We start from the raw sequence: 115,343 nt of genomic DNA, 5'->3' as shown, positions 1-115,343 counted from the left end.
CGTACCATGCGTTGTACGCCAGCAGATAATGCCACACCTTGATGCTCGTAACCTTGGTGAACACGATAGGAAATTGCGCGGTCGTTAAATAGCGATGCGTAAACATGCTTAATCGCAAGCAGTACAGCTTCAAAGCCTTTAACGTTTAGGAAAGTTTCTTGTTGACCCGCAAACGAAGCATCTGGCATATCTTCAGCTGTTGCTGATGAACGCACTGCAAATGAAGCTTCTTGAGTCTCGCTAGAAAGTTGCTCGTAAGCTTCACGAATCGCATCTTCTAGTTCTGGTTGAAATGGGGTGTCGATAACCCATTGTCTGATCTGCGCACCAACTTTTGCAAGTTCGTTTACATCATCAACATCAAGGGTTGCCAAGATGTCGAAAATTTTCTGGTTAACACCACTTTGCTCTAGAAACTCATTAAATGCATGAGATGTAGTCGCAAATCCGCCAGGTACTTGAACACCGGCATTAGCCAGGTTACTGATCATTTCACCAAGTGACGCGTTCTTGCCGCCAACCTTGTTTACATCACCCATGCCTAATTCTTGATACCAGAGTATGTATTGCTGCACAGTTATCTCTCCACAAGTTTATTTCAATGGCCCCTTCACACGAGGGCAGAGGCATTCTACACTCCCCCTCAACAACCGTAAATGTATAATTTTATTTGTAATTTTATTACTACAAGAGGCTGAAATGACACCAAAAGTATTCTATATCTCAGATGGGACCGCGATCACAGCAGAAGTATTTGGCCATGCTGTCCTATCCCAATTTCCAGTTGATTTTGAAGCACTTACAATTCCATTTGTTGACAGCATTGCTAAAGCTGAAAAGGTAAAACAACAAATCAATGATAGTTTTATTACAACAAGCTTAAGACCCGTTGTGTTCCATTCCATCGTAAATTCCGACATTCGCGATATTATTTTCTCCAGTGAAGGTTTAGATTATGATTTTTTGAACACCTTTGTTTCGCCATTAGAACAACAACTGGGTATAAAAGCTGCGCCGGTGATCAACCGAACTCACGGTAAAAGCACGACTAACGAATCTTATGATAATCGTATTGATGCGATTAATTTCACTTTAGATAATGATGACGGTCAAACCATGAAACATATGGATAAAGCTGACATTATTTTGCTAGGTGTTTCTCGTTGCGGTAAAACGCCATCGAGTTTGTATCTTTCTATGCAATTTGGCATTAAAGCAGCAAACTACCCTTTTGTTGAAGATGACATGGATAATCTCAAGTTACCTGAAGCGTTAAAACGTAATAAGTCCAAATTATTTGGCTTAACCATTGATCCCCAACGTTTACATGAAATTCGCCAAGGCCGCATGGAAAACAGCCGCTATTCATCACTAAGACAATGCCGGATTGAAGTGAAAGAAGTAGAAATGATGTATAAAAAAGAACGGATCCCGTTTGTTAATACCACATCTCATTCTGTAGAAGAGATTTCAGCTAAAATCCTCGATATTACCGGGCTGAAGCGTCACATGTTTTAATTTTAATGTCGCTGTGGTTATTTAACTGTTAAGCCGAAAATGTGAAATTCATAACATTTTCGGCTAACTTATGTGAATAAAATGATATCAGTTCAAAAACCTGCATGATTTGTCCGTGTCTAACGCCTGCTAATTAGTTATAATCTCGAGCAATATGATGTTAATTCATCGCAAACATGCTCGGTAAAGTGAATGACTATTAAAACAGACGAACTACGTACATCCCTTTTATGTAAGGTTATTTCTCCTGCGCAACTCGCATCTGAATACCCACTGACGCAAGATGCTGCCGATTATTTAGTTGAGCAACGTCATGAAGTTGAAGCCATTATTGCTGGCGAAGATCAACGTTTATTGGTCATCATTGGTCCTTGTTCAATACATGACACCGAAGCCGCTTTAGATTACGCCCAGCGGTTAGCCAAACTTCACCATGAGTTAAAAGACGACTTATGCATTGTGATGCGGGTTTATTTTGAAAAACCGCGTACTATTGTTGGCTGGAAAGGATTAATCTCAGACCCTGATCTTGATGGTAGTTTTAGCCCAAACAAAGGCTTACGTATGGCGCGTCATTTACTTCAGCAAATCACTGAATTAAAACTGCCTATTGCCACTGAGTTTTTAGATATGGTCAATGGTCAATATATTGCCGATTTAATTACCTGGGGCGCTATTGGTGCCCGCACCACTGAAAGCCAAATTCACCGTGAGATGGCGTCGGCTTTATCTTGCCCTGTTGGCTTTAAAAACGGTACTGACGGCAACATTAATATTGCAGTCGATGCTGTTCGCGCCGCCCAAGTACCACATATATTCTATTCACCAGATAAAGATGGTGCTATGGCAGTTTATCGTACACACGGTAACCCGTATGGCCATATCATTTTACGTGGTGGTAAAACCCCGAACTATTCAGCCGAAGATGTTGAAATCGTCCGCGCCCAGCTCGAAACCGTTGGCGTAACCCAACGTATGGTGGTTGATTTTAGCCATGGTAATAGTGAGAAAAAACATAAAAACCAGCTAAAAGTTGCTGATAGCATCATGGCGCAAATGCGCGCTGGTAGCACTGCGGTTGCAGGGATTATGGCAGAAAGCTTTATGATTGAAGGCAACCAGAAAGTCGTTGAAGGCCAGCCATTAACATACGGTCAAAGTATCACTGATGCTTGCCTGCATTGGGAAGACTCAGAAAAATTATTACGTGATTTAGCCCAAGCCTCTAAAGAACGTAAAGCACTTTTAGCCAAATAACGGCTCAAGTATTAACTTATAAAAAAGCCAGTTAGGGTAACCTAACTGGCTTTTTTATCGCTTTAACTTGTACTGACGTTAACTCACTTTTTGTGCCAACGGCTCCACTGCTTGTAAACAAGGAACATTGGTATAAGCGGGATCGTCATCTAATGAGCTTAATGATAATTGCTGAAATTGTTCATGTACGCTCATAAAGCTCTCAACCAACCTTGGATCAAAATGTTTGCCCTTTCCTGCAACTATCACTCTTACCGCTTCATAATGACTAAAGGGCTTTTTGTAACACCGTGGTGAAGTCAGCGCATCGTACACATCCACTAGCGCGACTATTCTTGCAGACAATGGGATCTCGAGACCTTTTAGCCCTTTAGGGTAACCACTGCCATCCCACTTTTCATGATGCCCACCAGCAATATCACGGCCCATTTTTATAAAACTGCATTGAGGCGCAAATTCAATTAGAGAATCTAACACTTCTGCGCCAATCACTGGGTGAGCTTTAATATTTTCAAACTCTTCAGGGGTTAGTCGACCCGGTTTTAATAAAATAGCATCGGCAATCCCCACTTTACCAATATCATGTAATACAGCTGACAGAGTTATTTCTTCTACAAATGAGCCAGTTAACTCATTAGGCGCATCTTTATCTAACCCTCTTTGGCTTGCCAATAACGCGGCATAGTGCTGCATACGTAATAAATGAGCGCCTGTTTCATTGTCGCGATATTCTGCCAATTTGGCTAAACCAATCACAGTTGCTCTTCTTGAAGTTAATGTTGACTGTAACGAACTGAATAATTTTTCTAATAAATAACTGACAGAAAGCGTAAGAATGGCATTAGCTGCCACAAAATTCATGCATACAACCGCCCAAATAATACTGTTGTAGCCTTCAATACTCGGCCAAGGCAACCAATTATAATGACCGCAAATACCGACAATAACTAACGACATGGCATTGAGTATTTGCGCCCAATAACTGGCATTACGACCTAATAACACCCCTGTTAATGGAGGAAAAAGAAATAACCAGAAAAAACCGGCACCACTTGGGCCTATCGCCAGTAAGAAGCCTGTTCCAATCATATAGGCAAGTAAGCAACCAATGATGAATCGCAGTCTATTTGCTAAGTTGTTTTTATAAATAATCAGCAATAAGGTGGCATAAACCACTGTATTAAAGATCGCCATCGGCCATAAGCCTTGAACAATACACAAATAAACACTAGTAAAGTAAACGGGAATACAAAGGAAGGCTAACGTGGTAAATATCCGGTCAAATACCACTTTACGCCAAATGCATAATGATTCATTTGATGCGGTGAGCTCTCTTAACAAGCCTGCAAATGGTGACATACTTCATCCTTGAATCGTTCATTGGAACAACCAACCTTGCCTTTTTAAAACAAAAATATGATGCTTTAAGCTTTAAGTATTGTAGAGATAGCGGGAATAGCAACATAAATTGCCGATAAAAACCTGTTACCTATAAATAGATTTGCCGCCACAGCCTTAAACAATTATTGCCCCATGAGCTCAATGTTTTTGCCGCTAACAGCTTGCAAGTTTGACTCAGGTAAAAAAACTGCCAGCTTAAAGGAAAATATCAAGCACAAAATATTGATTATTTAAAAGGATTTACATGAAATCATCATCATCCCTTAAAACCATAGCTGTACTTGTTAGTAGCTTACTTTTGCCTGTGACATCTTTGGCTGCTAACAGCGATTTTAATACTGCATTTAAAGATTATAATTTAGCATTAGAAAATAATGATGCGGTGTTAGAACTACAATATGCCCGGTTAGCGTTTGATTTAGGTAAGCTCAAATTTGGCGAGGATAATATTAATAGCGCTAATTTAGCCTTAAATTTAGCTACTGCGTTAACTAAAAACGCGCAAAAATCACAAGCAATGACTTTTTACCAATTGGCCTTAGATATTTATCGTACCAATGGTGACGCCATTGACGATATAGAATTAATTGATCCACTCACCTTACTGGCCGATGCCACTACAAATAACAAACAAGCAAGATCTTTACTCAATGAAGCAATAAATATTAGTGAAGACTCTGGCAATCCACTATTACATGCTAAAACCTTGATGCTGGCATTTAAACGCTTGGTGAATACTGAGTTTTATACTTCTAGAGTTAAGCAATTTCTAATTGATGCTGAAACGATATACGTGCAGCATTTACCGGCTAATTCTGCAGATAGAGTCAATGCTACCTATCTGCTCGGCTCAGTATTACTTTGGGAAAAACAATACTCTGAAGCTGAAACTAAACTTTTACAAGCCATTAAAGAGTACAGCGTGCTCGATTATGACCATCCCTTCGAGTTAAGTGCTCACGCTAAATTAGTTGAAATTTACAGCTTGCAAGATGAGCCAACCAAGGCTACCGAGCATTGCGTAGCCATTGGAAATATGACGCCATGGGAAGCTAATCAAGAGCAAACACCACTATTTAGATCTAACCCTAATTATCCCAGATCAAAGCTGATTCAACGAAAAGAAGGCTTAGTTCAATTGTCATTAACGATTGATAAAAATGGCTTTGTCACCAATCCTAAAGTGATAAAATCCAAGGGTGGGAAATCCTTTGAAATAGAAGCATTAAAAGCACTTGAGAAATGGCGTTATGCGCCAAAATTTGTTGATGGCAAACCCGTTGAAGCAGAAACCACCCTGCAACTAGATTTTTCCATCGGATAAATTATTGGACATTCTACAGTTCTTTAAAGTCAGCCATCGCTAGCCACTTGAGTTATTTATCTAGGCTAAGACAGTAATAATAGTCTCGTTAATTGCTGTCCTAGTCTAATGTTAAGTGACTAAAGTTAAGTGACTCATGTTACTTTACTAAAGTTAAGTGACTCATGTTACTTTACTAAGGTAAAGTGACTCATGTTATTTGACTAATGTAAGGTGACTCATGTTACTTGACTAAGGTTAAGTGACTAATATTAAGCGACTCTCGTTAATTACTTAATCAACAACTCCCCCCGAAAAGCGATAATAAAATGATGAGCTACCATTCAGTAAAAATTATATTTCAGTTAAGCATCATATCGATAATTTTCATTGGATTAAGTTCGCCAATTCTCGCCACAGCCAATGAAAAAAACGCCGCAGTAAATAGCAATAATACTCCTGCTATGTCTAACGCTAGCGCATCAACGTCCCATAAAACCAGCACCATTTTTTTGGTTCGCCATGGTGAAAAACAAACTGGTGAAGATCCACAATTAACAGAACAAGGTAAAAATCGCGCCCTTGCTTTAGCGAATACCTTATCAGCAATTAAGCTTGATGCCGTTTATAGCACTCAATACCAGCGCACAGAGCAAACAGCGCTGCCAACAGCTAACTCACAATACCTCAAAATCAGTTACTATAATCCCAGAGAGTTAGCTGAATTTGCCAGCCAATTACAGCTTAATAGTGGCGCTAAGGTATTAGTGGTTGGACACAGCAATACCACCCCTAAACTGGTGAATTTACTGGGCGGCGAACCCGGCACTGAGATTAATGAGAAATCTGAATTTGACCGTTTATATATAGTAACGATATTTGCCCCAAGCATTACAGAAAAACCAGCAGCGCAGGTTAGTACCACATTGCTAAAGTATTAGCCTACTAAAAACCTGTGTTATTGGCCTTGTTGATTTAACCTAAAACAAGTTAGAGGCTCATGAAACTTGTGCATATTATTAATTAAACTTTGCTAATCTAAGGCTACTACTCCCTCGCACAGCTACCCTTTATTCCCGCTTAAACGTATAATCGCGCCACCTTGGCGAAGCCGCCACATAAAAGCATAATATTAGGTCGTTATATGCCCTCCACTAGTCAAACAGAAATCACATCACAGCTTAGTTTTCATGAAGATGTCGCTAAGCGAATCGAACAATCAGAGTCGCGAGTGATTAAAGCAATTTTCCCTTCCAATACCAACCATCACAACACCCTTTTTGGTGGCGATGCATTGGCGTGGATGGATGAAACCGCCTTTATTGCGGCCACCCGTTTTTGCCGTAAGTCTTTAGTTACTGTTAGTTCTGATCGCATTGATTTTAAAAAAGCGATACCGGCAGGTAGCTTAGCTGAGTTAATTGCCCGCGTTATCCACGTTGGTAACACATCAATTAAAGTTGAAGTGAATATATTCCTTGAAGATATGTATCAAGACAAGCGTGAGCATGCCATACGCGGGGTATTTACATTCGTCGCCGTTGATGAGCAGCGCGCTCCAACTCAAGTGTGGCCATAAACTCAAATTGCTATAAAAAACTGCCCATCATAAATCGTGATTGACCCTATTCAATGGCGAGTTGCTTATCAAAAAGCAGGTTTAAGTAACGGAATGACTCTTTCGCTCCGTTACTTTCTGTTTTTACGTACAATCATGCCTTTAACCCATAAGCTTATTAGACAAAAGTCTAAAATAATGAGTTAAATTGTTCGTTTGCCGCTTTGTATTTGATAAACCCTAGAATTTTATCTTACTTATCTGTTACATTAAATCTTCTTCACGTGCAAACAAGACTATTAAAAAGCCATGAAGCTACATAACTTAAATATAATTATTGCCGATGACCATCCATTATTTCGAAATGCATTAAGACAAGCGTTAAGTAATGCCTTTCAAGGTACCAATTGGTTTGAAGCAGACAGTGCTGAAGCGCTGCAACATATACTTGATGATAAAGCCAGTGAGCTTGACCTCATTTTACTTGATCTTCAAATGCCGGGATCCCATGGGTACTCTACGCTAATACATTTACGTGGCCATTACCCTGACATTCCTGTGGTGGTGATTTCAGCTCACGAAGATATCCAAACCATCAGTCGTGCTATTCATTACGGTAGCTCAGGCTTTATTCCTAAGTCGGCATCTATGGATACCCTTAAAGAAGCCCTTGATGGCGTTCTTCAAGGAGATATTTGGCTGCCTAAAGGAACTGAAGTACTCCCCGTTTCTGATGATCCTTCAAGCCAAATGGCCAGTAAGCTTTCAGACTTAACCCCGCAGCAATATCGGGTATTGCAAATGTTTGCAGAAGGCTTACTCAATAAGCAAATCGCCTATGACTTTGGTGTATCTGAAGCAACAATTAAGGCCCATGCCACAGCAATATTTCGTAAACTCGGGGTGAGAAACCGCACCCAAGCAGTTATCGCATTGCAGCAATTAGAAATGGAAAAGGTCGACCTATCTTAAGCGAACTCTCTCAACTGCCGTTTTCCCAAGCTTGTGAAAATAATAAAAAACCGATTTTAACTGAGTTAAAGTCGGTTTTTTCAAGTTCAACACAAGTATTAGAAATCGGCAGTGGTACTGGTCAGCATTGTGTTTATTTTGCTAAACATTTACCTCACTTAATCTGGCAAGCTAGCGATCAAAGTGATTACTTAGCCCAGCTTAATAGCCGCATCCACATTGAAGGTCCTGAAAACCTACTAGCCGCAATCGAACTTGATGTCACCAAGGCTTGGCCAAGTGCACAAATTGCGACAAACATTGATGGTTTATTTAGCGCCAATACTCTTCACATTATGAGCGAATCTATGGTAGTCGCCTTTTTTGAAGGCTTAGGGCAATATCTTAATTTACATGCTAATGTCGCAATTTATGGGCCGTTTAATTATCAAGGTCAATTTAGTAGCGACAGTAATGCGCAATTTGATATGTGGCTTAAGCAAAATAACCCTCAAAGCGGTATTAGAGATATAGAGTGGATAACATCACTTGCAAGCGATCAAGGCCTAAGCTTACAAGCCGACACCTCAATGCCGGCCAATAATCGCTTATTACATTTCAGCCGCAGCTAAATTAAATGATTATATTAAAGCGCATCACTTAATACTTAATCTCGGCAACATTAGCATTATTGCTTATCGCTTTTGCCGAACACTAAAACCATAAAATCAAAGCCCAAATAGCTTAAGTTATGTCGCAAAACTTTGTAAGCTAGAGCTTAGTTATTTCTCTAACGATATCTACAACAAGGAACACGCATTATGGGTTCGGTTACCACTAAAAAACACCCAAACGGTTTGGAATTTGTCGAAGTTAATACCCCACTTTGTCAGGCACGTATATTTCATCAAGGGGCTCAAATAGATTTTTTCCAGCCCAAAGATAAAGCGCCTTTGTTATGGGTCTCTGATGCTGATGATTATCAGCCGGGTAACGGTATTCGCGGCGGCATTCCAATATGTTGGCCATGGTTTGGTGCCAGTGACATTGAAGGTTTCCCGCAGCATGGTTTTGCCCGCACCAGTTTATGGTCTTTAGCATCCGTTAAAATGCGCAATCAAATTGTTGATTTAGTGTTTACCTTGAAAGTTTCAGCCGAGCAGCAACAGTATTGGCCACATGATACTGAGGTAAGTGTATTATTTTCACTGTCTGAAACGTTAACTGTCAGCATAGTGAATAAAAACAATGCTGATTACCCAATTAACTTTACCCAAGCATTGCACAGTTATTTTCCTATTGAGGATATTCATCAACTTAAAGCCTCAGGCTTTAAAGATTCCAAATACATAGAATTTGCCAAAGGCCCTTTTGCCCAAGAGTCTGACGACGTGTTATTTGACCGTGAAACTGACCGAGTTTATACAGGTTTAGCACAAACCCAGGTACTGCATACTGCAGCTGGTGATATTGAAGTCAGCCGTGAAAACAGCCAGTCTGCGGTGTTATGGAATCCGTGGATTGATAAGTCCCAGCGTTTATCTCGCTTTAATGATAATGACTATCTCACTATGGTTTGCCTTGAAGCGGCTAACGTATTAGAAGATGAAGTTCACTTGCAAGCAGGTGAAAGTCATACCCTCACAACCCACATTCGCTGGCGATAAGCATAATTTGCATCAGTTATTTCCCTGTTAATAGCACAGCTTAACCTGCTGTTGTTAACAGGGTGATATCAGCGAGTAAACTGCTGTGATAAACTAGCTTACAATCAATATCTTAAAAGACTACTCAGCCCAAATGACAGTTCGCCTTTTTACTGTTAAACGATTCTTTATCCTATGCTTTTTTACCATTGCATTAGGCTTGCTTGTGCTGCAACAAAATTTTCGCCCTATCGCCTTAAAAGTACTTAACACCCTCACCTCGGCTTATGATATTCAGGTTAAAGATCTCGCGGTTAGCTTTGATACTGTTAATAAACTCAATTTTAAATTTATCTCCCTTGAGTATGAAGATAGTGTAATTAGCTTACACAATGCCGAGCTAAGATTAGTCGATGGCTATGGCGCATTAAAAAACATGGCTCTGACAATACAAGATTTTGAGGCTGTTACAGTAGAAAGAATTAATGTTAACTTAGGTTATTCATTTCTTAAGCGCCGTTTTGTGGGTAAAGATAACCAAGCAACAACTGACGCTGATGTCGGCCTGAGTATCAATCATTTGCCGTTCATTGAGCTGGCTAAGATAAATATTTACTGGGCTGATGATAAAGACTTAACTCAGCCGTTAATCGAGGCGCATAATTTAAGCCTTGCTGCCAGTGGTCAAAATCAAAACATAGCAGTTAATCAAACAAGTCGTAAAAAAAGCGCTGCTACATCTTTTGCTACTTCAACTTCAACTTCAACAATACTGACAGGTAAGCTGTTGCTTATGCAGCAAGAGTTTATTGATATTGCGCTAAGCCTAAATCCACGTGAGTGGCAGCTTAATTCCGATGTCGATATCAATAAAGTGCTCCAAAGCCTGCAATTGCTGGAACAGTCAGTGACTCAGAGAATAACGGCCACCACGAATACAGATGAACAGCAGGGATTACAACTATTATCCCAAGCTTTAGCCCCTGTAATAACGCCTATTTCAGCGGCAAATTATCAATTTAATGGCAACTGGTTAGGGCAAACACGATTAGATTTACCAAGTGGGTCAATCAGCAGTCATCACGAAATTAGCAATATTGAAATCGCGCCAACTGCTGACAATAACGTTAATAGTACTATTAGCTTTAAACCTGAAATGCCCATCAGCCTCGAGGTTAATTATCAGCCACAAGATACACATAATGCTAATCAGCGGGTATCAATTTCTTTAGCGCCGTTTTCGTGGCAGCAATCCACCAGCCCAAAGGCGCTTATAAAACTCAGCGGTTACTTAAATGATATTCAAGGTAATCGTGCAGATAGCGTTGCCAACGTAAATCAAAAAGTCGAAGATCGCCAAAATCTCGAAAAAAACCAAAGTGAGAACAATATACAGTCATTACTGACTCAAGTTGCTAAGCTTAGCGCCGAGACAAATACAGGATTACCTAAGGGTGACGCCACTATTGACTGGTCTTTGGCGTTTAACTCACCGACTTACATGGATATCACACTGGCTAACGATAGCCCAAACTCAAATAGCCATTATGATTTACATATAGCTTCATTCAATGCACAAATAGCCCATCCACTGCTTACTACTCAGCTCATTTTTACTGATAACAGCGCCGCTATTGCTAATGAAAGCTACCAAGTAAAAAGCGCAATAAATGTTGATATCAACCAAGTTAAACCAATTGATTTAAGTCACTTAGATAATGTCGACAGTACTTTAATTATTGATGGCGCAAGCTTAACAGGCCAATTAGCTGTTGAGCATCAGCTAAGTCAAAATCACCCCACAACCAAAGTTAGCCTCAAACAAAACGCTCAATTACAGCTTAGTGATTTAAGCTTAATATCTGCCAACAAACTTATCGCCTTTGAGGGACTTAACTGGCAACAACAAGGGGCTAGCGAGCTTAGTTCAACCATTGACGGCAGCCAAATAAAGCTCAATGACTTCTCATTCGGATTTGATAAGTTTCATCTTCAAGATGTAAGCACAGCAACTGATACGATTAACGCCAAAGAATCGCTTGAAATACATTTAGGCCAATTTGCTGTTGATGCTAAACAAGCAATTGAGTTATTTATGCCAGCGACGTTACCCGTGGATGAATTAACCTCAAAGCTCTTACCTTCAAGTATGAACCAGCCTAAGAATCTAGCTAGTAACAATTCAACTAATGACATCAAAAGCCAACCAAGCTTACTTACGTCATTATTAAATCAGCGCAATAGCAGTGATTTAATCTGGCAATTAAACGATATCCGCATCGATAAATTGATCCCGACTAAATCAAAACTGCGCCGCTATCCACTACTGCGATTAGACAGCTTAACCCTTGAACAAAACCTGCAGTTACACAGCCAGCTGCTCACAGGTAAAGAGCTTTGGCAACTTGATGAGCTAGCACTATCGAGCTACCACCTACTGCAACTACCTAAAAATAATAATCCTTTATCATTAGCCGGTCAGTGGCACACTGACTCTGATTTAGCCCCTCTGCTTGGAGTGTTAGCGCAAACTCAAATGCTGCCGAGTGATTTATCCATTGCAGGCCATAATAAATTGGATGCTGGTTTTGCCCTTGTTGAAAGCCAAGGGGTATCCTTATTTGAAATGAAATTTACTCAGTCACTCTCTGATGTTGAGGCGCAGTACAACGAAATGTTTTTTGATAATGGCAGTATCAATGCCCAATGCCAATTTAACTGGCAACAAGCCCATAGCTCACAATTATTAACAAAAACCTACAGCCAAAGTCGATTATTGTGTCAACAAACTGAGCTAAACATTGCTAACGCCTATGTCGGCATAAACTTAGATGAACTCAATCTCAAAGCCGATATTTCATTAGGTAAAAATGAGCAAATACCTGCCAAGAACTGGTTACAAGAAATCACAGGTTTAAGTGATACAGACGTCAACTTAACAGCACGGGGCAATTTACTGGATGGCGAGTTTTTAATACCTGAGTTTTTTTTAAAATTACACGATAAGTCAGAAGGCTATTTGATGCTTAACGGCATTAGTTTACAAACCTTACTGGCAGCACAGCCTCAAGTAGGCGTATATGCCGATGGGATCTTTGACGGAGTCTTACCCGCGACTTTAGTTGATGGAAAAATTAATATTGCCGGAGGCCATTTAGCCGCCCGAGCCCCTGGCGGCTTAATCAAAGTCTCTAATAACCCAGCACTTGAGCAAGTGAAAGCAAGCCAACCTCATTTAGAGATAGTGGCGCAAGCATTAGAACACTTGCAGTATTCCGAGCTAATAAGCACACTTGATATGCAACAAAATGGCGATGCCCAATTAGCCGTTCAAGTAAAAGGACAAAGCAAAGATATTGAACGACCTATTCATTTGAACTACTCTCATGAAGAGAACCTATTTCAATTATACAAAAGCACGCAGATTGGTAACCAACTGCAAAATGATATTGAACGTTCCGTGAAGTAAAAGGACACCTTTGTGAACACTCAGTCGATTTACCGAATATTTCTTATTGCCGCATCAGTACTGCTGATAGGCGCCTGTACCCCAACCGTTAAAATTGAGCCACCAGATAAGCCTATTGTCATTAATCTTAATGTAAAAATTGAGCATGAAATCATTATAAAAATCGATAAAGAGCTCGATATTCTTTTAGAAGATGATGAGCTGTTTTAACCAATAAGGAAGCAATAATGAACACAAAAATCATGGCTTTAGTTTTAACGTTACTTCTAGGGTTAACACTGAGTTCAAATGTAGCTGCGTTGACATTGCAACAAGCTAAAGACCAAGGATTAGTTGGTGAGCAAACTAATGGTTATCTTGGTTTGGTGGTCAATGATAACGACGCAAAAACATTATTAACTGAGGTAAATAGTAAGCGAAAGCTACATTATCAAAAAATTGCCAAAAAGAATAAATTATCCACTGAAGATGTCGCTGCAAGAGCCGCGCAAAAAGCCATTGCCGCAGCCAGAAAAAGTCATTTTATCCAAACAGCTAAAGGGAAATGGACTCAAAAATAAATGACTAAATACCGATTTCAGTCGATCGATTATGGCTTGGAGCTTGGTATGAGAATTAACTGCATGAGGGATAATTGCATTATATGTACTAGCTCAGACTTTAACAAAACTAACGCGCCTTGGTTTAAAATACCTTGGCGCGCCGCAAACTTAAAATTACATAGTCACCATTGCCCAGTAATCGAGACGCGCCTTAGGGTCTAACACCGCTTTTTTACACACTTCTTTGTATTTATTCATTAACGGACCTAAGCCGCTTTGGCCTTGTAAACTGGCAAGCTGCTGGTTTTTCGCTTCTGTGACCGCTTTAGCCGCCTTTTCGGCACTTAAGTAGCCCGCGGCTAATTTTTCAGCTTCAACTGCTGATGTTTTCAATCTTTCACCAACCGGTTTCATCTGCGGCGCATTCATACCCATAATCATGCTAGAGCTAATTTGATAATATGCGGCACATTGGACTAATTCATTAGTAAATGCGGCTTCAGCTTTATCTTGCGCCTGTACGCTTAAGCTAGTGGCAACTAACGTGATCGCAGCGGCGAACTGATATCCATTTTTAAACATACTGTATCCTTTCTTAGTAATTAATTTCTGAGTGCGCAATGCTATTGCTAAATTGTTGTTGGTAATGAGCTAAACGATGCTTTAAATGCTGCTTAACCGTTGGCCATTCTGAATCAATAATGGAGTAAACAACTGTGTCTCTGACTGTGCCATCTTTCAAAAGTTTATGGTTTCTTAACACCCCATCTTGCTTAGCCCCAAGACGCGTAATTGCCTGCCTTGATGCTTGATTGTGCCAATGGGTGCGAAATTCCACCGCCATGACATCCAAGGTTGAAAACGCATAATCGAGTAATAACAATTTGGTTTCGGTGTTAACACCGGTGCGCTGGGCACGTTTTGCATACCAAGTGTAGCCAATTTCTAAGCGACGATTAGGTTGATCCCATTGGCAGATACGGGTGCTACCGATCACCTCACCTGAGGTTTTGTCCCGCACGGCAAAAGCCAATGCTTCGCCAAGTTGTTCTTGGGCTATGGCTTTTTCAACATAAGCTTTCATATCATTGGCATGGGGAACCGAGGTATACCAAAGCTCCCATAAGTTGCCATCAGCAGCTGCAAGACTTAGCGCTGGCACATGCTCGAGTGTTAACGGCTCTAAAATGACATGTTCACCCATTAAAAAAGTATGACTGTCTGCGTATGCCATTGAGTGCTCCTAGATAAATAGTTAACTTGATCAAACAATGACAGAATACATGATCTAGATCAGAATAAAATCACCTTTTTGCTATTAAAAACAACAATAATGTCTTGTCTCATACGAACCAAAAAACCAAAAAGACCAATATCAATTGATATTGGTCTTTGGAGTAAGTGTTCTGAGTCAAGATTGCTGCTCGAGTGTAACGATGGATTTAGCTTATTTTGTGCTAATTAAAACTTATTTGATAAACACTGGTGCTGCCGCTTACTTCATTGCCAATAATTAATAATGGCAAACCTGTAGGGCTATCCTCAGCTAGAATAAATTTCATCCCTTCAGGGCCTAAATCACCCACAAGCTCAGGTTGCCCACTCATGGTTTCGCCGTCTATTTCAAAGTCGATATCAAAATCACGGTTCACCACATAGTCAATAAAACTGACGTCAAAAGGATTAGTAATATCGTAAATCATTATCCCAGATGTACGCTCTAAGCCGATGAAAGCATAATTTTTATCACCGATTCTACCTATCGCTAGCGCTTCAGGCTCAGGACCTTTATCATCACTGCGACTATCGCCTTTGCTTTCTTCATTATGATTGTTGAAGTTTTCACCTAGCACTGCTGCGGTAATCCTCTCAAAGTCATTACCACTATCAAAGACTAATTGACCAGCATGACTCCAGATAGAAAATGAGCGGCCACCATAAGATACAATTTTATCAAAATCGCCGTCATTATCATCATCACCCATGCTAGTGGTAACCTTTAATCGGCCTAATTGAGTTTTATCTTGGGCGGCTAATATTTGCGGGTGGCTTGAGTCTAAAATCAAATCATCGGCGCGGGCTTCTTCAGAAAAACCATCATAATCACGAGCATCACCTTCATTGGCTGTGACAATAAAGTCTTGTCCATGCCATTGATAACTGGCGATAGTGTCAGGCTGATACATCCCATAGACACCAGCATAATTAACGATATTAATGGCATCATCTTTGTCGCTGGAATCAAGCTCATTACCTGCTTTACCGTAATCTTTAAGGCCTAAAGCATTAATGGCTTCGACGGTATTATTCTCTAAGTTAATCACTGCGATAGCATTGTTTTCTTGTAAGCTGACATAAGCAAACTGATTATCTTTGGACACTGCAATATACTCAGGCTCAAGATCCTGTGAAACTGAAGCGTTTGGTCCATTAATCTTAATCATATTACTAAGCTCATTATGGCGAGCTTCACCTAGATTAAATTCATTAAAATCAATCAAAGTAGCAGTATCTGCTGGCAGACCATCGGTAATCTCTATCAACGCAATAGTACCTTCTGGATCAACGCTATAATCAGAGTTTGGCTCACCTTCATTTGCTATAACCAGTTTGGCACCATCATGGGTAAAAACCACATTATCCGGTAATGCCCCTACTTCTACGGCCTTAATAAATTCAGGCTCTGCAGTGGCTGATAATTGATAAAATGCAACGATACCCTTGCCTTGGGTCGCATTGCCGGCACTATCAGCTCTTTCAACTGCAGCGGCTAATAAGTCGCCATAAATACTGACACTGTTGACGCTGCCTAAATCATTAATTTCAGCATCTTCAGCAACGTTTACACTTAAGGTTTTAGTAAGGTTGTTTAAAGTAATCGCAGTTATGTCATCGGAACTAACCCTTGCTAACGAAGATAAGTCTAGGACATCTAACATGCCACTTTGTGCATTAACTACATATACGCTGTTGCTAGCCTGATGAAAGTCAACAATTTCTGCTGCGCTTTGGCCAAAAGTTCCTGACTCATAACGACCGATTAGTCCTAACTGCAATTGACCTTGAGCTTCAGCACATAGTATTTGAGTTTGGCCAGTAAGCACTTCATCTGTGTCTAAAACACCATTTATGTTTACATCAATCCCCGTGTCGATCTGTTGACCACCAAATGGACACTGGCTATTACCAGCAGTTAATTCAGTGATTGAGATTAACGAGCTTAAACCATTCGTACCATCAACACCTTGAACGCCATTAAGACCATCATCACCATTACAGCCTGCTAGCAGCATCATTGACATTACTGTGGTTAACGGCAAAAGTGTGGTTAACGGAAAAATTTTCGTTTTCATGCTTTAGTCTCTATTAAGTAATTGTTGCAAAGTTGGGCGCTAAGCTACTCAAGTCCGATGACACTAAAACGACAACAATGTTACTTTAATGTTAAGCCTCGACAGTCTGATTTAGTAAAGATTAAAATACACTTAATTCCTGATATTTTTCGATGCTGATCACCTTTTTCATGGTAAAATTTTGCCAGAATTTCGTACTCTCTTTCCTATAAAATTCTTCGATGTGATCCTATTTTATGTCTATCCAATGAGGTTTTTGTCAGCATGTCTTCTAACTCTCCTTCTGTGACCTCGGCGCAGAACTCCCCAAACCTTGCCATGCTTATTCCGATGCTGGCTGCGATTGTGGCCATAACCCCATTAGCCATCGATATGTATTTACCAGCAATGTCTGCCATTGCTGACAGCTATTCAACCCATGTCACTACAGTGCAGCAATCGTTAAGTATTTACCTTGCGGGCTACGCGCTAGGGATGCTCACTTTTGGCCCGCTTGCTGATCGCTTTGGCCGTAGACCCTTGGTCATTTTTGGCTTAAGTGGGTTTACCTTAATCAGTTTCTTTATTTCTATCACCGCTAATATTGAGTTATTTTTAGCGCTGCGTTTTTCCCAAGCATTTATTGGCGCAGCTGCCACGGTTGTGGTACCTGGTTATATTAAGGAAGTTTATGGTGACAATACTGCCAAAGGAATGTCTTACGTCAGCTTAATAATGATGTTAGCGCCGTTACTTGCGCCCAGTGTAGGCAGTTTAATTTTAGAAGTGGGTGAATGGCCGTTAATCTTTTTAAGCCAAAGTTGTTATGCTATATTTTTGCTTTTGTTGATTATTTTTAAATTAAAAATGCCCAGCGACAAAGCAAAAGATGCCCGCAGTAATAAGTCTTTTTTAAACGCCTATAAAACCGTGCTGAGCCGCCAAGGTGTGAAACTCAATATTAGTTGCGGAGTACTGACTTCCTTTGCGTTTTTCTGTTATTTAACAGCTTCGCCTTTCATTTATATGGAAGTCTTTGATTTAGATAAAACCTTATTTTCAATATTATTCAGTACTAATGTCGGCGCTCTGATGTTGGCGAACATTTTAAACTCTCGAATTGTCGGGCGTTTTGGCTCAAACAGAATGCTGTTTGCTGCAACCGTGTTTGCCACCTTAGCAGCCGCAGGTTTGTTGCTGGTGAATCTTTTAGGCTTGAGTTACCACTTTACTGTCGCCATGCTGATCCCATTAATGGGCTGTTTAGGAGTGATGTCAGTTAATGCCGATGCCATTGTGTTGATGAAATTTAAACAAGAAACCGGTACTGCAACGGCTGTAATTGGCACTCTGAGATTTGGCTTTGGCTCATTAGCTGGCCCTTTATTGGCTTTCTTTTATACTGGCACCGCAGTGCCATTTTCGGCGATGATGTTGTTATCAGTAATGCTGGTAATGGGTTGTTTATTGTTTCAACGTACCCAGCCAAGAAACTAATCATCTAGCGGCTTGAACTTGTAATAAAACGGCTCATAAAGAGCCGTTTAAATTCACACTAACACCATAGGTAATGTGCTTAGTAACATCGCCGCCATCAACCAATTAAAATTTCGCTGACGAATAGGTGTGTTTAACTTCTGACTGATAGAAGAGCCTATCAGTACCCAAAGCAATGACATTGGTAGCCCTACAATATTGAATACCAGCACCCCACCAATTGCCGTTGTCCAATATAAATCACCACTAATAGTAAATGCGCTTAATAAGCTAATTGAAGCCATCCATGTTTTAGGGTTTATCCATTGGAAAAAGGCCGCTTCAACTAAGGTTATCGGCTTAGCCCTTTCGCTGGCTTGATTGCGTCCATGTTGCGTGGCTATTTTGACCGCGAAATAGATCAAGTAGCCAATGGATGCATATTTTAACATCTGATGCAGTAGCGGCCATGACTCAAATAAAGACCCTAACCCCAATAACATAGCCACATGCAAACTGGTTTGGCCTAAACGGATCCCAATCATATGCGGTACGGTTTGTTTAACACCAAAATTAGCACCAGAGTTAGCCAATAGCACATTATTAGGCCCTGGCGTACCCGTCATGGTAGCGCAAAATAGTGCGGCCGATAGCATCAACATGACAACAGATGGGTCCATACATTTCCTATTTAAACATTTTTAATCAAATCACCTTAAACTCAGCAAATACCTGTTCGAAAAACAACACGATACAAGCAAGCGTAATATACTCGGTTTAATTCAAGTTTCTGCAGTTTTCACGCTTTTTAATTAATTTAAAACGCCTAATTGTCATTTATCTTGAACAATCATGAAATACTTTCACCTAAATTACTTTATTTCAACAAGACACTTGTATCGTGCTCAAAAATAAATATGATGAAGGTATCTTGGAAATCAGCAAGATACATATTTAGTCAAATTATCTGAGGCGGTTTTCTACTGCGTAGATAAGCGAGTTCGAATTACCGTTCGGGCTTATTTTTAGAACGATTACCGTCGTTGTAGCAAGATACTGTTTACCATAACGGTAACTTAAGAGGATTTAGCAATGGAAAAATTATCCGGCGCCAGCATGATAGTGCGCTCGTTAATCGATGAAGGCGTAAAACACATTTTCGGCTACCCAGGTGGCTCAGTACTCGACATCTACGATGCGCTGCACAAAGATTCTGGCGTAGAGCATATCCTAGTAAGACATGAACAAGCAGCTGTGCATATGGCTGATGGTTATGCCCGCGCCACCGGTGATGTGGGTGTCGTACTGGTAACCTCTGGTCCTGGTGCTACTAACGCCATTACCGGTATTGCTACCGCCTACATGGACTCTATTCCTTTAGTGGTTTTATCAGGCCAAGTTCCGAGTAATTTGATTGGTAATGATGCTTTCCAAGAATGTGACATGATTGGGATCTCACGCCCTATTGTCAAACATAGCTTTTTAGTTAAAGATCCCCGTGAAATCCCCGAAATCATCAAAAAAGCTTTTTATATTGCAGCAACCGGTAGACCTGGCCCTGTCGTAGTTGATTTACCAAAAGATTGCTTAAACCCTGAAGTCCTGCACGAATACATTTACCCTGAAAGCGTTAATATGCGCTCTTACAATCCGACAACCGCAGGCCACAAAGGTCAGATACGCCGTGGATTACAAGCGCTGTTATCGGCTAAAAAACCGGTGTTATATGTGGGCGGCGGCGCTATTATTTCAGGTTGCGACCAACAAATTATTCGCCTAGCTGAAAAGCTCAATATTCCAGTCATTAATACCTTAATGGGCTTAGGCGCATTCCCTGGCACTCACCCACAATGCTTAGGTATGTTAGGCATGCACGGTTTATATGAAGCTAATATGGCGATGCACAACTGTGACTTAATTTTTGGTATTGGGGTGCGTTTTGATGACCGTACCACCAATAATGTAGAAAAATATTGCCCTAATGCCACCATTTTGCATATCGATATTGATCCGGCATCTATTTCTAAAACCATACGAGTGGATATACCGATTGTTGGCTCTGCTGAAAATATCCTCGATAGCATGTTAGCTTTACTTGATGACACCGAAAAAACCAACGACAGCGAAGCGCTTGATGCTTGGTGGGTTGAGATTAATCAATGGCGCGAAAAAAATTGTTTAGCCTATGACAAATCAAGTAATCGCATAAAGCCACAGCAAGTGATCGAAACACTGCATAAATTAACCAATGGCGATGCCTACGTCACCTCTGATGTGGGTCAGCACCAAATGTTTGCCGCGCTTTACTATCCATTTGATAAGCCACGCCGTTGGATTAACTCAGGCGGGCTTGGCACCATGGGCTTTGGTTTACCTGCTGCCATGGGCGTAAAAATGGCGATGCCAGATGAAACCGTAGTGTGTGTTACGGGTGATGGTTCAATCCAAATGAATATTCAAGAACTTTCAACTGCGCTGCAATATGACACCCCAGTAAAAATCATTAATTTGAATAACCGTTTCTTAGGTATGGTTAAGCAATGGCAAGACATGATTTATTCAGGTCGTCATTCACACTCTTATATGGATTCAGTGCCTAATTTTGCCAAAATCGCTGAAGCTTATGGCCATGTTGGCATGACGATTAGTGATCCTAACGAATTAGAGTCAAAGTTAGCTGAAGCATTGGCAATGAAAGACAAGTTAGTCTTTGTTGATATTAGCGTTGATGAAACAGAGCATGTTTATCCAATGTTGATCCGTGGAGAAGCAATGAAAGATATGTGGTTAAGTAAAACGGAGAGAAGCTAATGCGTCGTATTATTTCTGTATTATTAGAAAACCAACCAGGGGCATTGTCTCGTGTGGTTGGACTGTTTTCTCAGCGTGGCTACAACATCGAAAGCTTAACCGTTGCGCCAACAGAAGACACCACCCTGTCACGCCTTAATATTACGGTGAATGCTGAAGCTGATGTTCACGAACAAATTGAAAAGCAACTTCATAAGTTAATTGATATTTTAAAAGTCTCTAACATAACTGAAAATGCCCATATTGAGCGAGAACTGGCATTGGTCAAAGTTAAAGCCCAAGGAGAGATGCGTGAAGAAGTCAAACGCACTGCTGATATCTTCCGAGGTCAAATAGTGGATGTCACCGCCAGCTTGTATACCATTCAAATGGCCGGTACCAGCGAAAAAATAGATGCCTTCATCAGCGCGCTTGCTGAAGTCACAAAGGTAATTGAAGTTTCTCGCTCAGGCGTTGTAGGTCTTGCCCGTGGCGAGAAAGTCATGAAAGCATAGTGTTTACTTTTTACATGGCTAGTAACAAGTCTATGTATAAAAAAGTGTCACAATAAAGGGAGCTGATTAGCTCCCTTTTTTATGCTTATTATTGACCCCTCCTGAGATAACCTGTTTTTGAGGCTAATTGATTCACTGTTCATATTTGAGAGCAATAATGTTTGATCAGAAATGGCAGGGGCTTGCTTATTTATTGAACTTCGACTTGATGAAGTTTGATCGTTTTCACTAGCTGAAGTGAAGTTATTGTCAATTGAAAACAATATCGTTTGATCATTTTGTAACTCACCTCTGGACATTTCCGAGTTAGATCTCTAAATCTAATTGGTGAATTTAGGATTAAAATTTCTATGCTAAGTGAGTTCAACTACAAATGAGTGGCCAAATTCACCTTGTCACTACACTAAACGTTCATTTCCTACAAATGCCAGTAACTCTTTGGGTTGCTCACCTTTAATCGCTGAATTTATGCATCGTTGAATACTAGTGTAATCTGAAGTTTCAGGTGTTGCAGCCATTTGCGCGCGAATTGGATTCAAATCAACATAGGCCATACAGGCAAGAACTGCTGCGTCAAAACTTTATTGACTGCCGACAGATCATATTGATTCACCTTGTTAGCTTTACGCTTAAAGCGAAAACAGCCCTACCCTATATTTTGCTCACTCTGTTATACTAACCAGCTATTCTTTACCACTGCGCCATGATTAACGCTAAACCAAACATTAATCATTGCTGACAGTGTTGTTAATTATCATTTTACTTTACCCGAGATTACACATGCCATTTTCGAAGCTGGGATTAAGCGATCCAATAATCAGTGCACTTAGTTCTTTAGGTTATACCAAGCCGACTCCCATTCAATCTAAGGCTATACCTGTTGCTTTATCGGGTAAAAATATCATTGCCGCGGCGCAAACCGGCACCGGTAAAACAGCCAGCTTTGTACTGCCTATTATCGAACGCTTTAAAGCCCCCCATAAGGTACGTGGCAAACGCGTCAAAGCACTGGTATTAGCACCTACCCGTGAACTGGTGATTCAGGTTGAGCAAAACATCAAAAAATACAGCCAGAACTTATCAATAAATTCAATGGTCATGTATGGCGGCGTTGACAGTAATGCCCAAAAGCAAAAGCTCATTGAAGGCATTGATATCCTGGTGGCAACGCCTGGCCGTTTGCTGGATATGTATACTCAACGTGCCGTTAACTTTGACGAGCTTGAAGTGTTAGTGCTTGATGAAGCCGATAGAATGCTGGATATGGGCTTTATTGAAGACATTAACCGCATCATCGAATTGTTGCCTGATGAACGTCAAAACATGTTGTTTTCAGCCACTTTGTCTAACCAAGTTCGCGCTCTGGCTAAATCAGCTATGCGTAACCCAGTGCAAATTTCAGTGGTTGAAGATGCTGACGCAGCGCCAAAAATTGATCAATGGTTAGTTACCGTTGATAAAGAAAAGAAGTCAGCATTACTAAGCCAGTTAATTAAAGACAACGATTGGAAACAAGCGCTGATCTTTATCGAAACTAAACACGGTGCAGCAAAGCTGGTGACTCAATTAGAAAAGCGCGGCATTATTGCTGAGTCTTTTCATAGTGGTCGTAGCCAGCCGATACGTGAGCAATTACTTAAAGATTTTAAAGATGGAAAAATCACCTATCTTATTGCCACTGGTGTTGCTTCTCGTGGTATTGATATTGATGACTTACCTATCGTCATTAACTACGACTTACCATACCCTGCTGATGATTATGTGCATCGCATTGGTCGTACTGGCCGTGCTGGGGCGTCTGGTATTGCAGTGTCATTGGTGTCAAAAGATGACTTTAAAAATCTCTGCGCAATTGAGCGCCGTTTGGGTCACTTAATTGTCCGTAAAGAAGTTGAAGGCTTTACTACGCGTAAAGAAGTACCGATTTCAATCTTAGATTTTGTCCCTAAGAATGCCAAAGTGCCAAAAGCGAAAACTGATGACAAGCCAACGCTTTCTCGTGGCAAGTCAGATAAGCCAAAGAATAATCATTACGATAAAAATAAAGCCAAACGCTTTAACAAAGAAAGCGCAGCTAAAAGCCCATATAAAACTAGTGACCGCGGCGAGAATAGAAGCTCAGACTCTCGCAAGCCTAGTAAAAATAACACCAGCAGATCAGTGCCCAATGGCACTGGCGCTGTAAACCCTTGGGGTAAATAGGCTGATATTTTTATAGCCGCTAGGTTAAAAGCCACACTTGGTCAATATTGTTTAAAGCGCCGCTAATTTAATAGCGGCGCTTTTTTAATGCTGATTACCTCAGTATGAGTATCTGTAGTTAATGGTTAATGGTTAATGGTTAATGGTTAATGGTTAATGGTTAATGGTTAATGGTTAATGGTTAATGGTTATTTATCACGAATAGTCACTCGCCACGGTGGATTTAATCGATTCTCTCCTGCCCAATACAGCTTTATCTTATTACCTGCAGGATCAAACAGCCTTGCTTCACGCCATAAATAGTCTTGATCTGTGGGCAAAGTTTCAAATTCGATGCCTTTTTTAATCAGCTGATTAACCCATTCATCTAGTTGCTCATGTTCAAAATAGATAACGGTTCGGTTATCACTCATATTCAATTGCAGCTCATCTAAGGTTAATGAAAAACTGGCCTCACCATCAGGACACATAAAACGAGCGTAATGGGCAGTATTAACGATTTGAGTAAAACCGAGAGTTAAATAAAACTCACAGGCTTTAGTCATATTATTAACCGTTAAGGTAACTTGATTAAGATGCATACTGACTCCGACTTAAGATAAATCTCCAACTAATACTGTTCGTTTTTACTGTTGCTTATACTATTTATAAGCGCCAATGAAACTTAAACATAACGATTTCGTTCACTGGGAATATCCGTTAAATACTGGACAAACTCTACCTCAATGCCATCAGGGTCAAGATAATAAACACTGTCAGAGTAAGTATCTTCACGGCCTTTAATCGCTATTTCAAAACCAGCTTGCTCCATTCTTGCCATTAAACTTTTAAGATCTGACACCACATAAGCAAAATGGGCTAAGCCTAAATCATAACCTTCATTGGGACGCATTTTTCCTTTACCGCCATCGTTAAGCGATAAGTAATTATATTCATCACCAAAGTGCAGCCATTTACGCTGCACCCCATGCCACTCACCTTCACCACCGCCGCGAACTTGCCAATGGGGAAAAGCTGCCCGATAAAACGCTAAGCTAGCGTCTAAATTTTGTACTACTAAATTTAAATGCTCTAATCGCATAATCATATTCCTTGTTTTAAAAAGCTGACATTACTTATTAATCATCACTTGATTGAATAGGGTTCGGCTTAGTTCAATAACCGCTGTGATTGCGTTTTCTGCTGACAAATCATGATTCTTAGCGCCACTTGGGGAGCGGCTTGGGTCATCTGAAGCATCATAAGCTTGCTCAGTGACCACTTCCTTAGAGGGTTTGATTACTGTAGTAACCGGAGTTGTTGTTCGATGACTGAATGTATTCACTTGTTCAGTTTTAAAAATTAAATACGTCATTTTGCCTCCTGCATTGCAACGATTTTTAAATCAACTTGTTGTAATATAGTGCCACTATAAAACCTCAACCTTGGTTGAGGTAAAGTATTATTTTTACTGTAATAGGAATATTTTGATGCTTGATGAAATGGATTTAACAGTCGGGCAAGTGGCCAAGCGTTGCGGCATAAAAGTCTCAAGCTTGCATTTTTATGAATCAAAAGGCTTGATCACCAGTTTGCGCAATCAAGGCAATCAGCGCCGCTATCGCCGAGATGTGATCAGGCGGATATCCGTGATAAAAGCCGCCCAAACCATGGGAATAAGCTTGCAGGATATCAAGCAGGCATTTAGCCACCTTCCCAATGAACGCACCCCAACCCCTGAAGACTGGGCGTTGCTATCGACCAAGTGGCAAAATCAGTTAACTAGAAAAATCAATTATTTGACTAATTTACGTGACTCTCTAGATGGCTGTATTGGTTGTGGATGTTTATCAATGAAAAACTGCCCCATATACAATCCTAATGATGAACTGGGTAACAATGATGCTGGTGCGGTCATTTTAGATAGAGCGCTTAAATAGGGGCTTGTGACTTTTACGAGCAGTGCTTTTATTGAAAGCGACGTTATCGCGAAGTGCTTTTGTTGAGAGTGACTTTAATGTGGGATCAATAATGTGGCGTCAATTTGTTGTGAGGGGCTTTATAAACAGTCATAAGGCAAAAAGCCCAACTAGGAAAATGAATCTAGTTGGGCAAAAATCAGGGAAGAGATGAAACTAGTGCCCTTTATTATTTACCTAAAGGGCGGTAACGCATTAACTTTCAATCGTATTACTGGTAGCGCTGCGCGCAGAATTGATTTGAATTTTACGTGCTTTTAACGCTTCAGGGATTTCTCTTACTAAATCAACATTTAATAAACCATTTTCTAATTCAGCACCAACAACCTTGACATGGTCTGCTAACTGGAAAGTGCGCTCAAATCCACGCTCTGCGATACCTTGATGTAAGTATTTACGTTCATCGTTTACTGCAGCCACTTTACTGCCTTTGATAAGTAACTTGTCACCTTCGCTAGTGATATCAAGTTCTTGCATACTAAATCCAGCAACCGCCATAGTGATACGGTAGCGATTTTCGCCAAGTAATTCGATGTTGTATGGAGGGTAACCGGTGTTACCATTTTGTACTGCGGCGTGTTCAGCCATTTTAGCTAAACGATCAAAACCAATCGCACTACGATAAAGAGGAGTTAAATCTGGAGTTAAATTAAATTTACGCATTGTCATATCCTTGTCTAAAGCAATATGTGAAAAATAAAATGCCATTATTGGCTGTTTGTCATTACCCTTGCGGCGTAATGCTAGTTAGTACCTCTATTGAGCGTGCCTAACTTACAACTAGATATGAGAACGATATTTTATTTTTCAAGTAAATTAGCAAAAATAATTTTTCCTTCAGCCAATTAATTTAAATATAACCATTAATAATCAATATCTTAAAAAGATAAAAATTTTCAAATAAAAAGACAACCAAGTGGTTGCCTTTAGGTTTAAATGCTAACAGAAGCTAACATTAACTCATGGATACTAATAAATACTGCAGCCTAATGAACTTTTAGATTGGGTAAATTTCACTTCATTTTTCGGATTATGATCCTCAATTTGAATATTTTTCTCTTTCTTAACGTATTCATAAAGCTCAATGGCATCTACATAACCCGCTTCAAGAATATTAATCTTAGGGTAATTGTCACCACCTGCTGCGCTAAAACTTGGAATAGAGAACTGATAGGTTGCCGATATATCAAAAGGCTGACCATTAATACTATGAATTTCAACGTCTTGATCACGACATTTTACAGTCATATCAATACCGTAAAATTGCGCATAAGCACCGCTAGTTCGGGTATTGGTAGCCACTTTTGATAAATAGCTAATTAATTTGTCACCTGACATTTCTGCTAAACCAATAGTATTTGAAAATGGTTGCACCGTGAGCACATCACGATAAGCAATATTTCCTGCCGGAATAGAGGCTCTGACGCCACCAGAGTTCATGATACCAAAGTCAGCGCGCACTTTATTACTGTGTACTTTCGCAATTAACCTACCTAAATTGGTTTGCTGGGCACGCACCACCTTGCGATCGCCTTGTAATAGCCCATCTACTTTACCTATGATCACATCAAGCTCTGCGCTGCCTTTTTGCTGATAAGGTAATAACGCCGCTTCAACCTCAGGGTTACGCTCAACATGCTCACCTACTGGCCAAGCAAGCTTTTTACCAAAAGCCATTCGCTTTAAGTTAATTGGAATTAATCGGTAGTCCACTAAATACAATTTACCGTTAATGTATTCAAAATCAGCGCGGCCAACAAAGCGTCCCCACTCATGGGCTTGCATAATCCAAGTGCCATTTTGTTTGTCTGGACGACAAGAGTCACCCGCGGTGAAGGTTTTATCATATTCACTGTTGCGACCAGCCATACACACTGGATTTTGCGAGTGCCCGCCGATAATGGCGTCTAACTGCCCTTCCTCTAACGCTCTAGCCATCGTGACATCACCAGGGGCATTACTGCCAAAATCTGCATCCTGATAATGGCCCATATGGGTAGCTGCAAACACTAAGTCTACAGTTTCATTGGCTTTTATTTGCGGTAACAACTGCTTCATTTCCGCGATAGGATCGGTAAAAATCAACGACTCTGTATGCAATGGATTAGTTAGCTTTGGTGTGTCGTTAGTGGTCAACCCCACTACAGCAATGTCAATATCACCCACTTTGAACACTTTATAAGGTTCAAAATAACGTTGATTAGATTCTTTATCATAGATATTGGCAGCCAACATTGGAAATGTCGCTAACTCTGCTTGCTCTGCCAATACTGACAATGGGTTATCAAATTCATGATTGCCCACCGCCATGGCATCATAACCAATCATATTCATGCCAATAAAATCGGGGATGGCGTTTTGTAAGTCGGATTCTGGTACACCCGTATTGATGTCGCCACCTGATAACACTAAGGTATGCCCACCATTTGCGGCGACCTCTTTACGAATACCATCAATGACAGTAAACCGCGCTGCCATGCCATACTCACCCGCTTTGTTATGCCAAAAACGACCATGATTATCATTGGTATGCACCACAGTAAATTTAGTGCAATTATTATCTTCGCAGTCAGGTTTTCGATCACACGCAGTTAAACTGGTTAATACACCGATGACGACCAGTAGACTCGGAATTTTTCTTATCATTATGTTATCCGTAAACCTTCAATTTAATACAAGTTGCCTGCAATTTGTTTGCAACTAGTTTCACTACATAAAACGAGCTGTATTTTAACAAAAGTTTACTAAATATTGTGATTTATTTTTAAGTTATCACTTTAAATAACAATGATTTAGTTTTTATTAATACACGCAGATTGTCCAATATAATAAAAAGGGATTTAGCCAAATGATTGAGCTGTTCGAATATAAAAAAGGCTCAGCGCCATAACAGCGCTAAGCCTCTTGTTTTTTATAGCATTTAACTATCACAAGTTAATAGTGACATTGTACTTAATTTGAAACAGCCACACTAAAGTGCCAGTTATGCTTTCCCGAGTTTATCGGTTAGCCATTGACCAATGTGGGACAACTGCGCAGGTATAACACTATGTGCCATAGGGTAAGTAAGCCACTTGCTCGAATAGCCTGCTTTAATTAAGGCATCATGGGCCATTTTTCCAGCAAATAATGGCACCACTTCATCTTGCTCACCATGGTTTTGTAATATCGGCGTATCACTGTTAGCTTCGCTTAAGCCCTCAGGTAAAGCCTCTCCTGCGGGTAAATAACATGACAATGCCATAATGCCTGCAAGTTTTTGCTCAAACCTCAACCCAGTAAATAAACTCATGACGCCACCTTGGCTAAAACCTGCCAGCACAATGTTTTGAGCGCTAATACCCGATTCAATTTGTTCATTGATCAGCGCTTTTACTGCGATTTCAGAGGTTAACACCCCATTGATATCGGCTCGATCATGTAAATCCATGCTTTTAATATCATACCAAGATCGCATGATATAGCCGCCATTTATGGTCACCGCTTGTTCTGGTGCATGGGGAAAAACAAATCGAATACTATGATCACTTGGTAAACCTAAAACAGGCACGACGGGCGCAAACCCGGCTCCTGAGTCTCCTAAGCCATGTAACCAAATGACACATGACTTCGCAGGTGTAGCTGGTTCAACTGTTATACGTTCTAGTAGGGTTGTCACCGACGACATAATTAAATCCTTTATGATGAATTGCGGCTATCTTATACCAATCCATAAGCACCGTTAAGCTTGAAACAAAAAAGGTAGCCGTAGCTACCTTTTTCAATTTACACCGTTTTTAACTTACTCATTAGTTAATCAAAAGAAATTATTGAGCACAACTTTTCACTAACGCGCCATTACGGTAGAAGTTTAATTGACCTTCCACTGGCGCATAATCGGCAGCTGATAATACAGGATTTGCCACAAAGTACTCACGGAAAACAGCAGCATCGGTTAATTGAGTATCTATGTAGTTTTTATGTTGATTAATAACTGGATAATCGTCACCACCAGCAGCACTGAAATGGATTAACGAGAAGGTATAATCATCTTCTAAATCGAAACTACGGCCACCAAGAGAAGCAATATCGACGGTTTCAGCATCACAATTCACATCCATAGCTACATGGTTAAATTGTGGGAAACCACCGCCGGTTTTAACTGCAACAGCAGCTAAATAATCTTCAACTTCCGCACCCGTCATAGTGACATAAGATACGAAATTACCAAATGGTTGTACAGTTAACACATCACGGTATGAAATATCACCTTCAGCGATAGAAGCACGGACACCACCTGAATTCATTACGCCAAAGTCTGCGGTGACATTGAAGTTATTGCTAACAAATTCAGAATAAGCTGTAGTGAGCAGGTTACCTAGGTTTGTTTGCTCAACACGTACGACTTCACGATCGCCTTCAAACTTACCATCAGTATAGGAAATCACCACATCTAACAATTCTTGACCGCGCTGTTGATATGGCAATAAGGTGTCATATACTGTTTGGTCTTTTTCAATTTCTTCAGTAATGAAAACTAACTCGCCACTTTCATCTTCTTGCTTTAAGTTAATTGGGATGAGTGAGTATTCTGCCAGCGTTAGCTCTCCATCCATGTATTCAAAATCAGCACGTCCAACGTACTTGCCCCATTCATGGGCTTGCATGATATAAGTCCCATTTTGCTGATCAGGTTTACAGTCATCACCTGGAGCAAAATCTGCGTACTCATCCCCTTCCATACACACAGGGTTTTGTGAATGACCACCTATAATCGCGTGCAGTTGACCTTGCTCAACAGAGCGAGCTAGCATCACATCACCAGCGGCTTCTGTACCATGATTACCGTCAGCATAATGACCCATATGGGTTACAGCAAACACCATATCAACGTCTTCATTGGCTTCGATTTCAGCAAGAACAATAGGCAGCTCGTCTTGAGGATCGGTAAATGTCAGTCTGTCGACATTTTCTGGATTAACAATTTTGGGGGTATCAACAGTGGTAAAACCGATAATCGCAATTTTTACGCCATTAATATCAAACACTCGGTAAGGTTCAAAATAGCGCGCGTCTGCATTTTTGTCATAGATGTTAGCTGCAAGCATTGGAAAATTAGCCAATGTTGACTGCATATCAAGTGTGCTTAGAGGATTGTCAAACTCATGGTTACCCACTGCCATAGCGTCATAACCTAATAGGTTCATCCCCATGAAGTCAGGAATGGCTTGCTGCATGTCTGACTCAGGTACACCAGTGTTAATATCACCACCAGATAAAAGAATGGTTTCACCGCCAGCACGCTCTACTTCATGTCGAATTTGATCAATCACAGTTTTACGCGCAGCCATACCATATTCGCCATTGCTGTTTTCCCAAAAACGGCCATGATTATCATTGGTATGAATAACAGTAAAGCTAGTACATGCATCACCAGCAGCTTCACAAGCTGTTAGGTTTTTATCATCGTCATTACTACAACCTGATAAAGCCGCGAGTACAGCAGAGGCCACTAAGCATTTGCACAAGATGTTTTTCATGATCTAACCCTTAATCAATTTAATTTTTATAATGTACGAGCTATCCAGCCCATTGCTGAATGCTAGCAAACATTGCATAAATCTCATGTCAGTTTGATTACAAAAAACCACAATTTACCCAACCACAACAACAAGATGCATCTTGATAAACATTAAAATCAAAAACAAAACACTCACACAAAAAAAACAAAACAAGTCAGACATTTCAAGCTGTAACAACACAAATTGTATCTGGTTGATATTTGAACCCATATAGCCATATTTCTCTATTGATGTGAGTTTTTTGTTAAAAGCACCGCGATTAAAGCAACCAATACTCGCTATTCCAATTCAATATTTTCAGTAACAGTAAATACATTTAGGCTCAAGCAGCTTCGAATTAATCGAACGTTATAGCCCATTTAATCCGCTTTTTTTGCTAAAATTTATCACTTAAACTCAGTCATAGAAGTTGAAATTATCAGGTGGCAATGATGGGGTTATTACAAAATGGACACTGGGTCGATCAATGGTACCCAACGAAGGAAAATGGCGGCAATTTTCACCGAGAAGATGCACAATTTAGGCATTGGATCACACCAGACGGCAGTGCTGAAGTAAGTGGTGATGTAGGCTTTAAAGCTGAAGCTGGACGTTACCATTTATACGTTTCATTGGCTTGTCCTTGGGCTCATAGAACCTTAATTTTTCTACAACTTAAACAGTTAACCCAAATGATTGATGTCACTGTGGTTGAGCCGCACATGCTCAGTAACGGCTGGGAGTTTGCAGGATCTAATCAGTCGGCAGCTGCTAATGCCATTGAAGGCGCTAATACCGATCCTTTGTTTAATAAAGATTACCTGTATCAAATTTACCAAATGGCCAAAGCTGATTATAACGGTCGTGTCACTGTGCCCGTATTATGGGATAAACACACTAATACCATAGTCAGTAATGAATCATCTGACATTATTCGTATGTTTAATCGGGCGTTTAATCATCTTACGGCTAACCATGACGACTATTATCCAGCAGCACTACGTCAAGATATTGATGAACTGAATGCCATGATTTACGACAACATTAATAATGGTGTATATCGCAGTGGTTTTGCTACTACTCAACAAGCATATGAAGCAGCAATAACGCCACTGTTTGCCAGCTTAGCGCAATTAGAACAACGCTTAGCAACAAAACGCTACTTAATGGGAGATGTGATAACTGAAGCAGATTGGCGTTTATTTACCACTTTAATTCGCTTTGATTGTGTTTATGTAGGCCACTTTAAAACCAATATTAGAACCATTGAGTCCTACCCTTGCCTTTCTGGTTACCTCAGGGACTTATACCAACAGCCTGGCATTGCTGACACGGTAAACTTTGAGCACATCAAGCAGCATTACTACTTTAGCCACCAACAAATTAATCCAACCCAAATCGTGCCAGTTGGCCCAGAGATTGACTATAGCAGTCCCCATAACCGAGATTCACTAGCCTAGGTGTTCCTGTAGTGAAGCTTGTCGCAGCCGAATCAGATTATTCGGCTGCAATGCCCATTATTTCGATGGCTTCATAAAATTGCTGGGCATTATCCAATTTTAAACTCCAGCGCACAGCGCCAGCATCTGCGATTAACATTAAACTGTCACTAAGACATTTCATGTCATCGACCATTGCGGTCAAGACGATGTTATTGGTATTTAATCGACACTGGATTTCAAATGGCGTGACCACTAATTTACCTTGGGAAAATTCAATTATCATTCGGATGCTTCTTTTATTTCAAACAAAAATCCCAAGTATATTAACTACACTTGGGATTACATTTGGGGTAATGCAGCAATAAATTAGTGCTGATGACCACCCTCACCGTGTGAATGACCGTGGGCAATTTCTTCATCTGTTGCTTCACGAAAATCAACCACTTCGATATCAAAGGTTAACTCACGACCAGCCAATGGGTGATTAGTGTCAATCGTTGCCATGAATTTACCCATTTTAACGATAGTCACTTGGCGTTGGCCTTCTTCAGTATTGACAATAGCAGACATGCCCACTTTCCATACTTTAGCGCCTTGTAGGTGTTTTACTGAAACACGTTGCTCAGCACCTTCCATACGCTCACCATAGGTCTCAGCAGCTGGTAATGTAACGGTGAACTTTTCACCCGCATCTTTGCCAGCAATGGCATTTTCTACACCTGGCATCATGTTGTCATGGCCATGTAAATAGGCGATTGGAGAACCACCTTCGTTACTTTCAATCACTTCACCTTGTTCGTCACGAAGGGTGTAGTTGAATCGAACTACCATATTGTCTTGAGCGCTCATCGAATGTCCTTAGTTTACTTCGATATCAATAGTTTCCGCAGCTTAACAAATACCCGATTAAGCTGCCAGTAAAAGCCGAGATAATCGATTGCTATGCTTTTAGCTTATGCTTTTAGCTTATTCTTTAAGCTTATGAACTGAGTTTAAGCACTAAGCCTGCGAACTGGCAGAGAATAAACTCTCAGCGATGCAATCATTATTTTTTAATTGAAGCTACGGATTATAAACTGATCTTAATACCTAACGCGGCGAAGGTTTTTTGATCGGGAAAGCCATCAGCAATCAAGTTTTTACTGCGCTGAAATGCCTGCACTCCTGCAATCGAGTTTCGCCCGAGTACACCATCTGGCTTACCAACATCAAAACCCAGTTCATTTAATTTTGCTTGCATAAGCTTAATGTCGCTGCGATTAAATAGACCATGATCCGGCGCGCTTACTCTCAGCGGCGCTGCACCATTCACCCTATCGGCTAAATGGCCCACGGCAATGGCGTAAAATTCAGAGCGATTCCAGCGCATAATGACATCAAAGTTATCGTAACCTAAGAATGCTGGCCCGGTATGACCAGACGGGACATACAATGAGGCTTCCATCTCTGGAGTCGTCAACGGTGTGCCATTGGCTTGCTTGAGGTTTAATGCAGCCCAATCGGTTAACGGTTTAGGGTGCTTGCGGCCAAGGTATTGGTAATCATAATTTTCAGGCAATAATACTTCTCTGCCCCAGCGTTCATTCGCTTTCCAGCCCAGTTGCTGCAAAAAGTTTGCCGCAGACGTTAGGGCATCGGCAGTGCTATTCCACAAATCGACTTTACCGTCACCATCACCATCAACGGCATATTTAGCGTAATTGGTTGGCATAAATTGAGTATGCCCCATCGCGCCAGCCCAAGAGCCTACCATAGTCGCATCATCAAATTGATACTTTTCTTTAAGCTTTAAAGCTTGCATTAATTCATTGGTAAAATAGCTACTACGACGAGGATCGCAGGCTAATGTCGCTAACGAATTTAACACTGACATTTTGCCCTTATAGCCACCAAAGTTGGTTTCCAGCCCCCAAAAAGCAATGATATATTGGCCTGGTACCCCATACTTAAGGGTAAGCTTATTTAATAATTCTCGATGCTCGGCTAATAAACGCCGCCCCTCTTTAACACGCCAATCAGTCACACGCTTATTGAAGTAATTACCAAAGGTGGTGCTAAACTCTGGCTGCTGATTATCAAGCTCAATCACTCTAGGAATGTACTTTAGATTAGCGACACTGGTATTTATCGTTTGCTCGGATAAGCCTTCACTGCGGGCTGTAACTTTAAGCTTATCCACACACTGGGAAAAATCATCGGACGCTGCAATTGCTTGAAGACTAACAAAGCAGCTAGAAACCACTACAGCCGATTTTAGTAACGCCGGAAATTTGAAACTCACCATAAAAAGAATACTTCGACTAATCAATGAATAGCCACATCCTGACTTATCAAGCAAAAGGAAACAAGATCAAAAACCGCTAAAACTGTGATAATTTGTATTTGTTTATTTCATTTTGCGATAGAAGATTAATAGTGTTTTGTATTGTTTAGCGTTAACGTATAATGCATCAGTTAATTGAAATTTCTAAGAGACTAATCATGATTGAACTAACCCCTGCAGTTGTAAGCTTTATTGAAAATGTGAAAAAGCATCAAGTCCTTTGGGGCTTAGCGGATGAGACTGGTGAAGGTTGGGTTGTCTGTGACTCTTCTGAATTTGAACAAACTGATGTGATGCCTTTATGGTCAACACAAGCTGCGGCGGCAAGCCATTGTACTGAAGAGTGGGCAGACTATGTCGCTGTTGAGATCAGTGTGAATGACTTTTTAGAATTTTGGGTTGGCGATTTAAATGAAGACGGTGTATTAATCGGTCTTGATTGGGTTGCAAACGAAGAATGTTTAGAAGTAGATCCAATTGAATTAGCTAAAGAGCTAGTTGATATTGAAGCCGAATAATTACATTCTTGGCTAAATTAAGCTGCTGCAGTTCGTTACGAACTAAAGCAGCTTTTTTATAAGAAAAATTTACTTGCCAGTTATAACTTAAAGGCCTGTTTTGAATCATTTACCTCCCCTAATTGATATCCCTTTCGATCTTCGCCATCAATGCTGGTTTTGCGCCGAGCCTAGTAACGATGTGTTCAGTTATTATGCTAAAGCATCAACCCCGCACCCTTCATTAACACTGCCAGCATGCAGTGAGTGTGCAAGGTTAGCTAAAAAGAATTTACTGACTTCTATTTGGGATTGCAGAGACGCAGTAAAAGATGACTTAATGCAGATTTATCATAAAGATCTCGCCATTGGCATTAATTGGACCGAAGAAGAGTTGGCTGAGTCAGGTTTTGATTGTCGAATATTATCTGGCTTTAAAGAAAGTGCATGGATGATGTACAACATTGCCAAAGGCCGCATTAATGCAAAAGGTTGGCCCTTGGTGCTCAATGGCATTGATATTGAACAAGGTTATAGCGCGGTATTTGAATTTGATGGTTTACAGTTTAATAGCCTAAATAAGGCAATTAATCACTATTGTGACACCTTAGCGCTCAACAAATCGCTGTTATGTGAAATACTCAATATTGTCGGCAAAGACAAGTTTTCTTATGCGGTAAGGTTATGTCGAATGAACATTGGCATTACCAAAGAGCATCAAAAGCTGCTTATCGAACAGGTTCAAGAAGAGTTTACTTAAATTTGAGCGACTAAAACAGAAAGCCACAACAGAGCGAGCGCTAACAACCGCATCGCTCTGAAGATACACTTAGTCAAGGATCATCTTTAAGCGCTGCTGCACCGCATCAACCAATAAGTCTGGCTGGAATTTAGAAATAAACTTGTCACAGCCCACTTTTTCAACCATAGCATTATTAAAGCTGCCACTTAACGAGGTATTAAGGGTGATATACAGTGACGCCATGCGCTCATCGGCGCGCACTTCAGCTGTGAGTTTATAGCCGTCCATTTCAGGCATTTCTGCATCGGTAATCATCATCAATAACTCATCGGCAACGCTTTTACCTTCTGCTGCCCAACCTTTAAGCATATTCAATGCTTGCAAACCATCAGAGGCCTCTATGATTTTAATCCCCAGTTGACTGAGGGTGTCGCGTACTTGTTTTCTAGCCGTGGCGGAGTCATCAACAATTAATACTTTTCGGCCCGGCATGTGCGCCACTAATTGTTGATCAAGTACGCCTTCTGATAAGGTAATGTCGTAATCAATGATCTCAGCTAGCACCTTTTCGACATCAATAATAGAGACCAATCTTTGTACATCATTATCTTGCAGTTTAGTGATAGCCGTTAAATAGTTATTAGCCCCAGCAGACTTTGGCGGCGGCATAATATCGCCCCAGGTCATATTGACAATATGCTCTACCTTGCCAACTAAAAAGCCCTGCACACTGCGGTTATACTCAGTAATAATCAAATTACAGTCATCTGAGACTGGCATAGGGCTAAAGCCAATAGCACCGCGCAAATTAATCACTGGAATAGACATACCACGAATGTTGGCAACACCACTAATGTTTGGGTTACTGCCAGGTAATGCGCTTAAAGGCGGCAGCTTAACGACCTCTTTGACTTTGAACACGTTAATAGCAAATAATTGGGTGGCACTAATTTTGAACAACAGTAACTCTAAACGGTTCTCACCGACTAATTTAGTACGTTGATCGACTGAATCCAGCATTTTTTTCATTATTATTTCTCGTTAACTCGACCTTGGTTCTACTAGCCATTAAAAAATTTTTAGCGGATACAACAGCGACATTGACTAAATAAGGTTGGCTGTAAAACATCATTTAGAACAGATATTAACCTAATAAATTTTAATATAGATCTTATCGGCAGCATCGTACGTAACATGAGTAATTAGTGCAAATTCAACTCAAGATAAAACTATAGGGATCACAACAAATGACATCGACCAAGGTTTATAACAACATAAAAAGCATCGCCTTGTGTGCCTTGCTAGTTAGCGGAACAAGCGCTTGCACTATGCTCGATAAAAAAGTGACTGTGGTTGAAAACTTTAAACTCAACAATTACCTCGGTAGCTGGTATGAAATCGCCAGACTTGACCATTCATTTGAAAGAGGCCTTTCAAAAGTCACAGCCAACTATTCTGTTGATGGCGATAAAGTTGTGGTCATCAATCGAGGTTATTCAGACGAAAAAGCACGTTGGAGTGAAGCAGAGGGTAAAGCCTACTTCATTGAAACGGACAATATTGGCCGTTTAAAAGTCTCTTTTTTTGGGCCGTTTTATGGTGCCTATCAAATCCATGATTTGATGGAAGATAAAAACGGAAACTATATAAGTTCGTTAGTGATAGGTCCAAACAATGATTATGCGTGGATTTTATCGCGCACACCTAACATCTCTGCCGAGCATAAACTCAGATTCACAGAAAAAATGACCGCATTAGGCATTGATACTCAGCAATTAATTTGGGTAAAACAATAGTGATCATTACCCTCAATATCACCGTATAAACTATTGAAAACATGAATACTACATTCACCATTAAGTTAGTAATAAAGGTGCTGTTATGAAATTGCCTCTGTTCCCATTATCCATTTGCTTGTTACCTCAAGGCTTCACGCAATTGCGCATTTTTGAACCAAGATATAAACGTTTAGTGACTGAATCACTTAAATCAGGTGAAGGTTTTGGCTTATGCATGCTAACCAGTGACAACCAACTCATGCCTTTAGGAACTTGGGTTCATATTATCGATTTTGAAACGCTAGACGATGGACTATTAGGTATTAGTATCGAAGGTAAACAGCGGTTTAAAATCAATCAGTTCGATACTGAAGCTGATGGTTTAAAAAGAGGTGATGTCAGTTTAATCCCCGATTGGCCGCAAACAGATATAAAGCCCAAACAACATTTTTTAAAGAAAACCTTACAAGAGATTTTACAGCAGTACCCACAACAATTATCTCACTATAAAGATGACGACTTTAATAATTTGTCATGGGTCTGTCAGCGCTGGTTAGAGATAATGCCCATTAGCCCAGAGGAAAAGTACCAGTGCATTAATAGTCATAATCACGAAATGACCCAAGCCTTGATCACCAGCATTATTAAGTAATCTTAACGCATTCAAAATCAGGTGGTTAGCGACTTTAACTCAAAGCAAACCACTCAAATTTTTAACTCTTAGTAATAAATGATAAAAAAGTTGCACATTTTTAAGCCTTTTTTGAACCATCTTTCATCCTTTTGCGTATCAACAAGTAACTTTCGGATTTAGTCAGCTTTTAACCTGCTATATAAAACAGATTAATGCAATATATGTGACTAAAGCTCTCTTAACACTGACGATGCGAGTGAAAATAAATGCAAAATTTTCAATCACAAACGGTTCAAAGTCGTTATGATAAAGGTATGTTATCTAAAAATACAAAAGCAATAGATACTGCCATGAAATCAACCGATAAAAATGATGTCGAAGCCCAGATGCTTGCAGGCTTAATGCTACGTGTTGCAAATCATAGAGATAAAGCTGCTTTTGCTAAGCTGTTTGCTCATTTTTCGCCCAAAATACGTTCTTTTGGGATCCAACGTTTGAGCCAACAAGGCTTAGCCATGGACTTAGTTCAAGAAACCATGACCCGAGTATGGACTAAAGCCCATCTTTATAATGTTGATAAAGCTGCAGTAAGCACTTGGGTGTTCACAGTCATGCGTAATCAGTGCTTTGACATGTTGCGTAAAGTGCAACATAACCGTGAAGATGCGTTTGGTGACGATATTTGGTCTCTATTCGATTCTGATGGCAGCGATGAAACTGAAAATGACTTCAAATTGTCTGCCACCTTGCTTAAACACGTTGAGTCACTACCGCCGCTGCAAAAACAGGTGGTGCAAGGCATTTACATGCAAGAGCTCACTCAGCAAGAACTGGCAGATAAATTGAAAGTGCCCATTGGCACGGTTAAATCAAGACTCAGATTAGGATTAGAGAAGTTAAAAGGCTTCATGGAGAAACATTATGATTAATTATCACCCCGATGAGCAATTACTTTCTCTCCATGCCAAAGGAGAACTGCCTTTGTCTCTATCATTGGCCGTGTCAGCCCATTGTGAACTGTGTCGTCATTGCGCCGATAAAATTGAGCAACTAACTTTGGTTGCTGCTGAAAACAGCTTAAATGCGCAACCCACAGCATCACTAGATTCAAGCATAAATGAAGCTATGGATGCAGAGCTTGAAGCCATGCTTAACACTATGATGCAAATGGATGATGCCGTTGATGTATCGCCAAAGCAAACCAAGGTCGCAGTCAAGGTCAAAGGTCAGCAATACAATTTACCGGCTGCATTTCGCCAGCAAGTAGAAAACCATTGGCAAGGTATAGGTAAAGTCAGTCGGTTAAGACTCGACACCGGCGAGAAACAAGCAAGAGCGAGTTTACTGCATATTGATAAAAACGGCGAAATCCCACAGCACACCCATAAAGGCCAAGAGTTGACCTTGTTGTTAGCAGGCGAATTCAGCGATGAATACAACACCTACAGCGCAGGTGACTTTTTGTTACTTAATAGTGACCATGAGCACAGCCCTAAAACAGTTGAGGGGTGTTTATGTTATACCGTTGTTGATGCGCCTTTATATTTTACTAAAGGGATCAGTAAGCTACTCAACCCAATAGGCGAACTGATTTATTAATCAACGGCTTAACACTGACTCTGATTTTAAAGATAAAAGAGTGCTTTAATGACACAAAGCACTCTTTTTTGCGGTTTTTATAACAGTTATGCTTATCGTCGACTTAGCTAGATTATTTACCCTAACTGAGGATAAGTCGCCACAAAGTACAGTGTGTTGCTGCTTTTGTTGGATAAATATTCAGATAAAGGGCGATTAAGTTCACCTTTTATCCATTAATTGTCCTGAATTGTAAAAAATGTATTGCTATATAAAAAATATATGACTAATATCCTCTGTGTATTTAAGTTTTCTTGTAATTATTTGTTTACCCTTCTGTTAGTCACTCACTACATGCAGTAAACCCACACTACAAGTCATTTGCTAAGTTGTTCTCTGTCATTTGTTTGTCATATGCCTATGTTCAACTAACTACAGCAAGTAAATTGGCGATTAAAAATAGAATTGATCAAACCAGCCTACTTGTAAGTGTAATAAGCACAGTGAACTTAAGCACATAAATCTAAACTTACGCAACACAACTGCTTAAGGATAAATATTGTTATTACTTACTCACCAAAAAGGTGAAAATTAAAAAGGAGTGTGGCACATGTCATACAACATAAATGGTCATGAAATTACAGTTAATTTCCCTGTTAATTCAATATCATCAAATAAAAACTCAATAGCTTTTACCGATAGCCAAGGTAAAACTAAAACAACTTTTTCTAAGCGCACTGAAGCGTTAACATTTATGAAATGGTTACTTACGGCTAACAAGTAAGACTTTTAACGCTTGCGTTATTCATTTGCTCAGTTACTCAATAGACATCGCTTCTCGGTATTTCCTCTCACACCTTACCGGACGTTTATTAGAACTGAGCAACATGAAGTTACCCTCACCCAAGAGCACTTTTCAAATCCTTCTCTAAGCAACTCTCCAACGTCATAATTCAAATCAATTTTCAATATTGTCTCTAATGAATGCTTATCTAGCCTAGATATAAACCCGCTATCATCCTTGCTGTTGATATTTCCTTTTGTAGCGCGCTAACATGCTTGGATTACCCAGCAAGCCCCCTTGATGTAAATACATCACAGGAACAGCAGCACCTTTGTTTAAGTCATCGCCGCTTAGGTTTGCAGTATTTAGATAATGCTCCAGCATGATGAAACCAACTGGGTCATACAACAATTCAAATTCAATACCTTGCTTATTGACGTGTTGCCACATGTCATAACACTGACGGTTCAACTTACCAAAATGATACTTTTTACCATTAGAGATGATCCTTGGATGATAGTCAGTATTATCGGTTAATTGATAAAACTGCTTAGTGAGATATTCATCACCGCCAACACAGCTGCAGGTTAATACCGTTACACTGGGCAGCGAGAGGTCTGAGCTGCTGGCTGTTTTACTGAATTCGACAAAAAAACGTTGTAAGTAAAGTGCCGTGGTACCTGTACCTGAAGGAAGAAATAGCTCTAACTTTTTCATATTATTTTGTTTAAGCCATTCAATAATCTCTCGCCCTAGTTGATCAAGCCCTAGCTGAGCATATTCACAACGCCCGCCTTCGGGAACAAACACCGTACTCTTAACGACAAGCTGTTTGTTCGATTCATACGGCGCTTGAATATCTTGTTGTACATAAGTCTCTAGGTTCAGCTCAATACCCGCTGGCTTTTCAATGATGTTGGCGCCGTTGTCTAAGGCCGCTTTATAGTTTCCTTGGGGGTTTTGCTTAAGATAGCCAGCTATATGGTCAACATAATAATCAAGTTGCCAGCCGCGCATTTTGGTTAAGGCAGCTAAAGAGTGCAGCGAATTTGCTTGCGCTGAGCCATAGCCAACCAGTTTTTTTACTAGAGGGAAATCTTGCTCGAGAAAATATTGAAATTTTCGCGCTTTGTTACCACTGAAATCCGGGTGGAGTAAATCATCGCGTTTTACAAATATTGCCTGCTCTGCAAATCGAATGGTTTGTACTGGTGTGGTGGCAAACATGTTTATCTCAACATCAATGAGTAGAGTTATTATTTTAACTAAAAAATGTTGTTTTTAACTAACCTATTTATGCTGAGAGTTTAAGAGACAATATACCTTATAGAATTATCGTTTAAATTCAGCAAGATAAAAAATATATATAATGTGGCACAGATTTCGCTTCAATAGTGCATAGTTCGACTAACAAACTGTACAAAGCACGATTAAAAATAGTAAGTTATTACAACAAGTAAGGGATTTTAGATGTCAGTATTAAGATTAGTTTTTAATATCGCTTGGTTCATCATGGGCGGCTTTATAATGGGCTTAGCTTGGTGGCTAGCTGGGCTCTTATGTTTTATTAGTATTATCGGTATCCCCTTTGGCCGAGCCTGTTTCGTCATTGGTGAAATGGCATTTTGGCCATTCGGCCAAGAAAATGTAAATCGTAAACACCTATCAGGCACAGAAGACTTTGGTACCGGTCCATTAGGGATGATAGGTAATGTAATCTGGTTTTTATTTTTCGGTATTTGGTTGGCCATCGGTCACCTCACCCATGCTCTAGCTTGTTTTATCACTATCATTGGTATTCCGTTTGCTATACAACATGTGAAGCTGGCTTTATTGAGCCTCACGCCGATTGGACAAACCATAGTGGCAAAAGAAAGCTATTAATCTAAACCAATTTTAATTGCTGTTACTATTGAATTTTAAAAAAGGAGCGCTAATTTATTAGCACTCCTTTTTTATGTTTAAGGCATTTATAAAGCATTTATAAAGCATTTATAAGGCAACGATATAGTTGAACTCTTCTTCTGTCACAGGCTGAACACTCAACCTAGCGCCTTTACTTACTAATACCATGTCAGCAAGTTTTGGATCTGCTTTTAACTGCGCCAAGGTAATAATGCGGGTTAACTTTTGATTAAAACGAATATCTACTGCAACCCATCTCGGTTTTTGTTTATCTGACTTAGGGTCAAAATAAGCACTTTGACTATCAAAAGCACTTAAATCGTTATAAGCATCTGACGTCACTTCAGCAATCCCCACAACAGCGGGAACTTTACAGCTGGAATGGTAAAACAGCACTAAATCCCCTGTTTTTACCTCATCCCGTAAAAAGTTTCGCGCCTGATAATTACGTATCCCTTGCCAGGGTTCTGACTGTGGTAAACATGCTGCTAAATCGTCAATGCTGAACTCATCAGGTTCCGATTTCATTAACCAATACTTCATTTAAATCCTTAACAGTAAAACGATAATACTTATGCAATCCATAACTAACCAATGGCCGAATGACTAATTTTTTGATCATTAGTTGATTGATTAAAAGTTGCAAATTCTTCTGAAATTAACTCAGTAAATAATCGACCCGCCCGCCCAAGTGGCCTTTCTAGGGTAGATACTAACTGCGGGGTAAATCTAAATCTATGGCCACCAACAAAATCTACTATGGCTAAATTCTTGCCCGTAAGCTCATCATTAATAAGAAACTCCGGCATCCAGCCAAAACCTAGCCCTTTTAGTAAGGCATTTTTCTTCATAATAAAGCCTGATAAGTAAAACACTTTGTCGCCGCCAAACTGTAACTCGTCTCGGTGTAGTTTTTGCGGCGATGAGTCTTCAATGGTTAATTCTACATGTTGCTGCAGATCAGTCAGGGTAACACCGGATAACTCAGCAAGAGGATGCTGCGATGAGCAAACCAATAAACTGGTCACTGGTGGCAGTTGTTGGGCAGAAAAATAAGGCCCTGCAAGGTAATCCTTAACCAGCATTAAATCGGCTTTATCTCGCTCAAAACGATGTTGAACGCCGCCTAAAAATTCCATGTTAAGTTGTATCTTGGTAGGAATATTATGCTCAGACATGCGCTTTAACGCTGTCATGATAGGCTCCATTGGCAGCGCGCCGTCAATCACCAATTCAAGCTTTGGCTCCCAACCTTCGCTAAAACGACTGGCTAAATGTTCAATATTGGCTAAATGTTGCAGTAACCGTTGGCCTTCAGCCAAAATCACTTTGCCTTCTGGGGTTAATTCAGCCCGATATTGAGACCGATTAAATAAAGTCACCCCTAGGTGTTGCTCGAGTTTTTTTACTTGATAACTTACTGCTGATTGCGCTTTGTGTAGCCGCTCAGAGGCTTTAGCAAAACTTCCTTCTTCAACAAGTACTTGTAGCACATTAAATGCTTCTACATCGATTTTCATTTAAGCCTCCATGTCCCTATTCTGCCTTTAAGTGTTCTGCAGTCGTGACACTTATGTAAACTTTTATTAACCATCTAAAAATTAGATTAAGTTAAGTGGTTTATTATTCTTTTTTTTGTCCATCCTAGCAACTAAATTGTTAACTAGATCACAAATAGTTTATTAACGCTGCGCTAGAAAAACATTAACAAAGCAGATTAATGAAGCTCAATAACGACAACCAAACGAATAAGAGTTGAGGAGTTACGATGCCGGTTTATGTTCAACAAGGACAAATACCTTCTAAACGCCATATCGCTTTTAAAAAAGACTCTGGCGAGCTTTACCGTGAAGAACTGTTTTCTACTCACGGCTTTGCCAATATTTACTCCAATAAATATCACCATAATATGCCGACTAAGGCATTAGCGGTGGCTCCCTATGCTCTTGAGCACGGCGACGAGTGGCAAGACTCGTTAATCCAAAACTACAAACTCGATTCGCGCCAAGCTGATTGCAGCGGCAACTTTTTCAGTGCCCGTAACAAGATTTTTTATAACAGTGATGTGGCCATGTACACAGCCAAAGTCACTGAAGATACGGCTGAGTTTTACCGTAATGCCTATGCTGATGAAGTGGTCTTTGTCCACCAAGGTGAAGGAACGCTGTTAAGTGAATATGGTCAACTTCAAGTTAAGCAATGGGATTACTTAATCATTCCGAGAGGCACGACTTACCAGCTCAAGTTTAATGATTACAGTAATGTACGCTTATTCGTTATTGAATCAAACTCAATGGTTGAAGTACCCAAACATTTTAGAAATGACTATGGGCAAATGCTGGAGTCAGCGCCATATTGTGAACGTGATATTCGCACCCCTGAACTTACTGATGCTACCGTTGAAAAAGGTGAGTTTTCTTTAGTCAGCAAGTTTGGCGATAAGTATCAACTCACCACCTTAGAGTGGCATCCATTTGATTTAGTGGGCTGGGATGGCTGCGTCTATCCTTGGGCATTTAATATCACCGAATATGCACCTAAAGTAGGAAAAATTCATTTACCGCCTTCTGACCATATCGTGTTTACGGCTAACAATTTTGTGATATGTAACTTTGTACCGCGTCCCTATGACTTCCACCCAGAATCAATTCCAGCGCCTTATTACCACAACAACATCGATAGCGACGAAGTGCTGTATTACGTTGACGGTGACTTTATGAGCCGCACAGGTATTGAAGCAGGTTACATGACCTTGCATCAAAAAGGCGTGCCACATGGGCCACAACCTGGGCGCACCGAAGCCTCTATCGGCAAAACCGAAACTTACGAATATGCCGTAATGGTTGATACCTTTGCGCCACTTAATTTAACCACCCATGTCAAAAACTGCATGAGTGATGATTACAACCGCTCTTGGATTGAAGATTAATCACCAACAGCATCCCTATTACACATCACCACAGAGTGATGAAAAATAAAGATAATTATTAAGGAAAACACCATGGCTAGCGAAACAAACCCACTTGGACTACTAGGTATTGAATTTACTGAATTTGCCAGTCCTGATACTGATTTTATGCATCAAGTGTTTGTCGACTTTGGTTTTTCAATGCTTAAACAAGCTAAACATAGCGATATCGTTTACTACCAACAAAACGATATCAACTTCTTATTGAACAAATCTAAGCAAGGCTTCTCAGCTGAATTTGCTAAGTCTCATGGCCCCGCTATTTGTTCTATGGGCTGGCGTGTTGAAGATGCACAATTTGCTTACACTGAAGCTGTAGCGCGCGGCGCAAAACCGGCTGATGATACGGCTAAAGATATGCCTTACCCTGCTATTTACGGTATTGGTGATAGCTTAATTTACTTCATCGATGTATTTGGCACTGACAATAATATTTATGCTAATGATTTTGAAGATTTAGCTGAACCTATTATTGTAGAAGAAAAAGGCTTTATGGAAGTCGATCACCTGACCAACAATGTTTATAAAGGCACCATGGAAAAATGGGCCAACTTTTATAAAGATATTTTTGGTTTCACTGAAGTGCGTTATTTTGATATTAGTGGTTCACAAACTGCGCTTGTATCTTACGCCCTGCGTTCACCTGATGGCAGCTTCTGTATTCCGATTAATGAAGGTAAAGGCAATGACAAGAACCAAATTGATGAATATTTAGGTGAATATAATGGCCCAGGGGTTCAGCATTTAGCCTTTAGAAGCCGTGATATTGTTGGCTCTTTAGATGCAATGGAAGGTACCGCAATTAAAACGCTGGATATTATTCCTGAGTATTACGACACTATTTTTGACAAGCTACCACAAGTCACTGAAGATAGAGATCGCATCAAGCATCACCAAATTTTAGTTGATGGTGATGACGATGGTTACCTATTACAAATTTTCACTAAAAACCTGTTTGGGCCAATCTTCATTGAAATTATTCAGCGTAAGAACAACCTAGGCTTTGGTGAAGGTAACTTTAAAGCGCTATTTGAATCAATTGAGCGTGATCAAATGAAACGCGGTGTGCTTTAAAGCCTGTTCAGCAGTTTTAATTTGTAAACAAAGCCAGCTTAACTGCTGGCTTTTTCATATCTGAATTTTACTGGAATGCTAAAACGGTGCTTCACACACCATATCAATCATTTCATGAGTTACTGGGTGCTGAAAACGCAGCCTTTGAGCATGTAATAATAGTCGTGGGCCAAAGACTTCTTCTGCAAGCGCCTCTGAAGTGGCATTTTTATATAAATCACAGCCCAAAATAGGATGCTTAACATAGTGACTGTGCAGCCGTAACTGATGTGTTCTACCGGTAATAGGCACAAATTTCACTTTAGTTATTGGTATCGCTTCTTGTAAATGAACTGACTCTATCTCTAACCGCTCTATCACTTCAAATTGACTCTGTGATGGTTTGCCCTTTTCATGGCAAATCTTCATAAACGGAAAATTATCAACATCTTTAGCAATTGGCGCATCAATATAGCCAATTTCTTTATCATGTTGCTGCAGCCCAAAAACATGGCCGAACAAAATCGCACTGTAGGTTTTACTCACAGTTTTATTTTGAAATTGTTTGGTCAGTAAGCCATTAATGGTTTTATTTAACGCCACCAGCATGATCCCTGAGGTACCAAAATCGAGTCGATGGACTAATGTCGCATTGGGAAAGTCCTGCACTAAACGGTAATGAACAGAGTCTTTATTAAGCGGGTTCTTACCCGATAAACTCAGTAAACCGCTAGGCTTATTTATCAGTAATAAATGCTCATCTTGATACAAAATAGTGATGTGTTCTGAACACGGCGGTGCAATAAATTCAGACATGCTGGCCTTTTTTTTGGGGGGGCAAGGGTTAAGTTTGAAGTTTATGATAGATACAAGCGTTACACTAAATGCTGATGTAAAAATAACAACTTAACGCTAATCGTTTAAATAATATCGACAAAAAAAAACCGCTCAACTGAACGGTATTGAATCTGTAAACAGGCTTACATGTCCACATCGACAATATAGTGGCCTTGCAGCCAATTACGTCCAATAAGCAATTTATAGGTCATTTTACTGCGATCACGTAAATTAACATCAACTTTGAACTCTTGGCCAGGTTCACCTAGCGTCAAGGTCACCATATAACGGATTTCACTGCCTTGTGCATTACGGATTAAGGAAGTGCTATGAATTCGAGCTGTGACCTGTGCTTTTTCACCCTTCTCGTTCATGGTGGTAAAAGTGACATCTTTACCGACATTGTTCTCCATGTTGCTTTTGTCTTCACCAATAATATGCAGGTTAGTAGCGTGTAATGAATTCTCAACGGCGCCGGTATCAATGCGGGTATCAAATATTAACCCTGACTCTACAATGCTAATGTCTGCAGTAGGGCCAATTAGTTTTTGCTCTGAAACATCAACCACATATTTACCTTTTAACCAATTGCGACCTATGAGTAATTTATAATCCATGGAGGCACGATTACGAAGATTAACCTTTACCGTACGGGTGCTGTCACCGAATGTTATAGGTAACTTAACCGCGTAGCGGGTTTCAGTGCCTTGGGAGTTACTGACGGTCGAAGTACCAACAATTTTGGCACTAACTTGCTGCTGCTGACCCTTTTCGTTTTCTGTGGTAAACGAAACGGTTTTACCAACATTATCCTTCATTTTCTTTGCACTGCCGCCTAACACCTTTATATTAAGTGCATGCAATGAAGAGTTTACCGCTCCAGTATCCATACGAGCCTCAAATACAATGCCGCCTTGGCTCACTGACATCATTTCAGTTTGCCCCAACACTTGTTTTTCAGCCGCCACTGATGAAAAAGACATACAAATGAATAGCATTGCACCAACAAGAGATTTAAACATGCAGGTTCCTAATAATGAATATAAATAATTAAAATAATGACGTTAAAAATAGGTTTATCTGAGAAGTTGCTCGATTTCTTTATCGAATAAGTTCTTAATAAGCCCTGAGAACTCAGTGATAAAAATACTCTGCTCCGCCGTAGCATTATGCTTAGCGACACTGGCGAGAATTTCTTCAAGATCATAAACAATGGCATCAATTTCTCGAATGATGTCATTTCTTTGTTCAAATGAAAGCTTGGGGTTTTGACCACATACCATGATGATTTGGGCTGATAACTGATCTTCAAATAATTCTAAAACCGTTTGATTGTTAATGCTGCTGGCTTCAGACTTTTCAAATAGGCCTAAATGTTCAGTTAAATATTGAATTAGATGAATATAACCGTCTTTATCTGTGACCATTACTTACCTTAATGAGGTGGCTTTTGTATGTGATTCACACAAAAGCCACAATTCGTTTTATTGCGATAACGTTAATACAAACGACACGGGTACCGCTAAGCTTATACTGCCAAGGCCAGCGATTTCGCGCAACTTATTCACCCCGTCAGTTAAACCAAAATCTGCCGCTTGCACAATGACAGGAGACATACTGGTCACTACCATTTTTGTGTCTGATAATTTAGCGATCAACACATCAAATGATTGTTTCTTGGTTTTACCATGTAACTCAATTGTGCCATCAATTTGGGTCACTAACGTTGAGCCAACACTCAAATCAGCCACGAGTTGTGGATTAACCATCGAACTTAACTGTAGTTGCGGATATTTAGCCACTTCAAATAACATGGCCTGCATGCGTTCATCACGTATTTCAATACCGGTATCAACACTGACCAAATCAATCGTTAAGTTAAAGGCCCCTGCTGAGGTCAAATTACCACTGACTTGTTTAAAATCATGTACTTCAGCAACATCGGCTTGTTTAATTGAAATGAAGCTCACTTTTGAATGCGCTTGTTTCACTTGCCAATCTGCGGCCAACACTGAGGTGCTGAGTAATACTAATGGTAATACTGCGATCCATTTTTTCATCATTAATCCTTTTTGTGAATAAAAACAGTTAAATTATAGATTAAATTTTCTTAACTGGCTGGAACGCTATTATTATCACCATGATTCCGGTAAGGGTGAAACCTTGCTCTATACAACGACTCAAGAAATTTTTACAAGCGACTCAACCATTTATCTAATGCTTGCCCAAAAGCGTGTTTATCGGCTTGTGAAAAACTATTGGGCCCTGCAGTATGCACGCCGCTGCTTCTTAGCTCTTCCATAAAATCTCTCATGGTCAAACGTTGTTTTATGTTATCAACGGTATAGATATCACCGCGGGGATTAAACACCACGGCGCCTTTTTCAATGGCATCTGCCGCTAACGGAATATCACCGGTAATAACTAAATCACCACTATTTAATTGCTTAACAATGTAATTATCAGCTTCATCAAAACCTGAGCTGACTCTGACCACAGAAATATTAGCCGATGCTGGCACGCGGATCAGTTGATTGGCCACTAATATCAATGGCACTTTTTTGCGGTCGGCGGCGCGAAATAGCATTTCTTTAACCGGATTAGGACAGGCGTCGGCATCAACCCAAATTGTTTTACTCATTCATTTTCTCGTCAATTTTTATCAGTACACATCAAACTTGCACGCAATTTAAGCCGTTTATCAAGGCGCAAGTCTATCGATAAGCCAATCGCTATCTTGTTTTTGATAAATAAAACGGTCATGCAAGCGGCGCTCGCCACCTTGCCAAAACTCAATACTGTCAGCTTTTACGCGGTAACCGCCCCAAAACTTTGGCAACGGCACTTCACCTTTGGCAAATTTATTCTTCATCTCATTAAATTTACCTTCAAGGGCTTGTCTTGCGCTAATTTTACTGGACTGTTTTGACACCCATGCAGCTATTTGACTGTCTTTAGGGCGGCTCATAAAGTACTTAGTCACTTCAAGCATGGATAACGGCTCTGCCACGCCAGTGACGGCGACTTGGCGCTCTAATGGATGCCATGGAAACAACAAACTGATTTTGGCATTGTGAGCCAATTGAGTGGCTTTACGGCTTTCTAGATTGGTGAAGAAAACAAAGCCATCATCATCAAACTTTTTTAATAGCACAATTCGTTGGAAAGGTTGCCCATGCTCATCAACAGTGGCTACGCACATAGCGGTTGGATCGGTTAATTGCGCGTCTTTGGCTTGCTCAATCCAAGTTTCAAATAACATCATTGGATTAGCAGGGAGATCATTGCGCCTTAAACCACCTTGAGTATATTCACGGCGGATATCTGTTAAATCATTCATATCTTTGCTAAACCTCGTTAGATGCAACTGTCTTTGTATATGTTGCCATTATACTCACGAACACTGATTTATGATCATGACAATATTGACAAATATTATCAGCATTGAAAAACAATTCATTTCCGATAAAAAAAACCAACGATGAACGTTGGTTTTATAAAGGAGCATTTAAAGTGTTTAGTCGTTAATTTAAGACTAATTTGCGACTATTTTTTTACTAAACCTTTGCCTGCAGCCCAAACGTGGAGCATTTCCAGCCCTAAGGTTGCCCCAGCTAAAGCGGTAATATCAGCAGAATCATAGGCTGGTGCTACTTCAACTACGTCCATACCAACTATGTTCATGCCACGTAAGCCGCGGATGATCTTCATCGCTTTATCACTGGTTAAGCCACCACAAACTGGCGTACCAGTACCTGGCGCGTAAGCAGGATCTAAACAATCAATATCAAAGGTCACATAAAGCGGCATATCGCCCACTCTCGCTTTAATTTGTTCGACAATTTGTTCAGCAGTTAAATCATTGGCCTGTGCAGCATCAATCACTTTAAATAGATGATCGGCGGCATTAAATTCAGTACGAATACCAATCTGAATTGAATTTTCAGGCGCAATTAAACCTTCATTAGGCGCATGATAAAACATAGTGCCATGGTCGTATTTACTGCCTTGGCTATATGTATCGGTATGTGCATCAAAATGCAGCAAAGCCATTTTGCCGTACTTTTTATGATGAGCACGCAGCAGTGGTAAAGTCACAAAGTGATCGCCACCAAAACTGAGTAGTGCTTTATCTGCATCAAGAATACGGGTGGCAAACGCTTCTAAACGGCTGGTGAAATCTTCTTGATCGCCACAATCAAACACTAAGTCGCCAGCATCAACAATATTGATGGTTTCGCTTAAGCTGAAATCCCATGGCCAACGAGTTTCTTCCCACGCAAGGTTGACTGATGCACGGCGAATGGCTTCAGGGCCCATGCGGCCACCAGAGCGACCCGTGGTGGCCATATCGAAAGGCAAACCAATAACCACCACATCGGCATCGGTTTCAGTGGGTTTAAAATCTAATGGCTGACGTAAGTAGCCAAATGCATTTGAATACAAAGAGTAATCTGCTTTTTCAGCAAAAGTGCTCATAAAAATCTCCGTAATGGCTTAAGCCAATAACTACAAATATTCTGGGATCAACACTTCATGACAAAGCTGCTGATAATGACTGAAATCAATGGTATAGCCTTGCTCAGTAGCTAATGAGCAACTTCCTAAACATAGATGTTCAGGGAACCCCTGAGTATTTCTCGGGGAGTTAAAGCCAATCACATCCCAGCTACCAGGGTTGAGAATGCCCAATAACTTGCCATAAACATCAACAGGATAATCTGCAAGATTGAGATTCGTTTCAAAGCTCACATAGGAGCTTTTTTCTTGCGGGGTGATATGAATGGTGAAATAGGACTCATCTTTGATGCCATTGATGGAATAACCAAAAGGCTCAAATAAAAAGTCATCAATAATAAAATCAGGAAATAGCACCGACAATTCAAGCAAGTCACGAATACCCTGTGCAGACTGATCTACGCCACGTAAATAATTCGCTGCAGCGCCATTAATGTGATACATCAATAGTTCATTAGTGACGTCAGTTGTTGGCGCAATAAATGGCTTTTTAGTACTGAACAAATAATGATGATGCGAGTCTAAGTGACCAATGCGATAGGCATTTCCGGTTACTGTTTGACGAATTTTAGTCAAATCTTCTTTAAATGAACTTGATTGTAAATGCGACAAATACTCGTTTTTACGCTGGTAACTGGCAAAAGCAATTGCTTGCTCCCCAACGTGGTCGATAAATGACATAACCGCATCAGCAAGGGTTGTCGTGCCGCACGTTAGCATCACAAAGCGATCATCCCAAACAAATAAGCTCGACTCGCTAAGCAAGTAGGCGTCGCAATAATCATTACTCACTGAAGATAAAATTTCAGCATTGGCACAAGCAACGATACCAGCCCAAAAAGGCTGGCCCAAATGCCGTAATCTAACATTGGAGTCAGCAATGATGACTTCAATTTTCTTTTCTGAACCTTCAAAAAACATAAATTAAACCTAAAACAGCGGCGCGCATTATCCGCGCCGCAAAAACACTTTTACGAGAAATCTTCTAAATAGGTATAACCTTTTAGACCTAACTGTAACTCTTCCAAAATTGATGCTCTTTCATCTTCAGCAATATGCTGATTCACAAGCTCTTCATAGGTACGCATAAATGCAACTGCATCAAGATTGACATAACGCAGCACATCAGCAACGGTATCGCCAGCCAACACAGACTCAATATTAGGTAAGCCATTGTCTTCTACACGCACAACCGCAGAATTGGTATCACCAAATAAGTTATGCATATCACCTAAAATTTCTTGATAAGCACCGACCATGAAAAAGCCAATCAAATATGGACTTTCAGCTGACCATGCAGGCACAGGTAACGTCGTTTCAATGCCTTGGCCATCAACATATTGATCAACAATACCGTCTGAATCACAGGTAATATCAAGCATGACCGCGCGTCTTTCAGGTGGCTTATCTAAACCGCTTAACGGCAATATTGGGAACACCTGATCAATCCCCCAAGCATCTGGAATTGATTGAAATAATGAAAAGTTAACAAAGAACTTATCTGCTAATTTTTCATTCAACTCATCAATAATAGGGCGATGGAAACGGTTATTATTACTTAATAAGCTTTTAAGTGCATGACAAACACGTAAATTGGTTTGCTCAGCCCAAGCGCGCTGCATTAAAGTCAATTGACCCATTGAGAATAATGAATGCGCTTCAGCAATATCACTTTGCGTATCATGATAAATTTCGATAATGGCGCGGCTATCTGGGCGCTCACTCATATCCGTCCATGACATCCACATGTTGTGCAGTAATTGCGGCGCACTCTCTTCAGGCGGATGGATCTCTTCAGGATAGTATGACTCGGTGCCAATCACATCAGTAATTAACACGGCATGATGCGCGGTTAAATGGCGACCTGATTCTGAAATAATTCGTGGCATAGGTTGGTCGTATTCATTACAAATATCGGTTAACACATTAACGATATTGTTAGCGTACTCAGCTAAGCCGTAATTCATCGAGTTATTACTTTGGCTTCGGGTACCATCATAATCTACGGCTAAACCACCACCGACATCGAAAGTATCAATCAAGGCGCCCATTTCACGTAATTCACAATAAAAACGTGCGGCTTCACTCACACCTTGGCGAATATCGCGAATATTGGCAATTTGCGAACCTAAGTGGAAATGGATAAGTTGCAATGATTCCATCTTATCGACGCGCTTTAACTCATTGAGCACTTTTAGTACTTGAGCTGCAGATAAACCAAATTTGGATTTTTCGCCGCCACTGGCTTGCCACTTGCCTTTACCTTGGAAAGCTAAACGGGTACGTAAACCTAAACGTGGTGTCACTCCAAGTTTTGCTGACTCTTCGAGAATTAGCTTAAGCTCTGAATACTTCTCAATGACGATATAAACTTTATGACCTAGCTTTTCACCAATTAAGGCTAAGCGAACATACTCTTTATCTTTATAGCCGTTACAAACAATAACTGAGCTGGCTTTTTGCGCCATCGCCAGTACCGCCATTAATTCAGGTTTACTACCTGCTTCAAGGCCAAGTTGTGGCACTTCTTTAGACTTTTGACTGGCAAGAATTTCTTCAACTACGGTTTGCTGTTGATTCACTTTGATCGGATAAACTAATAAATAGTCATTCTGATACTCGTATTTTTGTATAGCGGCATTAAACGCATCACATAAGTTTTCAACTCGGCGATGCAAAATTTGCGGAAAACGCACTAATACAGGTAACGACACCCCAGCTTTAACCATATCTTTGGCGAGTTCATTTAAGCCAATGGTACAGTTTTGTTTGGATGGATCTGGAGTAACAGTCACTTCGCCATCATCTGCAATACCAAAATACTGCTGGCTCCAATGAGTCACGTTATAGCTTGCACGTGCATTTTCGATAGACCAATCTTTCATATTTTTTATTCCGTCTATATCAAGCAAATTATGCAGTGGTTACTTGCGCACTTTTGACTGCATTTTCTACAAAAGCTGGCAATGCAAAACTTGCCATATGAAGAGCAGGCGTATAATAACGAGTATTAATGTTTGCCGTCTCGAACCGTTGGGTTAATGTTGCTAAATCTTGCTGTCTGGCACACACATTATCGGTAGCCCACGCAAATGCCATGGTGCCACCAATATAAGTCGGTACTGCTGCAGTGTAAAACCAGCAGTCTTTTACATAAGGGCTCATTCTACGAACCGTATCTTGTATTTCTTCAGGCTGTAAAAAAGCCACACCGTTTTGGGCCACAAAAATCCCCTGCTCAGTTAAGCAGCGTTTACAATTTTCATAAAATGGTGAACTAAACAGTACTTCACCAGGCCCCACCGGATCAGTGCAATCAGAGATAATCACATCAAACTTGTCTTGGCATTGGGCAATAAAATGCATGCCATCATCAATGACCAAGTTTACTCTTGGGTCTTCAAACGCACCTTGAGAATGCTGCGGGAAATAGGTTTTACACATCTCAACCACATTAGCATCGATCTCAACCATAGTAACCTGCTCAATCGCGCTATGTTTAAGCACTTGCCTTAGCATACCGCCATCGCCGCCACCAATAATGAGTACTCGTTTGGCTTTACCATGGGCAATAATAGGTACATGAGTCATCATTTCATGATAAACAAATTCATCTTTTTCAGTGGTTTGAATCGCACCATTTAACGCCATAACACGGCCAAATGTTTTATTTTCAAAAATACTTAAATGCCACTGCTGTGTTTTTTGTTCAAACAAAACCTGCTCAACCTCAAAATACTGACCATAGCCAGCGTGCAATGTTTCGTAATAAATATCTGATTTGTTTATCATGTTATAAAAGTCCAACGTGGTTATTTTTGTAATAACACCACGTAGAAATAAGTGAGCAAAAAGAGTCATACAAAGCGACCAAAACGATGTGGTCATGAACGACTCAGTTAATAGCAAACAATCAAGCCTCAATACCTGCTATGCGCTAGCCATAAACATAGCAAACAGTCTCACGGTTATGACACAACAGAAACTTGAAAAGTGCAAATAAAAAAGCGGCGCAATTAAACCCTGCTAACCGGTTAAATGCAAGCAAGAAAAATCCATTTTAATATAAAAATATCTTAATATTTAGCCACTGCAAATTGATGATGTTTTTTTTGTTAAATAACAAAAACTTACTAACCAATAGCAATAGCATGTTATCTGACAGTATAGATGATCGTCATCACCTAAAATTAACTTCAATGAGTTTGTTTAGAAACCCAAGTTACAAGCAAGCTGATTGCGTATATAATCAAACTGTTTTTTCATAACCTAAGTTAACCAGAGTCGCGAATGATACAGATCGGAAAGAAATACTCCCTAGAGGTCGTTAAACAAGTTAATTTTGGCGTTTACCTAAATGCTGAAGAACTTGGGCAAGTGCTGTTACCCAATAAATTTGCCCCTAAAGGCTGTCAAGTCGGCGATATGGTAGATGTTTTTCTTTATCTCGATTCTGAAGATATTGTTATTGCGACCACCCAAACACCTTATGCACAAGTGGGTGAATTTGCTTATTTAGAGGCCATTGCTACTGGTCCTTTTGGCGCATTTTTAGATTGGGGCTTAGATAAAGATTTATTACTGCCTTTTGGTGAGCAGCATCGACACATTGAAGAAGGTAAGTCATACCTAGTTTATGTTCATGCCAATAGAGCCGATGAACGCATTATGGCATCAGCAAAAGTCGATAAGTTTTTAGACAAGACACCTGCTGAATATCAAGTGGGTGAAGAAGTTGACTTAATCATTGGTGGCACCACTGATTTAGGTTTCAAAGCCATTATTAATAATGCCCATTGGGGCGTGCTTTATCAAAATGAAGTATTCCAACGCCTAAGCTTTGGTCAATCAATCAAAGGCTATATCAAGCTAGTTCGTGAAGATGGCAAAGTGGATTTAATTTTACAAAAAGACAGCCAACAAAGCTTTGATAAAAATGCTGAAACCATTATTAATAAACTGCACCGCGCAGGTGGTTTTTTACCATTAAATGACAAAACTGATTCAGCGATTATTTACGAGCAACTCGCCATGAGCAAAAAAGCCTTCAAACGCAGCATTGGCGGTTTATTCAAAGCGAAACAAATTAGCATTGAAGCTGACGGCATTAGATTACTTAAATAGCAGCCTAAATAGCCAAATTATTTGATAAAAAGCATGGTTCTGTTATAACAAACCATGCTTTTTTATTTGGAGTAATTTATGGAACTTAGCAATCTGGAAGCCCGCATTATTGGCTGTTTATTAGAAAAAGAAATTACTACCCCTGAGCAATACCCGCTTTCAATCAATTCAATTACCCTTGCCTGTAACCAAAAAAGTAGTCGTGAACCCGTCATGGCATTAAGCGAGACTGAAGTACAAACCATTATTGATGATTTAGCCAAGAAGCGACTTATCAGTGAGCAGTCAGGTTTTGGCAGTCGAGTGGTAAAATACAAGCATCGTTTTTGTAATACAGAGTTCAGTGACTTACGGCTTAGTAGTGATCAACTTGCAGTGATAATTGTGATGCTGCTACGTGGGCCACAAACGCCCGGTGAGCTCAAAACCCGCTGTAATCGACTACATGCTTTTGAAACGCCTCAGCAAGTCGAATCCACATTACAAGCGCTAGCCAGCCGTGAAGAGCCGTTAATCGTCCAATTGCCCCGCGAAGCTGGCCGTCGTGATAATCGTTACGCACAATTATTTTCTGATAAGCAATACCTTGAACAAGGCACAACATCATTCGATGCCAGTGTTGCAAGAACGCCATCATCAGCAGCAGATAAACAAGCCTTAGCCGCTAGAGTGGAGCAACTTGAAACCCAAGTCAGTGAGTTAACTCAGCGCCTTCAAGAACTCGAGCAATTATTAAACTAACACTGTTAATAAATAAGCATCTACACTCAAGCCACTTTTTATACTGCGTGCTCAGCAAACAACACTGTTGAGCACAGCTTGCCGGTAATTTAACAAAAATTAATCTGATAAATAGTAGCGATAAAGTATGATGACTAAAATATTATTGTATTTGCAAGGATTGATACTAAATGGATTCAACTCAAAGACCTTCAGCAATACGCCAATTATGGCTCATTGCCTCCTATGAGGTCAGTAAACGTTTTACCAATACCAAAGGCATTGCAGCATTAATCGCCTTTTCCTTGATCTGGGCGATTATCCTTTTATACCCAGTTAATAGTGCCTCTAGCTACCTACTCGAACCCGCAACCAAAGACTTGGTCCAAGGTCTATACGGCCCTGGCACCTTAGATCAATTATTTAATTGGTCTGTGGCTGAATTTGCAGTGTTTTGGTGTATTGCTTTATATCTGTTTCCTTTTTTCAGTATTTTCATTACTGCAGATCAATTTAGTTCTGATAAACAAAGAGGATCATTCCGATTTTTAAGCCTCAGAGTCAGTAGAGACAGTATTTTCTTTGGCCGTTTTTTAGGGCAAATGCTTATTCAATCAAGCCTATTACTACTGACCATTATCGCCACTCTTGTGATGGTAATAAGTCGTGATGCCAGTTTACTTGGCGATGCAGTAATTAGCGGCTTTGCGGTATTCTTGAGTATCACTATCGTCCTTTTACCCTATACCGCAGTGATGGCAGTGTTATCTTGGTACGCCAACTCTGCCAGAATGGCCAGCATTTATGCGGTAATCCTTTGGGCACTCAGCGGTATCGTCATAGCCATTATTAATAGTCAGCTACCTGCAGTTTCGTTCATTAGCTGGGTATTGCCGGGTTCACAGTTATCTTTAATGATTAATACTCAGGGTCTTGGCTCGCTTATTTACGCCCCGATCCCAATCATTCAAGCCATAGTTATCCTTGCACTTGGCCGAATTTACATGCAAAGGAGTGCACTATGAAGTTAATTACCTGTACTAATATTTCTAAGCAATATGGCAATAAAGTGGCGCTATCTAATATCAATCTGTCACTTGATGCTGGTGCGCCTATCGCGCTTGTAGGCCCTAATGGCGCCGGCAAAACTACCCTTTTTAGCTTACTTTGTGGTTTTATTCATCCCAGTAATGGTGAAATAAGCATTTTTGGGGAAAAGCCAGGCAGTGCTAAATTACAAAATATTGTCTCAGCTTTACCACAAGACGCCGCGTTAGACCCCAACTTTAGTATAGTGTCGCAACTTACTTTTTTTGGTAAATTACAAGGTATGTCAGGTAAGAAAGCTAAGCAAGAAGCACTTAGAGTGCTTGAATTAGTTGACTTAACTAGCTCAGCGCAAATGTTACCTAAAAGCCTCAGTCATGGAATGAGTAAACGAGTTTCGATCGCTCAAGCGCTGATAGGTTCGCCTAAACTGGTGTTACTTGATGAACCCACTGCAGGGCTTGATCCTGTTAACGCAAAAAAAATCCGTCAAATAGTAAAAGACTTATCAGTAGAAACGACTTTTGTTATTAGCTCCCATAATTTAGAAGAGCTTGAAAAACTGTGCGATCAAGTTGTCTATTTAGAGAACGGTCAGCTACAACAATCGGTGTCAATGAAAGCTGATGCTGAAACCGCCTTTTTAACCTTGACGATGCAGCAAGCAGACATTAGTGCACTAAGTGATAAGGTGCGTTTACTGCCTAATATCCTCAATGTGAAAATTAACAACGATGAGCAAATAATTATTGAGCACCGTATAGATGTAAGCTTTAGCTTAGAGTTGTCATTACTAACATTATTTACCGAGCAAGGATGGCAATATAAAGCAATGATGAAAGGACGAAGCTTAGAAGAAACACTGTTTTCAAATTAAGCAGCATTAAGTTGATTAAATCTAACAAACCCAGCAATTATTGCTGGGTTTTAATTTTTAAAAGCAATTAACAAAAACGTGACCCCCGTCACACCTAGCACCCTCAATAATTTCAAACCGCTCTTAATCTGCACTTGCTCCCAAAATAAAAATGTCGATTTTTTAACTGTAAAAACAACATTGAACGATGACTTTATCTGCTTAGTAAACCTGATAGAAGCGTATACATTTTGCAATTAGCTAAATCAAATCAACATAAGAAAACATACAGCTGAAACTGGCTGACTAGGACAAATCAGCAAATTGTAGATTTCCATAGGTGGCTATAACGCCCAAAATCCAAGGTTCAAATAACGAAAATAGAGTGAGAAACAGACTGGGAAAACACTAAGAAATCGGCAGTAACGAAATAGCAATCACAGTAAATAAATAGTAAAAGTATTTCAGATGCAGATAAAAGCGAGGCAAAAAATGGAGTGGATTGATGCTTCTAAGCTGATGGAATGCAACTAAAGAGAGAGTCACCAAATCAACATCTAAACTAGCAGAGCATACTGCAACAACAAGGGTTAAAACAACTTATCAACCTAAGTTATTGAAATAAAGGTATTTAAACAAAGGATAGTTAAAAAAAGCAAAAAAAAAACTGTAGTCAAAGACTACAGCTTTATTAATTATACTAGCCGAAGCTAGAAATAATTAAACTACAGTAACGTTCTCAGCTTGAGGACCTTTTTGTCCTTGAGTAACAGTGAACTGTACTTTTTGACCTTCGTCAAGAGTTTTGAAACCGTCTGAGTTGATAGCACGGAAGTGAACGAATACGTCTGGACCAGACTCTTGCTCGATAAATCCGAAACCTTTATCAGAGTTGAACCACTTAACAACACCAGTAACTTGAGACATGATATAAATCCTGTATATATAAATTAAAGCCTTAACGGCAGTAGAGCTGAAAATGCCGGTTTTACTTATGTTCACAGGACGAAACTGGTCGTATTGAAACACATAAACTAAGCCCAACCTTCAAGCCCGATAGATTATGAACCTTTTTGCGGGTATGTCAACTAAATCGCTATATAATTTGATATAGATGCTACAACAACAATATTCAGTGCTCGGACTAACAAAATTCACAACTAAATATCAGATTCAAATAGTAAAATACCAGTTCTATATGACAAATCAATTACGGATGTGAATTTCGATACTAAAGTCTAACTCGCAGCTAAGCCCTTGATTTGAAATTTCAGCCTTTTGCTCAGCTGTTAATTTCCATGCATAGGGAGTCATATTCAAAAAGTTTTCAATATCAACGACTTTAGATAACTCAAGCCGATACTGTAATCGCTCCTGATGTAAGCAGCTAAAGCCCTCAATCTGCGCTTTGGCTTCATCATGGGGTTTGGGCTCACTGTAAATAATTTTTTTCATTGCAAAATGGTGCATTGGCCCAGGTGCTACGGTAATTAAAATAGCCCCTTTTTTAAGTACCCGTTGCAACTCTTCTACTTTTGACGGTGCATAAATACGAATAGCCAAATCAAACGCTGACGCTGAAAACGGCATCTCATAAGCGCTAGCAACACAAAAGTCCATTTGTGGATAACGTTTAGAGGCGTAACGTATCGCAGACTTTGAGATATCTAACCCTTGTAAGTGACATGTTTGTTCAACATTGGCTTTTGGGGCGGTATCAAGCGAATTATTGCTTGCATTTAAGGCGCTATTTTCATTTAAAGCGCTATGAAGCCTGTTACTGTAATACCCCTCACCACAACCGATATCAAGCACGCATTGTGCATTAGCAGCATACTTAACCGCGAGCTGATTCACTTTCTCACTGAGCTTTTCATAATAGCCTTGGTTCAGAAATTCTCGGCGCGCTAGCATCATGTCTTTATTATCACCGGGGTCTTTGGAGTTTTTCTTCTGCACTGGAAGCAGGTTCACATAGCCCTCTTTAGCGCAATCAAATTGATGACGATTTTGACAATGCCATGATTTTTGGTGCAGTGATAACTCTGTTTGGCAGATTGGACAAATATATTGCATGACATAACTCTATAGAAATGAAAAAGGTGATTAAGTTGAATTCTAGCTTGTGATTTAAGTTATATTTAGAGATTAGTTAAGACTACAACTAATATAAATAGCACCGAAAACTCAAAAATAGTCTCGGTTACTTATAATGCAGTTACTTACAATGCAGTTACTTACAAATAGTGTCGATTGATCCGCTGTAGCAAATAACTACTCATGTTCTTCAGTTAATTTATCAACCATTTGGCTAACATCCGCCGGAGCAAGCAAGCTAAAGCATTCAAGTTTACGCTGAAGACCTTCAACATTTTTTGATAACTCATTGGCTGCAGTAGCAAAATTAGTGCGCTGCTGCGATTGACTATAAGTTCTGAGTAACCAGCGGTGTTTATGACTGAGTAGATTATCTAACTTTATCAGCTGAGCGGCAATCACTGCGTTAACCTTATTATGCTCTGATGACAAATAAGCGGTTATTTCAGCTCGCACTTGTTCGATCTCACTTATATTTATCGCAATGGTTGCCGGCGCGTCTTCATAGTTAAAGCTGCGGGCTAATATCGCCCTTGCATGCATTAATGCTTTAGGTTCTTGATTAAGTCTAAAATCATCTTCAAGTTTAATGGCATCACCAAGCTGCCCTTTTACCTTAATTTGTAGAGCTTCAGCAAATGAAAAGACTAATGTGGTTCCCTGCCTTAACATGGTCGCGGATTTTTTCGGTGCGACACCTGAGCGAGTATACAAACGAAAGCCTTGGCCTACGCCACGTTTTAGCTGGCTAATGAGATTGTGATCATTATCTACAATCGTATTGACTTGCTCTTGAACAGACACCTTAAAAAGTGGCTGACAAGTTAAAATGATAGTCGCACCTTGCAGCACATTCGCATTATTAAACTTCAGCTCTTTTACTATGACCTCAGCAATAGGCTGGCTCAATGCCGGTAATATCGCAAAATCACTTACTTCATCAGGTAGGCTAAGATGTAAAGTCTGATGCTGATCCACTTCATATTTAACGGGCTGACTTAATAAATGGTTATACATGTACTTACCTCTGATTTTTTTAAATTGTAACCAGCAAAATGATTTGCGTCACCAATTAATACTTAAGCCTATAAAATTAAGTGCTTTTTACATAATTCAGCTTTAATGACAAAGCGGTTTTCATACCATCAACAAGGTTGAATAATTTGCTCAAACGAACCTTAAACCAGCAAAAATGCTCGATGCTAGAGTTAAAATCCAGCCAAACAAGTTACCACAGGTAAACATTCGTAATTAACAGTGCTAAGATGGCAAAACATGAGTTATAGGACAATAGTTAATTATGGCAAGCGCTTTACAACCTACTCTCTTCTGGCACGATTACGAAACCTTCGGGGTAAGCCCAGCAAAAGATCGCCCTTCTCAGTTTGCAGGCATCCGTACTGATTATGATTTAAACATCATTGGTGAGCCTGAAAACTTTTATTGCAAGCAAGCAACTGATTATCTTCCTAAACCAGAAGCAATACTTGTTACAGGGATCACGCCGCAATTAGCCAATTTAAAAGGCATGGTTGAATCAGAGTTTATGGGGCGCATTAATACCATTTTCAGCCAGCCCAATACCTGTGTCGTTGGCTACAACTCACTAAGATTTGATGATGAAGTTAGCCGTTATGGTTTTTACCGTAATTTCATTGACCCTTATGCCCGTGAATGGCAAAACGGCAACACTCGCTGGGATATCATTGATTTAGTCAGAGCCTGTTATGCCTTTAGACCAGAAGGCATCAACTGGCCATTAAAAGAAGATGGCTCGCCAAGCTTTAAATTAGAACAGTTAACCCAAGCTAATGGCTTAAGTCATGAACAAGCTCATGATGCTATGAGTGATGTTTACGCCACCATTGCCATTGCAAAACTCATCAAAGAGAAACAACCTAAGTTATATGATTATTACTTTAACCTTCGTAATAAAAATAAAGTTGCCGAATTAATCCAAGGCGACTTTATGCAGCCTTTGGTACATGTGAGTTCTAAAATCAGTGCAGCTAAAGGATGTGTCACTTTAATCGCGCCTGTTGCGCCGCATCCATCCAATAAAAACGCCATGATTTGTATTAATTTGGCAATGGATATTAGCCCACTGATCGACTTATCGGTAGAAGATATCGTCGAGCGCATGTATACCTCACGTGCCGATTTAGCCCCAGATGAATTACCGATCCCGTTAAAGCAAATCCACGTCAATAAATGTCCATTTATTGGTACGCCTAAGTTACTCACTGAAGAAGTGGCAGCAAGGCACCAATTTGATATGGACTTTGCCCGTCAGCAATACAAACTGTTCAAACAGCACCCTGAGCTACGAGAAAAAATGCAGGCGGTATTCGAGGCGAATAATCACCCTGCAGCGACAGATCCTGATTTAATGCTTTATAGCGGCGGTTTTTTTAGCCGCGCCGATAAAGCCAAAATGGAAATGATCCGCAATACCAAAGCCGAAAACTTAGCCGCGCTTAATCTAGAATTTGACGATCCCCGCATTGAGCAGATGCTATTTCGCTATCGTGGCCGTAATTACCCAGAAACATTAAGCCACGATGAGTCATTAAGATGGCGAGAGTTTTGCCAACAACGTTTATCAGATGCCGATTATGTGATTAATCTCGAAAACTTGTTGGAAGAAACCAGCGACAATGAACATAAGCAGAAATTACTAAAAGCACTGTGTATGTATTTACAAGCCTTATAACGCAAGCTTTTAGTCATTAATCATTTTATAAAGGAATTGGTCATGCAAAATCGCTTTATTGATAGCATCACCCAACTACCCAAGCCACTGGCAAGCGCATTAATACCATTACTTAATGACGATTTTTGTGGCCATATTGATGCAAGCCAATTAGCTCAGCTCGTCACAGCATCGCAAATAGATGAAGAGCAATTACTACTGAGCTTGTTGCCAATTGCTGCCGCCCTCGCCAAGCCAAGTATTAGTGAATTTTATGTCGGCGCAATCGCCAAGGGTGAAAGTGGTGATATCTATATGGGAGCCAATTTTGAATTAGCTTCTGAAGCTCTATTTCATACCGTCCATGCCGAGCAAAGCGCGATAAGCCATGCATGGCTCAATGGCGAGCAAAAAATTATTGATATTGTTGTCAACTTTACCCCTTGCGGTCATTGTCGTCAGTTTATCAATGAATTGGTCGACGGCATTGGTATTAAAATTCACTTGCCAGGTCAGCAATCACAGTTACTTAGTCATTATTTACCCTATGCCTTTGGCCCTGCTGATTTGCAGGTGACAAAACCTTTATTATCAAAAAGTAACATTGAGTTTAGTTTAAGCTCTGATGATCCCATGATAATTGAAGCCATAGATCAAGCAGGCCTAAGCTATGCGCCTTATACCAATAATTATGCTGCAGTAGTACTAGAAACCAAAGACGGCAAAACCTATTGTGGACGTTATGCTGAAAATGCGGCATTCAACCCATCTATGATGCCAATGCAAATGGCGCTATCTAATTTAATTCGCCATAACCGTGAATACAGTGATATCAACCGCGTTGTGCTCATTGAGTCATCAAAGGGCAAGATAAGCTTAGTCAATGCGACTATGGATACCTTGCAAGCGGTGTGCGCCATAGAACTTGAACATATCGTGGTTGACCCAAGTTAACTTATTAAATCTAAGTGACTAAATTTAAACCACTATATTTAAGCCACTCAATTTTAAAAATAGCATTGAATACAATCCATCGGCACCTTTGCTATGGGTTGTATTCAAATAGCAATAAATTAAAACACAGCCACATTTACACTCACATCTTAAAGCCTTACACTCTGCTCTTCCTTACTCGCTTGTTTCTTTAATGACATTAGAACCTTCATGCCAGATTTTACCGTATTAGCTGTATTTATTCCCACTTTCTTTTTTGTATCGATCACTCCCGGTATGTGTATGACACTGGCAATGACCTTAGGTATGAGCATTGGCGTTAAACGCACCCTTTGGATGATGCTAGGTGAGCTTATTGGCGTGGCATTGGTGGCTATTGCGGCGGTGATGGGCGTGGCTAGCGTGATGCTAAACTACCCTGATATATTTGCAGTCTTAAAATGGTTGGGCGGCGCTTATCTTGCTTATATTGGCATTAATATGTGCCGTTCAAAAGGAAAAATGGCCATTATCGAAGGCCAGCAAACAGATACTAGCATCAGTAATTCCGCATTAATGTCACAAGGTTTTATAACCGCTATTGCCAACCCTAAGGGCTGGGCTTTTATGATTTCACTGCTGCCCCCTTTTATTAATGTAGACCAAGCTGTTGGAACGCAACTTTTCTGGTTATTGTCGATTATCATGCTCACAGAATCAGCTTCGATGTTAGCTTACGCCAGTGGCGGAAAGAGCTTGAGACTTTTTCTATCCCGTGGGGATAATATTAAATTAATGAATCGCATAGCGGGCAGTTTAATGGTCGGTGTTGGCTTATGGTTGGCCTTGGAATAATCTTATAAAACAGATAAGTACAAGACCTACGAACATGAGTAATGACATGAGCAATGCTATAAGTAATAGCATGAATAAAGTCACCTTAACAGGCTATATACTAGTCCCTGAGGCTGAATTAAAAGCGGTGATTGAAGCACTTAAGGTGCATAGCCAACTCACAAAACAAGAACCTGGCTGCTTATCATTTTCAGTCACACAAGATGCAAGCAACCCTGTTAAGTTTTACGTCTCTGAAACCTTTAAAAACCAACAAGCTTTTGATCACCACCAGCAAAGAACAAGTCATTCTAACTGGGCCCTTGTGAGTAAAAATGTCAGCCGTCACTATCAATTCAATAGCCTCATCAAGGATTAAATAGCGGCTCGCAAAGCAGTCATTCAATATCCGTTGATAAAAAGCACACCATTTGGCTTAGTTTGTCAAAGCTAGCCAAAACGCTATTTATAAGGCGAACTTTCAGCTAACTGCTGTATGTATTGCTTTATGTGCCGTTGCTCCTGCAGGCAATAATCTTCGATAGCATTGCTAAAGCCTTGATGAGTAAGGTTATGATTAGAATAAGTTTCAATGGGGACAAAACCTCTGGCCACTTTGTGCTCACCTTGCGCCCCAGCATCAAACACCATAAGCCCGTTCGCTATGGCGTACTCAATACCTTGGTAATAACAGGTTTCAAAGTGTAAGCCGTCAATAAATTGTAAGCAGCCCCAGTAGCGGCCATATAAATGCGTATCAGTGGCAAAGTATAATGCAGAAGCGATTAATTGTGCCGGCTGGTGCGTTGTTGCATCTGACGCTTTTGTCACTAACAGCACCTTAATACTTGCGCCCATAGTCTTAGCGATTTGATAAAAAAACTCAGCAGATAAATAACCGCCATGACCTGAGCGTTTTAAATAGGTTTGTTGATAACAAGCAATAAAGCCTTGCCATTGCGCAGCGGTGGCTTTATCGCCATCAATAAACTCAAAATCCAAATTGTGCCTAGCTAAAGCCTTGCGCTCTTTAATGATATTTTTGCGTTTACGTGACACTAATTGCTGCAAAAAATCATCAAAGTGCTGATAGTTATGATTATGCCAATGAAACTGAGTGCCTAGCCTTGAAATATTATCTTGAGCTAAATTCAAATAATCAGCCTTGGGTAAAAACAAACAATGCCAAGAAGAGTAATACCCTTGCCCAAGTGTCTGATTTAGAAATTCACTCACTGCAGCGATGATCTCGGCTTTGTTTAAACTTGATTGACAGCAATCAAACCCAATACGCTCACCACTTACTGGTGTAAATGGCACCGCTAGCACTAACTTTGGGTAATAGCTTAAGTCATTACGCTCATAAGCCTCAGCCCACGCCCAATCAAACACGTACTCTCCCCAAGAGTGAGATTTTTCGTAACAAGGCGCAATAGCAACAATAACACCTGCTTGCTTTACCACAATATGTTTGGGCAACCAGCCCGATTGCTCTGAAACACATTGGCTTTGCTCTAATGCATTAAGGTAATCAAATGAAGTAAAGGGGTTTTGATCTGAAAAAATACGTTGCCACTCAGCTTTAGTAATAACAGACACCGAATCATAAAAGCCAATATTCAAGTCAATAGTGTGTGTGATAGACATATTCCCTTAAAAAGCACAGTTACATATTGTGTATTAGATCATAGTTATGGCACATTGCAACACATGATTAAAATTATAAAGGATTGAAAATGAGTTTCTTTTCAAAACTAAAACCGATCGTCATATCAACAAGTATTGCGCTGACGTTGAGCATATCATCTTTTACTTCCCTACAACTGCATGCTGCAAATGAACAATCGATTTATAGCCGTTCTGATACTTCACAACCAATTTGGGCCAAACATGGCATGGTTGCCAGCCAAGAATCACTTGCAACCCGCATTGGTGTCGATATTCTCAAACAAGGTGGTAATGCTGTTGATGCTGCTGTCGCGGTAGGGTTTGCATTAGCGGTCACCTTACCTAGAGCCGGTAATATTGGCGGTGGCGGCTTTATGTTAGTTCATCTTGAAAAAGAAGATAAAACCATTGCTATCGACTACCGCGAAACCGCGCCAGCAAAAGCCCACAAAGATATATTTTTAAATGAACAAGGTGATGTAGTAAAAAAACTTAGCCGTGAACATGGTTTAGCGGTTGGCGTGCCAGGCACTGTGATGGGGTTTGAACTTGCGCTAAACAAGTATGGCACCATGAGTATGAGCGAAGTCGTTAAACCTGCTATTGAACTTGCGCAAAAAGGCATTTTAATTAATTCAGACTTAGCAGATTCACTTGATGGATTAAAACGCCGTATTTCACAATGGCCAAGTTCTGCCAAAATATTTTATAAAAGTAATGGCGACAGTTTTGCCGTTAACGACACCTTAGTGCAAAAAGATTTAGCTCATTCATTATCATTAATTGCTAAGCATGGCAGTAAAGGCTTTTATCAAGGCGAAACCGCTGAGAAAATTGTGGCTGCGATTCAAGCTGCTGGCGGAATAATGAGCATGAATGATTTGAAAAACTATCAAGTCATTGAAAGAACACCTGTAACAGGCGAATACCGCGGCTATAAAGTGGTATCCATGCCACCCCCTTCTTCTGGTGGTATTCATATCATTGAAATGCTTAATGTACTCGAGCACTATCCTATTGAAGAGTTGGGTCACAATACTGCACAAACACTGCATTTAATGACGGAAACCATGAAGCATGCCTATGCTGACAGAAGTGAGTATTTGGGCGATCCTGATTTTCATAACGTGCCGACAGATAAACTCACTAGTCAAAAGTATGCTGATTCAATCGCTAAACAAATTGCCTATAACAAAGCCACGCCTAGTGCCGAAATTAAGCCTGGTGATTTATCCGTTTACGAAAGTAATCAAACCACTCATTACTCTGTGGTCGATAAATGGGGCAATGCTGTATCAAATACCTATACCCTAAACTTCAGTTATGGTTCTGGGCTGGTTGCTGCAGGTACCGGCATTTTACTTAACAATGAAATGGATGACTTTTCCGCAAAACCCGGTATTCCCAATGCCTATGGCTTAATCGGCGGTGAAGCCAATGCAATTGATGGTCATAAAAGGCCACTAAGCTCAATGAGTCCAACGATTGTGATGAAAGACGGTAAACCATTTTTGGTGACAGGCAGCCCTGGTGGTTCACGAATTATCACCACCACATTGCAAGTAATCATGAATGTCATTGACCATAAACTCAATATTGCAGAAGCCACTGCCGCAGCGCGAATTCACCATCAATGGCTGCCTGATTACATTGGTGTTGAAACCAGTTTAAATAACGATACGGTGACTTTACTGGAAGCCAAAGGCCATCAAGTTAAAACCAGTAGCGCAATGGGCAGCACTCAATCCATAGTGATAACCGACAAGGGGTTGTTTGGCGCATCTGATCCACGACGAGCAGGTTCAGAAACCCTAGGGCACTAAAAATAAACCTCAAACATCTGCATTAACTATTTATGGACAATCAGCTACAACATAAATAGTTAATGCGCCTTTGTAGCGCTAACATTCATTGTGCTTATTATTTAAACACCGCTATAAACAATAAAATCACTCAAGCTTTGTAGATTAAGCCTGCCGCTATTTTTCAAATATCCCAGCAATCCTCCTAACTTTCTACTAATGATGATGTTCAAACTTATGAAATTACAGCTCTATTTATACGCAAGATTGTATTATCAACTTAAAACCCAAACGCAATGTTAATAATAAGTTAACCCAGCAACAAAAACTAATTAAATTCCACTTCTTCGCAGCAGATTTTTATATCAATATTTTAACAACTCAAAAAAACATTAAATAAAACTTAAGTATTTGAACATTACTGCCGATATTGTAACAACAGGAACAGACTTAAACATCGTAGCAACTATAATAACCACAAGGTAACAATTTTTATTTATAGTTCAATATCCGTTATAGGTAATTTTAAGCAAATGATGGATGCCACAGCTCTAAGGTGGCAATAAGTCAATATGAAAGGCATTAATTTTAAATACTAAAAACGTTTTACAACTTGAAAAAATGAAGTTATCGCACACAAGCAATAGCGATTTGCAATCAAAGATAACAAAAAGTAAAAGTTTCATTTTTAATATCAGCTATTTTACAACAGCCAATCATTATATAACCGAAACTTTAATGACTCACCTTTAGCTAGATAAGTAGGATTATTCGAAATGAAATTAAATAGCTTAAAAATAAAGCATCGGATCGCGTTATTAACCATTGTCGCAATATTTTCATTTATTATCTCGATATTAATTAACAATCAAAGCGTGCAACAAAATGCGCAACGGTTAAATGATCTTCAGTCTCAACTATATCCTGCGTTAAATTTAGCCACTATTAACGAAGGCCTGTTACTTCAATTGGAACAAAATATACAAACAGCGGTAACCACTGGCGAAGAAGAAAGCTTAGAGACTGCCGCCAATATGGTCAAACAAGTTATCAGCAACTTAGACGCAATTAAAAGCTTACTGCCTGCTGAGTCATTTGACGCTAATAATATGCAAAATGATTTATCACTGTATTTTGATAATGCACAACTTTTGGTCGCTGAGTTTTTAAAAAGTGATGTTGATTTTAATAAAATCACCATACAAGCGGCAGCCAATGCCAAACGCTATGAGCAACTTGTTGAAAGGTTTAGCAATAAACAATTAACCTTTTCTCAGCAGTTTGAATCAAGCATTGATACTACGCTGGCCAGTTCAGATACAGCAGCCAGTTCAATGCTTGCTATCGGTATCATTGCATCGATGTTTCTGATTGTGGTTGGTTTATTAGTTAACCGCTCAATCATTGTTACCCTTGAAAGTGTTACTCAGTCACTGCGTAATATTTCTGAAGGTGAAGGTGATTTACGCTCAAGAGTTGATTACCAAGGTAAAGATGAAATTGCAGATTTAGTCCATTGGTTTAACCAATTTGTTTCAAAATTACAGCTCAGCATTGCTGATACCAAGCAAACTACTGACAGTTTAGGGCTCGCTTCACAAACATTACTCAATAGCTGTAAAAATAGTGAACAAACAGTCAATGAGCAAAATCAATCTGTCGAACAAATATCCCATGCGATGAGAGAAATGTTCGTTAGCGTGGCCCACATTGCCGAATATGCCGCCAATGCTGCATCGGAAGCTGATAATGCCAATGAAGAAGCTTTACAAGGTCAGCAAGTGGTCAGTAAAGCCATTACTACCATTAACCAGCTCTCTGAAGAAGTCAGAACAACCTCCGTTGTGGTCAATCAACTTGAAGCCTTTACCAGTAATGTGAATGACATCTTGGATACTATCCGCGGGATTGCAGATCAAACTAATTTACTGGCACTAAATGCGGCGATTGAAGCAGCAAGAGCCGGCGAACAAGGCCGAGGCTTTGCCGTTGTCGCAGATGAAGTTAGAACGCTTGCTTCACGCACTCAAGCCTCAACACAAGAAATTCAACAAGTATTGCAAGAGCTTCGCTCTACTTCAACACAAGCGGTTGATGCAATGCAGCGTGGAATAGAAACCGCAGAAGAAGGCGTAAAAACCACTTCACTAGCAGGAGATGCATTAATCAATATCACTAATAAAGTCAGTGCTATATCCATAGTTAATGACCAAATTGCCGCGGCCACTGAAGAGCAACACAACACTTCAGAACTCATTCAACAATATGTCGCAGATATTGAAACCAATGCCGCTAAAGTAAAAATTACCACGGATGAAATGGGCGGGATTAGTCATGATATTGAAGGGGTTAGCCAACAGCTTCAATCCATTACAGGTCAATTTAAAGTCTAATAATTAGAAATATAAAGGTAGAAAATCACACTATTTCTGCCTTAAGAATAATAACCAGGAGTAACACTATGAGTTTTAATTTGAAAGCGCTACCTTTAGCAATTTCAGTCGCAATGCTACCAGCACTTGCAGTGGCCAATGACGCTACCGATGAAAAATTAGCCAAACTTGAACAACAAGTTAAATCATTACAAGCAAATCAAACTGCCAATTTGACCGAACGCTTCAAATTCAACGGATTTATGACGGGCGCTTTCATCACTTCCGATAACAACGCAGGTTATGCCGGAGCAACCACTTCAGCTAACTTCAATGAAGGCAGCAAATTTGGTTTACAAGGTACGTTTGCAATTACAGATCAGACTCAAGCTGTTATGCAGTTGATGATGAGAGGCGAAAATGATTGGGATGTAGAAGCTGAATGGGCTTATATCTCTCATCGCTTTGAAAATAATATCCAAGCTCGTGCAGGTAAATTACGTATACCACTGTATATGTACTCAGATTATCTTGATGTTGGTTATGCCCAGCCATTTGTACGTCCACCATCAGATGTATACGACCCAGTGCCATTTACCTCCTATACAGGTGGAGATGTTAGCTACGATGTTGAATTTGATGATTCAACAATGACCATTCAAGCTTTTGGTGGACAATCTGAAGCTGCTGGCGTTGACATGAAAAATATTTTAGGTGTCAATGTTACTTGGACTGATGAAACTTGGACTCTACGAGGCTTATACGGTGAAGCAATTTTAGACGGTGATGTTAAGCGTCAAATTACACAAGAACTAATGCCAAATACCGAGATCGATGTCACTGTTACGCTACTAGAAATAGATCGAGAAAAAGGCACTTTCGCGGGCGTTGGCGCTAGTTACGATAATGGATCTTTCTTAGCCATTACAGAGTTAACACGCATCGAAGTGGATGGCGCTTATCCTGATTCTGATTCAGGTTATTTAACCTTGGGTTACCGTATCAATGACTTCACACCTTATGTAACAGCTTCTTTCTTCGAAACTAAAGATAACGATAGCAGAACTATTATTGATGAGGCTTCAGCAATTCAAGCCGCAATTTTTAATGGCCAAAGAAAGTCATACAGTGCAGGCCTACGTTGGGATGCACTTGATAATTTAGCCATAAAATTCGACGTCACATACTCTAATGATTTTGGCGAAACATCTGGTGGATTAGAGACTAACATAGCAAAAGAATTTGATGATACTACCGTGTATACCGTTCAATTTGACGCAGTATTTTAATTAGGAGTGATGAAATGAAAAAATTATTATCTATTTTAGCGCTCAGTGTGAGCTGTGTGTTTTCTGTTAATGCTGCCGTAGTAGTGATCGGTAATCCAGCCGCTGCTGATATAAGCAAATCCGATGCTAAAAAAGCCTTTTTAGGCAAAGGTTCTTCATTTGTCGTTTATGAACTTGAAGAAGGCAACCCTATCCGCTCTGAATTTCATAGCGCAGTAACGGGTAAGTCTGATGCTCAGCTTAAAGCTTTTTGGTCAAAGCAGGTATTTACTGGTAAAGGCACACCACCAGCAACCATTGGTGACGCATCAGGCATGAAAGCTGCAATAGCAGCAGATGCTAATGCTATCGGTTATATTGACGAAGCCGATGTTGATGGCAGCGTGAAAGTAATTCTAAAACCATAACATTGCTCGAAATAGTGTGACTTAAACATAGATTATAAGCCTTGTTTACATATCACTAGTTAGTAATAAATAAAGGACTTAACTCTCGTTAGGTCCTTTTTTTATGTTTTGTTACAAAAGTAACCTAAAGGTATACGAAAGTATGATAAAAATTTGTTAATCTAGCAGCAAATCATAAACAAATAACAATGATGATTTGTGACTCTTTAACGGTTTATACATCGGCATAGGGTTATTTAGACAACCATTTCAAAGCAAACAGGGAAATAATTATGAAGGGACTAACCCTCACACCACTTTTTTCTGCCATGGCGTTAACTTTAGCGCTAAGTGCATGTTCAGATAATAACGTTGAAAGCGTCCAAACGTCTCAAGCACCCAATGCGGTTGCTACGGCTAGCACCAGCCAAGACGTGAGTAATCCATTTTTTAAACCCTATGATACCTTTATGGAAATCCCAGATTTCGATAACATCAAAAATGAGCATTTCTTACCGGCATTTGAAGCGGGTATTGCTGAGCGCAAAGCAGAAATCAATGCCATTGCCAATAATTCTGATGCTGCGACTTTCGCTAACACCATTGAAGCGATGGAGTTTTCTGGTGCGCTGCTCACTAAAGTATCGGGCGTTTTTTATAATTTAACCGGTGCCCACACAAACCCAGAGATACAAGCAATTTCAAAACAAGTCTCACCTATGTTGTCATCTGCTAGTGATGACATTTATTTAAATGATAAATTATTTCAGCGGGTAAAAGCAGTTTACAACCAAGCTGACACATATCAACTTAATACCGCTCAAACAAAGCTTTTAGAAGATACCTACAAACGCTTTACTCGCGGCGGAGCAAACCTATCAGCTGAAGACAAGAGCACTTTGCGTGCCCTTAATGAACAGATTGGTAAACTAAACTTAGAGTTTGGTGACAACTTACTGGCTGAAACCAATGCCTTTGAGTTAGTTATCGATAACAAAGCTGATTTAGCCGGGCTTCCTCAAGACGTAATCGACACTGCGGCAGCAACAGCTACAAAACGTGGCCATGAAGGCAAGTGGGTGTTTACCACGCAGCGTCCTTCAATTACACCATTTTTAACCTATGCTGAAAATCGCGATTTAAGAGAAGCGCTTTTGAAAGGTTATATTGAGCGTGCCAATAATAATAATGCCAATGATAACAAAGCAGGTTTAGCGAAAATTGCGGCACTTCGCGCACAAAAAGCTAACTTAATGGGCTATAAAACTCATGCTCATTTTGTATTAGAAGAACGCACAGCTAAAAGCCCAGAAAATGTTTACGCCTTACTAGATAAAGTATGGCCTGCAGCGCTCGCACAAGCTAATGCTGAAGTTGCTGATATGCAAGCCGTTATTGACTCACAAGGCGGTGACTTTAGCCTACAAGCTTGGGACTGGTGGTATTACTCAGATCAAATCCGCGTTGCAAAATACGACTTTAATGAGCAACAGACTCGTCCTTATTTTTCACTTGAATCAACATTATCAGGTGTATTTTATACCGCTAATCGCTTATTCGGCATCACAATGAAAGAGCGCACCGACTTACCTAAGTACCACCCAGATGTCAGAACCTGGGAAGTTTATGACAAAGACGGTTCTTTAATGGCTATTTTCTTGGGTGACTACTACGTGCGCGATAGCAAGCGTGGCGGTGCGTGGATGAATGCCTTCCGCTCACAATCTAATATGAACGGCGTTGAATCAAAGCCAATTATTGTCAATGTACTTAACTACCCTCGCCCAACGCGTGATGAGCCTTCACTACTCACATTTGATGAGGCTAGCACCCTATTCCACGAGTTTGGACATGCGCTACATGGAATGCTATCAAAGGTTGAATATGCTTCTCAATCAGGTACTTCAGTACCGCGAGATTATGTCGAGTTCCCTTCACAAGTGATGGAAAACTGGATGACGCAACCTGAAGTGTTAGCGCAGTTTGCAAAACATTATAAAACCGGCGAAGTGATCCCCACTGAACTTGTTAAGAAAATTCAAGCTGCCAGTAAATTCAACCAAGGGTTTGCTACCGTTGAATATATGGCAGCCACTAAGCTTGATTTAGACTGGCATACATTAACGGACACCAAACTAAGAGATGCCGCCGAATTTGAAGCTGAATCACTTGCCAATATGGGCTTAATTAAAGAAATTGCCCCACGATATCGCAGCAGTTACTTCTCGCATATTTTTGCCGGTGGTTATTCTGCAGGTTATTACAGCTATCTTTGGTCTGATATTTTAGGCGCCGATGCTTTTGAAGCATTTAAAGAAAATGGTATTTTTGACCCAGCAACAGCCCAAGCTTTTAGAGACAATATCTTGTCTCAAGGTGGCAGCGCCGACCCAATGCAGCTTTACCGTCAGTTCCGTGGTAAAGATGCTGGGATCGAGCCACTGTTAAGAAGCCGCGGCTTATTAGAAGATAACGCAGCAGAGTAACTTTATCAGAGTAAATCTGTAGACAATCCACTGCCTGCAAAGAACAAAGCCTGATGTGTTAACATCAGGCTATCTGAAAAAGCTCATCGTTCTCATCCAAAGCACCGCAGCTAAGCGGTGTTTTTTATGCTGATAAAGAAATACTTTATCGTCATTAAAGCGCTGCACGATCAATTTACAGCCCATTTAATCAAACACTAAGCCGATAACAATCAAAAAATATTCAACAAACTGCTTCTATAACCATTTTAGTTAACTTATCACCAATCAAATCATAACTTTGCAATATAGTTTCTGTATAATCCACTGTAATTAACTCACAAATCAAACCCAATGAGTTAACAAAATAATAGAGCATAAAAATCAAGCTCAGGGTCATAATAAGAGAGAAAAATAATGGTAAACCAAAAGCTAATAGTCACTATTATAGTTGGCGTACTAGGCGTCAGCGCTTGTGATTCATTGCATGATCAGGCGACAGAAGTTAAGTCTGATGATGTTCAGCCCCTCACCGTCAATTTACGTATTCTAGAAACATCGGATCTCCATGCCAACATCATGGATTTTGATTATTACAAAACAAAATATGATCCGACTATAGGCTTAGCTCGCACTGCCAGTTTAATTAAACAGCAAGGTAAAAGTGCTGATAATTTTGTCTTAGTAGATAATGGGGATTTGCTCCAAGGCAGCCCTATGGGTGACTATGTTGCCAACAGTTTCAAACAGAAAACAACCCTCCTTGATACTCACCCAGCTTATAAAGCCATGAACACCTTAGGTTACTCTGTTGGTAACATTGGAAATCACGAATTTAACTACGGTTTAGATTTCTTATATCAGTCTCTCGCGGGTGCCAACTTCCCTTATATTAACGCCAACGTATTATGTGAAGCCGACTGTTGGGATAACAAAGTCAAAGGCGATAACCTATTTACCCCTTATATCATTGAAGAAAAAAACGTCGTCGACACCAATGGCGATAAACACATAATTAACATCGGCTATATTGGCTTTGTACCACCACAAATTCTTTTATGGGACAAACAAAACCTTACGGGTAAAGTCACCGTAATGGGAATTATAGAAGCGGCTGAAAAGTTTGTGCCTATGATGAAAGCTCAAGGCGCTGACATTATCGTCGCTATTCCCCACTCTGGGGTCGGCAGCCCTGAAAACCCCATCGACATTAATGATGAAAATGCCACTTGGGCATTATCAAAAGTAGCGGGTATTGATGCGATTACCTTTGGTCATAGTCATTCAATATTCCCTTCAAGCACCTTTTCAGACCTTAAAAATGCCGATATAAACAAAGGCACCATAAATGGCATTGCGGCGGTTATGCCTGGACGTTGGGGCGATAACCTCGGCGTTATCGATTTTAAGTTAGCATTACAAGATGGCAGCTGGACAATTGTTGACAGCATGGCCAAAGCCTTGCCTATTTTTGATAAAAAAGCGACTAACCCTGAGCTGGTGACTGCAGATAAAACCATAAGTGATGCTGTAGCTAAAGAGCATCAAGCTACATTGGATTATGTCGATCAGCCCATAGGTAAAGCATCGGCTGATATGTTTAGCTTTTTGACCTTAGTACAAGATGATCCCACAGTGCAAATTGTGTCAGATGCACAAATTGCTAAAGTAAAAGCTAACTTAACGGAGGCTTTAAAAGATATTCCGGTATTGTCCGCTGCTGCGCCATTTAAAGCAGGTGGCCGCCATAGCACTGCAGCAGATGCCGAGTCTTATGTGCAAGTCCCAAGTGGTGAGCTAACCTATAAAAATGCGGCAGATTTATATCTTTACCCTAACACCTTGGTTGCTGTTAAGTTAAGTGGCGCTCAAATTAAAGATTGGTTGGAATGCAGTGCAAATCAATTTAATCAAATTGATGTTAACTCTACTGAGCCTCAATACCTGATTAACTGGAATACCCACCGCACCTATAACTTTGATGTCATAGATGGTGTCAGCTACAACATTGATGTAACTCAACCAAATAAATTTGATGGCGATTGTGCATTAGTTAATGCCGATGCTAACCGAATAGTCGGGCTAAGTTACACTCACGGCGACACTGTTATTAGTGGTGCTGAATTTAATGCAAAAGAGTTTATAATCGCAACCAACAATTATCGTGCATTTGGCGGAAAATTCGCCGGTACTGGTTCTGATTTCGTTGTGATGGAACTGCCAGACTCCAACCGTGAAGCCCTAGCGCAATATATTACTGAAGCAACGAAAAACCATGGCGAGGTGGATCCAAGTGCAGATAATAACTGGGACTTTATGACCATCAAGTCGGCAAAAACATTGGATATTCGCTTTGAAACTCAAAACAGTAAACTTGCAGACAAATTTATCACCGACTATCAACAGCGCCCTATGACAAAGCGCACTGATATCACAGATGAATTTGGTTTTGCGATTTACAATATTGACCTGCAATCCGCTGTTAAAGCTAAATAATCAACCTTTAACATCAAAAAAGGCGCCGCGGCGCCTTTTTAGTTAATCTTAAAACAAGTCTAATCATCAAGTTCAAACATTAATCCCATTTTAGCAATTTGTGCCAATGGCACCTTATGTTGATTACGTTTAGCGCATAATTTTTGATGTTCAACACTTTTAGGCTCACCAGTCACCACGACTCTTACTTGATAACCCAAGGCCTTCGCTGCGGCTTCATAAGCCATATATTCCCAACGGCATACATTGGTATTGTCACAAATAACGTAAGGCTCGTTATGAGCCATCGCATTAATAAATGCGCTTAAATTAGCCTGGTGATACTGGGCAAGTTTTTTTGGATTAAAGCGGTATTCGCCATTACGAACAAAATAACTGTCAGTAGAGAAGTAACCATATTGCCGTATGTGTATGGCGTTATCTACACCTAACTGTTCAATGAATTCATTAACCCAAGTTGATTTACCACTACCCGGTAAACCGCGCATGATTATCGCAACTTTATCCCTACTCAAGCACTCATTTCCTTTGTCGCGACTTCACTGCCAAGGGTTTTACCGGCTAAAATTGACTCTACTAACGCAGGCACAACATCACCAGCTTTACCGGTAAAATGATATTGAAATTGGCTATGGCGATCTGCCGCTAACAGATTAACTTCTACTGTTTGTGCACCATGATGATTAGCGCTGTCGACAAAGCCCGCTGCGGGATAAACCGTCCCAGAAGTCCCAATAGCGATAAATAAATCACAGTTATCCAGCGCATCATGAATTCTATCCATACCAAATGGCATTTCACCAAACCAGACAATATGCGGCCTTAATCGTTTGGCAGGAATACAGCAGGTACAGCAATTGTCTTCACCAAAAGGTTCTCTAAGGACAAACGTTTGCAATGACTGTGGGCAGCGTCCTTTGGATAATTCTCCATGCATATGTAATAAACGTTTTGAACCTGCCCGCTCGTGTAAATCATCTACATTTTGAGTGATAACCAGTAGCTTGCCAGGAAACTCAGCTTCTAATTTTGCTAATGCTGCATGAGCGGCATTAGGATGAACCTCACCGCTATGGAGGTTTTCCCAACGGCTATTATAAAAACGTTCAACTAAATTGATATCGCGGGCATAACCTTCAGGGGTGGCAACATCTTCAATATGATGTTGCTCCCACAAACCGTCTTCATCGCGAAATGTTTTTATCCCCGATTCAGCGGAAATACCTGCGCCAGTTAAGACCACAATCTGCTGATACATGTGAATTCCTTGTTTTGATTATAATTATCATTACTGGGTACAAAGCTTGATAACCCTATTTAACATTATAGTGATATAAAAGCCGTTAATGCTCAATAATCCCTTAGTATAAGTAAGTTTATTAGGTGAATTTTAACCTATTGGTCAATATTGTATGGCTCATTGGCCAAAATCACTGCTTATATGACGATTAACTCATTTGAAAGGTTCCAGTTTCTGATTGCAACACATATAATGATCTTAATTATCCACGGAGGAACCGATAAGGTTCTGTAATCAAGAGATTAGCGATGACAGATGGAAATCAAGCACTCAAGAAAGCAGGTTTAAAGATAACACTGCCACGAGTTAAAATTCTAGAATTAATGCAAGCCCCTGAAAACCAACATATCAGTGCAGAAGATCTGTACAAAAAATTACTCGATATTGGTGAGGAAATTGGCTTAGCTACTGTTTATCGCGTATTAAACCAATTTGATGATGCGGGTATCCTTAATCGTCACCATTTTGAAAGTGGCAAAGCGGTTTTTGAAATGTCGACCCAAAAGCATCATGATCATCTTGTTTGCTTAACCTGCGATAAAGTAATTGAATTCTCTGATGAGGTCATTGAACGTCGTCAAGACGAAATAGCAATGCGTCATAATATTAAGCTAACTCACCACAGCTTATATTTATACGGTCACTGCACCAATGACAGCTGTGATCACGCTGACGAATAATTATCGCCAAGCCTGATAAATAGTCATTAAAAAACCAGCATACTTGCTGGTTTTTTTGTTTTTACACTCGCCATAACTTATGCCTTTATAAAGCCATTTGATACACATGTACTTTCGAGCCGAGATATTCGCTTTCTTCATGTATGCTCATACCGAGCTTTTTCGCTATCGCTTCTGAACCTGTATTGCCATGTAAAATAAGGGCTATGACTAAATCAATATCGAACTGTGGCTTTAGTGTATCAACTACCGCTTGCGCTGCCTCATTGCCTATGCCCTTGCCCCAATATTCTGGTAAATAGCGATAACCTATTTCTACTTTATCGTATTCAGGAAGATATTTAGGCCCACAAAAGCCAATGACTTTATTATCTTCCTTATGATGCACCGCCCAACGACCAAAACCATGCTTTTGATAATCAGCTTGAATAATTGAGGTAAAAATCTCTTTTGCTTCAGCTATGCTAGTAAGTGGCTCTTGGGGGATATAAGTTAATATTTCTGGAATGCTATTCATTAAAAATAATGCTTCGGCATCATCTTCAACAAAAGGTCGCAAGATAAGCCTTGGGGTTTCAGTAATAATAGCTGTGGGTTTTATGACGTTGCTCATGATTATCCTTAATCATTTAAATATTAATAGACAGTTAAACACAGAATAACACGCTGTAAAATATGAAATTATGGTTTTTAAAGAAATTATTGCAGGATAAAGCCTAGCGACAAAAAGCATAAAAACAAAAAAGGCGCCGAATGGCGCCTTTTAATTAACTCACTAGAATTTACCAGCCAGTTTTAGTACGCAGTGCTTTACCGATGTCAGCTAAAGAGCGAACTGTGCTTACGCCAGCAGCTTCTAATGCAGCAAACTTATCTTCAGCAGTACCTTTACCACCAGCGATAATTGCGCCAGCATGACCCATACGCTTACCTTCTGGTGCAGTAACACCAGCAATGTAAGATACAACAGGCTTAGTTACATTTGCTTTGATGAATTCAGCAGCTTCTTCTTCAGCAGTACCACCAATTTCACCAATCATTACGATTGCTTCAGTTTGTGGATCGTTTTGGAACATTTCCAATACGTCGATGAAGTTAGTACCTGGAATTGGATCACCACCAATACCTACACAAGTAGATTGGCCAAAACCTTCGTCAGTAGTTTGTTTAACAGCTTCGTACGTTAATGTACCAGAGCGTGAAACAATACCGACTTTACCAGGCTTGTGGATGTGACCAGGCATGATACCAATCTTACACTCACCAGGAGTGATAACACCTGGACAGTTAGGACCAATCATACGCACGCCAGTTTCTTCAAGTTTAACTTTAACTTGAAGCATGTCTAAAGTTGGAATACCTTCAGTAATGCATACGATTAGCTCAATGCCACCGTCGATTGCTTCAAGGATTGCATCTTTACAAAAAGGTGCTGGTACATAGATAACAGTCGCAGTTGCACCCGTTTCAGCTACAGCATCTTTAACAGTATTAAATACAGGAAGACCTAGGTGAACTTGACCACCTTTTCCTGGAGATACACCGCCAACCATTTTTGTACCGTAAGCAATTGCTTGCTCAGAGTGGAAAGTACCTTGGCCACCAGTGAAACCTTGACAGATAACTTTAGTATCTTTGTTAATTAATACGGACATTATTTGCCCTCCGCAGCAGCAACAACTTTCTCAGCAGCATCAGTTAATGACGCAGCTGCGATAATATCAAGACCAGAACCTGCAAGCACTTCACGGCCTAATTCAGCGTTAGTACCTTCAAGACGGACAACAACAGGAACTTCTACACCGACTTCTTTTACAGCGCCGATAATACCTTCTGCAATCATGTCACAACGTACGATGCCACCAAAGATGTTAACTAAAACAGCTTTAACGTTTGAGTCAGAAAGAATGATTTTAAATGCTTCTGCTACACGTTCTTTAGTTGCTCCGCCGCCAACGTCTAAGAAGTTAGCTGGCTTGCCGCCATGTAGGTTTACGATGTCCATAGTACCCATTGCTAGGCCTGCACCGTTAACCATACAACCCACGTTTCCGTCTAATGCAACGTAGTTAAGTTCAAACTTAGCTGCGTGTGCTTCACGAGCATCATCTTGTGATGGATCGTGCATGTCACGGATTTTAGGTTGACGGAATAAAGCATTTCCATCGATACCAATCTTGCCATCAAGACAATGGATATTACCTTCGTCAGTGATCACAAGCGGGTTGATTTCTAATAAAGCGAAATCATGGTCTTCGAACATTTTTGCAAGACCCATAAACACTTTAGTGAACTGCTTCATTTGAGTTGGGTTTAAACCTAACTTAAAGCCAAGATCACGTGCTTGGTATGGTTGAGGACCTGTTAAAGGATCGATAATTGCTTTGTGAATTAACTCTGGGGTTTCTTCAGCCACAGTTTCAATTTCAACGCCACCTTCAGTTGATGCCATAAACACAACGCGACGAGTCGCACGGTCAACAACAGCACCTAGGTAAAGTTCATTTGCAATATCAGTACAGCTTTCTACTAAAATTTTAGCAACAGGCTGGCCTTTTTCATCAGTTTGGTAAGTCACTAAGTTCTTACCTAACCATTTTTCAGCAAATGCTCTGATTTCTTCTTTATCGCCAGTGACTTTAACGCCACCTGCTTTACCACGGCCGCCAGCGTGTACTTGACACTTAACAACCCACATATCGCCGCCAATGTGACCAGCAGCTTCTACCGCTTCTTGGGCTGTATCGCAAGCGAAGCCTTCTGAAACTGGTAAACCATATTCGGCAAATAAGGATTTTGCCTGATACTCATGCAAATTCATGATGATCTATCCATATACTTCTTTATAAAATCCTACTGGCTCTAACGAGCCAGCTACGAGGGTATTGTCTAGTTGACTCTTAGAGGTCAAGCAATAGACGAGTTGGATCTTCAAGGAAGTCTTTAATAGCGACCAAGAAACCAACCGACTCACGGCCATCAACAATTCGATGATCGTAAGATAATGCTAGGTACATCATAGGTTGAATAACAACCTCACCATTCACAGCCATTGGGCGATCTTTAATAGCATGCATGCCTAAAATCGCGCTTTGTGGAAGGTTTAAAATTGGCGTCGACATTAGCGAGCCAAATACGCCGCCATTAGTCACGGTGAAGTTACCACCGGTCATATCAGCAACAGATAACTTGCCATCACGGCCTTTGATTGCTAATTCACGCACATTTTTTTCAATTTCAGCAAGGCTCATGGTATCGGTATCACGTAATACTGGGGTAACCAGACCACGTGGCGTTGATACCGCAATGCTGACATCAAAGTAGTTGTGATAAACCAGTTCATCACCGTCGATAGACGCGTTAACTTCAGGGAAACGTTTTAATGCTTCAGTCACAGCTTTTACGTAGAAAGACATGAAACCTAAACGAATACCATGACGTTTTTCAAATACTTCTTGGTATTGCTTACGAATATCCATGATTGGCTGCATGTTAACTTCGTTAAACGTTGTTAGCATTGCCGTAGAGTTTTTAGCCTCTAATAAACGATTAGCAATAGTCTTACGTAAACGCGTCATAGGAACACGTTTTTGAGTACGACCTTCAAGTGGTGCAATTGGCGCAGGCGCTGCAGCAGGTTTAGCCGCAGGCGCTGACTTCACAAATGCTTCAACATCTTCTTTAGTCACACGTCCACCAACACCAGTGCCTTTTACTTTGCTTGCATCAAGGTTATGCTCAGCAATGAGACGGCGTACAGATGGGCTTAATGCATCATTTGACTCATCTGTAGATTCAGCTACTGGTGATGCAGCTTCTGCTTCTGCTTTAGTCACTTCTTGGCCTGAAACTGCACCAGCAACGAAGTTTGCAATCACTTGCTCACCAAGAACAGTGTCACCTTCTTGGAATAATAATTCGCTAATAGAACCATCTTCTGGCGCAACAACTTCTAGTACAACTTTATCAGTTTCGATATCAACTAGATTTTGGTCACGAGAAACCTGTTCGCCAGGTTGCACATGCCATGTCGCGATTGTTGCATCTGCAACTGATTCTGGCAGAACGGGTACCTTAATTTCGATACTCATGGAAAGCTTTCCTTTTATAATTTTCTATTACGACAGTTTTAATGCGCTATTAACTAATGCTTCTTGTTGGCGTGCATGCAGAGCAGGATAACCACAAGCTGGTGCAGCAGATGCCTCACGGCCAGCGTAGGTTAGTTCAGCTCCGGCAGGGATAGCTGCCCAGAAATGATGTTGGCTACAATACCAAGCACCTTGGTTCTGAGGTTCTTCCTGACACCAAACAAAATCTTTAACGTGCTGATAGTCAGCAAGTGCGGCTTGCATTTCTTCTTGCGGGAACGGATAAAGCTGCTCCACACGGACAATAGCAACGTTAGTAATTTCTTGTTTACGACGCTTGTCGAGTAATTCGAAATACACCTTACCACTACAGAAGACAACGCGATCAACCTTGCTCGCGTCTAATGCATCAAGCTCACCAATCACACTTTGGAAACTTCCTTCAGCGAGCTCTTCAAGTGTAGAAACCGCTAATGGATGACGTAGTAATGATTTAGGCGACATCACCACCAGTGGACGACGCATAGGACGTACAACTTGACGGCGTAGCATGTGATAAACCTGTGCAGGTGTAGAAGGAACACACACTTGCATATTGTGGTTTGCACAAAGCTGTAAGAAACGCTCAAGACGAGCAGATGAATGCTCTGGGCCTTGGCCTTCATAACCATGGGGAAGTAGCATCGTTAGACCACATAATCGGCCCCACTTTTGCTCACCTGAAGATAAGAACTGATCGATAACCACTTGAGCACAATTAACAAAGTCACCAAACTGCGCTTCCCAGATGGTTAATCCGCCCGGCTCTGCTGTGGCATAACCGTACTCAAATGCCAGTACCGAGGCTTCTGATAATACTGAGTCAGTAATATCAATCTCGCCCTGTTCATCAGCGACATTACGAAGCGGCAAATAAGTCGTACCATCATTTTGATTATGTAAAACTGCATGACGATGGAAGAAAGTACCACGACCAGAATCCTGACCGGTAATACGAACGCGTTTTTTATCTTCCAAAATGGTGGCGTAAGCTAAGGTTTCAGCAAAGCCCCAATCAACCGGTTTTTCACCGTTTGCCATCGATACACGGTCTTTATAAATCTTAGCGACCCGTGATTGCAATTTGTGGCTTTCAGGAATATCTACCATCTTTTGCGCAAGACCAATCAGCTTGTCAAAGTTCATTGCACCTTGATAGCTTTCATCCCACTCACGATTAAGATACGGCGACCAGTCAACAGTGTGTAACGTCATTGGACGCCACTCTTTCACTACACAATCACCTGCATCTAATGCATCACGGTAGTTATTGACAAGGCCAGTAACGTCATCAGCAGAGATACTATCTTCTTGAATTAATCGATCAGCATAAATCTTACGCGGCGTAGGATGCTTCTTAATTTTTGCGTACATTAGCGGCTGCGTTGCACTTGGCTCATCAGCTTCGTTATGACCATGGCGGCGATAACACACTAAATCAATCACCACATCACGCTTAAATTCGTTACGGTAATCCACCGCTAACTGCGAAATAAAGGCAACAGCTTCAGGATCATCTGCATTGACATGGAAAATAGGCGCTTGGACCATTTTGGCAATATCAGTACAGTATTCCGTTGAACGCACATCGGCAGTATTAGAGGTAGTGAAACCCACTTGGTTATTAATAACGATACGAATACTACCGCCAACTTTAAAACCACGGGTCTGAGACATGTTAAATGTCTCTTGCACAATACCTTGTCCAGTAATTGCCGAGTCACCATGAATGGTAATTGGCATAACTTGTAAACCATCGCTACAACCACGTCTGTCTTGACGCGCTCGTACTGAACCAATAACCACAGGGTTAACGATTTCTAAATGTGATGGGTTAAAGGCCAGTGCTAAATGAACGTTTCCGCCTGGCGTTTCGAAATCAGATGAAAAGCCTTGGTGATACTTAACGTCACCAGAACCTTGGATTTCATCATGCTTACCGGCAAATTCATCAAATAATTCAGCAGGACGCTTACCCAGTACGTTAACAAGGACGTTTAAGCGACCACGGTGAGCCATACCGACGACAATTTCTTTGGTACCTGCTTCACCTGCGCGATATAAAATCTCACGCATCATTGGCACTAACGCATCACCACCTTCAAGCGAGAAACGTTTTGCGCCTGGAAATTTTGCGCCAAGGTATTTTTCCATACCTTCAGCAGCATTTAGGCCTTCTAGAATGCGTTTCTTAGTGGTGTTATCGTAATTTGCTTTACCCAAAGACGGTTCAAGACGTTGCTGAATCCAACGCTTTTCATCGGTATCGGTAATATGCATGTATTCAGCACCAATAGAACCACAATAGGTACTTTTTAATGCATGAACTATGTCGGCTAATTTAAGGGTGTCACTACCGTATGCAAATGAACCGGTATTGAACTCACGTTGCATATCTTCGGCATCTAAACCATGAAATGCTGGGTCTAATTCAGATACTGGCTCACGGTGCCATAAACCTAACGGATCAAGGTTAGCATTTTGGTGACCACGAAAACGGTGAGCGTTAATTAACTGGAGGACTTTTACTTGTTTAGCATCTAACTCTGGGTCAGTAACACGGCTAGCGCCTTTGGCACGACCTTCTAATGCTAAACTGCGGAAATAATCACGTACTTTAGAGTGTGCAGTTTCAGGTAGATCTTGAGAAGTACCATTTACCGCAGGGAGATTATCAAAAACGACTTGCCAATCAGCGGTAACTGAACTTGGATCTTCTTGATAGGCTTCATACATCTCTTCTACGTAGGTCGAATTTGAGCCACTTAAATGTGACGATTCGAGCCAAGCTTTCATGATGCCTTGGTGCATTACTTTTCCTTCCAAACTTGATACACGTGCTTCGCCAATTTCATAATTGCGATACCTGGTTGCACCACAATCGAATCGTATTAACTCTTTCGTTTAAGGCTGTTTATCAACTACGGATAATAGCGATATAACTATATAATTTAAACAGTTAATTACAAAGGTCTTCTAACACACACAAAAGAGTCATCCCCATAGTTGAAGATGACTCCCCAATAGAGCTATATAACAATAAATCCCAGCTCTATGTTGCGCATTTACACTGCTCGCTTCAGTAACATTGACTTAATGTGGCCAATGGCTTTAGTTGGGTTTAGTCCTTTAGGACACACATCAACACAATTCATAATACCGTGACAACGGAACACACTGTAAGCATCGTCTAAACCATCTAAACGCTCTTCAGTTGCCGTATCGCGGCTATCAATTAAGAAGCGATATGCATGCAGTAAACCACTTGGTCCGATAAATTTATCAGGGTTCCACCAGAAAGATGGACAAGCAGTAGAACAACAAGCACACATGATACATTCATATAATCCGTCTAAATGAGCACGCTCTTCAGGTGATTGTAAATGTTCACGAGCCGGTGTTTTCTCATCATTGATAAGAAACGGTTTAATTTTTTCGTACTGAGTGTAGAACTGAGTCAGGTCGACAATTAAATCGCGCACAACTGGCATGCCAGGAAGTGGGCGAATTTCAATTTTCTTACCTTTAAAAGTAGAAACAGGCGTAATACACGCAAGGCCGTTTTTACCATTCATGTTCATACCATCACTACCACATACACCCTCACGACATGAGCGTCTAAATGATAATGCAGGATCTAACTCTTTCAGCTTCATCAGTGCATCTAGTACCATCATATCGGTACCTTCTTCCACATCTAAACTGTAATCCTGCATATATGGTTTAGTGTCTACATCAGGATTGTAGCGATAAACTGCAAATTCCAATTGCATCGGGGCTTCTCCTAGTAGGTACGCTTGATAGGCGGGAATGCCGCACGAAGCTTAGGCTCCATGTTGACTTCACGCTTAGTCATTTCTTCTGTGACGGGGTCAAAGACGCTATGACATAACCAATTATCATCATCACGGTCTAAGAAATCCTCACGAGAATGCGCACCACGACTTTCTGTACGGAAGTTCGCAGCATAAGCTGTCGCAATTGCTGTCGCCATCAAGTTATCAAGCTCTAAACATTCAATACGTTGAGTATTAAATTCTGAAGAGTTATCAGATAACTTAGCATTCGCTAAACGATCGCGAATTGCTTTAAGCTCTTTAAGGCCTTCAGCCATTGCATCACCACTTCTAAATACAGAGAAGTTAAGTTGCATACATAACTGTAAGTCTTTACGAATAACAGCAGGATCTTCACCGTCTTTATTGCTTTCCCAGCGATTAAGACGCTCAAGTGATGCTGAAATTTGCTCTTCAGATGGCGCTTTTGGATCCGCAGTCGCATCGAGTGCTTTACCTAAATGCTGACCAGCAGCACGTCCAAATACCACTAAATCCAGTAATGAGTTACCACCAAGGCGGTTTGCACCGTGTACTGATACACAAGCAATTTCACCTACAGCGAATAAACCCACGATATCTTGTTCAGTGCCATCAGCATTTTGACGAACAACTTGACCACTCACTTTAGCGGGTAGACCACCCATCATGTAATGACATGTTGGCAATACAGGAATTGGGCCATCTGCTGGATCAATATGCGCAAAAGTACGAGAAAGTTCACAAACACCAGGAAGACGAGCTTCTAATGTTTCTTTACCTAAGTGATCAAGCTTAAGTAAACAATGCGGCCCTAATGGACCATCTAATCCACGGCCTTCACGAATTTCTGTCATCATCGAGCGAGCAACAACATCACGTGATGCTAAATCTTTTGCATTTGGTGCATAACGTTCCATGAAACGCTCGCCATCTTTATTTAAAAGATAACCACCTTCACCACGACAACCTTCAGTTACAAGCACACCTGCGCCAGCAATACCCGTTGGGTGGAACTGCCACATTTCCATGTCTTGCATTTGAACGCCAGCGCGCATTGCCATACCAACACCGTCACCAGTATTAATATGTGCATTGGTGGTTGAAGCATAAATACGCCCTGCACCACCGGTTGCTAAAATGGTTGCCTTCGCTTTGAAGTAAACAATCTCGCCAGTTTCAATTTCAATAGCCGTACAACCAACTATTGCACCGTCATCGTTTTTCACTAAATCGAGTGCATACCACTCAGAAAATACTTCAGTTTTGTGTTTAACATTTTGCTGATAAAGACAATGAAGTAATGCATGACCTGTACGGTCAGCTGCAGCTGCAGTACGTGCCGCTTGCTCGCCACCAAAGTTTTTTGATTGGCCACCAAACGGACGCTGGTAAATAGTACCGTTTTCAAAACGTGAGAAAGGTAAACCCATTTGCTCAAGTTCAATAACCGCCTCTGGACCTGTCTTACACATGAACTCGATTGCTTCTTGGTCACCGATAAAATCAGAACCTTTCACGGTATCGTACATGTGCTGTTCCCAGTGATCTTCATGAGCATTACCCAACGCAACGGTAATACCACCTTGCGCAGATACTGTATGAGAACGGGTTGGGAAAACTTTAGATAAAAGCGCACAGCTCTTACCTTCTTTAGAAATTTGTAATGCCGCTCGCATGCCAGCGCCACCAGCGCCAATCACTACTGCGTCAAATTCGCGAACTGGAATACTCACTTATACACCCCACACAATTAATATGCCTGCAGCTAGATAACAAAAAGCTGCTACGACAAAAACGAACTGAAGTAATCCACGCACTGATACGTTTTTAACGTAATCAGTTAACACTTGCCAAATACCAATCCATGAATGGATAAGTACAGCAACAAGCGCTAATAAAGTGAATACTTTCATTGGTAAGGTACTGAATAACCCCTGCCAAATTTCGTATGTCAATGGAGCGCTACACGCAATAAAACCCACCATAAAAATGGTATAACAGGCTAAAATTACGGCACTAGCACGAATTAAAATAAAATCATGAACACCACTGCGTCCAAGGCTTGCTGCATTTGTTACCATACCCAAATCCCCACGATGATAGAAAACGCCGCTGATAACACAAAGGCGATTTTTGCTGACGCTAAGCCAGAGGCAAGCTCTTCCCAACGACCGGTATCCATAATCAGATGACGTACGCCAACGATTAAGTGATAACCCAACGCGGTTAGAATTCCCCAAATAACAAACTTAACTAGCAGGTTATCAAAAAGAGATTGTAAGCCAGCGAAACTCTCAGGCGATGCTAAAGATTCATTTAGCATCCAAATAAGAATACCGACAGCAAACAGCATGATAACACCGGAAATACGGTGAAGAATTGACGCAATCGCTGTTGCAGGAAAGCGAATGGTCTGTAGGTCTATATGGACAGGTCTTTGCTTTTTCACGTTCTGCTCACTCAGCTCCATTGAGCATTATTTTTATTATTCATCTTGCTTTGCTTCTATTTGTTACACCAAACTACAAATGTAAACAAAATGTTGAAACTTAACAGACTACTATCAAACACTTAACCATTTGAGAATTCACTAATTTAGACAACGTAAAAATGTTTTCAAAAATGTGATGTTTGTCGCCCTTCAGGACGCAGGCAAGTATACTCAAGGCAATTGTCAAATACAAACATCACACTATGTAAAATTTGTTTTTTGATGTTTTTTTTGCAAAAAAACCATTGCTAACAAGGCGTCTAGCAAGCTTTATACCATGGTCTAATAAATTTAAACGCTTATTTAAATTGAAATGTGACACTAATTCACTGTAAAGTAATGTCCGCTTAACATGCCGCACTCACAGAAAAGAATGAAGTAAGGAGAACGGGGTATGGCTGACAATATAGCCAAATTAGAGTTACCGGGGACAGATTCGATCGAATTACCTATCAAGCAGGGAACTGCTGGGTTTGATGTAATCGATATCAGTAAACTTGGAAAGACAGGTCATTTCACCTTCGATCCAGGTTTTTTAGCGACCGCATCTTGCGAGTCTGCAATTACATACATTGATGGCGAAAAAGGTGTACTTACACACCGTGGCTATCCAATTTATGAACTAGCTACTGAATCTAACTATTTAGACGTTTGTTACTTACTGCTTTATGGTGAATTACCAAGCAAAACTCAATACGAAGAGTTTGTGGCTATGGTTAAGAATCACACCATGGTGAACGAGCAATTAGCTTCGTTTTTCAGAGGTTTCCGTCGTGATGCACATCCAATGGCTATGCTATGTGGTGTTACGGGTGCATTATCTGCGTTTTACCAAGATTCTCTTGATGTCAATGATGAAAAACATCGTGAAATTGCGGCTTTCCGCCTTGTTTCTAAGATGCCAACCATTGCAGCAATGTGCTACAAGTATTCAATCGGTCAACCTTTTGTTTACCCACGCAACGACCTAAGTTATGCAGGTAATTTCCTTAGCATGATGTTCGCTGTTCCGTGTGAACAATACCAAGTCAATCCAGTTGTTGAAAAAGCAATGGACAGAATCTTTGTATTACACGCTGATCATGAACAAAACGCTTCTACCTCTACGGTTCGTTTAGCGGGTTCATCTGGTGCTAACCCATTTGCATGTATCGCAGCGGGTATTGCTTCACTATGGGGTCCTGCTCATGGTGGTGCTAACGAAGCTTGTCTAAATATGCTTGAAGAAATTGGCAGTGTTGATCGCATCCCTGAGTTTATTGCTCGTGCGAAAGACAAAGCTGATCCATTCCGCTTAATGGGCTTTGGTCATCGCGTTTACAAAAACTTCGACCCTCGCGCTAAAGTGATGCGTGAAACATGTCATGAAGTGTTAGCTGAGCTAAATGTGAACGATCCTTTGCTAGATGTAGCGATGGAACTTGAACGCATTGCTTTAGAAGACGATTATTTCGTATCTAAAAAGCTTTATCCAAATGTTGATTTCTACTCAGGGATCATCATGAAAGCAATCGGTATCCCTACTAGTATGTTTACAGTGTTATTTGCACTTTCTCGTACTGTTGGTTGGATTGCACATTGGAAAGAAATGCTTGACCAACCAGGTCACAAAATCAGTCGTCCACGTCAGTTATACACTGGCTCAGACGAGCGTGACTTTGTCAGCATAGATAAACGATAACTTAATCGTTTGTGAAAAAAGCGCCTATTTAGGCGCTTTTTTAATGCCTAGAGAAGCTGTTTTGTTAGCGTTGACAGCCTCGCTCAATGAACACAAAAATCCCTTGCTGCGAACTTTGGTTACCATAGCAGCCAAGTATGAATAAAACTGCCAAACACATTTATCCCCGTTTAAAGCTCATTCACCATAAATTGGTCATAAGCCACATCATCTAGGTCCGCTTCATTATTTACTAAATCCTAATAGCCGCCACAGGTTAATTTTAGTCGAAATTAAAGGGTCGCCGGCACTTTAGCGCTTGGTTTTGTATTACAAATTAGAATTAAATAAGCTTTAAAATATGTCCAAAGTACGCCATAAATCGGCCTAATTAACCCAATTACATTTGTGTTTATAGAAGGAGTTGCATCAGATTTGTGCTAGGCAATACAACTGCCTATTAGAAATATTGCCGATTTTAATTCATTTGAAGTTAAAGATTAAGCTAGAAAAATACTGTAAATCATCCAAAAACATTCATAAAATAGTCATTTTCATTCACGTTAGGCCCTAATAAACAATAAATTGAGTAAAAATATCAATTAAATCTGATATAAAAAGCTGCTTTTTAAATTATATCGCTATAAAGAAAATCTTTTTGTTCTAAAAAATGGCCATTAGAGATATTAAAACTTACACTTTGGTTTCCTTTTTACCCAGAATTTGGTCTTCTTTATACGCTTTTACACCTTGAAATATTTTCACGTTCATTTTATTTGTATTATTAATAATTTTCTTGTTAAAGCCAAATTAATTCAATGGCCATTTACCCACAATCCTAATCAACAAAAATCAGAACCCTTAACTCAAATCTTAGTAAGCAATTTCACCATTTGTTGAGCATTCCCACTACCCCTTGTTAACATTTAAGTTCCTAAAATACCGTCACCCAATTAAAGCACTGAAAAATAACAATAATTTATTTTGGCACATTACGTGCTTTGTAAACATAAATTCAACATTTATTACATGTTATAACGTGACGTTTGCATGCTTTGGTTTCAGACTCTGTGGCATGTCACGTCACTTATAACACTTAGTTAATTGGCAGGTATCCCATGGAAAGGTTCAACAACATTAAAAAATTCACCTCATCCGTTTTTTGTATTACGGCATTTTCAATCATGCTTAGTGGCTGTAATGGTGAACAAGAAACAGCTGCAGAAGAAGAAAAATACGCGGTACCTGTTGAGGTATCACAAGTGACTCAAGGAAATGTGTCTTCATTTTATAGCACCACCGCGACGCTAGAAGCGCCCGAGGAAGCCCATGTTGTCACCCGAATTGCAGGCTTAATTACTTCAATAAACGTTGAAGAAGGCGATAGAGTTACAAAGGGCCAAGCACTGGCGACCATTGATGCCAAACGCCAACAATTTGATTATCAGCGTGCGCTTGCTGAAGTTCAGATTATTGAGCAAGAATTAAACCGCTTAAAACAGATGAAAAACAAAGAATTTGTAAGTCAAGATGTGATGGCAAAGCTGGAGTTTAACTTACAAGCCGCAATGGCTCAGCGAGATCTCGCAGAACTATACGTGATTGAAAGCCGCATTGTTACACCTATCGATGGCATTGTCGCCACCAGGCATGTGAAAAAAGGCAATATGGCCAAAGAGTTTGAAGAGTTGTTTTATATTGTCAATCAAGATGAACTACACGGAATTGTACATTTACCAGAGCAACAACTTAATAGCTTACGTTTAGGACAAGAAGCGCGCATTAGTAATCAATACGCTAATAACAAGGGCTCAACAGAACAAGATATTATCGCTAATGTATTACGAATTAGCCCAATTGTTGATGCCCAAAGCGGTACATTCAAAGTAACTATCGCCATCAACAATAAAGACGCAACATTAAAAGCCGGCATGTTCACGCGTGTTGAGCTTAAATATGATACCCACAATGATGTTGTTACTGTGCCTTTTAACGCCATTATTAACCAAGATGACACCCAAGCACTGTATGTCATTAAAGATAACACCGCTAACCGTCGTGAAGTGATTCTCGGTTATCGCGAAAATGATAAAGTTGAAATTCTATCTGGTGTGCAATCTGGTGAACAAATCGTCATTCGTGGTCAGCAAAACCTTAAAGACCTGTCGTTAGTTGAAATCATCAGTCCGCTTTCTTACGCCAAAAACAGCCTAGCCAGCAAATAGACAAGGATGCGCCTACTATGTCGATAATTAATACTTCGGTAAAACGTCCTGTGTCAGTGTGGATGTTTATGCTGGCAATCATGCTATTTGGTATGGTCGGATTTACCCGCCTTGCGGTAAAACTGTTACCCGATCTTAGTTACCCAAGCGTCACAGTAAGAACCGCCTATGATGGCGCTGCACCTGTTGAAGTTGAACAGTTAATCTCAAAGCCCATTGAAGAAGCCGTCGGTGTGGTTAAAGGGCTGCGTAAAATTAGCTCTATTTCACGCTCAGGTTTATCAGATGTGGTGCTTGAGTTTGAATGGGGCACCAACATGGATATGGCCAGTTTAGAAGTGCGTGAAAAAATTGATACCATCGAACTGCCACTGGATATCAATAAACCATTATTGCTGCGTTTTAATCCAAACTTAGATCCAATTATGCGTGTGGCGCTGTCAGTACCTGATGCCAGTGAAACACAGCTCAAAAGTATGCGTACTTTTGCAGAAGAAGAACTAAAAAGACGCCTAGAAGCACTATCTGGTGTCGCCGCAGTGAGATTATCTGGCGGCTTAGAGCAAGAAGTTCATATCCTGCTAAATCAACAAAAGCTGCAGCAACTAAACCTTAATGCAGACGATATTAAGCGCCGTATTAATGAAGAAAACATCAATTTATCTGCGGGTAAAGTGATCCAAGGTGACAAAGAGTATTTAGTTCGCACCCTAAACCAATTTAATAACCTAGATGAGTTAAGAAATGTCATTGTCTATCGTGATAGTCAAACCTTAATTCGACTTGCTGAAGTTGCCGATATTGTTGACGGTTATAAAGAGCGCAGTGATATCACTCGTATTGGACAGGTAGAGTCTATTGAACTGGCAATATATAAAGAAGGTGATGCCAATACCGTATCGGTCGCCAAAAGGCTCAGTGCTGAGCTTGATGAGATTAACAGTGAAGCTGCAGATAATCAGTTAAAGGTTATTTATGACCAATCTGAGTTTATCCAAAGTGCAGTCAGTGAAGTAACCGCCGCCGCGCTGTTTGGCAGCTTGCTTGCTATGTTAGTTATCTACTTATTTTTACGTGACATTATTGCTACCTTAATTATTTCTATTTCCATTCCATTTTCAGTTATTGCTACTTTTAACATGATGTACTTTGCCGATATCAGTCTCAATATTATGTCTTTAGGCGGTATTGCACTGGCCATAGGCTTATTGGTTGATAATGCCATTGTGGTGCTGGAAAATATTGACCGCTATAAAGCGCAAGGGCTTAAAAAAGTTGCTGCAGCGCTTAAAGGCAGTAAAGAAGTGGCAGGGGCAATCTTTGCCTCAACCTTAACCACCTTAGCGGTATTTGTCCCCTTAGTTTTTGTTGATGGTATCGCAGGGGCATTATTTTCAGATCAAGCATTAACGGTAACTTTTGCTTTATTAGCGTCTTTATTTGTTGCACTAACGGCAATACCAATGCTGGCATCAAGACAGGGTTTTAAACAATTACCCATCGAAAATGAGCCGGAAGTAAAAGCCCTGCCAACCACTAAAAAAGCTAAAGCTGTGCATTATCTTAAATTCGTGTTTGGTTTCCCATTTAAGCTATTACTCAGCTATCTACCTAATGCACTATTAAACCTCATTATCATTTCAGCTCGATTCATTTCTTGGGCATTATCATTAGTGATGCGTCCATTAAGTGCTGCATTTAACTTTGGCTACCGTTTTGTTGAAAGCATTTATCACCGGGTATTAGCTCATGCGATGACGCATAAAGCTTTGACTGTCATTATCGCAATCATGCTAACTGTTGGTGCTGGCAGCTTATTCCCAAGACTGGGTGTAGAGCTAATTCCACCAATGAATCAAGGTGAATTCTATGTTGAGATCTTACTGCCACCTGGAACCGCGGTACAAAAAACTGATGCTGTATTAGAGCAACTAGCTTACTCCATTAGTGGTCGAGAAGAAGTAAAACACACCTTTAGCCAAGCAGGCAGTGGCGGCTTAATGACATCTGATACCGCCCGAGGCGGCGAAAACTGGGGGCGGTTACAGGTAGTACTGGCAGATCCTCAAGAGTTTAATGCTGTAGCCAATGACTTAAGGGCCACAGCAAGGCGTATTCCAGCCCTTGATGCCACTATTGATCACCCTGAGCTATTTAGTTTTAAAACCCCATTAGAGATCGAGTTATCAGGTTATGACTTACAGCAACTAAAGCACAGTGGCGAACAGTTGGTATCTGCTTTATCAGAGTCAGCCCGCTTTAGTGATATCAATACCTCACTTCGTGATGGTCAACCTGAGATCAGTATTAGATTTGATCATGCCCGGCTTGCGTCATTAAATTTAGAAGCGCCCACCGTTGCTAATCGTATTGCTCAACGTGTTGGCGGTACCATTGCCAGCCAATATACGGTTCGTGATCGTAAAGTAGATATTTTGGTGCGCAGTGAATTGGACGAGCGAAATAATATCTCAGATATTAACTCATTAATTATTAATCCAAACAGTAAGCACCCAATCCCATTAAGCGCAGTTGCTGATGTGTCTCTGCAAGTGGGCCCCTCTGCCATTAATCGTGTCAGCCAACAACGGGTTGCGATAGTGTCAGCTAACTTAAGTTATGGTGATTTAAGTGAAGCTGTAAAAGAAGCGCAGCAAATTTTAAATCAGCAACAGCTCCCCTCTTCTATCCAAGCGCGCTTTGGCGGCCAAAATGAAGAAATGGAACATTCATTTAAGTCTTTAAAAATCGCCTTGGTATTAGCGGTATTTTTAGTCTACTTGGTGATGGCGAGTCAGTTTGAATCCTTATTACATCCATTACTTATTCTGTTTGCTGTGCCTATGGCCGTTGGCGGCAGTATTATTGGCTTGTTTATTACTGGTACCCATATCAGCGTAGTCGTGTTTATCGGCTTAATTATGCTGGCAGGTATTGTGGTCAATAATGCCATTGTATTGGTTGATAGAATTAACCAACTGCGTAAAGAAGGTCATGATAAAGAAGTCGCTATAAGCACTGCAGCTAAATCTCGATTACGCCCAATAATGATGACCACCATGACCACCACCTTAGGCTTGTTGCCAATGGCAATAGGTGTCGGTGATGGTAGTGAAATCCGTGCGCCGATGGCAATAACGGTGATCTTTGGTCTTGGCTTATCTACCATGCTGACCTTATTGGTTATTCCTGCCCTATACGGTTTATTTGATAAAAAAAACTATCAACAAACCGCAATTAATCAAACCAAAAGCACTGAGTCTTTAGATTTGGAGACTCAATCATGAACCTAACAAAACTAGCCATTAAAAGGCCTGTCACCACCAGTATGTTCTTTTTGGCCATCTTACTATTTGGTTTAGCCTCTAGTCGATTATTGCCATTAGAAATGTTTCCCGGCATTGATATTCCGCAAATTCAGGTTAACGTGCCCTATAAAGGCTCTACCCCTGCAGAAGTGGAACGAGAGATAACCCGCGTATTAGAAGAGTCGCTAGCCACCATGAGTGGTATTGAAGAGGTCCGCTCAAACTCTTCTCAAGATGGTGCAAACATTCAGCTAAATATGAAATGGGGCGAAGATGTCGCCACAAAAAGCTTAGAAGCACGGGAAAAAATTGATTCGGTAAGACACCTGCTGCCTAAAGATGTGGAACGGGTTTTCATTCAGCAATTTTCTACCGCTGATATGCCCGTGTTAACGATTCGAATCTCCAGTGAACGTGAGTTATCAAATGCTTTTGATCTGTTAGACAAACAACTTCGCAAGCCGCTTGAGCGTATTGAAGGGGTCTCAAAAGTCACCTTGTATGGGGTTGATCAAAAGCAAATTGAAATAAGACTAGATGCCGACAAACTTGCTGCATCTGGCATTAATCCAGCTCAGTTGCAGCAACGTTTACAACAAGAAAACTTTGTCATTAGTGCTGGCACACTTAGAAATAATAATCAGGTGTTTCAGGTATCGCCCAAGGGAGAGTTTTTATCACTTGAAGATATCAAGGCAGTAAAGCTTAATAGCACCACTTCTGTTGGTGATATTGCCTCAGTCAAATTTACCCTCCCTGAAGCCTTTGAAGGGCGTCATTTAGACCAAAAATACGCTGTTGGTTTAGATGTGTTTAAAGAATCGGGCTCAAATTTAGTCGATGTATCTGAACGAGTGTTAGCCGTTATTGAAAAAACGAAACAAGATCAGCAATTTCAAGGCATCAAGTTATTCGTCATGGAAGATCAAGCTTATGGAGTAAAGTCATCACTGCAGGATTTATTGTTATCTGGCTTACTGGGTGCGCTGCTTTCTTTTGGGGTATTGTATTTATTTTTACGTAATTTAAAGATGACGTTAGTGGTCGTGTCATCGGTGCCAATTTCCCTTTGTATGACATTAGCTGGGATGTATTTTCTTGGTTACAGCTTAAATATTCTGTCGATGATGGGATTATTACTGGCTGTAGGCATGTTAATTGATAACGCCGTGGTGGTGACCGAAAGCGTGTTACAACAAAAGCAAAAAATTGCGTTATCAGATGATGGCGCTGCAACTGAAATAACAACAGCGGCCAATGAAAAAGCGGTACTTACTGGGGTAGAGAAAGTCGCACTAGCCGTCTTGGCGGGCACATTAACCACAGCTATCGTGTTTTTACCTAACATTGTCGGGGTTAAGGTCGAGCTAACGATTTTCCTTGAGCATGTGGCCATTGCGATTTGCATTTCGTTAGCGGCATCATTACTGGTTGCTAAAACCTTAATCCCATTAATGCTTACTAAGTTTGATTTTCATATTGAGACCGAAGCTAAAGTCTCTAAGTTACAGCAGCTTTATCAACGCAGCCTAACCTGGGTACTGGCTCACTCAAAGCTATCAGGGGTTATTGCAGTGGTCATTTTAGTCTCTACCGCATTACCCTTAAGTTTAGTAAAACAAGATCAATCAGAAGGCGAAGGCAAAGATCGCCTCTACATTAATTATCAATTAGAAGGTCGCCACAATTTAAAAGTCACTGAAGCGATGATCAATCAAATGGAAGATTATCTTTATGCCAATAAAGAGGCCTTTATGATTGATTCTGTTTACAGTTATTACTCAGCAGACAATATTCAAACCACGCTACTACTGCAAAAAGATATTGAAACGCCAATGTCTGAATTGAAAGAAACCATACGTGAAAGTTTCCCTAAATATGCCGCAGCCAAGCCACAATTTGGTTGGGGCAATGAAAACTCAGGCTTAAGAGTCACCTTAACCGGTCGCTCGACCTCAGAGTTAATTCGCTTAAGTGAACAAGTCGTACCTCTGCTTAGCGCCATTGAAGGGCTTGAAGATGTGCGCTCTGAAGTCAGTTCTGCTCAGCAAGAAGTGGTGATTACAATCGATCGTGAAATGGCGGCAAGATTAGATTTAAAACTTAACGAAATCGCCTCTCACATTTCCATGGCGCTACGCGGTGCACCGCTTCGTTCTTATAGGCATGATCCTAATGGCGAATTACGCATTGAGCTCGCCTATGATAAAAGCTGGCAGCGATCATTAGAGCAGCTAAAACAATTACCGATCATTCGTAAAGGTGAGCGCCTATATAGCTTAGATAATCTCGCCAATATTAAGATACAGCCCCGCTTTGATACCATACGCCACTTTAATCACCAAACTGCGCTGTCGATTGGCGCAAACGTGAATGACATTACCACTGAAGAAGCCCAAGAGCAGATTGAAAAGGTAATGGCCAATGTCAACTTCCCTTATGGATATGACTACTCGCTACGTGGCGGGTTTGAGCGTCAAGATGAAGAGCAATCCGTCATGGCAGTAAATATGATTTTGGCATTAATCATGATTTATATTGTGATGGCTGCCTTATTTGAATCACTGTTATTACCAACCGCCATTATCAGTTCAATCTTGTTCTCTATCACTGGGGTATTTTGGGCACTGTGGATTTCAGCAACACCTATGTCGGTAATGGCAATGATAGGGATCCTTATCTTAATGGGTATCGTAGTAAACAATGGCATTGTTTTGGTTGACCAAATAAATCAAAAAACGCCTAAATTAACCGATTTATCTGAATCTATCTTAGCCATCTGTATTACCCGTTTACGCCCTGTATTGATGACGGTTGCTACCACAGTGTTAGGCTTAGTGCCTTTAGCAATGGGCGACACTCAAATTGGCGGCGGAGGACCACCTTATTCGCCAATGGCAATCGCCATTATTGGCGGACTGTCGTTCTCAACTGTTACCAGTTTGTACTTGGTGCCGCTTTGTTATCAGGCGCTTTATCGCGTACGTTATCAGTCATCGATAAAATTAGCTTCTGCTGACAAACGAGCCAAAAAGCTGCTACCTTGGACAGTGTAATAAGGATGCAAGCAAGCGCAACATTAAGCGATTAATGAGGCGCTTTACATTAAAGGACGACAAATGAAGCATAAAATTAAAACAAGTTTACTGGCATTATCACTAATAACATCTAGCGCTGTGGCTGATGATGACCGCTTCAAAGATGTACAAATTAGCTCAACACAACTCAGTGACACTGCTTATATGTTTGTGGGATCTGGCGGTAATATTGGCGTGTCAGCCGGCAGTGATGGCATATTGATAATCGATGATCAATTTGCGCCGCTGGCGAACAAAATTAGCCAATCATTAAATAAAATCCAGCCCGGCAGCCCCAAGTATGTCATCAATACCCACTATCATGGGGATCATACTGGTGGGAATGCTCACTTTGGTGAACAGGCGATTATCTTCGCCCATGACAATGTATTAACTCGACTCAGCGCAAATAAAGACTTGTCAAAATCAGCACTGCCCGTCGTGACTTACTCTACTGATATTTCTATTCACTTTAACAACGACACCTTAGTCATTCAGCATCTTGGTCCTGGCCATACCGACGGCGATAGCGTGGTATTTTGGCAAGATGACAATATTGTCCATATGGGAGATCTGTTCTTTAAGGACCGCTTCCCTTATGTTGATTTAAAGGGAGGTGGTTCTGTGATTGGCTATCGCGATAACGTTGCTAAAATATTAACCTTGATTGATAACGATACTCAAATCATCCCCGGTCATGGTGCTCTCGCTAATAAAGATGACCTCAGGAAATTTAAGCATATGTTGGATCATTCTATTAATTGGATGAAAAAAAATATCCAGGAGGGTCAATCGTTAGCAGACATTCAAGCTAAAGGAATAAATGACAAATGGAAAAGCTGGAGCTGGAATTTCATCACCGAAGAAAAATGGATTGATACTCTATATCAAGATCTAAAGTAGTCACTCTTAGTAAGCGTTAAATTCTAAAATCATAATAATCATACTCTAGATATAAAAAAAGCGCCTAAACAGGCGCTTTTTATCTTTTATTGTTTATCTTTAAAAATAGGGCTTAAGACTCAATCGGCTCGGCTCTATTTTCAAGTAATACAGGAATACCTTCAGTAATTGGGTAAGCTAATTTATCTGCTTTACAAATCAATTGGTCGGCTTCTTTATCGAATTCTAATTTACCCTTACAAACAGGGCAAGCCACAATCTCAAGTAATTTTTTATCGAACGCCATGGAGGTTTCCTTGTTTATCTTTTATGACTTGGTTAAGTCTATTCAAAAAAGCGGTATCAAATTCAGTATTAAGCTTCGCATTTACAGGCAAATACCACCAGTTATCTTGTGCAAAATCGCGACATTTAACCGCATCTTTCTCGGTCATGATCAATGGATGCTGCTTTGAGAGCTGTTTCAGTTCATTTTCATCAAATGCTTGATGATCTTCAAAAGCTTTAGTCTCAGCAAGGCTAAACCCTTGCAATGATAAGCTGTCAAAAAAACGTTGAGGGTTACCAATACCTGCCATTGCAATAGCAGCTTGTGGTTGCCAGTGCTGAGTTGAATTGGGTTTTACAGGCTTAAGGGCTGCTGGCGTTAAACTCATCGCGACTTCATTGCCTTGCACTACACCGCCATTATTTAATACCCAATCAATGCTATTTAAACGCCATAAACCTTCACGTAACGGGCCTGCAGGTATTAAACATTGATTACCATAACGGCGCTGACCATCAACAATATTGATCTCAATATCACGTGCAAGCGCGTAATGCTGTAAGCCATCATCACTAATAATCACATCTACATTGGTTTCACTCAGTAACTGTTTTGCAGCGTCAATGCGTTTCGCCCCGACCACCATAGGAACTTGTGTTCGAGCCACAATCATTGCTGGTTCATCACCCACATCTGCGGCGTTATCGGTTGCTTTGACGGTTTTTACCCCATCAATATTGACACCATAACCACGACTGATCACCCCAGGGGTGAAGCCTTGCTGACGTAATAAGTTAATCAAGTAAATAACCGTTGGGGTTTTACCACTGCCACCAGCGGTAATATTGCCAACAATCACCACAGGGACATCCAATACTTGCGCTTGTTTAAAACCAAGTTTAAATGCCCAGCGCCTGACACTGGATATCAACCCAAATAGTGCACTCAGTGGTAATAATAACCACTTAGCGCGGTGTCCTTGGTACCAAATTTTATTGACTAATGCCTGCATTTAACTACCAAATTGCATTTGATATAAGTTAGCGTACATGCCCTCTTTTGCCACTAAGTCGCTGTGAGTACCACGCTCAACTACTTGGCCTTGATCGATAACTAAAATCTCATCAGCACTTTCAATGGTTGATAAACGGTGGGCAATCACAATCGAGGTACGATTATGGCGCAAGTTATCAAGACCTTGCTGAATCGCTTTTTCTGATTCAGTATCAAGGGCTGATGTTGCTTCATCTAATATTAATACTGGCGCGTCACGCAACATCGCCCGAGCGATAGCAATACGTTGACGTTGGCCACCCGACAGCAATACGCCATTCTCACCCACCTGAGTATCTAACCCCTCAGGTAAATTTTCGATAAATTCCATCGCATGAGCTAGGGTTGCAGCTTGTAAAATTTGTTCGCGAGTGGCTTCACCTGGATAAGCATAAGCAATGTTATTAGCTATAGTGTCGTTAAATAAAGTAACTTGTTGTGATACTAACGCCACCTGATTACGTAATGACTTTAATTTGTAATCATAAATATCAACGTCGTCTAAGGTAATTTGCCCTTCTGACACGCCGGTATAGAAACGGGTGATTAAGCTGGCAATGGTTGATTTACCCGAACCACTGCGTCCAACAAGGGCAATGGTTTTACCCTGCTTCACTTCAAAATCAACATGAGTTAAGGCTGGTTTTTCTTGCTCAGGATAACTAAAGGTAACGTTATTGAATTTTAAATTACCTTTAACGCGCTGAGTTTCAAATTCACCCGTATCGGCTTCAGGTGCTGTATCTAGCAGCTCAAAAACTGTGGTACATGCGGCAATACCACGTTGAAATTCAGCATTCACACGGGTTAAGTTTTTAATCGGCTGAAGCATTGCCATCATCGCGCCCAAAATGGCCGCAAATGTGCCTGCGGTTAAATCGGCTTTCAAGCTTGGGAATGTGGCGGCGTACAATACAAACGCTAACGCAAATGAACCGATGATCATAATAACCGGTTGACTAACCGCTTGAGCTACAGCAAGTTTCATATTTTGCTTGCGGTTACCCTCATTAACTTTTTGAAAGCGCTCGACTTCAGTCTTTTGTCCACCAAACGCCAACACATTCTTATGACCTTTAATCATTTGCTCAGTGGTTGCGGTGACATTGCCCATGGCTGCTTGGATGCGTTTAGAGACTTTTCTGAAACGCTTACTCACAACGCTAATCACTATCCCCATTAATGGGCCAATGACTAGGATGCACATGGAAAGTTTCCAAGAATAGATGAACATGATAGCTAACATACCAATGACGGTAATAGAGTCACGTACAATAGAGATTAACGCACTGCCTGATGCACGGGCAATTTGTTCGGTATCAAAGGTCACTCGAGAAATGAGGTTACCACTATTTTCGCGATCGATATAGCTTACAGGCAAACGCAAATAATGCTCAAACACTTGCTGACGCATATCCATGATTAATCTCGAGCTCATGTAAGACACACAATAAGTCGACACGAAATTGGCTAAGCCACGTAGGGTAAACATTCCAATAACCACTAGCGGTGCCATGATCATAATATTGTTATTGGAATTAAAGCCGCCGTGACTCGGCACTTCTACGCCCGCGACCACTGACGGAGTTTGACTAAAGCCTTCGTCAATAAATGGTTTGATGAAGTAAATGAATGCAGCGTCAACCAAGCCGTAGGTCAATAATGCCAATACAGCTAACAGAAACATCCCTTTCATTGGGACAAGATAAGTTAGAAGGCGCTTAAAGACGCTCGACATTTCGTTATTAGTTGTTGTCATTGATTACATTAATACTCGAATTGCTAACAAAGGCGTATTCTACTCTGGTTTAACTTGGACACCAAATCTAAACAAGTTGTTATACCAAAATGGCTCAATAACTGTACGATACGGTCGAATTTTATAACTTTGACGTTTAAAATCTATACTAAGCTGGCCTGTTTCGCCACTGACAAGCGTGGTAACACCATGGGTTTTATAGCGCTCAACAACGTCATGTTTAGGAAAACCATACTGATTAGCAAAACCCGCAGTAAAAATTGCCTCGCTGGGATTAACGGCCGCAATAAACTCTGCAGACGATGAAGTACGACTGCCATGATGTGGCACAAGTAGGATATCAGCATCCAGTAAAGAGCCGCTTTGTATCAGCCGCTGTTCAGTTTGTTTCTCAATATCACCGGCCAGTAAAACACGGTTATTGCCATCATCAATATGCACAACACAAGACTGGTTATTATCACTTTTTGCTGCCATGTTACTGGTTAAAGTAATGGCTAAATTAAACCAATTAAACCTCCTATCATCGCATTGCTTTTGAGTTTTATCGGCTAGTTGCGCATCAAACTGCACTGTATTGGTTATATCAGTTTGCTGGTACTTATCGATATTACTGATAATAGTTAGCTTATTGAAATGCTTAAGTAGTTCATTCACCCCACCAGCATGATCATTATCGTCATGACTTATGATTAAATAATCTAGCTCAGTCACACCTTTAGCCATTAATGTGGGTATCACCACTCTTTGGGCGTAACTAAAATTGTCACCATAAGCCGCGCCAGTGTCATAAAGTATGCCTTTATGACCTTGTTGTAATAACACCGCCATGCCCTGACCCACATCTAATACATGCATTTGCCACAACAGCTTAGTCGATAGGGTTTGAGTATTATCTTTGATAAAGCCATATACCTGAAACATAAAAGGCAGCGCCATTAATCCAAAGCATACTCGCCAATGGATGTCGCTAGCCCACTTAAATAGAAACAGTCCTAAGGCAAGTAATAGTAAACTGACTGTCAGCGCATCTGAAAGGTGAAATTGAGCCAAGGGTAACTGCCCACTTAGGCTTAACAGGTAGTAAAAAGGGGCAAGGCTATGATCAGTAAGCCACAATAATGTGCTAACTATTGCATCACTTATAAACTCAGGTGCAGGTAACAGCATAAAGACACTATTTAGCAATAAAGCCAACATACACAGCGGAATAACAATGACACTAAACCATGGCACCATCAAAAAGTTAATCCAAATACTGTGGATTGAAATACTACCAAATAACAGCGCTTGTATTAGCCCGAGGCCGATAAATAAGCGCCACTGAATCGCCCAAAAATTAATTAGAAAACCCATCAAATTTGACTTAAGCTGACTCAAACGCCGCAATCCTCGAGCCCTTAAGCTATCATCTTGCTGAATTTGAACATCCGTTAACTCGACAGCTGTGTTCAATTGCGGGGGATTTAACTCCGTTGTGGATTTAACCCCAAGATAGTCGATGGTAAATAAAATTATTGCCAATGCGCTAAAGCTAAGCCAAAAACCAGCACTTAAACTGGCAAAAGGGTCAAATACCAACACCGCAAATAACGCCCATATCAAGCGCTGCCAAGTCGAGGCGTGTTGTCTAAATACGGTTAGCAACACAATCATTAACAGCATCATCAATGCCCGCTGAGTGGATATAGCCATCCCAGCTAAATAACCATAACCAGCAGCAACCATTGCTGCCATTAATACCGCCAAGATGAGATTACGCCGAGAGGATGTTGCCATGAAATTTAACAATAACAGCCTAAATAAACTCCAGCTAAGACCAAACACTACAGATAAATGTAACCCTGAAATCGCAACTAAATGACCTGTGCCCGTTGATCTTAACGCCTGCCATTGCTCGGTAGAAATGTCAGTTTTATCGCCAAACAACAACGCATTAATGATGGGATAATGGCTTAAATGTTGTAATTTCGGTTTGAAATCACTAATTACTCTTTGCCTTAAAGACAATTTATAATCGATAAGCTGTGACTGTTTAACACTGCCTTTTGCGACAATGTGTTGGCTTAATAAATATTTTTGTTGATTAAAACCACCTTGGTTAATCGGGCTGGTAATGGGCTTCATTCTGGCGTCAAACGCCCATACCTGCCCAACTTTTACCTCAGGCGCTTGTTGCCAATTAAGTCTATAGTATCGCTTGTAAAGCGAATGTTGCGCTGATAGTAAAACAACATTAAAGCTTATCCAGTCGCTGTTTTTGCTAACTAGTGATACTATCTGTGCCTTAAATTGTTTTCTGACTGGATGTTCAGCTTCTTGATGTGAAAATAATGAATAAAAACAAATGGAAACCCAAAAGACACCTAAAAGGCAGCCACTGATGAATGGCCACATCTTTAACGTGAGTACCCCAATAACAAACATTAAAACCGCTAGCGATATTGGAAATAAACTTGGCAATAAATTGCTAAATAGGACGCTAGCGCAAAATCCATAAACAAATCGATTTATCATCGGTTAATTAAAGACAGTAATCGCATATATGCCAAAAAAATTATTACAAAAATTTATGCCGAAGCCTGAGACTTTACGTAACAATAAATATTTACGTATTTTTGGTGGTTTGCTGGATAAACCAAATTTATGGACCCTCAACCGAAAATCGGCTCCGGGGTCCTTTGCGGTGGGCTTATTTGTCGCTTGGTTACCATTTCCTTTTCAAATGGTTATTGCTGCAGGCATGGCGATATTTTTTAACGTCAATATCCCATTGGCAGTGGCATTAGTTTGGATAACAAACCCGTTTACCATGCCATTTATGTTTTATGCTGCCTATATTTTAGGAGCAAAAATTCTTGGCCATAACACTGCTCATTTCAATTTTGAAGCCAGCTGGCAATGGGTTGAAAGCTCTATCAGTACCGTAGGGCCGCCATTTTTACTGGGTTGCATTATACTCGGTGCAATATTTGCCTTTATCGGTTTCTTTGTGATTAAGAGCTTATGGAAGTACTCGATTTTATTTAAATGGAAAAAAAGAAACTAATCACACAACTGTTCGCCCTAGTGAGTAAAATCGAATTACCAATAAAAAAGTCAGCTTTGTGCTGACTTTTTGCTTTTAAAGCTCAGGTTTAGATTTGAGTTATCGACCACACTCTACCGATAGCGACAACAATAACGATTGTGATAAATACCGTTATTAAGACTGCTGAAAATACTCCTGTTGCAACAGTGCAAAGCCGCACTCATCGCTCCACTTCCTTTTAAAAAATATATTCTTTAAGTAATGGGCCTCTTTTCGAAATCCCAGCCTTTCTAGTAACGCTATTGATGCTAGGTTCTCGGCATCAGTTATCGCCGTTATGCGATGTTTGTTTAAGCTGACAAACAAATAATCAATCACTGCTGCTAGTGCTTCAGTAGCAAAACCTTGCTGCTGATACTCTCTCGCTATGGTAAAACCAAGCTCCATCTGCATATCGTCGACAAAATGCACTGCTACATCGCCTACTAGCTGTTGGCTTTTATCGACAATAGCTAGCTGAAACCAGTTACCAGCAACACCAAACAAACCATAATCCATACTGGTAAACAGCGCCTTGGCATCTTCGAGCTGATAATCATCCCAGCTTTGATATTGCGCAATCACAGGATCGGCTCGATAAGCTACAAATGCTGCTAAATCATCGGCTTGAAAAGCGCGGAGCGTCAGCCTTGTGGTTACTATTGTTGGTGTTGCAATCATTACTAATGATACTCTTGATGTAGACACTGTCATAACAGCCAATATTTAAACATGCTAGCTGCTTTGAATATTACATAAACTAAGTTATTTAGCGTGTTTAATCCTAGCCACTAAAAAATCTACCGCCGCTTTGACCTTAGGGACATGATAGCGCTGCTTTTGATAAATAAGATATACCCCGAAATCATCACTTTGACTGGCTGATAATGGCGGCTCAAACTGTAATTCAGTCAGCTGATTAGATTCAAAAAATGGTGCTAGCACCCAGCGCGGCATCATCACTATGCCTTGATGTTGCAGCGCTTTATCGATTAACCACTCACCAGCATTACTGATCGCCTCAACAGGGGCTGATACATCATGCCACTGGCCATTAATTTTACTTAGCCACGGCACGCGGCCTTTTGGCGAGCGATAATATAAGCCTTTATGTTGTTTAAGCTCATTTGGGTGTAAAGGTACGCCATAGTCCGCTAGATACTGCTGGGTCGCTGCTGGTACAAACTGGTTGTCCATTAACCTTATCGCCACTACGCGATCATTAGGGGCATAACCACCACGAATGGCAATATCCACATCATCACGTCCAACAGACGACAGTTCATCGCTGAGCTCAATATCTAAAATCACTTTGGGATATAACCTTGAGAACTCATCCATCAATGGCAGCAGCTGTTCACGGCCAAAGCCAACCATGGCACTAATGCGTAATTTCCCCATAGGTTCAGTTTGATAACTTCTCACCGCCTCATTGCTTTGTTCAAGCTGATTTAGCAAGCTTGATACTTGCTGATAATATTCTCGGCCAATCTCAGTCAAACTGACGGCGCGGGTTGAACGCTTTAATAACGTCGCCCCAAGGGAGTTTTCAAGATCTGCAACCCGTCTTGATAATGATGATGCCGGTACAGAAAAAGCCTTAGCCGCTTGGGTAAAGCTGCCTAACTCCACCACTTTCACAAAATATTTAAGCGCCCGTAATTGATCCATCAAAGCCTCATTATTGTTTTTAAAGCAATAAAGTATCGCTTTTTAGCTACTATATCTTATCAAAAAGAAAAGCAATAATGCATACAATAGCAAAATTGATAAAAATAAAGACAAGGAACAACAATGAGCACATTTACCGCCATCAACTTAGTAAAGCGTCCACAAGGTGGCCCAATCACCGCTGATATTTTTGAAGTAGTACAAAAGCCAATGCCAACCGTGAACCCAGGCGAGATTTTAGTAAAACAAAATCATATGTCATTAGACCCTGCCATGTTTGGTTGGATGCAACCTGATACTGACAGCTATATTCCGCCAGTGAACTTAGGTGAAGTAATGCGCAGTAGCGGTGTCGGTGAAGTCGTTGAAAGCCATCACCCCGATTTTAAAGTTGGCGATCGCGTGATGGGCATGATGGGCTGGCAAGAATATTTTCACAGTAATGGTCAAGGCTTAAACAAAGTTGATGCGCCATTACCAGACGAAGCAATACTGTCTGTATTTGCGCTACCGGGATTAACCGCCACTCAAGGCCTATTTAATGTCGGTAAGCCCAAAGCTGGCGAAACCATTATTGTTACCGGCGCTGCGGGGTCTGTTGGCTCAATTGTTGGTCAACTTGCTAAAGCAGATGGCCTAACGGTTATTGGGGTAGTTGGTAGTGATGAAAAAGCAGATTGGATTGTCAATGAACTTGGTTTTGATTCAGCCATTAACTACAAAACCGATGATCTTGAAGCCAAACTTGCACAATGTGCCCCAAATGGCATCGACTTATTCTTTGAAAATACCGCAGGCCCAATCCAAAGCCTAATTATCGATAAAATGAACCCACATGGCCGTGTCATGGTTTGTGGTTTAATTGCTGACTACAGCAGCCAAACACCAGCACCTGGCCCTAGCTGGATGAACATTTTAAAAAGACGCCTCACGATTCAAGGCTTCACAATGCCAGATCACTTTGGTGAAGTGCCAAGCTTATTGGCTAAGCTCACCCCTTATGTACTGCAAGGTAAAATCAAACACCGCGCCCACGTACTTAATGGCTTAGAGTCATCAATTGACGGATTGAACTTATTCTTCTCTGGTGCCAACAAAGGCAAATTGATGGTTAAGCTTTAATAGGCTTCAGTGCCAACGCTGACAAGCGTTAGGGTTAAAGCAACAAAAAGGTATTAATGCAGTGGCATTAATACCTTTTTATTTTGTCATCTTCTCCTAATTCCACCGAGAATTACTGCACCTACCTCAGCGTAAAATACAATAGCCAATTAAAATGGGCGATGAGATGGACGCTCCCTATTCCGGCGTCAATGCGCCAAACTGATGTTGAACCATTCAGTTACATAAGGAGCGTCCACTATGAAAGTTACCACTATTGCTATCGATTTGGCAAAAAATGTCTTCAACGTTATCGGCATGGATGTACACGCTAAACAGCTTTTTAATAAACGACTTAACCGTATTCAACTTGTCGAGTTCATGCAGCTTCAACCGCCTTGTGATGTGATATTTGAAGCTTGTTATTCTGCACATTACTGGGGAAGAAAATTCAACAGTATGGGGCATCACGTCAAACTCATACCCCCACAGCATGTGACTCCTTTTGTCCGTGGCAATAAAAACGACAAAAATGATGTCATGGCTATTTTTGAAGCCAGTTTGAGACCCCATATTCGCTTTGTCCCTGTAAAAACAGAAGAGCAACTGGAAGTATTAATGCTTCATCGAGTCAGAGAACGCTTAGTTCGACAAAGAACCGCCTGTACAAATCAAATTCGTGGCGTATTAGTTGATTTTGGCATCTGCTTCCCTCAAGGCTATAGCGCGTTTGAGCTGGCAATGTGGGACATTATGAATGATGACCATCAACGCCCGTTAATTAAGCTGATGGCGAATGATTTCTGGGACGAGTATCAAGTATTGACCAAACGTCTGAAACAAATTAACTCACTGATAGAACAACTTGCCATGCAAGATCCTAATGGCAGTATTTTACTCAGCATTCCAGCTGTAGGACCTATTATCGCTTCCGCTTTTGCGGCTTCAATCGGCTCAGGTCAAGCCTTTAATAGCCCAAAAGAACTGGCTGTCTGGTTGGGGTTAACCCCAAAACAATTTGCTTCAGGTACTAAAAGCGTCCATTCAGGAATAACCAAGCGAGGTGACGGCTATCTGCGTAAGCAACTGATACACGGCGCAAGAACCGTCGTTAGCCACGCAAGCAAAAAACAAGATGACTTAAGCATGTGGATAAACCAGCTTAGGACTCGAAAAACCATGTGTTGTACTGTGGTGGCTACAGCCCATCGCTTAGCAAGGTTGATGTGGATATTACCGCAAAAACAAAACCCCGTATCAGCCTCAGTATGGTGCCTATCATGTTGCATGTTAAAACCGTTGTCGCTATCTTGCACAGCTCGGTCTGGCCAAGGGTATTTAACCCGAGTGGGTGATATGAGTGGCAAGATAGCACATTAATAACTCACCAGGGTTGTTGTAAACGATGAAGTAATGGCTCAGTCCAACCAATGTAAGCCAGAAAAGGCCAAGGATGAACTTAATCCGAATGGGTGTTTCACAATTAAACGGCGCAGTGGTACGGAATTCATTAGGGGCACAGCTACACTGTTAAGCCCGTATATATGGCAGTACAACCACTTTAAGCGGTACATGAGTGACATCAATAACAACAGCAAGTGTGAATAGTTTAGAAGAAAACCAAGGTCAAAAGCCTTCGGTAGGCAGACAATTGTCTTGACTCACCGGGAGCGTCCATATATGGCCATGTTATTGTTAACACAATCACAAAATAAGCCCGCAATGCATTATCAACCATACAAGTGTAAAGCTCAGTGTATGCAGAGGAATATGCATAACTCGTCACTGTTACTCCTTTGCCCTTTTAGCCAGACAATCTAGAATACAGTAACCCGATTGGGCTAACTCAGTAAAATTGAGTACAATCGACCTTTTTTTGACAAGGATAAACTCTCCAATGGAACCAAATGTAATTCATGAAGCAGCTAAGCAACTGGTCCCAGTGCAAGCCTTTCTGGCTTTTACTTTGGCTATCACTGCTTTATTTATGGGGAAATTCATCATTTCCAAAAGTGCTTTATTGCAAAAGTATAGTATTCCAGAGCCAGTCGTTGGCGGCTTTTTCTGCGCCAGTATCGTCGGTATTTTGTATTACGCCTTTAATATCCAAGTTCAATTTGAACTAGACGTGGCCGATATACTATTGCTCTACTTTTTTGCGGGGATTGGCCTAAAAGCCGACTTTGCCACCCTTATCAAGGGGGGGAAACCTTTATTAGTACTATTGCTGCTTGCCGGTTTATACATTTTTTTGCAAAACCTGTTAGGCATCAGTGTTGCCACGCTATTTGGCTTTGACCCCAAGGCGGGTTTAATGTCTGGCTCAATTTCACTCACTGGGGGAGTTGGCACCGCAATGGCGTGGGGCCCAACCTTTGTTAACGATTTGGGTATTGCCAATGCCTTAGAGCTAGGACTTGCGTCCAATACCTTAGGCTTAATTGCAGCGTGTTCGGTTGGCGGTCCCATTGCTGCTTATTTAATGAAACGCCATAAACTAACCGGTAACCATGATAGCGAACTGGATATAGGTACCACTCACAAAGACGGTGACAAAGGGCTACAAGTTGATTACTTTGGTGTTTTAAGGGCTTGGTTATTCTTAAATTTATCCCTTATCGGGGGGCATTTCATCAATGCAGCCTTAACCGATCTAGGTTTAAAATTACCCATGTTTGTGGCCTGCTTGTTAGCCGGTATCCTTATTGGGAACAGCTTAAAGATTTACGTATTACGAAAGAACAGTACTAAATTATTAAATAATGTACGTGATGGTGAAAAAGGCCTGACATTAATTCAAGATATTTGTTTAGGCATGTTCTTAACCATGGCCTTAATGGGCTTAAAGGTATGGGAGCTAGAAGGCAGCTTCTTCTACATCCTCGTGATCATTGGTCTACAAGTACTGATGTCGGTGCTTTACACGATTTTTGTGGTGTTTCGAGCCATGGGTAAAGATTACGAAGCTGCGGTGATTTGTGCCGGCTTTGGGGGGGTGACATTAGGCTCCACGGCAACAGCCATCGTGAACATGACGGCTGTAACCCAACAACACGGCGCCGCCCATCGGGCCTTTATTATTTTACCGCTGGTCTGTGGTTTCTTTATCGATATCGTAAATGCCTTGTGGATTAACTTTTTTGCCTACTACTAATCATCAGCTAACACACATTTCTCTGATTTAACTTCACGGCCTTGTTCACTGCAAGGCCGTTTCTTTATTTCTAAACGCCAGCCAAGCCAGTCAACAACACGCAAGTGAGTTGCTAAAATCTAATTAATTAAAAAGCCACCCATTATTTTGAAGTTATAACATATCGCCTTTCGTTTTGAGTTGCCAACACCTACATTCATTTACTGATGGACGATCCCTGTCAAAGGACTGAATATTTCATCATTAATCGCCAAAATTAACTCATAAACTAAATTCAATCCAGCAGAAAAGCTTGATATCTATCAAGTGGGAAATGCTTTTATTTGAAATTAAGAAATGGTGTATTAAGCGCACAACCAGCGCTGACAGTTAGCTGC

At 40.6% G+C, this 115,343-nt stretch carries 101 protein-coding genes and 2 pseudogenes (1 of these 103 running past the window's edge); 51 read left to right on the top strand and 52 right to left on the bottom strand.

All coding sequences use genetic code 11. From position 1 onward, the window contains the following. Nucleotides 1-575, bottom strand: the 5' portion of a protein-coding gene (gene ppsA / locus AB4160_RS05315; RefSeq protein WP_102519685.1) for a phosphoenolpyruvate synthase. It extends 1,795 nt beyond the left edge of the window; 575 of the gene's 2,370 nt are visible here — the first part of the coding sequence; its start codon is at nucleotides 573-575; its stop codon lies off the left edge, out of view. A 124-nt stretch (nucleotides 576-699) separates the two neighbouring features. Between ppsA and AB4160_RS05310 the strand changes: the two genes are divergently transcribed. Both AB4160_RS05310 and AB4160_RS05305 read left to right on the top strand, forming a co-directional pair. Next, the gene (locus AB4160_RS05310) at nucleotides 700-1,518 is read left to right on the top strand and encodes a pyruvate, water dikinase regulatory protein (RefSeq protein ID WP_102476252.1); all 819 of its coding nucleotides are present in this window, start codon (nucleotides 700-702) and stop codon (nucleotides 1,516-1,518) included. Between the two features lie 192 nt (nucleotides 1,519-1,710). Beyond that, nucleotides 1,711-2,775, top strand: coding sequence for a 3-deoxy-7-phosphoheptulonate synthase (locus AB4160_RS05305; RefSeq protein ID WP_102436529.1), 1,065 nt, complete (start codon nucleotides 1,711-1,713; stop codon nucleotides 2,773-2,775). A 78-nt stretch (nucleotides 2,776-2,853) separates the two neighbouring features. On the opposite strand, the gene AB4160_RS05300 is transcribed toward AB4160_RS05305, so the two are convergent. Then, a complete protein-coding gene (locus tag AB4160_RS05300) occupies nucleotides 2,854-4,134 on the bottom strand; it encodes an HD-GYP domain-containing protein (RefSeq protein ID WP_372003795.1) in 1,281 nt (426 codons plus the stop codon). 286 nt (nucleotides 4,135-4,420) lie between these two features. On the opposite strand from AB4160_RS05300, the gene AB4160_RS05295 reads away from it, so the two are divergent. The 9 genes from AB4160_RS05295 to AB4160_RS05255 all read left to right on the top strand — a co-directional run bounded on the left by AB4160_RS05295 (nucleotide 4,421) and on the right by AB4160_RS05255 (nucleotide 13,663). Beyond that, nucleotides 4,421-5,500 (top strand): TonB family protein, encoded by a 1,080-nt coding sequence (locus AB4160_RS05295; RefSeq protein ID WP_372003793.1) that lies wholly within the window; start codon nucleotides 4,421-4,423, stop codon nucleotides 5,498-5,500. A 308-nt stretch (nucleotides 5,501-5,808) separates the two neighbouring features. Next, entirely contained in the window at nucleotides 5,809-6,420 is a 612-nt protein-coding gene (locus AB4160_RS05290) for a histidine phosphatase family protein (RefSeq protein WP_372003791.1), read from the top strand. Between the two features lie 203 nt (nucleotides 6,421-6,623). Continuing rightward, the gene (locus AB4160_RS05285; RefSeq protein WP_102438169.1) at nucleotides 6,624-7,058 is read left to right on the top strand and encodes an acyl-CoA thioesterase; all 435 of its coding nucleotides are present in this window, start codon (nucleotides 6,624-6,626) and stop codon (nucleotides 7,056-7,058) included. Between the two features lie 288 nt (nucleotides 7,059-7,346). Beyond that, nucleotides 7,347-8,009: a response regulator transcription factor gene (locus tag AB4160_RS05280; protein ID WP_076537614.1), complete on the top strand. Its 663-nt coding sequence runs from the start codon at nucleotides 7,347-7,349 to the stop codon at nucleotides 8,007-8,009. Next, nucleotides 7,979-8,620: a DUF938 domain-containing protein gene (locus tag AB4160_RS05275; protein WP_102438171.1), complete on the top strand. Its 642-nt coding sequence runs from the start codon at nucleotides 7,979-7,981 to the stop codon at nucleotides 8,618-8,620. The genes AB4160_RS05280 and AB4160_RS05275 overlap by 31 nt, the downstream gene beginning before the upstream one ends. A gap of 189 nt (nucleotides 8,621-8,809) precedes the next feature. Then, a complete protein-coding gene (locus AB4160_RS05270) occupies nucleotides 8,810-9,655 on the top strand; it encodes a D-hexose-6-phosphate mutarotase (RefSeq protein WP_102438173.1) in 846 nt (281 codons plus the stop codon). 205 nt (nucleotides 9,656-9,860) lie between these two features. After that, entirely contained in the window at nucleotides 9,861-13,103 is a 3,243-nt protein-coding gene (locus AB4160_RS05265) for a YdbH domain-containing protein (protein WP_372003789.1), read from the top strand. A 27-nt stretch (nucleotides 13,104-13,130) separates the two neighbouring features. Then, nucleotides 13,131-13,313 carry a YnbE family lipoprotein gene (locus AB4160_RS05260; protein WP_241901002.1) on the top strand — a complete coding sequence of 61 codons (183 nt, stop codon included), beginning with the start codon at nucleotides 13,131-13,133 and terminating at the stop codon, nucleotides 13,311-13,313. Between the two features lie 17 nt (nucleotides 13,314-13,330). Beyond that, nucleotides 13,331-13,663, top strand: a complete 333-nt coding sequence (locus tag AB4160_RS05255; RefSeq protein ID WP_372003787.1) for a YdbL family protein — start codon at nucleotides 13,331-13,333, stop codon at nucleotides 13,661-13,663. Nucleotides 13,664-13,819: 156 nt separating this feature from the next. On the opposite strand, the gene AB4160_RS05250 is transcribed toward AB4160_RS05255, so the two are convergent. From AB4160_RS05250 to AB4160_RS05240, 3 genes are all read right to left on the bottom strand, one after another. Beyond that, nucleotides 13,820-14,227: a hypothetical protein gene (locus tag AB4160_RS05250; RefSeq protein WP_372003785.1), complete on the bottom strand. Its 408-nt coding sequence runs from the start codon at nucleotides 14,225-14,227 to the stop codon at nucleotides 13,820-13,822. 13 nt (nucleotides 14,228-14,240) lie between these two features. Further along, nucleotides 14,241-14,879 (bottom strand): GNAT family N-acetyltransferase, encoded by a 639-nt coding sequence (locus AB4160_RS05245; protein ID WP_102438183.1) that lies wholly within the window; start codon nucleotides 14,877-14,879, stop codon nucleotides 14,241-14,243. A gap of 223 nt (nucleotides 14,880-15,102) precedes the next feature. Further along, nucleotides 15,103-16,998: a choice-of-anchor I family protein gene (locus AB4160_RS05240; RefSeq protein WP_372003783.1), complete on the bottom strand. Its 1,896-nt coding sequence runs from the start codon at nucleotides 16,996-16,998 to the stop codon at nucleotides 15,103-15,105. 264 nt (nucleotides 16,999-17,262) lie between these two features. On the opposite strand from AB4160_RS05240, the gene AB4160_RS05235 reads away from it, so the two are divergent. After that, nucleotides 17,263-18,474, top strand: coding sequence for a multidrug effflux MFS transporter (locus AB4160_RS05235; RefSeq protein ID WP_372003781.1), 1,212 nt, complete (start codon nucleotides 17,263-17,265; stop codon nucleotides 18,472-18,474). Between the two features lie 53 nt (nucleotides 18,475-18,527). On the opposite strand, the gene AB4160_RS05230 is transcribed toward AB4160_RS05235, so the two are convergent. Beyond that, on the bottom strand, nucleotides 18,528-19,133 hold the full coding sequence (locus tag AB4160_RS05230; RefSeq protein ID WP_372003779.1) for a LysE family translocator: 606 nt from the start codon (nucleotides 19,131-19,133) through the stop codon (nucleotides 18,528-18,530). Between the two features lie 412 nt (nucleotides 19,134-19,545). On the opposite strand from AB4160_RS05230, the gene AB4160_RS05225 reads away from it, so the two are divergent. Then, on the top strand, nucleotides 19,546-21,264 hold the full coding sequence (locus AB4160_RS05225; RefSeq protein WP_102438190.1) for an acetolactate synthase 3 large subunit: 1,719 nt from the start codon (nucleotides 19,546-19,548) through the stop codon (nucleotides 21,262-21,264). Beyond that, nucleotides 21,264-21,758 (top strand): acetolactate synthase small subunit, encoded by a 495-nt coding sequence (gene ilvN, locus AB4160_RS05220; protein ID WP_076537586.1) that lies wholly within the window; start codon nucleotides 21,264-21,266, stop codon nucleotides 21,756-21,758. Before AB4160_RS05225 ends, ilvN begins: the two co-directional genes overlap by 1 nt. A gap of 407 nt (nucleotides 21,759-22,165) precedes the next feature. On the opposite strand, the pseudogene AB4160_RS05215 reads toward ilvN, so the two are convergent. Further along, nucleotides 22,166-22,333 (bottom strand): annotated as a pseudogene (locus tag AB4160_RS05215) (transposase); the annotation flags it as partial. Between the two features lie 205 nt (nucleotides 22,334-22,538). Here AB4160_RS05215 and AB4160_RS05210 point away from each other — a divergent pair. After that, on the top strand, nucleotides 22,539-23,960 hold the full coding sequence (locus AB4160_RS05210; protein WP_102476243.1) for a DEAD/DEAH box helicase: 1,422 nt from the start codon (nucleotides 22,539-22,541) through the stop codon (nucleotides 23,958-23,960). A 188-nt stretch (nucleotides 23,961-24,148) separates the two neighbouring features. On the opposite strand, the gene AB4160_RS05205 is transcribed toward AB4160_RS05210, so the two are convergent. The 3 genes from AB4160_RS05205 to AB4160_RS05195 form a co-directional block, all read right to left on the bottom strand. Next, nucleotides 24,149-24,541, bottom strand: a complete 393-nt coding sequence (locus AB4160_RS05205) for a VOC family protein (protein ID WP_102476242.1) — start codon at nucleotides 24,539-24,541, stop codon at nucleotides 24,149-24,151. A gap of 83 nt (nucleotides 24,542-24,624) precedes the next feature. Next, a complete protein-coding gene (locus AB4160_RS05200) occupies nucleotides 24,625-25,044 on the bottom strand; it encodes a VOC family protein (protein WP_102438333.1) in 420 nt (139 codons plus the stop codon). Nucleotides 25,045-25,071: 27 nt separating this feature from the next. Next, entirely contained in the window at nucleotides 25,072-25,314 is a 243-nt protein-coding gene (locus AB4160_RS05195) for a hypothetical protein (protein ID WP_102476241.1), read from the bottom strand. Nucleotides 25,315-25,429: 115 nt separating this feature from the next. Between AB4160_RS05195 and soxR the strand changes: the two genes are divergently transcribed. Continuing rightward, the gene (gene soxR / locus AB4160_RS05190; RefSeq protein WP_102438202.1) at nucleotides 25,430-25,879 is read left to right on the top strand and encodes a redox-sensitive transcriptional activator SoxR; all 450 of its coding nucleotides are present in this window, start codon (nucleotides 25,430-25,432) and stop codon (nucleotides 25,877-25,879) included. Between the two features lie 234 nt (nucleotides 25,880-26,113). Here soxR and AB4160_RS05185 read toward each other — a convergent pair whose 3' ends face one another. From AB4160_RS05185 to ushA (AB4160_RS05170), 4 genes are all read right to left on the bottom strand, one after another. Then, nucleotides 26,114-26,581, bottom strand: a complete 468-nt coding sequence (locus AB4160_RS05185) for an Hsp20 family protein (RefSeq protein WP_102438204.1) — start codon at nucleotides 26,579-26,581, stop codon at nucleotides 26,114-26,116. A 306-nt stretch (nucleotides 26,582-26,887) separates the two neighbouring features. Further along, the gene (gene ushA / locus AB4160_RS05180) at nucleotides 26,888-28,564 is read right to left on the bottom strand and encodes a bifunctional UDP-sugar hydrolase/5'-nucleotidase UshA (RefSeq protein ID WP_372003777.1); all 1,677 of its coding nucleotides are present in this window, start codon (nucleotides 28,562-28,564) and stop codon (nucleotides 26,888-26,890) included. A gap of 337 nt (nucleotides 28,565-28,901) precedes the next feature. Continuing rightward, nucleotides 28,902-29,576, bottom strand: coding sequence for an alpha/beta hydrolase (locus tag AB4160_RS05175; protein WP_102519695.1), 675 nt, complete (start codon nucleotides 29,574-29,576; stop codon nucleotides 28,902-28,904). A gap of 148 nt (nucleotides 29,577-29,724) precedes the next feature. Further along, nucleotides 29,725-31,437 carry a bifunctional UDP-sugar hydrolase/5'-nucleotidase UshA gene (ushA, locus tag AB4160_RS05170; RefSeq protein ID WP_102530759.1) on the bottom strand — a complete coding sequence of 571 codons (1,713 nt, stop codon included), beginning with the start codon at nucleotides 31,435-31,437 and terminating at the stop codon, nucleotides 29,725-29,727. Between the two features lie 473 nt (nucleotides 31,438-31,910). On the opposite strand from ushA (AB4160_RS05170), the gene AB4160_RS05165 reads away from it, so the two are divergent. Beyond that, the gene (locus AB4160_RS05165) at nucleotides 31,911-32,918 is read left to right on the top strand and encodes a glutathione S-transferase family protein (protein WP_372003842.1); all 1,008 of its coding nucleotides are present in this window, start codon (nucleotides 31,911-31,913) and stop codon (nucleotides 32,916-32,918) included. Between the two features lie 37 nt (nucleotides 32,919-32,955). On the opposite strand, the gene AB4160_RS05160 is transcribed toward AB4160_RS05165, so the two are convergent. The 3 genes from AB4160_RS05160 to AB4160_RS05150 all read right to left on the bottom strand — a co-directional run bounded on the left by AB4160_RS05160 (nucleotide 32,956) and on the right by AB4160_RS05150 (nucleotide 35,184). Continuing rightward, entirely contained in the window at nucleotides 32,956-33,183 is a 228-nt protein-coding gene (locus AB4160_RS05160; RefSeq protein WP_102438220.1) for a DUF3389 family protein, read from the bottom strand. 83 nt (nucleotides 33,184-33,266) lie between these two features. Then, the gene (locus AB4160_RS05155; RefSeq protein WP_102438222.1) at nucleotides 33,267-33,749 is read right to left on the bottom strand and encodes a peptidylprolyl isomerase; all 483 of its coding nucleotides are present in this window, start codon (nucleotides 33,747-33,749) and stop codon (nucleotides 33,267-33,269) included. A gap of 220 nt (nucleotides 33,750-33,969) precedes the next feature. Next, the gene (locus AB4160_RS05150) at nucleotides 33,970-35,184 is read right to left on the bottom strand and encodes a lytic murein transglycosylase (protein ID WP_303445799.1); all 1,215 of its coding nucleotides are present in this window, start codon (nucleotides 35,182-35,184) and stop codon (nucleotides 33,970-33,972) included. Nucleotides 35,185-35,381: 197 nt separating this feature from the next. Between AB4160_RS05150 and AB4160_RS05145 the strand changes: the two genes are divergently transcribed. Both AB4160_RS05145 and AB4160_RS05140 read left to right on the top strand, forming a co-directional pair. Next, on the top strand, nucleotides 35,382-35,741 hold the full coding sequence (locus AB4160_RS05145; protein ID WP_076537554.1) for a DUF2750 domain-containing protein: 360 nt from the start codon (nucleotides 35,382-35,384) through the stop codon (nucleotides 35,739-35,741). A 100-nt stretch (nucleotides 35,742-35,841) separates the two neighbouring features. Further along, nucleotides 35,842-36,480 carry a hypothetical protein gene (locus AB4160_RS05140; protein ID WP_102476236.1) on the top strand — a complete coding sequence of 213 codons (639 nt, stop codon included), beginning with the start codon at nucleotides 35,842-35,844 and terminating at the stop codon, nucleotides 36,478-36,480. Between the two features lie 69 nt (nucleotides 36,481-36,549). On the opposite strand, the gene AB4160_RS05135 is transcribed toward AB4160_RS05140, so the two are convergent. After that, nucleotides 36,550-37,491 carry a chemotaxis protein CheV gene (locus AB4160_RS05135; protein WP_102438227.1) on the bottom strand — a complete coding sequence of 314 codons (942 nt, stop codon included), beginning with the start codon at nucleotides 37,489-37,491 and terminating at the stop codon, nucleotides 36,550-36,552. A 218-nt stretch (nucleotides 37,492-37,709) separates the two neighbouring features. Here AB4160_RS05135 and AB4160_RS05130 point away from each other — a divergent pair, with 218 nt between their 5' ends. The 5 genes from AB4160_RS05130 to AB4160_RS05110 all read left to right on the top strand — a co-directional run bounded on the left by AB4160_RS05130 (nucleotide 37,710) and on the right by AB4160_RS05110 (nucleotide 41,236). Next, a complete protein-coding gene (locus tag AB4160_RS05130; protein ID WP_198589928.1) occupies nucleotides 37,710-38,258 on the top strand; it encodes a lipocalin family protein in 549 nt (182 codons plus the stop codon). A gap of 85 nt (nucleotides 38,259-38,343) precedes the next feature. After that, nucleotides 38,344-38,892, top strand: coding sequence for an LON peptidase substrate-binding domain-containing protein (locus AB4160_RS05125; protein WP_102438229.1), 549 nt, complete (start codon nucleotides 38,344-38,346; stop codon nucleotides 38,890-38,892). 248 nt (nucleotides 38,893-39,140) lie between these two features. Further along, nucleotides 39,141-39,803, top strand: coding sequence for a sigma-70 family RNA polymerase sigma factor (locus AB4160_RS05120; RefSeq protein WP_102519674.1), 663 nt, complete (start codon nucleotides 39,141-39,143; stop codon nucleotides 39,801-39,803). Next, complete coding sequence (locus AB4160_RS05115; protein ID WP_102519673.1) at nucleotides 39,796-40,473, top strand: ChrR family anti-sigma-E factor; 678 nt, start codon at nucleotides 39,796-39,798, stop codon at nucleotides 40,471-40,473. Before AB4160_RS05120 ends, AB4160_RS05115 begins: the two co-directional genes overlap by 8 nt. Nucleotides 40,474-41,062: 589 nt before the next feature. Beyond that, nucleotides 41,063-41,236, top strand: a complete 174-nt coding sequence (locus AB4160_RS05110) for a hypothetical protein (protein ID WP_102438235.1) — start codon at nucleotides 41,063-41,065, stop codon at nucleotides 41,234-41,236. 231 nt (nucleotides 41,237-41,467) lie between these two features. On the opposite strand, the gene AB4160_RS05105 is transcribed toward AB4160_RS05110, so the two are convergent. Next, nucleotides 41,468-42,463: a 1-aminocyclopropane-1-carboxylate deaminase gene (locus AB4160_RS05105; RefSeq protein ID WP_102530762.1), complete on the bottom strand. Its 996-nt coding sequence runs from the start codon at nucleotides 42,461-42,463 to the stop codon at nucleotides 41,468-41,470. A 243-nt stretch (nucleotides 42,464-42,706) separates the two neighbouring features. Between AB4160_RS05105 and AB4160_RS05100 the strand changes: the two genes are divergently transcribed. Further along, entirely contained in the window at nucleotides 42,707-43,120 is a 414-nt protein-coding gene (locus AB4160_RS05100; RefSeq protein WP_076537536.1) for a YccF domain-containing protein, read from the top strand. A gap of 108 nt (nucleotides 43,121-43,228) precedes the next feature. Here the strand turns inward: AB4160_RS05100 and AB4160_RS05095 are convergent, their stop codons facing one another. Both AB4160_RS05095 and AB4160_RS05090 read right to left on the bottom strand, forming a co-directional pair. Then, entirely contained in the window at nucleotides 43,229-43,684 is a 456-nt protein-coding gene (locus tag AB4160_RS05095) for an EVE domain-containing protein (RefSeq protein WP_102438239.1), read from the bottom strand. A 44-nt stretch (nucleotides 43,685-43,728) separates the two neighbouring features. Further along, nucleotides 43,729-44,661 carry a LysR family transcriptional regulator gene (locus AB4160_RS05090; protein WP_102476231.1) on the bottom strand — a complete coding sequence of 311 codons (933 nt, stop codon included), beginning with the start codon at nucleotides 44,659-44,661 and terminating at the stop codon, nucleotides 43,729-43,731. A 248-nt stretch (nucleotides 44,662-44,909) separates the two neighbouring features. On the opposite strand from AB4160_RS05090, the gene AB4160_RS05085 reads away from it, so the two are divergent. Together AB4160_RS05085 and hppD are read left to right on the top strand one after the other, a co-directional pair. After that, on the top strand, nucleotides 44,910-46,070 hold the full coding sequence (locus tag AB4160_RS05085; protein ID WP_102519669.1) for a homogentisate 1,2-dioxygenase: 1,161 nt from the start codon (nucleotides 44,910-44,912) through the stop codon (nucleotides 46,068-46,070). A 72-nt stretch (nucleotides 46,071-46,142) separates the two neighbouring features. After that, on the top strand, nucleotides 46,143-47,183 hold the full coding sequence (hppD, locus tag AB4160_RS05080; RefSeq protein WP_102438245.1) for a 4-hydroxyphenylpyruvate dioxygenase: 1,041 nt from the start codon (nucleotides 46,143-46,145) through the stop codon (nucleotides 47,181-47,183). A gap of 78 nt (nucleotides 47,184-47,261) precedes the next feature. Here hppD and AB4160_RS05075 read toward each other — a convergent pair whose 3' ends face one another. From AB4160_RS05075 to speE, 10 genes are all read right to left on the bottom strand, one after another. After that, on the bottom strand, nucleotides 47,262-47,978 hold the full coding sequence (locus AB4160_RS05075) for an RluA family pseudouridine synthase (RefSeq protein ID WP_303502524.1): 717 nt from the start codon (nucleotides 47,976-47,978) through the stop codon (nucleotides 47,262-47,264). A gap of 164 nt (nucleotides 47,979-48,142) precedes the next feature. Next, nucleotides 48,143-49,021 (bottom strand): RimK/LysX family protein, encoded by an 879-nt coding sequence (locus AB4160_RS05070; RefSeq protein ID WP_102438249.1) that lies wholly within the window; start codon nucleotides 49,019-49,021, stop codon nucleotides 48,143-48,145. 54 nt (nucleotides 49,022-49,075) lie between these two features. Then, complete coding sequence (locus AB4160_RS05065) at nucleotides 49,076-49,426, bottom strand: DUF3802 family protein (RefSeq protein ID WP_102438251.1); 351 nt, start codon at nucleotides 49,424-49,426, stop codon at nucleotides 49,076-49,078. Nucleotides 49,427-49,483: 57 nt separating this feature from the next. Continuing rightward, nucleotides 49,484-50,059 carry a YceI family protein gene (locus AB4160_RS05060; RefSeq protein ID WP_076537515.1) on the bottom strand — a complete coding sequence of 192 codons (576 nt, stop codon included), beginning with the start codon at nucleotides 50,057-50,059 and terminating at the stop codon, nucleotides 49,484-49,486. Between the two features lie 131 nt (nucleotides 50,060-50,190). Further along, on the bottom strand, nucleotides 50,191-50,640 hold the full coding sequence (locus tag AB4160_RS05055; protein ID WP_102438255.1) for a YaiI/YqxD family protein: 450 nt from the start codon (nucleotides 50,638-50,640) through the stop codon (nucleotides 50,191-50,193). Nucleotides 50,641-50,700: 60 nt separating this feature from the next. Continuing rightward, nucleotides 50,701-51,339 carry a pyridoxamine 5'-phosphate oxidase gene (pdxH, locus tag AB4160_RS05050; RefSeq protein WP_372003774.1) on the bottom strand — a complete coding sequence of 213 codons (639 nt, stop codon included), beginning with the start codon at nucleotides 51,337-51,339 and terminating at the stop codon, nucleotides 50,701-50,703. A gap of 206 nt (nucleotides 51,340-51,545) precedes the next feature. After that, on the bottom strand, nucleotides 51,546-52,478 hold the full coding sequence (speB, locus tag AB4160_RS05045; protein WP_102519666.1) for an agmatinase: 933 nt from the start codon (nucleotides 52,476-52,478) through the stop codon (nucleotides 51,546-51,548). 30 nt (nucleotides 52,479-52,508) lie between these two features. Beyond that, on the bottom strand, nucleotides 52,509-53,438 hold the full coding sequence (locus AB4160_RS05040; RefSeq protein ID WP_102438261.1) for an adenosylmethionine decarboxylase: 930 nt from the start codon (nucleotides 53,436-53,438) through the stop codon (nucleotides 52,509-52,511). Between the two features lie 50 nt (nucleotides 53,439-53,488). Then, nucleotides 53,489-55,402 (bottom strand): biosynthetic arginine decarboxylase, encoded by a 1,914-nt coding sequence (gene speA / locus AB4160_RS05035; protein ID WP_102438263.1) that lies wholly within the window; start codon nucleotides 55,400-55,402, stop codon nucleotides 53,489-53,491. A gap of 28 nt (nucleotides 55,403-55,430) precedes the next feature. Further along, a complete protein-coding gene (gene speE, locus AB4160_RS05030; RefSeq protein WP_198589280.1) occupies nucleotides 55,431-56,309 on the bottom strand; it encodes a polyamine aminopropyltransferase in 879 nt (292 codons plus the stop codon). Nucleotides 56,310-56,807: 498 nt separating this feature from the next. On the opposite strand from speE, the gene AB4160_RS05025 reads away from it, so the two are divergent. From AB4160_RS05025 to AB4160_RS05010, 4 genes are all read left to right on the top strand, one after another. Then, the gene (locus tag AB4160_RS05025; protein ID WP_102438265.1) at nucleotides 56,808-57,641 is read left to right on the top strand and encodes a S1 RNA-binding domain-containing protein; all 834 of its coding nucleotides are present in this window, start codon (nucleotides 56,808-56,810) and stop codon (nucleotides 57,639-57,641) included. Between the two features lie 78 nt (nucleotides 57,642-57,719). Beyond that, complete coding sequence (locus tag AB4160_RS05020) at nucleotides 57,720-58,382, top strand: YceH family protein (protein ID WP_372003772.1); 663 nt, start codon at nucleotides 57,720-57,722, stop codon at nucleotides 58,380-58,382. A 170-nt stretch (nucleotides 58,383-58,552) separates the two neighbouring features. Then, nucleotides 58,553-59,386 (top strand): ABC transporter permease subunit, encoded by an 834-nt coding sequence (locus AB4160_RS05015; RefSeq protein WP_102476226.1) that lies wholly within the window; start codon nucleotides 58,553-58,555, stop codon nucleotides 59,384-59,386. Next, complete coding sequence (locus tag AB4160_RS05010; RefSeq protein WP_102438269.1) at nucleotides 59,383-60,285, top strand: ABC transporter ATP-binding protein; 903 nt, start codon at nucleotides 59,383-59,385, stop codon at nucleotides 60,283-60,285. The genes AB4160_RS05015 and AB4160_RS05010 overlap by 4 nt, the downstream gene beginning before the upstream one ends. A 699-nt stretch (nucleotides 60,286-60,984) precedes the next feature. Here the strand turns inward: AB4160_RS05010 and AB4160_RS05005 are convergent. The 3 genes from AB4160_RS05005 to AB4160_RS04995 all read right to left on the bottom strand — a co-directional run bounded on the left by AB4160_RS05005 (nucleotide 60,985) and on the right by AB4160_RS04995 (nucleotide 63,378). Continuing rightward, nucleotides 60,985-61,191 (bottom strand): cold-shock protein, encoded by a 207-nt coding sequence (locus AB4160_RS05005; protein WP_012155714.1) that lies wholly within the window; start codon nucleotides 61,189-61,191, stop codon nucleotides 60,985-60,987. A gap of 279 nt (nucleotides 61,192-61,470) precedes the next feature. Then, the gene (gene rlmA, locus AB4160_RS05000) at nucleotides 61,471-62,340 is read right to left on the bottom strand and encodes a 23S rRNA (guanine(745)-N(1))-methyltransferase (protein WP_102519661.1); all 870 of its coding nucleotides are present in this window, start codon (nucleotides 62,338-62,340) and stop codon (nucleotides 61,471-61,473) included. A gap of 198 nt (nucleotides 62,341-62,538) precedes the next feature. Beyond that, the gene (locus AB4160_RS04995; RefSeq protein WP_372003770.1) at nucleotides 62,539-63,378 is read right to left on the bottom strand and encodes a hypothetical protein; all 840 of its coding nucleotides are present in this window, start codon (nucleotides 63,376-63,378) and stop codon (nucleotides 62,539-62,541) included. A 283-nt stretch (nucleotides 63,379-63,661) separates the two neighbouring features. Here AB4160_RS04995 and sbcB point away from each other — a divergent pair, with 283 nt between their 5' ends. From sbcB to AB4160_RS04975, 4 genes are all read left to right on the top strand, one after another. Next, nucleotides 63,662-65,074, top strand: a complete 1,413-nt coding sequence (gene sbcB / locus AB4160_RS04990) for an exodeoxyribonuclease I (protein WP_102519660.1) — start codon at nucleotides 63,662-63,664, stop codon at nucleotides 65,072-65,074. Nucleotides 65,075-65,116: 42 nt separating this feature from the next. Beyond that, on the top strand, nucleotides 65,117-66,007 hold the full coding sequence (cdd, locus tag AB4160_RS04985) for a cytidine deaminase (protein WP_102476222.1): 891 nt from the start codon (nucleotides 65,117-65,119) through the stop codon (nucleotides 66,005-66,007). Between the two features lie 210 nt (nucleotides 66,008-66,217). Then, nucleotides 66,218-66,841: a LysE family translocator gene (locus AB4160_RS04980; protein WP_303445808.1), complete on the top strand. Its 624-nt coding sequence runs from the start codon at nucleotides 66,218-66,220 to the stop codon at nucleotides 66,839-66,841. Between the two features lie 46 nt (nucleotides 66,842-66,887). After that, complete coding sequence (locus AB4160_RS04975; RefSeq protein ID WP_241904050.1) at nucleotides 66,888-67,199, top strand: putative quinol monooxygenase; 312 nt, start codon at nucleotides 66,888-66,890, stop codon at nucleotides 67,197-67,199. A gap of 83 nt (nucleotides 67,200-67,282) precedes the next feature. Here the strand turns inward: AB4160_RS04975 and AB4160_RS04970 are convergent, their stop codons facing one another. Continuing rightward, nucleotides 67,283-68,467: a GNAT family N-acetyltransferase gene (locus AB4160_RS04970; RefSeq protein ID WP_372003767.1), complete on the bottom strand. Its 1,185-nt coding sequence runs from the start codon at nucleotides 68,465-68,467 to the stop codon at nucleotides 67,283-67,285. Between the two features lie 89 nt (nucleotides 68,468-68,556). Here AB4160_RS04970 and ggt point away from each other — a divergent pair, with 89 nt between their 5' ends. From ggt to AB4160_RS04940, 6 genes are all read left to right on the top strand, one after another. Next, on the top strand, nucleotides 68,557-70,311 hold the full coding sequence (gene ggt, locus AB4160_RS04965; RefSeq protein ID WP_372003765.1) for a gamma-glutamyltransferase: 1,755 nt from the start codon (nucleotides 68,557-68,559) through the stop codon (nucleotides 70,309-70,311). A 755-nt stretch (nucleotides 70,312-71,066) separates the two neighbouring features. Beyond that, a complete protein-coding gene (locus tag AB4160_RS04960; protein ID WP_372003763.1) occupies nucleotides 71,067-72,683 on the top strand; it encodes a methyl-accepting chemotaxis protein in 1,617 nt (538 codons plus the stop codon). A 68-nt stretch (nucleotides 72,684-72,751) separates the two neighbouring features. Then, nucleotides 72,752-73,951 (top strand): outer membrane protein, encoded by a 1,200-nt coding sequence (locus AB4160_RS04955; protein ID WP_102476216.1) that lies wholly within the window; start codon nucleotides 72,752-72,754, stop codon nucleotides 73,949-73,951. A 14-nt stretch (nucleotides 73,952-73,965) separates the two neighbouring features. After that, the gene (locus AB4160_RS04950) at nucleotides 73,966-74,358 is read left to right on the top strand and encodes a phosphate ABC transporter substrate-binding protein (RefSeq protein ID WP_102476215.1); all 393 of its coding nucleotides are present in this window, start codon (nucleotides 73,966-73,968) and stop codon (nucleotides 74,356-74,358) included. 272 nt (nucleotides 74,359-74,630) lie between these two features. Next, on the top strand, nucleotides 74,631-76,823 hold the full coding sequence (locus AB4160_RS04945; RefSeq protein ID WP_372003761.1) for a M3 family metallopeptidase: 2,193 nt from the start codon (nucleotides 74,631-74,633) through the stop codon (nucleotides 76,821-76,823). 396 nt (nucleotides 76,824-77,219) lie between these two features. Beyond that, nucleotides 77,220-79,298: a bifunctional 2',3'-cyclic-nucleotide 2'-phosphodiesterase/3'-nucleotidase gene (locus AB4160_RS04940; protein WP_372003759.1), complete on the top strand. Its 2,079-nt coding sequence runs from the start codon at nucleotides 77,220-77,222 to the stop codon at nucleotides 79,296-79,298. 59 nt (nucleotides 79,299-79,357) lie between these two features. Here AB4160_RS04940 and AB4160_RS04935 read toward each other — a convergent pair whose 3' ends face one another. Both AB4160_RS04935 and cobB read right to left on the bottom strand, forming a co-directional pair. Continuing rightward, complete coding sequence (locus AB4160_RS04935; protein WP_102519693.1) at nucleotides 79,358-79,786, bottom strand: AAA family ATPase; 429 nt, start codon at nucleotides 79,784-79,786, stop codon at nucleotides 79,358-79,360. Nucleotides 79,787-79,809: 23 nt separating this feature from the next. After that, nucleotides 79,810-80,556: a Sir2 family NAD+-dependent deacetylase gene (cobB, locus tag AB4160_RS04930; RefSeq protein WP_102438297.1), complete on the bottom strand. Its 747-nt coding sequence runs from the start codon at nucleotides 80,554-80,556 to the stop codon at nucleotides 79,810-79,812. A 290-nt stretch (nucleotides 80,557-80,846) separates the two neighbouring features. Here cobB and fur point away from each other — a divergent pair, with 290 nt between their 5' ends. After that, complete coding sequence (gene fur, locus AB4160_RS04925; protein ID WP_076537462.1) at nucleotides 80,847-81,278, top strand: ferric iron uptake transcriptional regulator; 432 nt, start codon at nucleotides 80,847-80,849, stop codon at nucleotides 81,276-81,278. Nucleotides 81,279-81,363: 85 nt separating this feature from the next. Here the strand turns inward: fur and AB4160_RS04920 are convergent, their stop codons facing one another. The 9 genes from AB4160_RS04920 to sdhC all read right to left on the bottom strand — a co-directional run bounded on the left by AB4160_RS04920 (nucleotide 81,364) and on the right by sdhC (nucleotide 91,696). Continuing rightward, nucleotides 81,364-81,864, bottom strand: coding sequence for a GNAT family N-acetyltransferase (locus AB4160_RS04920; RefSeq protein WP_198589929.1), 501 nt, complete (start codon nucleotides 81,862-81,864; stop codon nucleotides 81,364-81,366). Between the two features lie 196 nt (nucleotides 81,865-82,060). Then, nucleotides 82,061-82,933 (bottom strand): succinate--CoA ligase subunit alpha, encoded by an 873-nt coding sequence (sucD, locus tag AB4160_RS04915; protein ID WP_102438301.1) that lies wholly within the window; start codon nucleotides 82,931-82,933, stop codon nucleotides 82,061-82,063. Next, entirely contained in the window at nucleotides 82,933-84,099 is a 1,167-nt protein-coding gene (sucC, locus tag AB4160_RS04910; RefSeq protein WP_076537457.1) for an ADP-forming succinate--CoA ligase subunit beta, read from the bottom strand. The genes sucD and sucC overlap by 1 nt, the downstream gene beginning before the upstream one ends. 79 nt (nucleotides 84,100-84,178) lie before the next feature. Further along, nucleotides 84,179-85,369 (bottom strand): 2-oxoglutarate dehydrogenase complex dihydrolipoyllysine-residue succinyltransferase, encoded by a 1,191-nt coding sequence (gene odhB, locus AB4160_RS04905; protein ID WP_102438303.1) that lies wholly within the window; start codon nucleotides 85,367-85,369, stop codon nucleotides 84,179-84,181. A 27-nt stretch (nucleotides 85,370-85,396) separates the two neighbouring features. Then, nucleotides 85,397-88,219: a 2-oxoglutarate dehydrogenase E1 component gene (gene sucA / locus AB4160_RS04900; RefSeq protein ID WP_102476209.1), complete on the bottom strand. Its 2,823-nt coding sequence runs from the start codon at nucleotides 88,217-88,219 to the stop codon at nucleotides 85,397-85,399. A gap of 254 nt (nucleotides 88,220-88,473) precedes the next feature. Beyond that, nucleotides 88,474-89,181 carry a succinate dehydrogenase iron-sulfur subunit gene (locus tag AB4160_RS04895; RefSeq protein ID WP_372003757.1) on the bottom strand — a complete coding sequence of 236 codons (708 nt, stop codon included), beginning with the start codon at nucleotides 89,179-89,181 and terminating at the stop codon, nucleotides 88,474-88,476. Nucleotides 89,182-89,192: 11 nt separating this feature from the next. Further along, nucleotides 89,193-90,959, bottom strand: a complete 1,767-nt coding sequence (sdhA, locus tag AB4160_RS04890) for a succinate dehydrogenase flavoprotein subunit (RefSeq protein WP_076537446.1) — start codon at nucleotides 90,957-90,959, stop codon at nucleotides 89,193-89,195. Beyond that, on the bottom strand, nucleotides 90,960-91,307 hold the full coding sequence (gene sdhD, locus AB4160_RS04885; protein ID WP_076537444.1) for a succinate dehydrogenase, hydrophobic membrane anchor protein: 348 nt from the start codon (nucleotides 91,305-91,307) through the stop codon (nucleotides 90,960-90,962). It abuts the gene before it with no gap. Beyond that, nucleotides 91,301-91,696, bottom strand: a complete 396-nt coding sequence (gene sdhC / locus AB4160_RS04880) for a succinate dehydrogenase, cytochrome b556 subunit (RefSeq protein ID WP_102438307.1) — start codon at nucleotides 91,694-91,696, stop codon at nucleotides 91,301-91,303. The genes sdhD and sdhC overlap by 7 nt, the downstream gene beginning before the upstream one ends. 415 nt (nucleotides 91,697-92,111) lie before the next feature. Here sdhC and AB4160_RS04875 point away from each other — a divergent pair, with 415 nt between their 5' ends. The 5 genes from AB4160_RS04875 (at nucleotide 92,112) to AB4160_RS04855 (ending at nucleotide 102,890) form a co-directional block, all read left to right on the top strand. Further along, nucleotides 92,112-93,398: a citrate synthase gene (locus AB4160_RS04875; RefSeq protein WP_102438309.1), complete on the top strand. Its 1,287-nt coding sequence runs from the start codon at nucleotides 92,112-92,114 to the stop codon at nucleotides 93,396-93,398. Between the two features lie 1,115 nt (nucleotides 93,399-94,513). After that, nucleotides 94,514-95,602 (top strand): efflux RND transporter periplasmic adaptor subunit, encoded by a 1,089-nt coding sequence (locus AB4160_RS04870; protein ID WP_372003840.1) that lies wholly within the window; start codon nucleotides 94,514-94,516, stop codon nucleotides 95,600-95,602. A gap of 17 nt (nucleotides 95,603-95,619) precedes the next feature. Continuing rightward, on the top strand, nucleotides 95,620-98,889 hold the full coding sequence (locus tag AB4160_RS04865) for an efflux RND transporter permease subunit (RefSeq protein WP_102532156.1): 3,270 nt from the start codon (nucleotides 95,620-95,622) through the stop codon (nucleotides 98,887-98,889). Then, nucleotides 98,886-101,966 (top strand): efflux RND transporter permease subunit, encoded by a 3,081-nt coding sequence (locus AB4160_RS04860; RefSeq protein WP_372003755.1) that lies wholly within the window; start codon nucleotides 98,886-98,888, stop codon nucleotides 101,964-101,966. Before AB4160_RS04865 ends, AB4160_RS04860 begins: the two co-directional genes overlap by 4 nt. A 63-nt stretch (nucleotides 101,967-102,029) precedes the next feature. Beyond that, complete coding sequence (locus AB4160_RS04855; RefSeq protein WP_372003753.1) at nucleotides 102,030-102,890, top strand: MBL fold metallo-hydrolase; 861 nt, start codon at nucleotides 102,030-102,032, stop codon at nucleotides 102,888-102,890. Nucleotides 102,891-103,002: 112 nt separating this feature from the next. Here AB4160_RS04855 and AB4160_RS04850 read toward each other — a convergent pair whose 3' ends face one another. From AB4160_RS04850 to AB4160_RS04835, 4 genes are read right to left on the bottom strand one after another with little or no spacing between them, the layout of a single operon-like run. After that, complete coding sequence (locus tag AB4160_RS04850; protein ID WP_076537432.1) at nucleotides 103,003-103,176, bottom strand: Trm112 family protein; 174 nt, start codon at nucleotides 103,174-103,176, stop codon at nucleotides 103,003-103,005. Then, nucleotides 103,163-104,170, bottom strand: a complete 1,008-nt coding sequence (gene lpxK / locus AB4160_RS04845) for a tetraacyldisaccharide 4'-kinase (protein ID WP_102519645.1) — start codon at nucleotides 104,168-104,170, stop codon at nucleotides 103,163-103,165. The genes AB4160_RS04850 and lpxK overlap by 14 nt, the downstream gene beginning before the upstream one ends. After that, nucleotides 104,171-105,970 carry a lipid A export permease/ATP-binding protein MsbA gene (gene msbA, locus AB4160_RS04840; RefSeq protein ID WP_102519644.1) on the bottom strand — a complete coding sequence of 600 codons (1,800 nt, stop codon included), beginning with the start codon at nucleotides 105,968-105,970 and terminating at the stop codon, nucleotides 104,171-104,173. Nucleotides 105,971-106,009: 39 nt separating this feature from the next. Further along, nucleotides 106,010-108,487: a DNA internalization-related competence protein ComEC/Rec2 gene (locus AB4160_RS04835; protein WP_372003751.1), complete on the bottom strand. Its 2,478-nt coding sequence runs from the start codon at nucleotides 108,485-108,487 to the stop codon at nucleotides 106,010-106,012. Between the two features lie 28 nt (nucleotides 108,488-108,515). Between AB4160_RS04835 and AB4160_RS04830 the strand changes: the two genes are divergently transcribed. Continuing rightward, complete coding sequence (locus AB4160_RS04830; RefSeq protein WP_102438323.1) at nucleotides 108,516-109,019, top strand: DUF2062 domain-containing protein; 504 nt, start codon at nucleotides 108,516-108,518, stop codon at nucleotides 109,017-109,019. 156 nt (nucleotides 109,020-109,175) lie between these two features. On the opposite strand, the gene AB4160_RS04825 is transcribed toward AB4160_RS04830, so the two are convergent. Together AB4160_RS04825 and AB4160_RS04820 are read right to left on the bottom strand one after the other, a co-directional pair. After that, entirely contained in the window at nucleotides 109,176-109,721 is a 546-nt protein-coding gene (locus AB4160_RS04825) for a GNAT family N-acetyltransferase (RefSeq protein WP_372003749.1), read from the bottom strand. A gap of 84 nt (nucleotides 109,722-109,805) precedes the next feature. After that, the gene (locus AB4160_RS04820; RefSeq protein WP_102438327.1) at nucleotides 109,806-110,711 is read right to left on the bottom strand and encodes a LysR family transcriptional regulator; all 906 of its coding nucleotides are present in this window, start codon (nucleotides 110,709-110,711) and stop codon (nucleotides 109,806-109,808) included. Between the two features lie 123 nt (nucleotides 110,712-110,834). Between AB4160_RS04820 and AB4160_RS04815 the strand changes: the two genes are divergently transcribed. The 3 genes and pseudogenes from AB4160_RS04815 (at nucleotide 110,835) to gltS (ending at nucleotide 114,966) form a co-directional block, all read left to right on the top strand. Next, complete coding sequence (locus AB4160_RS04815; RefSeq protein WP_076537421.1) at nucleotides 110,835-111,833, top strand: NADP-dependent oxidoreductase; 999 nt, start codon at nucleotides 110,835-110,837, stop codon at nucleotides 111,831-111,833. Between the two features lie 240 nt (nucleotides 111,834-112,073). Further along, a pseudogene (locus tag AB4160_RS04810) lies at nucleotides 112,074-113,106 on the top strand (IS110 family transposase). 603 nt (nucleotides 113,107-113,709) lie between these two features. Beyond that, complete coding sequence (gene gltS / locus AB4160_RS04805) at nucleotides 113,710-114,966, top strand: sodium/glutamate symporter (RefSeq protein WP_303445825.1); 1,257 nt, start codon at nucleotides 113,710-113,712, stop codon at nucleotides 114,964-114,966. Nucleotides 114,967-115,343: the final 377 nt, after the last annotated feature.

It is taken from the genome of Shewanella sp. 10N.286.51.B8, from assembly GCF_041469325.1.
GTDB lineage: Bacteria > Pseudomonadota > Gammaproteobacteria > Enterobacterales > Shewanellaceae > Shewanella.
Note: the sequence above shows the minus strand (reverse complement) of the source record. Positions and strands in the feature narration are given on the sequence as shown.

Excerpts from the sequence above, each read along its gene's own strand:
- AB4160_RS04945 (WP_372003761.1), top strand. The coding sequence starts at position 74,631 with ATGAAGGGACTAACCCTCACACCACTTTTTTCTGCCATGGCGTTAACT.
- AB4160_RS05245 (WP_102438183.1), bottom strand. The coding sequence starts at position 14,879 with ATGGCATACGCAGACAGTCATACTTTTTTAATGGGTGAACATGTCATT.
- sdhC (WP_102438307.1), bottom strand. The coding sequence starts at position 91,696 with ATGGAGCTGAGTGAGCAGAACGTGAAAAAGCAAAGACCTGTCCATATA.
- AB4160_RS05005 (WP_012155714.1), bottom strand. The coding sequence starts at position 61,191 with ATGTCTCAAGTTACTGGTGTTGTTAAGTGGTTCAACTCTGATAAAGGT.
- sucA (WP_102476209.1), bottom strand. The coding sequence starts at position 88,219 with ATGCACCAAGGCATCATGAAAGCTTGGCTCGAATCGTCACATTTAAGT.
- AB4160_RS04875 (WP_102438309.1), top strand. The coding sequence starts at position 92,112 with ATGGCTGACAATATAGCCAAATTAGAGTTACCGGGGACAGATTCGATC.
- AB4160_RS04955 (WP_102476216.1), top strand. The coding sequence starts at position 72,752 with ATGAGTTTTAATTTGAAAGCGCTACCTTTAGCAATTTCAGTCGCAATG.
- AB4160_RS05090 (WP_102476231.1), bottom strand. The coding sequence starts at position 44,661 with ATGAAAATCGATGTAGAAGCATTTAATGTGCTACAAGTACTTGTTGAA.
- AB4160_RS05105 (WP_102530762.1), bottom strand. The coding sequence starts at position 42,463 with ATGTTTGCCACCACACCAGTACAAACCATTCGATTTGCAGAGCAGGCA.
- AB4160_RS04815 (WP_076537421.1), top strand. The coding sequence starts at position 110,835 with ATGAGCACATTTACCGCCATCAACTTAGTAAAGCGTCCACAAGGTGGC.
- AB4160_RS04995 (WP_372003770.1), bottom strand. The coding sequence starts at position 63,378 with ATGTATAACCATTTATTAAGTCAGCCCGTTAAATATGAAGTGGATCAG.
- lpxK (WP_102519645.1), bottom strand. The coding sequence starts at position 104,170 with ATGCAGGCATTAGTCAATAAAATTTGGTACCAAGGACACCGCGCTAAG.
- AB4160_RS04820 (WP_102438327.1), bottom strand. The coding sequence starts at position 110,711 with ATGGATCAATTACGGGCGCTTAAATATTTTGTGAAAGTGGTGGAGTTA.
- AB4160_RS05280 (WP_076537614.1), top strand. The coding sequence starts at position 7,347 with ATGAAGCTACATAACTTAAATATAATTATTGCCGATGACCATCCATTA.
- AB4160_RS05205 (WP_102476242.1), bottom strand. The coding sequence starts at position 24,541 with ATGCATCTTAATCAAGTTACCTTAACGGTTAATAATATGACTAAAGCC.
- AB4160_RS05235 (WP_372003781.1), top strand. The coding sequence starts at position 17,263 with ATGTCTTCTAACTCTCCTTCTGTGACCTCGGCGCAGAACTCCCCAAAC.
- AB4160_RS05255 (WP_372003787.1), top strand. The coding sequence starts at position 13,331 with ATGAACACAAAAATCATGGCTTTAGTTTTAACGTTACTTCTAGGGTTA.
- AB4160_RS05055 (WP_102438255.1), bottom strand. The coding sequence starts at position 50,640 with ATGAGTAAAACAATTTGGGTTGATGCCGACGCCTGTCCTAATCCGGTT.
- AB4160_RS05085 (WP_102519669.1), top strand. The coding sequence starts at position 44,910 with ATGCCGGTTTATGTTCAACAAGGACAAATACCTTCTAAACGCCATATC.
- AB4160_RS05020 (WP_372003772.1), top strand. The coding sequence starts at position 57,720 with ATGGAACTTAGCAATCTGGAAGCCCGCATTATTGGCTGTTTATTAGAA.
- AB4160_RS04950 (WP_102476215.1), top strand. The coding sequence starts at position 73,966 with ATGAAAAAATTATTATCTATTTTAGCGCTCAGTGTGAGCTGTGTGTTT.
- AB4160_RS05230 (WP_372003779.1), bottom strand. The coding sequence starts at position 19,133 with ATGGACCCATCTGTTGTCATGTTGATGCTATCGGCCGCACTATTTTGC.
- AB4160_RS04970 (WP_372003767.1), bottom strand. The coding sequence starts at position 68,467 with ATGTCTATCACACACACTATTGACTTGAATATTGGCTTTTATGATTCG.
- ilvN (WP_076537586.1), top strand. The coding sequence starts at position 21,264 with ATGCGTCGTATTATTTCTGTATTATTAGAAAACCAACCAGGGGCATTG.
- cdd (WP_102476222.1), top strand. The coding sequence starts at position 65,117 with ATGCAAAATCGCTTTATTGATAGCATCACCCAACTACCCAAGCCACTG.
- AB4160_RS05100 (WP_076537536.1), top strand. The coding sequence starts at position 42,707 with ATGTCAGTATTAAGATTAGTTTTTAATATCGCTTGGTTCATCATGGGC.
- pdxH (WP_372003774.1), bottom strand. The coding sequence starts at position 51,339 with ATGAATGATTTAACAGATATCCGCCGTGAATATACTCAAGGTGGTTTA.
- soxR (WP_102438202.1), top strand. The coding sequence starts at position 25,430 with ATGCTTGATGAAATGGATTTAACAGTCGGGCAAGTGGCCAAGCGTTGC.
- AB4160_RS04855 (WP_372003753.1), top strand. The coding sequence starts at position 102,030 with ATGAAGCATAAAATTAAAACAAGTTTACTGGCATTATCACTAATAACA.
- AB4160_RS05185 (WP_102438204.1), bottom strand. The coding sequence starts at position 26,581 with ATGCGTAAATTTAATTTAACTCCAGATTTAACTCCTCTTTATCGTAGT.
- AB4160_RS05015 (WP_102476226.1), top strand. The coding sequence starts at position 58,553 with ATGGATTCAACTCAAAGACCTTCAGCAATACGCCAATTATGGCTCATT.
- AB4160_RS04835 (WP_372003751.1), bottom strand. The coding sequence starts at position 108,487 with ATGATAAATCGATTTGTTTATGGATTTTGCGCTAGCGTCCTATTTAGC.
- AB4160_RS05120 (WP_102519674.1), top strand. The coding sequence starts at position 39,141 with ATGCAAAATTTTCAATCACAAACGGTTCAAAGTCGTTATGATAAAGGT.
- gltS (WP_303445825.1), top strand. The coding sequence starts at position 113,710 with ATGGAACCAAATGTAATTCATGAAGCAGCTAAGCAACTGGTCCCAGTG.
- AB4160_RS05305 (WP_102436529.1), top strand. The coding sequence starts at position 1,711 with ATGACTATTAAAACAGACGAACTACGTACATCCCTTTTATGTAAGGTT.
- odhB (WP_102438303.1), bottom strand. The coding sequence starts at position 85,369 with ATGAGTATCGAAATTAAGGTACCCGTTCTGCCAGAATCAGTTGCAGAT.
- AB4160_RS05130 (WP_198589928.1), top strand. The coding sequence starts at position 37,710 with ATGACATCGACCAAGGTTTATAACAACATAAAAAGCATCGCCTTGTGT.
- AB4160_RS04830 (WP_102438323.1), top strand. The coding sequence starts at position 108,516 with ATGCCAAAAAAATTATTACAAAAATTTATGCCGAAGCCTGAGACTTTA.
- AB4160_RS05270 (WP_102438173.1), top strand. The coding sequence starts at position 8,810 with ATGGGTTCGGTTACCACTAAAAAACACCCAAACGGTTTGGAATTTGTC.
- AB4160_RS05115 (WP_102519673.1), top strand. The coding sequence starts at position 39,796 with ATGATTAATTATCACCCCGATGAGCAATTACTTTCTCTCCATGCCAAA.
- rlmA (WP_102519661.1), bottom strand. The coding sequence starts at position 62,340 with ATGCAATATATTTGTCCAATCTGCCAAACAGAGTTATCACTGCACCAA.
- AB4160_RS05285 (WP_102438169.1), top strand. The coding sequence starts at position 6,624 with ATGCCCTCCACTAGTCAAACAGAAATCACATCACAGCTTAGTTTTCAT.
- AB4160_RS05210 (WP_102476243.1), top strand. The coding sequence starts at position 22,539 with ATGCCATTTTCGAAGCTGGGATTAAGCGATCCAATAATCAGTGCACTT.
- AB4160_RS05010 (WP_102438269.1), top strand. The coding sequence starts at position 59,383 with ATGAAGTTAATTACCTGTACTAATATTTCTAAGCAATATGGCAATAAA.
- fur (WP_076537462.1), top strand. The coding sequence starts at position 80,847 with ATGACAGATGGAAATCAAGCACTCAAGAAAGCAGGTTTAAAGATAACA.
- AB4160_RS04895 (WP_372003757.1), bottom strand. The coding sequence starts at position 89,181 with ATGCAATTGGAATTTGCAGTTTATCGCTACAATCCTGATGTAGACACT.
- AB4160_RS05250 (WP_372003785.1), bottom strand. The coding sequence starts at position 14,227 with ATGTTTAAAAATGGATATCAGTTCGCCGCTGCGATCACGTTAGTTGCC.
- speA (WP_102438263.1), bottom strand. The coding sequence starts at position 55,402 with ATGAAAGATTGGTCTATCGAAAATGCACGTGCAAGCTATAACGTGACT.
- AB4160_RS05165 (WP_372003842.1), top strand. The coding sequence starts at position 31,911 with ATGGGGTTATTACAAAATGGACACTGGGTCGATCAATGGTACCCAACG.
- AB4160_RS04865 (WP_102532156.1), top strand. The coding sequence starts at position 95,620 with ATGTCGATAATTAATACTTCGGTAAAACGTCCTGTGTCAGTGTGGATG.
- AB4160_RS05155 (WP_102438222.1), bottom strand. The coding sequence starts at position 33,749 with ATGAGCGCTCAAGACAATATGGTAGTTCGATTCAACTACACCCTTCGT.
- AB4160_RS05300 (WP_372003795.1), bottom strand. The coding sequence starts at position 4,134 with ATGTCACCATTTGCAGGCTTGTTAAGAGAGCTCACCGCATCAAATGAA.
- AB4160_RS05150 (WP_303445799.1), bottom strand. The coding sequence starts at position 35,184 with ATGGTGAGTTTCAAATTTCCGGCGTTACTAAAATCGGCTGTAGTGGTT.
- AB4160_RS05065 (WP_102438251.1), bottom strand. The coding sequence starts at position 49,426 with ATGGTCACAGATAAAGACGGTTATATTCATCTAATTCAATATTTAACT.
- sdhD (WP_076537444.1), bottom strand. The coding sequence starts at position 91,307 with ATGGTAACAAATGCAGCAAGCCTTGGACGCAGTGGTGTTCATGATTTT.
- AB4160_RS04860 (WP_372003755.1), top strand. The coding sequence starts at position 98,886 with ATGAACCTAACAAAACTAGCCATTAAAAGGCCTGTCACCACCAGTATG.
- AB4160_RS05145 (WP_076537554.1), top strand. The coding sequence starts at position 35,382 with ATGATTGAACTAACCCCTGCAGTTGTAAGCTTTATTGAAAATGTGAAA.
- AB4160_RS05295 (WP_372003793.1), top strand. The coding sequence starts at position 4,421 with ATGAAATCATCATCATCCCTTAAAACCATAGCTGTACTTGTTAGTAGC.
- AB4160_RS05040 (WP_102438261.1), bottom strand. The coding sequence starts at position 53,438 with ATGTTTTTTGAAGGTTCAGAAAAGAAAATTGAAGTCATCATTGCTGAC.
- AB4160_RS04825 (WP_372003749.1), bottom strand. The coding sequence starts at position 109,721 with ATGATTGCAACACCAACAATAGTAACCACAAGGCTGACGCTCCGCGCT.
- AB4160_RS05070 (WP_102438249.1), bottom strand. The coding sequence starts at position 49,021 with ATGTTTAAATCTCTTGTTGGTGCAATGCTATTCATTTGTATGTCTTTT.
- msbA (WP_102519644.1), bottom strand. The coding sequence starts at position 105,970 with ATGACAACAACTAATAACGAAATGTCGAGCGTCTTTAAGCGCCTTCTA.
- AB4160_RS05095 (WP_102438239.1), bottom strand. The coding sequence starts at position 43,684 with ATGAAGTATTGGTTAATGAAATCGGAACCTGATGAGTTCAGCATTGAC.
- AB4160_RS05195 (WP_102476241.1), bottom strand. The coding sequence starts at position 25,314 with ATGACGTATTTAATTTTTAAAACTGAACAAGTGAATACATTCAGTCAT.
- AB4160_RS05125 (WP_102438229.1), top strand. The coding sequence starts at position 38,344 with ATGAAATTGCCTCTGTTCCCATTATCCATTTGCTTGTTACCTCAAGGC.
- AB4160_RS04960 (WP_372003763.1), top strand. The coding sequence starts at position 71,067 with ATGAAATTAAATAGCTTAAAAATAAAGCATCGGATCGCGTTATTAACC.
- AB4160_RS04975 (WP_241904050.1), top strand. The coding sequence starts at position 66,888 with ATGAGCAATGCTATAAGTAATAGCATGAATAAAGTCACCTTAACAGGC.
- sucC (WP_076537457.1), bottom strand. The coding sequence starts at position 84,099 with ATGAATTTGCATGAGTATCAGGCAAAATCCTTATTTGCCGAATATGGT.
- AB4160_RS05060 (WP_076537515.1), bottom strand. The coding sequence starts at position 50,059 with ATGAAAAAATGGATCGCAGTATTACCATTAGTATTACTCAGCACCTCA.
- AB4160_RS05075 (WP_303502524.1), bottom strand. The coding sequence starts at position 47,978 with ATGTCTGAATTTATTGCACCGCCGTGTTCAGAACACATCACTATTTTG.
- AB4160_RS05135 (WP_102438227.1), bottom strand. The coding sequence starts at position 37,491 with ATGAAAAAAATGCTGGATTCAGTCGATCAACGTACTAAATTAGTCGGT.
- ggt (WP_372003765.1), top strand. The coding sequence starts at position 68,557 with ATGAGTTTCTTTTCAAAACTAAAACCGATCGTCATATCAACAAGTATT.
- AB4160_RS04850 (WP_076537432.1), bottom strand. The coding sequence starts at position 103,176 with ATGGCGTTCGATAAAAAATTACTTGAGATTGTGGCTTGCCCTGTTTGT.
- AB4160_RS05160 (WP_102438220.1), bottom strand. The coding sequence starts at position 33,183 with ATGATAATTGAATTTTCCCAAGGTAAATTAGTGGTCACGCCATTTGAA.
- hppD (WP_102438245.1), top strand. The coding sequence starts at position 46,143 with ATGGCTAGCGAAACAAACCCACTTGGACTACTAGGTATTGAATTTACT.
- speB (WP_102519666.1), bottom strand. The coding sequence starts at position 52,478 with ATGAGCACTTTTGCTGAAAAAGCAGATTACTCTTTGTATTCAAATGCA.
- sucD (WP_102438301.1), bottom strand. The coding sequence starts at position 82,933 with ATGTCCGTATTAATTAACAAAGATACTAAAGTTATCTGTCAAGGTTTC.
- ushA (WP_372003777.1), bottom strand. The coding sequence starts at position 28,564 with ATGATAAGAAAAATTCCGAGTCTACTGGTCGTCATCGGTGTATTAACC.
- AB4160_RS05110 (WP_102438235.1), top strand. The coding sequence starts at position 41,063 with ATGTCATACAACATAAATGGTCATGAAATTACAGTTAATTTCCCTGTT.
- speE (WP_198589280.1), bottom strand. The coding sequence starts at position 56,309 with ATGATAAACAAATCAGATATTTATTACGAAACATTGCACGCTGGCTAT.
- AB4160_RS05225 (WP_102438190.1), top strand. The coding sequence starts at position 19,546 with ATGGAAAAATTATCCGGCGCCAGCATGATAGTGCGCTCGTTAATCGAT.
- ushA (WP_102530759.1), bottom strand. The coding sequence starts at position 31,437 with ATGAAAAACATCTTGTGCAAATGCTTAGTGGCCTCTGCTGTACTCGCG.
- AB4160_RS04940 (WP_372003759.1), top strand. The coding sequence starts at position 77,220 with ATGGTAAACCAAAAGCTAATAGTCACTATTATAGTTGGCGTACTAGGC.
- sbcB (WP_102519660.1), top strand. The coding sequence starts at position 63,662 with ATGGCAAGCGCTTTACAACCTACTCTCTTCTGGCACGATTACGAAACC.
- AB4160_RS04935 (WP_102519693.1), bottom strand. The coding sequence starts at position 79,786 with ATGCGCGGTTTACCGGGTAGTGGTAAATCAACTTGGGTTAATGAATTC.
- AB4160_RS04980 (WP_303445808.1), top strand. The coding sequence starts at position 66,218 with ATGCCAGATTTTACCGTATTAGCTGTATTTATTCCCACTTTCTTTTTT.
- AB4160_RS05290 (WP_372003791.1), top strand. The coding sequence starts at position 5,809 with ATGATGAGCTACCATTCAGTAAAAATTATATTTCAGTTAAGCATCATA.
- AB4160_RS05240 (WP_372003783.1), bottom strand. The coding sequence starts at position 16,998 with ATGAAAACGAAAATTTTTCCGTTAACCACACTTTTGCCGTTAACCACA.
- AB4160_RS05310 (WP_102476252.1), top strand. The coding sequence starts at position 700 with ATGACACCAAAAGTATTCTATATCTCAGATGGGACCGCGATCACAGCA.
- cobB (WP_102438297.1), bottom strand. The coding sequence starts at position 80,556 with ATGTATCAGCAGATTGTGGTCTTAACTGGCGCAGGTATTTCCGCTGAA.
- AB4160_RS05025 (WP_102438265.1), top strand. The coding sequence starts at position 56,808 with ATGATACAGATCGGAAAGAAATACTCCCTAGAGGTCGTTAAACAAGTT.